This window comes from Tessaracoccus yangjingae, assembly GCF_055326235.1.
On sequence record NZ_JBUZNN010000011.1, the window covers coordinates 1 to 115,343 of the forward strand.

The window sequence follows — 115,343 nt, forward strand, 5'->3', positions numbered from 1 at the left end:
AAACAAATAAACCCCCCGACCAAGGGTCGGGGGGTTTATGTAAGTCCGGCGGCGTCCTAGTCTCCCACAAGGTCCCCCTTGCAGTACCATCGGCGCTGAGAGGCTTAACTTCCGGGTTCGGGATGGGACCGGGTGTTTCCCTCTCGCTATGACCACCGAAACACTATGAGGATAGCATTCGAAGCCTACGAAAAGCCAATATTGAATTATTGCATTTTCGAGGTTCCCGACCGTATCCCGGGAACCTCACAGTGGACGCGTAGCATCTTTGTAGAAACAAGCCCTCGGCCTATTAGTATCGGTCAGCTCCGTGCATTACTGCACTTCCACATCCGACCTATCACCCCATGGTCTATAGGGGGCCTTACCAGATTAATCTGTGGGAGCCCTCATCTTGAAGCGTGCTTCCCGCTTAGATGCTTTCAGCGGTTATCACTTCCCAACGTAGCCAACCAGCCGTGCTCTTGGTAGAACAACTGGCACACCAGAGGTTAGTCCGTCCCGGTCCTCTCGTACTAAGGACAGCTCTTCTCAAGACTCCTACGCGCGCAGCGGATAGGGACCGAACTGTCTCACGACGTTCTAAACCCAGCTCGCGTGCCGCTTTAATGGGCGAACAGCCCAACCCTTGGGACCGACTCCAGCCCCAGGATGCGACGAGCCGACATCGAGGTGCCAAACCATGCCGTCGCTATGGACGCTCGGGCAAGATCAGCCTGTTATCCCCGGGGTACCTTTTATCCGTTGAGTCCTGGCGCTTCCATGTGCCACCAGAAGATCACTAGTCCCGACTTTCGTCCCTGCTCGAGATGTCTCTCTCGCAGTCAAGCTCCCTTGTGCACTTACACTCGAAACCTGATTGCCAACCAGGCTGAGGGAACCTTTGGGCGCCTCCGTTACCTTTTAGGAGGCGACCGCCCCAGTCAAACTACCCATCAGGCACTGTCCCTGATCCAGATAATGGACCTAGGTTAGATAACCAGAGTGACCAGAGTGGTATTTCAACGATGACTCCACCTGAACTGGCGTCCAAGCTTCAAAGTCTCCCACCTATCCTACACAAGTCACACCGATCACCAATACCAAACTATAGTGAAGGTCCCGGGGTCTTTCCGTCCTGCTGCGCGTAACGAGCATCTTTACTCGTAGTGCAATTTCGCCGAGTCCATGGTGGAGACAGCGCCCAAATCGTTACTCCATTCGTGCAGGTCGGAACTTACCCGACAAGGAATTTCGCTACCTTAGGATGGTTATAGTTACCACCGCCGTTTACTGGGGCTTAAGTTCAAGGCTTCGCCGTGAGGCTAACCCTTCCCCTTAACCTTCCAGCACCGGGCAGGAGTCAGTCCGTATACATCGTCTTTCGACTTAGCACGGACCTGTGTTTTTAGTAAACAGTCGCTTGGGCCTGGTCTCTGCGACCCTCAACGCTTTCGAAGTAAATTCTAATACGCATCAGGTCCCCCTTATCCCGAAGTTACGGGGGTATTTTGCCGAGTTCCTTCACCATGGTTATCTCGATCGCCTTAGTATTCTCTACCTATCCACCTGTGTCGGTTTGGGGTACGGGCGGCTCATATCTCGCTCACGAAGCTTTTCTAGGCAGCATAGGATCACTCTTACGGCCACAAAAGTGACCGACCCATCATGTCTCAAACATATAGAACGCGGATTTGCCTACGTTCCGTCCTACACACTTAGCCCGGGGATATCCAAACCCGAGAAGAGCTACCTTCCTGCGTCCCTCCGCAGCTTGCCTACTACAAGATTGGGTCACAGACTCAGCCAGCCACGATCCGAAGACCACAACCGACCTCGCATGCTTAGCATCACTCGCCTCAGCACGGACGATATTTCGCCGGTACGGGAATATCAACCCGTTGTCCATCGACTACGCCTGTCGGCCTCGCCTTAGGTCCCGACTTACCCAGGGCAGATTAGCTTGACCCTGGAACCCTTGGATATTCGGCGGACGGGTTTCTCACCCGTCTTTCGCTACTCATGCCTGCATTCTCACTCGTGTGCTCTCCACGGCTGGGTCACCCCGCCGCTTCACCGCGCACACGACGCTCCCCTACCCATCCACGCAGCCTTACGGCCTAAACACGTGAATGCCATAGCTTCGGCGGATAACTTGAGCCCCGCTAAATTGTCGGCGCAGAATCACTTGACCAGTGAGCTATTACGCACTCTTTCAAGGGTGGCTGCTTCCAAGCCAACCTCCTGGTTGTCTCCGCAACTCCACATCCTTTTCCACTTAGTTATCGCTTAGGGGCCTTAGCTGATGATCTGGGCTGTTTCCCTCTCGACTATGAAGCTTATCCCCCACAGTCTCACTGCCGCACTCTCACTTACCGGCATTCGGAGTTTGACTGATTTCGGTAAGCTTGTGGGCCCCCTAGACCATTCAGTGCTCTACCTCCGGTAAGAAACATGCGACGCTGCACCTAAATGCATTTCGGGGAGAACCAGCTATCACGGAGTTTGATTGGCCTTTCACCCCTATCCACAGCTCATCTCCTCGGTTTTCAACCCAAGTGAGTTCGGGCCTCCACGACGTCTTACCGTCGCTTCACCCTGGCCATGGATAGATCACTCCGCTTCGGGTCTAGAGCACGCGACTAAAACGCCCTATTAGGACTCGCTTTCGCTACGGCTACCCCACACGGGTTAACCTCGCCACGTACCACTAACTCGCAGGCTCATTCTTCAAAAGGCACGCCGTCACCCTTACAGGCTCCGACGGATTGTATGCGATCGGTTTCAGGTACTATTTCACTCCCCTCCCGGGGTACTTTTCACCTTTCCCTCACGGTACTTGTCCGCTATCGGTCACCAAGGAGTATTTAGGCTTAGCGGATGGTCCCGCCAGATTCATGCGGAATTTCAGGGGTTCCGCACTACTTGGGGTAACGCTCGAGAGTGAACAACTTACGTCTACAGGAGTGTTACCTTCTATGCTGTGGCCTTCGCAGCCACTTCGACTTCCCTGTCCATTTCTTACTCTCTGACCGCATGACAGCACGGTCCGAACGGCCCCACAACACCCCATGTGCAACACCTGTCAGCTATCACACACATGAGGTTTGGCCTCTTCCGCTTTCGCTCGCCACTACTCACGGAATCACAATTGTTTTCTCTTCCTGCGGGTACTGAGATGTTTCACTTCCCCGCGTTCCCTCCAACTACCCTATATATTCAGGCAGAGGTTGCCGGACATGACTCCGGTATTTCAAGGTTTCCCTATTCGGACATCCTCGGATCAAAGCTCGTTTACCAACTCCCCGAGGCTTATCGCAGGTTACAACGTCCTTCTTCGGCTCTTGGTGCCAAGGCATCCACCGATCGCACTTAGTAGCTTGTTAATCTACAAAGATGCTCGCGTCCACTGTGAAGTTCTCAAAATACGGGCGAGCCCACACCCAACCACCCACAAACAGATGATCAGACCTGGTCCGCACAGAAAAGCCGCCGCACAAGCGACCGACCCTTCAAAACCCAACAGTGTGCTTAACCCAACCTCCACCCGACCCGCATTCCACTCCCCCAAAAAAGGAGGCTGTACTAACGAACCAGACTTCTGACCAGGCATACAAAATCAATGTTCCACATTCCGGTGCCGGCCGCGCCGGGAACAGACGCCCCAGAACACGACCATGAGCCCCACCACACAGTGATGACGCTACAGGCTCCTTAGAAAGGAGGTGATCCAGCCGCACCTTCCGGTACGGCTACCTTGTTACGACTTAGTCCTAATTACCGGTCCCACCTTCGACGGCTCCCTCCACAAGGGTTAGGCCACCGGCTTCGGGTGTTACCGACTTTCATGACTTGACGGGCGGTGTGTACAAGCCCCGGGAACGTATTCACCGCAGCGTTGCTGATCTGCGATTACTAGCGACTCCGACTTCATGGGGTCGAGTTGCAGACCCCAATCCGAACTGAGACCGGCTTTTTGAGATTCGCTCACCCTTACAGGTTCGCAGCTCTTTGTACCGGCCATTGTAGCATGCGTGAAGCCCTGGACATAAGGGGCATGATGACTTGACGTCATCCCCACCTTCCTCCGAGTTGACCCCGGCGGTCTCCTATGAGTCCCCGGCATTACCCGCTGGCAACATAGGACGAGGGTTGCGCTCGTTGCGGGACTTAACCCAACATCTCACGACACGAGCTGACGACAGCCATGCACCACCTGTAAACCGACCAAAAAGGGGCATCCATCTCTGGATGTTTCCGGCATATGTCAAACCCAGGTAAGGTTCTTCGCGTTGCATCGAATTAATCCGCATGCTCCGCCGCTTGTGCGGGGCCCCGTCAATTCCTTTGAGTTTTAGCCTTGCGGCCGTACTCCCCAGGCGGGGTACTTAATGCGTTAGCTGCGGCACGGAGAACGTGGAATGTCCCCCACACCTAGTACCCACCGTTTACGGCGTGGACTACCAGGGTATCTAAGCCTGTTTGCTCCCCACGCTTTCGCTTCTCAGCGTCAGGAAAGGTCCAGAGAACCGCCTTCGCCACTGGTGTTCCTCCTGATATCTACGCATTCCACCGCTTCACCAGGAATTCCATTCTCCCCTACCTTCCTCAAGTCTGCCCGTATCAGAAGCAGGCTCAGGGTTAAGCCCTGAGTTTTCACTCCCGACGCGACAAACCGCCTACAAGCTCTTTACGCCCAATAAATCCGGACAACGCTCGCACCCTACGTATCACCGCGGCTGCTGGCACGTAGTTAGCCGGTGCTTCTTCTGCAGGTACCGTCACGTTAGCTTCGTCCCTGCTGAAAGCGGTTTACAACCCGAAGGCCGTCATCCCGCACGCGGCGTTGCTGCATCAGGCTTCCGCCCATTGTGCAATATTCCCCACTGCTGCCTCCCGTAGGAGTTTGGGCCGTATCTCAGTCCCAATGTGGCCGGTCGCCCTCTCAGGCCGGCTACCCGTCGAAGCCTTGGTGAGCCACTACCTCACCAACAAGCTGATAGGCCGCGAGTCCATCCATGACCGCCGGAGCTTTCCAACCAATCCCATGCGGAAAAGGCTCATATCCGGTATTAGCACCTGTTTCCAGATGTTATCCCAAAGTCAAGGGCAGGTTACTCACGTGTTACTCACCCGTTCGCCACTCGTGTACCCCCGAAGAGGCCTTACCGTTCGACTTGCATGTGTTAAGCACGCCGCCAGCGTTCGTCCTGAGCCAGGATCAAACTCTCCGTTGAAAAATATCGGAAACAAACCACCCCAAAAGAGGCAGCCCGCAAACCGTCACAAACAACTTCGAATCAAACACTGACCAAAATCCATCACTGGATCAATCAAAATTTCACTCAAAGAAACCCAACACGCAACCCCAAAAAAGAGGCCACGCGACGGGAAAACGCAAAACAAGACCACAAAGGCCCTGCAGTGCAAAAAAAATTGGCATTGACTTAAAGCACACTGTTGAGTTCTCAAGATTCGGGCACTCCCAGACATCAACCACGAAACCGTGACATCCACCCTGGGGCAACTCGACCAACCTTACTCGTTCACCGATCAGCCTGTCAAATTCGCTTGACATCTTCTGAGCTTCTGCGAGTACTGCGAAATACCTTTTGACAAGGTGTTTCACCAGTTGTTTGCCGCCGAGGCGACTCGACCAACTTTACCCACACTCCCAGACACTGTCAAACCACCAGATCCAGACTGACCGCTGTTGAGTTATTCGCCTTTCCTGACAATCAATTCAGACCTTGAGCGGGTTCAGGCAGAACGCACACTCGTCCGAAACGAAAGTAGTGGGGGCGGCCTCTGGTCCGTCCTGAACGTCCGGTGCACCAACAAGGCTCGGTGAACATTACACAGGGTCTTCGGTGCACGCAAGTCAGGCAGGGTGACGGTCGACCGCCGCACTCCGCAAGCCTGGGCATGGCCCCGAGCGGAGGCGGTGGCGCCCCTTTTCCACCGGCTTCCCCTGCCGCGCACTCGGTTGCCGTCAGCCCGGCGCCGACCTCAGCACGCCGGCTCGCGCCTCGAGGTGGTGGGCGAACTCGTCGGTCGCGGCGTCGACCTCATCCGCAGCTGCCGCGGAGAACGGACCCGCCGCAGCCTGAGCCGTCGCAGCCACGGCCACCACATAGCGGCCGGACGCGACATGGGCTGCGCCCAGCGCCTGCAGGACGGGCCTCAGCGAGTAGTCCAGCGCCAGTACGTGGGCGTGCGATCCCCCGGTGAGCAGCGGTAGCACCGTCTTGCCCCCCAACCCGGCCTTGGGCAGCAGGTCCAGGAACACCTTGAGCAGCCCGGAGAAGGATGCCTGGAGCACCGCCGAGGACACCACCACCGCGTCTGCGTCCGCCACCGCGGCCAATGCAGGCGCAATCCCGGGGTGATCGACGTGGCGCCACAGCAGTGGCCCGGACGGCAGGTCGCGCACCCGCACCTCCACCACCCGGTGCCCCCTGGCCCTGAGCCTGGTGGCCGCCCGGTCGCCGACGGCGTCGGTGACCGAGCCCAGCCGGAGCCCCGTCGAGACGTACACGATCCCAGCCCCGGGCGTGCTCATGGCCGAGTGACCTCCGGCTCCCCCAGTGCCAACATGAGCCTGTTGGCCCAGTTGAAGAACGCGGCGGAGTGGATGACGTCCGAGACCGACGCGTCGTCCAGGCCGGCCTCCCGGAGGCGGGCGACATGCTGGGGGCCGAACGCCACGGGCGTGGACGTCAGCGCCGCGGCGGCGGCCACGATCGCGTCCCAGCGCTCACCCAGCGCGGCGCGGGTGCCCTCGTCGAGCAACCGGTCCACGTCGTCGGGCCGCTTGGAGAACCGCGCGGCCAGCCTGGCGTGCACGGAGGCGCAGAACACGCAGCCGTTGGTGCGCGACACCGCCGCGGCAGCCAGTTCACGCTCCGCTCGGGGCAGTCCGTCCGCGGACTCGAAGATGTCCAGGTCCGCCCTCGTCCGGGCCTCGAGGATGTCCGGGTCGTCGGCGAGCAGCCGGAAGTAGGGGCTGGCCGCCCGCTGCGGCTGGACCAGCGCCTCCAGTTGACGCTGGGACAACTCATCCGGCGCGGCCGGCTCAAGGACCGGCAGCCACCCGAGCGCGGACCGGGTAAAGGCCGTTGGCCCGGCAACCCCCTCGCGGCGCTGCACCTCGACGCGATGGTCCGTCATGATGCGTCCTCCCCTGCGAGCACATCAAGGCCCGCGACCAGCCTGGCCTGGAAGGCCAGGAACGACACCAGCTGTGACCAGGTCACGATCTGAGCGCGGCCCCACCCCGCGTCGACCAGGCGATCGATCGTCTCCGGCCTGGCGTCCCGCGGATGCAGCAGGAGGAGGTGTGCGTACTCCAGCACGGCCGCCAGCGGCGCACCCAGAGCGGGTCTGTCGGCGTCCGGCACCTGCCACACGTCCCCCGTCACGTTCTCGTGCACCAGACCCGGCTCGCGGTAGCTCCCCCACGGCCCGCGTTGCACGGCGGCACCCAGGAGGCGCGCCACGAGCGCCTGGTCGTCGTCGGCGAGGCGCGAGGCCCGGTACTCGGCAGAGGGCGAGCAGGGCGCGATGAGTCCCGTCGCGAACGCCGCGACGAGCCACCGGTCCCTCAGCCAGATCCCGTTGCCCCCGCGCTCGAACAGCGCCTCCTCGGCCAGTTGGATGTGGGCGCGCGTGACCTCCCGCGATCTCCTGACGCCGTCGACCCGGCTCCGGGGGTCGATCCCGGCCAGGGCGTCGACCACGTCGACCGGCCCCGTCATGCTGCACTCCTCCGGGCCGACGCCTCGCCCCACCCGAGGGCGGGGGCGACGCGCTCAGCCAGCAGCTCGATCGACCGCAGGACCGCGTGGTGCGGCGCGTCGACCGAGTGCACCTGGGCCGCCACCTCCGTGGCGTGGATGAGCGCCTCATCGGCGGCCAGGGCCTCGGCGACCTGCTGCGGCGACCCCACGATGCTGTCGGTGGCCCGGATGAGTTCCGCCACAGGGGCGTCGGCCGGAATCCGGTCCCCGAACGTCTTCGGCGAGGACGCGACCGCGTTGCGCAGACCCTCGTCGGCCCAGCGGTACGCCTCGGCCGTGGTGTCGGCCACGAAGATGGTCCGCGACGCGAGCACCCGCGGCGCCGTTCCCGAGGGCAGCGCCGACCGGTAGGCCTCGATCACCGGGAGCTGAAGCTGCGCCAACGAGGCTCCGGGCGCGTCAGCGCTCCTCGGCTGGGTGCGGGAGAGCATCAGCCCGTCTCCGTCCGCGCCCGCGCGCCGTCCACCCTCGACGGAGAACGTGGCCTGCCACACGCGCCCACCCAAGTGCGGGGCCGCCGGGTACAGGCGGTTGCCGGTGCCCCGGATGCCGTCCCCCAGCCACGCCGCGCGGAGGATCGCGAGCTTCTCCGTCGACAGGCGGTGCCTGTCTGCGAAGTCGAGCCCGAAGGCCGCGAACGACGCCGGATTGCCTCCCGTGGCGATCCCCACGTCGAGCCGTCCGCCCGACAGGATGTCCACCACCGCAGCGTCCTCGGCCGTCCGCACCGGATCCTCCATCGGGAGGCAGATGACTCCGGTCCCCAGCCTGATCCTGCTCGTGAGCGCCGCGATGTGGCTGAGCAGCACCAGCGGCGACGGCAGGCCGCCCTCGGCCCCGTGGAAGTGGTGTTGCGCCACCCAGGCGGTAGCGAAGCCGTGGCTCTCGGCGTGGATGACCTGCTCGGCGGCGATGCGGTAGCGCTCGGCCGGTGGCGCGTCGTCGAGGAGGCGTGTGAAGAATCCTAGGTTCGTCATGGGTGGTCCTTTCGTCAGCGGCCGGGGATGGCGGCCAGGAGCTCCGAGGTGTACTCGGAGGTGGGAGTTGTGAAGATGGCGTGGGTGGGGCCGGCCTCGACGACGCGCCCGGCCCGCATGACCGAGACGGTGTCGCTGAGGTGTGCCACGACGCCGAGGTCGTGCGAGATGAACAGGTAGGTCAGCGACAGCTCAGCCTGAAGGTCGGCCAGCAGCCGCAGAATCTGCGCCTGGACCGTCACGTCGAGGGCGGAGACGGGCTCGTCGAGCACCACCACGTCCGGGCGGAGGATCAGCGCCCTCGCGATGGCGACGCGCTGCCGTTGCCCTCCCGACAGCTCGCGCGGCAGGCGACCGGCGACCGACTGCGGTAGCGCCACGCGGTCGAGGAAGTCAGCGACCGCCTCGCGCCGCGACCTGCGGTCGCCGATCCGGTGGTTGACGAGGGGCTCCGCGATGATGTCCGCCACCCGCTGGCGCGGATCCAGGGAGGAGAACGGGTTCTGGAACACGAACTGCGCCCGCCTGCTGAAGGCGCGGGTGTCGCGGCCGCGCAGCGCCGTCACGTCGACGCCCGCGACACGCACCGAGCCAGACGTGGGGCGCTGGAGGCCGAGGACGGCGCGTGCCGTGCTGGTCTTGCCGGAGCCCGACTCCCCCACGATGGCGTGGGTGGTGCCCGACGGCACCCGCAGCGACACCCGGTCGACGGCGCGGAATGGATCCTGCCCCCGGCCGCGGCTGAACTCCTGTACGAGGTCGACCACCTCGATGGCGGCCTCCCGTTGCGGGATTCCCTCCTCCGGGGCCGTCCGGGACCTCACCCGTGCGCCCCCTCCCGCGATGACCGCCGCCTCCGCCAGGAGGGTCCGCGTGTAGGGGTCCTGCGGACGGCCCGCCAGGGCATGGGTCTCCCCCTGCTCGACGACCCGCCCGTCGCGCATCACGACGATCCGGTCTGCCCGCTCCTGCGCCACCCCGAGGTCGTGGGTCACCAGCAGGACCGATGCCCCCGTCTCCCGCCTCAGCTCATCGATCAGATCGAGGACCACGCGCTGGACGGTGACGTCGAGGGCGGAGGTGGGCTCGTCGGCGATGATCAGCTCGGGCTCCATCGCGATGGCGGCGGCGATGAGGACGCGCTGCTTCATGCCCCCGGACAGCTGGTGCGGATACTGCCGCGCCCGGAGCTCAGGTTGATCGATGCCCACCCGCTCCAGCAGGTCTAGGACGCGGGCACGGACCGCCTCGCGGCTGCCCCACCCGTGGATCCTCAGGGCCTCGGCGAGGCTGGACCCGATGGTGGCCACGGGGTTGAGCGAGTTGTTGGGATCCTGCGGGACGAGGCCGATGCGCCGTCCGCGGACGGTGCGCAGCACGGCGTCCCGCTGCCCCGTGAGTTCCAGGTCTCCGAGCAGGACGGTGCCCGCGTCGATCCGGCCGTTGGACGGCAGCAGCCCGATGACGGCCTGCGCCGTCGTCGTCTTGCCGGAACCCGACTCGCCGACGATCGCGACCACCTCACCGCGACCGACGTCGAACGACACGCCGTCGACGACGGCGGAACGCTGACGCCTGGACTCGTAGGAGACGACGAGGTCCCGCACGGACAGCACCGGGGTGACTGGCCGCGGCGCCTCGGCGACCCGATCAGCGGTCCGATCGGCTGTCACGGTGGTCATGCGTGGGCTCCCTTCGCGATGGCGTGGCTGAGGTGGTTGGCGGACAGGACGACCGCGACGACCACGAGCCCCGGCAGAGTCGTGAGCCACCACGCCGTCCCGACATAGGAACGCCCCTCCGCGATGAGCAGGCCCCACTCGGGCGTGGGGGGCGGGGCCCCGTAGCCCAGGAAGCCGAGGGTGGAGATGGCGAGGATCGCGGAGCCGAACTGCAGCGCGGCCAGCGCCACGACCGGCGTGAGCGAGTTCGGCAGGATGTGGCGCACCAGGACGGAACCGAAGGTGCCGCCCAGGCCGAAGGCGGCCTCCACGTAGTCGGTCCGGCGCACCCTGATGACCTCGGCGCGGGCGAGCCGGGCGAACACCGCCACCGATGTCACCCCGACGGCGAACGCCGCGTTGGTGGTGCCGAAGCCCAGCAGCATGATGATGCTCAGGGCCAGCAGGAGGCCGGGGATGGCCAGGAGGACGTCCACCACTCGCATCAGGACTGCGTCGGCGGCTCCCCCGAGGGACCCGGCGAGCAGCCCCAGCGATGTGCCGACGGTGAGCCCCACGCCCACGGCGACCAGGGCGCCGCCGAGGGAGTGGATGGCGCCGTGGACCACCCTGGAGAACAGGTCGCGGCCGGTGGCATCGGTTCCGAACCAGTGTGCGGCGCTGGGTGCCTGGAGCGCCTGCGCGGCGGTCCCGGCCAGCGGATCGACGGAGGTGACGAGTCCGGGCGCGACGGCCGCGGCGACCGCCAGAGCCAGGACCCCGACAGACAGGGCCAGCGACGCCCTGACCCGTGGCCGCCGAGCCGTCCGGGAGGCCACAACGGTCTCCCCCTCGGCGCGTCGTAACCCCTGCAGCGTCCCCACGATGGGCGTGCGGGCAACGGAGTCGGTCATGCGGCCGCCCTCACTTCGATCCTCAGGCGCGGATCCACGAGGGGAGCGATCAGGTCCACGGCAAGGTTGACGGCCACGAACGCCACCGCGGAGAGCACCACGATCGCCTGGAGAACCGCGACGTCCTGGTTGGCCACAGCTTGCTCCGTCAGACGCCCCAGCCCCGCCCGGCCGAAGACGGTCTCCGTCACCACGGCGCCGGCCACGAGCTCGCCGAGGAGGACCCCGGCGATCGTGAGCGTGGGAAGGAGGGCGTTGCGGGCCACGTTGCGGTAGAGAATCCACCACCGCGACGCGCCACGGGCCCGGACCACGCCCACGAACGGCTGCCGCAGGACGTCCTCCATGGAGCGGATGAGGATCTGCGCCAGCGGTGCGCTGATCGGGACCGCGAGGGTGAGCACGGGCAGGATCAGGCTCTCCACCGGCCCCGCCCCGATCACGCTGATCCACCCGAGCTGGAAGGAGAAGACCTGGATGAGCACCATGGCGAGCCAGAACACCGGCACCGACACCAGCACCGAGGGCAGGCTGGTCAGGACGCCCCGCAGCCGCTCCCACCCGCCCCAGGTCGCGAGGAACGCCAGGCCTGTCGCCAGGATCACGGCGACCAGCAGCCCGGCGCCGGCCAGCACCAGCGTCTGGGGCAGCACCTCGCCCACGAGCGCGGCCACCGATGTGCCGTTCTGGATGGAGAACCCGAAGTCCCCGCGCAGGAAGCCCGACGCGGTGTGCAGGTAGGACTGCCACCACGGGATGTCGGCGCCGTACGAGGCGCGGATCGCGGCGATCTCGGCGGGCGACAGGCCCAGTTCGGGGTTCTCGAACTTGATCATCACCGCATCCCCGGGGAGCGCCTGCAGCAGGACGAAGGCGACGGTGAACGCCAGGGCCACGACGACCACCGCCTGCCCGATGCGGCTGAGGATGCGGGTCATTCCTGCACCCACGTCGTGTAGAACGACGGCCGGCCGACCGACTCTGCGGCGAAGCCGTGGACCCGGGGCCCGACGGCGAACACCTGGGGCTCCTCGAACAGCGGGATCACGTAGAACTGGTCGAGGAGGTACTCCTGCACGGCCTGGCTGGCCTTGATCCGCTCGTCGGCGTCGGCCGTGCTCGCGACGGCGGCGAGCAGTTCCTCGAGCGTGGCGTCTCCGATGGAGTCGTCGGCAGGATCCCGGTTCAGCAGCGTGTTGCGGTTCTTGGCGGCGTACTGGCTCTTGATCACGTCCAGGTCCGCGCGGCCGACCATGGAGTGGTAGACCTGAATCTGGTCGGCGTCGTTGATCGCCTCGGCGAGGCTGCCGGAGTCCGCGCGCAGGATCTGCAGGTCAACGCCCAGGTCCCGCTTCCACTGCTGGCTGACCAGCGTGGTGACGTCGAAGGAGCGGGGCTGCGGGGCCGCCTCGTTGACGACGAGGCTCAGCCTCTGGCCGTCCTTGACCCGGATCCCGTCGTCACCCGGAACCCAGCCGGCGGCATCCAGGAGCCCCCGGGCCTGCTCAGGGTCGTGCACCAGCCTGTCCGAGAGGTCGACCCATCCCAGCGCGGTCCTCCCGATCACGGAGGTGGCCAACGGGTAGTTCTCGGTGAACAGCGTCTCGACGATCTCCTGCCTGTCGGTTCCGAGGCTGAGCGCCTGGCGGACGGCCTTGTCGGCGAGCAGGCCACTGCGGAAGCGGAGGCTGAACGAGTTGTTGACCCCCCGCGTCTGGGGCGCCACCAGCTCCGCGCCGGCGGCCGTCACCACGGCCTCGTCCGGGGCCGCGATCTGGCGGGCCACGTCGGCCTGCCCGGACGTCAGGCCACCCACGCGGACACCGGCCTCGGGGGTCACGACCACGTTGATCCGGTCGAGATACGCGCGGCCCTGGTTGGTGGACGATCCTGGGGCCCAGGCGTAATCGTCCCGTGCGGTGAGGACCACCTCGGCACCCACCTTCTCCGACTCCACGACGAACGGGCCGGACCCGATGACGGCGGTGCCGTTCCCGGCGCCGAAGGAGGTGAAGTCACCGTCGAGGGTGGCGGGCGACAGCAGCCCGGAGTTGATGGTGGAGGTGGCCTGCAGGAATCCGGGGGCGGGGGCCGAGAAGCGGAAGACGACCGTCGTGGCGTCCACCACCTCGCTCTCGGCGTAGTTGTTGATGGCCTCGGAGACCGGCAGCGCGCGCTCGGGGTCTCCCTTGCCGTAGAGGTCGAAGTTCTTGGCCACCGCGGCCGCGTCGAGGGGGGTGCCGTCGGAGAAGGTGACGTCGTCGCGCAGGGTGAAGGTGTACTGCGTGGCGTCCTCGTTCACCTCCCATCCCGTGGCGATCCAGGGCTCGAACCCGAGCGTCTCCGGGTTCTGGTGGACGAGCCGGTCGGTCAGGTTGTTGACGAGACCACCGTTGGGGTAGAAGCCCGCCGTCGGGGGGTAGAGCGACGTGTGGGGCTGGGCGTCGAGATAGGTGAGCACGCCGCCCGTGACGGGGCCGCTCGCCGACGCCGACGGCGCCTCAGGTGCCGGCTGGGTGGCGGTGGTGCAGGCGCTCAGGGCCAGAGCCGCTGTGGTCGTGAGGCCGACCAGAAGGAATGCCAGAGGGCGACGGGACATGGGAGGTCCTTTCGGAGAGGAATTGCGTGAGAATGAAGATGCTCATCAGGCGCGTGAATAGGCGCCATAATGCAGCTCGGAATCACCGGGAAACGCGAATGTGTCGCAGCTGTCCGGCATGCAGGAGCGTGGGGATTCGACGGCACCTGAAGCCCGTGCCGAGGCTGCGGCAATGGGAGATGGTGCGGGGTGTCGAACAGATCGGCGGCGGACGATGCTCGCCGGATGGCGTCAGATTCCAGTCACGGACTGGGGGACGCGGATGGTCAGCCGAGTCGACAACGCATACACACCATGCGACCGAAGTCGACATGGCGGCGGCGCGTCGTGAACTGATTCATACGAGGAATCATGCCCAATGGCATGGGGCAATGCAAAGCCCGTCCGCTGAGAGCGAATTCAATGGGTACGCACCTGATGTGCTGCACGGCCAGAGGGCAGCGGTCTCAGCCTCTGGGCGTTGCAGGGGCGGCCCCCGGGAGCCGCGTTCGGAATGCCTCCACCGCCGCGGCGCGCGGGCCTACACTGTGCGCGTGCAATGGCGCCCTCTCTTCAACCGGATCACCCTGCCCATCGCGGTGGTGACCCTCTACTTCCTCGTCCCCGTGAGCATCGACGACGCCCCCGTCGGCTCGCTCCTGGGTGGCCTGGTGGGGGTCGCGGCCATCGCCGCGATCGCTGCGGTCATCGTCAACGAGGCGCGCCGCGCCGAGCGGCGACTCGAGCCGGTCCATCTCCTTCTGGCCTTCGAGCTGGTGCTCGTGATCTTCTCGATGACCTACTACGTGCTCGCCATCAAGTACCCCGGCGAGTTCAGCGGACTCGATACCCGCCTCGACGCGCTGTACTTCTCGATGACCACCATGTCGACGGTCGGCTACGGCGACATCCACGCCAGCGGCCAGTCGGCGCGGCTGCTGGTGACGCTGCAGTTGGGGTTCAACCTGGTGTTCGTGGCCGCGCTCGTCGCCCTGCTCCAGGACAAGGTGCATCGCGGCAAGGGCTGACCGACGTCGCGGCCCCTCCAGCAGGGCCACCGGGAACCTGGAAGAATCCAGGGCGACGGGCCTGCGCGGGGCTCGAGGACTGTGGGATCAGGTGGGCGCTGGCACGACGAAACCGATCGCGGGCACGCTGGGACTCATCCTGAGCGAGCCGGCGATCCATGGCGTGGTCCTGGTGGCCGGGCTGCTCGAGATCCTCTCCAACGACGCGGCCGCGTCGTGGGACGTGCTGGTCAAGGTGCTGGCCACGCTGACGGTCTTCTGGGCGGCGCACGTCTACGCGGGCACCGTCGCCCATCTGGACGACGAGTATGAGGGCGACACCCCGGCCCGGGAGCGTGTGGTCAGGGCCGCACGGCTCTCCCTCGATCATTCCTGGGGGCTCCTGCTGGCCGGCGTCATCCCGCTGTTGGTGCTGACCCTCGGCGCGCTGGGCCTCGTCACGGACCGCAACGCCATCTGGGGAACCCTGTGGTTGGCGGTCGCGGTCCTCGGCGTGCTGGGCTGGCTGGGGGTGGCGTCGTGGACGCGTGACACGCGCGCCCGGTTGCTCGGTGCGCTCACGACCGCCACGCTCGGCCTGGCGATCGTCGCGCTCAAGGCGTTCGTCAAGTAGTCCTGCGCCGGATACGTCAGGCAGGCATGCCGATGACGTGACGCAGCTTCCCTCCCGGCCCCGGCTGCACCGGCGGACCGACGTCGTGGACCAGCTCGACGCCTCCCAGACCCAAGGTGACCAGCAGCCGCGACAGCCTGTCGGCGAGCGCGCCCCACACCGCCTCCGGATCGGCCCCCGGCTCGACGGTGAGCCGGACTCGCAGCTCGGCCGGCCCGGTCTGCACCACCTGCGCCAGCCCCACCCCGGGCGTCTGGTCGAGGATCGGGACAATGGCCAGCGGAGCGATGGCGACGAGGGTCCCGCCTGACGCCCGGAGGCGCAGCACATCGTCGCGGCGGCCCGAGACCTGGATCGCGGGGAGCGGACAGCCGCAGGGGCAAGGGTCTGGCCGTGCCACCACCGAGTCGCCGAGGTCGTAGCGGATGATGGGCTGCACGCGGTTGGCCAGGTTGGTCAGGAGCACCGTGTGAGACGGCTCGCCCGGAGGCGTGGGACGTCCGTCCGCGTCCACCGGCTCGAGCACCACCCAGTCTGCGTGCACGTGCAGCCAGCCCTCCGCGCAACCGAAGGCCAGGGGGTCACACTCGGAAGCCCCGTAGAGGTCGCGGGCCGGGCAGCCGAAGGCGGACTCAGCCCGGGCGTGGAGCCCCGGGAGCGCGGACTCGCCCCCGGTGACGACGACGAGGGGCCTCACCCGGAGCCGTCCGGCCTCCTGCTCGGCGGCCAGGAGCCCAAGGGCACTCGGGTAGCACATCAGGACGCCGGGATCGAACGAGTTGAGGTCCGCGACGAGCTGCGGGAGCGGGCTCTGCACCGGGAAGGTGCGGTAGGCCCTGGCCCTCACCGCGTCCCGCCGGCGCTCGGACTCGATCCACCCCGCCGCCGCGAAGTGGCCACCCGTGGCCACGACGGCGGCGAGGCGCGGGCGCCGGACCAGCTCCAGCCACTGGCGCGCGGAGAACCAATGGAACTCCGCCCGGAGGTTCAGGACCCGGTACACCGCCAGGGCTCCCCTGTCGTGGACGAACAGCGCTCGCCGCCCCGTCGTGCCGGAGCTCGTGCAGACGAAGTGCCCGCCCATGAAGCCCGTCCCGACGCGGGCCGGTTCCTCGACGAAGGCCAGGGCGCCCGCCAGCGTGATCCGGGGATCCGTGACCCACTCGTCGAACCGGCTCATGAGGTGGCCCTTGGTGACGGGCGGAAGGGCGGCGAGCGGCGCATCCGCGGGCACGCCCGTCCAGTGGTCCGCATAGAAGCGTGAGCGTTGGGCCGCGTGCGTCCGCAGGGCCGCCACCCTGGCGTCGCGTCGGCGCGCGATCCCCGGGACCCCCTCCTGTTCGGCGCGCCAGAGCGTCATCGCGGCCCGCAGCTCGTCCTGGGGGACCGTACCCAACGCGCGTGAGCGTCCGTTCACCCGACCGGTCATAATGCCTCCCGGCTGCGCCGCCCATGGCCGAGACCCTGCCGACGGGCGTTAGTCCCCAAGCCTAGTGACACCGCTGCCTCGACACTGCCGATCGCAGCCAGGGGCCCGGGGCCACGCTCGCCGCTCCTTCCGGTGGGGGGCACCGTCTGCCAGACTGATCCCTCGGCGAGCCTGACCGGCCCCCTCGGTCGTCGCCCTGACAGGAGCTGGTCAGATGCCCGGAGTCCGCACCCGCCCCGGCGCGCTGATCGTCGCCGTCCTCATCCCGCTGGCCCTCGGGGCGGCCGCATGCGCACCCGAGCCGGCGCCGCCGGCCGGTTGGTCGCCGTCCGTGGGGGGAAACGGCAACCCCGGGACCGACGCCGTCGGAACGGTCACCCGGGAGCGGGTGGACGCCGCCGTCGAGGCGCTTCCTGCCCTCATCGGCACCGTCATGGACGCCAGCGGGGTCCCTGGCCTCGCGGTGTCGGTGGTGTACGACGGCGAGACCCTGTTCGCGGAGGGGTACGGGGTCCGCAGCATGGACACGGAGGAGCCGGTGGACGCGGACACCGTCTTCCAGCTGGCCTCGGTGTCGAAATCCGTCGGCGCCACCGTCGTCGCGCGCGAGGTGGGCCGTGGGACGGTGGCCTGGGACACCCCGCTGGTGGAGCACCTTTCGGGGTTCGAGCTCGAGGACCCCTGGGTCACCGGGCACGTCACCATCGCCGACATGTACAGCCACCGCTCGGGCCTGTACGCGCACGCCGGCGACGAGCTCGAGGACCTCGGATACGGCCGCGACGAGGTGCTGGACCGCCTCCGGCTGACCCCCCTCGCCCCGTTCCGGGCCGAGGAGAACTACACGAACTTCGGCCTCACGGCGGCCGCCGAGGCTGTAGCCACAGCCGCCGGGACCGACTGGGCCGCCCTGTCCGAGCGGGACCTCTACCAGCCCCTCGGCATGACCTCGACGAGCTCCCGCTTCGACGACTTCGTGGCCAGAGACAACCGGGCTGTCGGTCACGTTCCGGTCGACGGGGCGTGGCAGGTCACGACGATGCAGCGGCAGCCGGATGCCCAGTCCCCGGCCGGCGGCGTGAGCTCGACGGTGGTGGACATGGCCAGCTGGATGGAACTCGTCCTCGCGGGCGGCGTCCACGACGGGGACCGGATCGTCGCCGAGGACGCGCTCGTGCCTGCCATCACCGCGCAGTTCGTCAGCAAGCCCGCGCACAGTTCTGCCGCCCGCGGCGGGCTCAGCGGCTACGGGTTCAACGTGGGCACCACCGCGGGCGGCCTGCCCTCCATCAGCCACTCGGGCGCCTTCGCGCTGGGCACCGGAACGGCCTTCACGATGCTCCCCGGGCAGGGGCTCGGGATCATCGTCCTCACCAACGGCTCGCCCGTCGGCGCCGCCGAGGCCGTGGTGGCCCACTTCCTCGACCTCGCCCAGTTCGGCGAGGCGCGGCAGGACTGGTGGACGCTCGCCAACGCGATGCTCGCTCCCTTGATGGACCCGATGGGTGAGCTGGCCGGGCAGCGCGCACCCTCCGACCCACCCGCCGCCCGCCCCCTCGCCGACTATGTGGGCGTCTACGACAACGAGTACTTCGGAGCCGCCACCGTGACCCTCGCCGGCGACGACCTCCAGCTCTCCCTCGGGCCGGAGGGCGCCGTGACCTGGCCGCTCACCCACTGGGACGGCGACGTCTTCACCTACGAGCCCTACAACGAGAACGCCCCACCCGGAACCGTCGGACAGGCCACCTTCGACGGCGGGAACCTGGTGCTGGAGTTGCTCGACACCCACGGCCTCGGCACCTTCACGCGGACGCCGTCGCCCAACCCGGGGATGCAGTAGACCGGCGGCTCTACCGGCCACCGCCGCCGGGGGAGTCCCCGCAGGGAGTGCCCCGTCGCGCATCCCGACGGTGACACACCTCGAGAATGGGCCCCGCGCGACGCGGGGTGGGCGACTGGAGCATGATGGTACCGAGGGGGTGGCCGCCATGATGGCGCCGTTCTTTTTCACCTTGGGTCTGGCCAACGCCGTCTGCCTGATCGTTGTCTTCGCGGTGCGCCGAAGGCGTCTCGAACTGGTGGAGCGCTACGGCTGGTTGTACCTCCTCCTCGCCGTCCCCGCCGTGCTCGGGCTGGTGATCGCCTACCTCGAGGCGAGCCCGGTGCAGTATCCCGTGTTCCTGGGCATCTTCCTGGGGTTCCTGGCACTGGAAGGGCTTTACGACTGGGTGCTGAAGGTCTCCTTCCGGGAGACCATGGACTGGCGCCTCCTGGTGCCCTACGTGGCCCTGTACGTGTCGTCGAGCTACGGATTCGTCGTCATGCCCTGGACGGACCTCTCCCCCGCCGCCGGGGTTGTGATGCTCGTCCTCACCGTCGGGCAGTTCCTCCTCAACGCGCTCACCCATCTGCCTCGGCGGAGGCACGCCTCATGACCGTGCGTCGCCCGTCTCGCGTGGCCGCCGGAGCGATGATCCTGTGGGCGGCCATCGCCGTCCTGGCGGTGGCGATGGTGCGCGTCGCCGCCGCGCAGGAGCCCCTGACTCCCGCCCCCGTCGCCGCCTCGCACCGTGCGACACCCGCTGAGATCGGCGACTTCGTGGAGCGACGCGCCGCCGAGTTGCGCCTGGCGGGCCTGGCCGTCGTCGTGGTGCGCGACGGCGAGGTCTATCAGGAGAGCTATCTCGGCACCGCCGGTTCCGGCCGGCCCGTCACCCGCGACACCCCGTTCGTGCTCGGCTCCACCAGCAAGCAGTTCACCGCGCTCGCGGTCCAGCGGCTCATCGCCGACGGACGCCTGAGCCTGGAGACACGGCTCGACGAGGTGTTCACCGGCGGGCTGAGCGGCGGCGGCCTGGGAGGGGTCACCGTCGGCGATCTGCTCGGTCACACCTCGGGACTGTCCACCTCGACCGGGCTCGGGCAGTGGGGATGGTGGCCGGGGCGGCCGGACTCGATCGAGGCCAACGCCGAGGCCCTGGCCTCGGCCAACCCCGCAGTGCTCCCGGCCGCCTACGCGTACTCGAACAGCAACTACGACCTGCTCGGCGCCGTCGTCGAACGGGTGACCGGTCAGCCGTTCGAGTCGGCCATGGCGAGGCTCGTCTACACGCCGCTCGGGTTGACCCACACCAGCGCGACCCCCACCCCTCGAGCCGTCGACGGGGTGGCCATGGGGCACCACCCGTGGCTCGAGCTCTTCACCGCACCCACGCCGTGCCCGTGCACACCGGGAGCGGTGCCGTCCGCGTTCCAGGTGTCCACCGCCGGGGACCTGACCAGGCTGGTGGGCGCGCACCTGGGGAGCGTGTCCGCCGACGTTCCGGCAGAGGTGCTCGAGGCGGCCCGCGAGCCACTCGCCACCGTCGACGCCTACTCCCGCTACGGGTCCGGGTGGGTCGTGCGCCCCCTGTGGGAGCTGCTCGACGGCGCCGGAGATCCGCTCGCCACCACGCCCGACGGCACGCCGCTGCCCACGTGCGTCGATCACCTCGGCAGCACCTACCGATCACAGTCCTATCTCCTCGCGTGCCCCACCCTCGGCTTGGGAATCGTGGCGGTGACCAACACCGGAGCGGGGCTCGACACCACGCGCTGGGCGAGATTCCAGTCCGAGCTCACGCACGTCGTGCTGGGCACTCCGGCTCCCCCGCCGTCGTTCAACCCGATCGAGGCCAACGCGGCGCTGGTGGTCCTCGGGGCCCTCCTGGCCCAGAGCCTGACGGTGGTGCCGGTGCTCGGCCGACGGAGCCCGGTGCGCTCGGTGGTGACGGTCGCGGGGGCGGCGGTCTCGCTGGGTCTCTGGTGGGGGTACGCGCCGGCAAGGCTGGGGTGCAGGGTGCCGCTCGCGTCGCTGTGGGCCGGCGCGCCGGAACTCGGCCTTGCGACCCTTGTCAGCACCGCGCTTGCGGTCACTGCGCTGGCGGTGGTGTTCTCACGCCGACGCGGAGCGGGTTAGTGTCGCGGCGGTTTGGCCGTGACGCGCCTGTGCCTCGGGCGTCCTAGCCATCGGGTCCAGGACGAGGTCTCGACGCGGTGCGGCTCGGCCGCGGCGGGCTCGGCCGACGGGCTCGCGAGTCGGGCGAGTTCGTCGGCCAGGGCCGTCCCCGCCTCGGGCACGCGCAGGGCGCCGGCGTCTGCATGGATGGCCACCTCGAGTCGCCCCGCGTAGGACATGGCCGCGACCCCGAAGCGGACGTTGCCCTGGATCGCGGCCACGGGCCACGCCCGAACGAGCGGCGCCCCGGCGACCTCAAGCAGCCCGTCAGGGCCGCGGACGTTGGTCACGAAGAGGGCGATGAAGCGCTGCCTGCGGGCCAGCCGGGCGAACAGCCGCGACCCCCAGCGGGTGCGGGTCAACTCGAAGGTGCCTTGGCTGCGCGCCTCAGCCTTCCCGGCACGCGTGACCTGGGCGATGCGGGAGAGCCTGGCCACAGGGTCCGCCTCACCGGTGACGAGCGGCACCAGCATGACGCCCACCGCGTTACCGGACGAGCCCCGTTCCGGCAGCGCCACCGGGACGCTGGCCGGCAGCACCGGCGGCACGCGATGACCGTCTGCGCGCAGCGCCGCCTCAGCCGCCACGACGACGGCGGCAAGCAGCGCGTCGTTCACGGTGGCGCCCGCTCTCCTGGCGGAACCGGCGAGGGCCCGGAGCTCGACGTCGGCGAAGGCCACACCTCGACGGGGGCCGATCGGCCCGAGCAGCACCGTCGGCGGGACCGTGGCACGGAACACGGCCGCGACGCGAGCCAGCCCCGCGACGAAGCCGCGCACGACCCGACGACGGCGCCGGCCGGGCCCGACTGAGGGGGCGCTCGTCGCGACGGCATCCGCGCCGAACAGGCGCTGCACCAGGCGGACGCCCGCGACGCCGTCGGCCACGCAGTGGTGCACGCGCAGGATGATGCCGGGCGCGGGTGTCGCGGCCCCCGGGACCACGAGCAGTTCCCAGAGGGGGTGTTCGAGGGGCAGCGGCGTGGTCATGAGGCGTGCGGCCATGTCGGCCAGGCCGGCCATGCCCGCGACGGGCGTGGCCAGTCTGATGTGGCGGGAGAGGTCCGGCCGGCAGGGCTCCCAGGTCAGCGTGCGCTGGTGGACGCGTTGGGAGAAGCGGGCGAGCTCGGGGTCGCACAGCCTGGACGCGATGCTGGCGCGCAGGAGCTCGAGGTCGACGGCGCCGTCCGGTGAGACGAATCCCCCGACGTCGAGGAGCCCCGCCAGGAGGAACGCGTTCACCTGATCCGGCGAGTCCATCACCACGTTGGAGGCGTCGGCGGGGCTCAGCCGCTCCCGGTCACGCACCATGCGCACGATCCTGCTCCGGGCACCCGCCCTCGTCAAGGTTTGCCGCCACCCTCACGTGGGGTCGGCCACGGCCCGCCAATGTTGCGTCGCTGAGCGAAGGACCGGCCCTCCTGCCGTGTTGTACTGCGCCGCATGCCCACTCCCGCGACCGACCGTTGCGTCCGGACATGGCCGGGCCTAGCCTGCGAGATGCAGACTCCCCCGCCGCGGGCAGGGAGGCCTGCCCCCCGGGCCCGCTCTGGGCGGCCCGGCGTCACAGAAGGGGCACGGCAATGGCACGCAAGACTGTTGACTGCAGGACGATCCCCAACGAGGTCGGCTGCACGCTCGCCATCACGGGCGAGGAGGAGGAGCTTCTGGAGGCGGCCGTGGTGCACGCGGTCACCCGTCACCAGGACCACGACAGCGCCGAGTTGCGCAGCGCGATCCAGGCCTCGATGGTCGACGAGGTGGCCGCCTCCGCCTGAGGCGGCCACCGCTGGACGAGACCAGGGACCCCTTGCACCTCTAGGTAACACTGCGATACCTTGCAGCCCTAGGCATCGGAGGACGTCGTGAGGGTAGGCAAGGATCTGGTCGCGGCCGCCGCGACCCCGCTCGTGTTGGGAATACTCGCGGAGGGCGAGTCGTACGGCTACGCCATCCTCAAGCGGGTGGGCGAGCTCTCGGGAGGGGAACTCGCCTGGACGGAGGGCATGCTCTACCCGCTACTCCACCGGCTCGAGCGGCTCGGCTACGTCGAGGCGGGGTGGCGGACCTCGGACGAGGGCCGCCGTCGCAAGCACTACTGGCTCACACCGGACGGCCGTGCGGCGCTCGCCGAGCACAGCGCGCAGTGGCGCGTCGTCAGCGAGGCACTGCGGCAGATCTGGGCCGAGGCCGCCGCCCACCCAGGACACCTCGCGGCAGGAGGGGCCCTCGCATGAGCACGCCACAGACACCGGAGGGCATCGGGCCGGGCGTCGAGGAGCGCATCGCGTCCTGGCGCGGCTTCGTCGGGCGCCGGGCCGCGATCAGCACGGCGGATGTCGACGAACTCGAGGCGCACCTGCGCGACGAGATGGCCGAGCTTCAAGGCGTCGGGCTCTCCGGCAACGAGGCGTTCCTCGTCGCCGTCGGCCGCCTCGGCGAGGTGGATGCGCTCTCCCGCGAGTACGCCCAGGAACATTCGGACCGGCTGTGGAAGCAGCTCGTGGGATCGGCCGATTCGGCCGCTGAGGGGCGACGGGGGCTGGGGGTCGCGCTGGGCCTGGGTGTCGCGGCGGCGGTCGCGGTGAAGGTCCCTTCGCTCTTCGGCATCGGGCTGGAGGAGAACCCCGAGGTCTTCGTCAAGAACCTCCCCCTCCTCGTGCTGCCCTTCCTGGCCGGCTTCTTCGTGTGGCGCGCCGGGGTGGGACCGGGCCCACGGGCTCGCCTTTTCGCCCTCGTCGGTGTCGCGGTGGCCGTGTCGGCGCTGGTGCTCAACCTCTATCCGTTCGGCTCGCAGGCAGACACCGAGGTGCTGGCCATGCAGTCGGCCACCGAGATCCTGGCCGCCCTCCACCTCCCCGTGGCGCTCTGGCTGGTGCTGGGGGTGGCGCACGCGGGCGGCGACTGGCGCTCCGGGCGGGCGCGGATGGACTACGTGAGGTTCACGGGCGAGTGGTTCATCTACTACGTGCTGATCGGGCTCGGCGGAGGCGTGCTCCTGGGGCTCACCGCCGGGGTGTTCAGCTCCATCGGGGTCGACACCGAGACAGCACTCTTCTCCTGGATCCTGCCGTGCGGGGCGGCGGGGGCCGTGCTGGTGGCGGCGTGGCTGGTGGGTGCCAAGCAGGGGGTCATCGAGAACATGGCACCCGTGCTGACAAGGGTTTTCACCCCGCTGTTCGCCCTCATGCTGCTCGCCTTCGGGGTGACCGCCCTCTGGCAGGGCGACGCCCGCACCGTCGACCGCGAGCTGCTCATCGTGTTCGATCTGGTGCTCATCGTCGTGCTGGCACTCGTGCTCTACTCGGTGTCCGCCCGCGACCCCCTCGCGCCGGCCGGTGGGTTCGAGCGGCTCCAGGTGGTGCTGTTGGGCAGCGCGATCCTCGTCGACGGCTACGTGCTGGTGGCGATGCTGAGCCGGATCGGCGCGTTCGGGTTCAGCCCGAACAAGGTGGCGTCGCTGGGCCTGAACGCGCTCCTGCTGGTCAACCTCGTCGGCTCCGTGGTGATCCTCATCGGCTTCCTGCGCGGACGTCGCCCCTACGCCCACCTGGAACGCTGGCACACGGGCTACCTGCCGGTGTACCTGGCATGGGCGGCCTTCGTCGGGGTGGCGTTCGGCCCGATCTTCGCCTGGGCGTGAGCCCAGGAATGCCGGAGGTCAGGCGCCGGGCGCGGGGCCGAGGGACCGCAATCGCGCGGCCAACGCCGCGCCGCCCCCGACGAGGGCGAAGAACACGAGCAGCCCGAGGCCGGCCCACTCTGTGTCCAGCCCCGACACCAGCATGAGGCCCGGCCAGCGCGCACCCAGGTCAGTGGCCAGGCGCGCGAAGGTCAGCACCGACACGACGAGGGCGGCGGCGATGGACACAGCCGTGATCACCACGTTGTAGCGCGCGCGGGTCCTCTGCTGGGCCGTCGAGTACATCCGCAGCATGAGGTAGCCGTTGAGCGAGTCACCCATCGTCATCGCCGCCGCGAACAGCAGCGGCAGGGACATCAGGACCAGCGGAGGGGTCCCGATGGGCAGGCCTGCCGCCAGGACGAGCACGGCGACGGCGGAGGCGGTGTCGAAGCCCAGCCCGAACAGGAGCCCGAACGCGTAGACGTGCCGGGGCTCGCGGACCCGGGCAAGTGGCGCGGACAGCACCCGCGACAGGCCGCCCGACACTCCTGGCGCAGCCTCCCCCGATCCACGGAGGTCCCGCCACGCGCGCGCCAGCACCGGGACGTTGGACAGGGCGACGGCGGCGAGATAGGTCGCCGCGACTGTTGCGCCGATGAGGCTCAGCCAGTGGCGGGTGGCCGAGCCCTCGTCGATGGCGGAGCCGATCCACCCCCATCCGAGGATGGCCATCGCAGCGGCGGCGATCACCACCGTCGAGTGGCCCGCGGAGAACGCGAACCCCACGGCGGCCGAGCGGCGTCCCTCGGCGACGAACTTGCGAGTCGAGTTGTCGATCATGGCGATGTGGTCCGCGTCCAGTGCATGGCGGAGGCCGAGGGCATAGGCCACGACGGCGGAGGCCGCGAGGCCCGCCGCCCCCGTCGCGACGCCTACCCCCATCAGCATCAGGCCGGCGGCGTGCAGCGCGGCCACCGTGAGGATGGTTGCCCACCCTCCGGTGACTCCCCGCTCGCTCGCCGTATGGCTCACGCGTCACGTCCTTCGCACTGTCGTCGAGGGGCGCCCCCTGGCGGATCGGGCCGCTCCTCCGCGCCGACGAGTCTGCCACCGCCGCCGATGGACGTCCAGACCCGGGGGACGTCTCAGCGAGGAGTGGGCGGCGAACCTACCCGCGGGAGGAAGCCCGGAACAGGAGGACCGGTCCGATGAGCCCGTGGTTGCGGACATGGGTGGTCTGCATGCGTGGCTCGGCCCAGCCCTCGGAGTTGGCGAGGACGTCGGGCAGCGTGTCGTAGTAGCCGCGGGCCAGCAGCCGGTTGTTCAGCGAGCTGGAGGTCCTGACGGTGATGGTGTTGTCGCCTGGCCGTAGTTCCGAGGTGCGGATGAGGGGCTTGGATGTGTCGAAGCCGACCGCCGCCCCGCCGTTGACGCTCACCGAGCCCAGCCCGCCGCAGGTGGAGCCGAGGTCGAGCACGAAGGTGGCGCCCTGCTCCTCGGCGTCGATGCGGACGGTGGTGGTGTACTCCGCGACGCCGGACACGTCACCCCCGACGCCGGGGAGCTCCGCCCAGGGCAGCAGCGGCGTGGCTCCGACCTCGATCCGGGTGACGGCGCTCGTCGGCCGCACCTCCTCGGTCACGTAGCCGAGGCCACGGTCCTCGGTGACCAGCAGCATCGGGCCCTCATCCCAGCTCTCCACCGTGACGTCCCACTCGGTGAGCTCCGCCACGACATCCAGGACGGCCGGCTCCGAGGTCGTTGGCGAGGCGGACCGGTCGAGCGTGAGCAGGGCCGTCTCCCCAGGCGAGAGCCGGAGTGTCAGGACCGTGCGGTCGCCGTCGGTGCGGACGCCGTCGTGGAGACGCGACTGACCGGTCCACGGGTCGAGGCGGTGGCAGGCGCCCAGGCCGGGCAGGGCGATCTCGACCTCGACCGGCTCGCCGGTGTCGTAGAGGAAGTGGTAGGCGTACAGGTGGAGGAGGTCGCCGTCCTCCCGCAGATGGGTGAGCACGCTGCGGTTCTCGCGGTTGAACTCGGCGCGGCCCGTGACGCCGAGGCGCCGCAGCGCGCCGACCGTGCCGGACGGGTCGTCGACCCGCGCCACCGTCGGCTGCTCGAGGAGATCGGCGACGGTGGCGGCAAGCTCCGCGTCACGCGCATCGAGGCCCTGGGTGCGGGACGCGGCCGACGCGTGGGTCCGGTAGCGCCGCCACTGCAGGTCCACCAGCTCGCGCGAGCCGTCCACGAGCAGCACCTTCAGCCCCGCGCGTGCCCAGTCGAGCAGCCGGCGGGCGACGTCGGGGGCGAGGCCGTCCTGGTAGACGATCAGCGCCTGGTAGCCGGGCCCCGACGGCTGGACCAGCCCATCGGCGTAGCTGACGTCGTCGCGCAGCAGCAGGGCGCCGTCGAGGAACTCGTAGGTCCAGCCGGCGTCCTGCATGCCCAGGTCCGCCCACCAGTGGTTCTGGCGGTTGCGCATCCACCAGGTGCCGTAGGCCACCTCGTCGGCCACCCGGTTGCCGTCGTCGTCGACGAACCGCATGCCCGACACGTTGTCGGTGAAGTGGTCGGTGCGCAGGATGCCCACGTCGATCCGGGGAAGACCCTGGCGGAGCACGAACTGGTAGCGGGCCAGCGCCGTCGTCCACAGGGGGTAGAACTCGGCGCCCGGCTGGCGGGTGTCGAAGCGTTCGGAGAACTCCCGCCACATGCCCTCGTGGCCGGGCCACTGCGTGGTGCCCGGCGCCCCGGCCGGGCTGGCCCAGCCGTGCAGCACCGTCCTGGTGATCCCGGCCGCCAGCTGGGTGGCGATGATCTGGTCGTAGAAGCGGTGGTCGAGCATGTAGTTGCGGGTGGTCGCCCCGGTCTCGGAGCTGTACTGCTTCCCGAACAGGTGCGCCGGGCCGGCCATCAGCCGGTAGGCGTCGATCTGGGCCCCGAACTCCAGCGACTCGGTCTCGATGCCGTCCACCTCGGGCCCGGGCCGGGTCAGTTCGAACGGAAGCCCGTAGCTGATCTCGGCCCTCAACCCCATCCCGTTGGCGTGCAGGAACGCCGCGAACGGCCTCAGCATGTTCTCGATGTAGAGGTCGGTGAGCGTGCGGACGTAGTCGAACCGCACCTTGTCGACCTGCGCTGCGTGCCCGGCGTCGGGCTCGTTGTGGTACACGGTCTGCGCCGCCATCAGCGCGACGTCGCGGGTGAGGAAGGGCAGCCAGCCCGTGATGTCGTACCCGCGCCTGGCGCGGAACTCCGCCGCGACCGTCCGGCCCCAGAACAGTCCGCCGGCGCCGTAGGTCGACAGCTCCATGGAGTCCATGTACATCTGCACCCGGGGGTTGGCCGCGATCTGCGCCCGCAACTCCGGGGTGAGCACCACCTGGTCCCAATAGTCGATGACGGCCGCCGCGCCGTCGGGGTCGAGGTAGTTGACGGTGTAGTTGACGCTCGCCGAGGGCGAGGCGGTCTGCCCCGTGCCGTGGGTCCAGTAGGCGAACAGCCGCCACTCACCCTCGGGTGCGGTCCACTCCAGCTCTCCGTCCACGACGTCGCCGGTCAGGTCCACCACCGAGTTGACGTCCAGCGTCGCGCCCCGCTCGGTCGCGCCCGTCGCCCGGGCCGCGACCACGGCCACCAGCGACTGGCCGGAGACCTGCCCGCGGTGGCCGAGGACGGACGGGCTGTACGCCTCGAGGTCGACGGGGCGCACCGCACCGGTGCGCAGCGCTCCGCCGTCGAGCCGTTCGATCGTGACGTTCAGCTCCTTGGCCGCCGCGGGGCTCTCCGGGGTGATGGTCGGCAGGTTCGCGTTGGCCCAGTTGGTCCCCGAGGTGAAGCTGACGGCCATGCCGCGCTTCGTGGTCTCCTCCACCACCACCTGCGAGTCGTGCACCCACTCCTCCGAGCCCCAGCCGTACCGCGAATGGTCCACGCCCGCCTCGTCCATGGCCAGGAACTCCATGCCACCGAAGCCGAGCCGATGGGCCGACTCGATCTCAGCCCTGAGCGTCTGGTCCGTGTGCAGCCCTTCCGCGAGCCACCACCGCACCTCGGGGCGGTACTCGATCGACGGGGCGGCGAACGCTTCGGTCAGCTCGGAGAAGTCCACGGTGTCTCACTTCGGGTCGGCCCGGCGTGCGGTGTCGGGCGGGTGGAGCCAGGGTCGGACCGCCCGGTCCGCGGGGGTGAGCCCACACGCAACTGCACGGTCGTCTACCGGCCACGATATTGCGCCCCCGTCGGCGCCGGGAGGCTCTGCTGGGGCACCCCAGTGGCGTCTGCGGGGGCCCGAAACTCAGCCGCTGCGCAGCGGTGACCTCACGACATCTCCCCGGACGCGCGGAGTGATCCCTCAGGATCAAGGGCTGCCCGCGCCCCAGCGTCGCTAGCCGGTGCTTCTCAGCCCTTGGGGGCAGTCAGGTACTGGACTGCGGCGCCCACGTCCTCCGGCGATTCCACCGTCGCGGTCTCCAGGGTGGCGGCCACCTGCAGTGCAGTCCCGTCATCCAGGTCGAAGCGGAGCTTCATCTTGAGCCGGCCCGTCACGTCACCGCCGGAGATGCGCGCCGCGTCCCACCACAGCGACCCGGGCAACGATCGTCCGGCCCTGAGACCCTCGGCGGCGGCCTGGTAAAGACGCGGATGCTGGTGCTTCTCGGAGAACCGGTCCTTGTCCTCCTTCACGGTCGCCTTGTCGAGCTGAGGGAGCGCCAGGACTCCGGTGGTCCAGAGGTGCACGTCGCGTCGGCCGTCCCACGGGCCGGTCATGTGGCTCGCCGCGGACAGCCACCGCTCCACGCCACCGCCGGACTCCGTGCGCGCGCTCATCACGTCGACGCCGAGCTCGGCGAGCCAACCCCGCAGCGCCGCACTGTCCCCATCGTCGATCGCGGCTCCGATCCGCTCGTCGAGCTCGAGGCTGGAGCCGTCGAGGGCGACGACTTCGGCCGGGCCGCTCCACGAGGGCTGAACCCGGGCGGCCCCGACCGCCAGCAGGGCGCTGACGACAGGATTCCACACCGAAGCGATCGTGGCCTCGCGGGCGTCCGGGTCTGCGCCCCCCACGCGCCGCACGATGCCACCGTCGGCAGGATCGTCGATGAGGCGCAGCACGTTGTCCAAGCCCCCGTCGCCCAGCTTCAGCGAGCGCAGCGAGGCCCCGAACTCGTCAGCGCCGGCGCCCGCGCCGTTGCGGATCCCTGCGGTGATCACCTCGTCCCACGATCCGAGAGGACGGTCCTGGGCCAGCAGTCGGCCCTCCGCGGAGTCCAGCCAGGCCGAACCACCGGAGAGCAGGTCAGTGGCGGGGCGGCCTGCATCTGCGCCGGTGGTGGCCGATGCGCCAGTGACGGCAGATGCTTCGAGACGCGCGATGCGCTCGCGCAGTGGCGGATGGCTGTCGGTGGCACTCGGCCGCTGCTCGGCGATGATGGTCTCGACCGCATCGTCGATCTCTGTTCTGTTGGCGTCGATGACCCTCCGGACGGCCTCACCCAGCGGCGCACGGCGTCCAGCAAGCTCGAACAGCGGGACGTAGTTGTCGAGCGTCTGCTCCCACGCCAGTTCTGCCGCAACCAGGGTGCGGAACGACTCCGCAGCGGCCCTGGGGCCGGCGGCCCGCACCGAGAGGTCGTCGGCGCGCAGTTCGGCGGCCCGCGAGGACGGCCCGGCGGCCAGCGCGTAGAGCCCTGCGTATGCGGTGAAGAACCATCGCCACAGGACACCTGCGCGAGCGCGCACCTGCTCCATGAACGCGAGACGGCGCAGGTCGCGGGCGGCGTCGGCGGTGTCCCCGCCAGCGAAGTGGCCGAGCTCGTGGGCGAGCACTGAGCGCAGCTGCCCGACGGTGAACGTGGCCAGCAGTGGTAAGCCGATCTCAAGCTCGCGGTGTCCACCGACCTCAGCGACGCCGGCGTTCACCTCGGGGACGATCACGATGCGCGCCGGCGGCTCGGTCTGGGCCTCGACCGCCAGCCGGTTCACCTCGGCCCACAGAGCCGGGTGTTCGGCGGGGATGACCTCGATGCCTTCGGCCGGTTCGGCCTGGTGGCGCAGGGCCGCCCACGCCCCGAACCCGATGGCGACGGCGAGAGGCAGCGCGACCCACTGGATCAGCACCCGCACCGCTACCCCGTCGAAGAGCTGCGCGCCGACGGCGACGATGCCGAGCACCACCCCCACGAGTAGGGCCACGGCCACGACAGGGAACAGCCACAACACCAGGGTGGGCGCTAGACGATTGTGCTTCACGAGGGCACAGTGTCGTCGCCGTCTGACGGCGCGTCAACGTGGGGCGCGCCTGAGGCCCGCGGTTCGGCCCCGGACTCTGCCGTCACGGGCTTTGACTTCAAGTACTTGAAGTTCTTAGGGTCGTTGACATGAGCGCACCAGCCCTCCAGCAGCAGTACACCATCAAAGAGGCGGCGGCCCTGACCGGGCTGCCGGCCAGCACGCTGCGCTACTACGAGTCGATCGGCGTGATCTCCCCCGTCGCCCGTGGCATGAGCAGCGGACACCGCGTCTACGACGAGACGGACCTCGACCAGCTCATGGGCGTGGCCTGCCTCGCCGCGACCGGGATGTCCGTCGCGGACATGCGCGCCTACGTCGCCAACAACCGGCTCGGCCCGGACGCGGCGGCCGACCAGATCGCGCTGCTCACCGGGCAGCAGCGTCGGCTCGAGGTCGAGGCCGAACTCCTGGCCGTGCGGCAGCGGTACGTCGCGCTGAAGATCGACTATTGGCGCGCCGTCGAGGACGGCGACGCGACCCGTGCCGATGCCATCTCGGCCGAAGCCCGGGCGCTCGCCGACGAACTCAAGCGCTCTAGCAAGCCCTAGACCCCCCTCGCGCCGACAGGCGCCCTCTCTTGGCCCACCACCATCCCGGGGCGGCGCAAGCCTGCCCTCGGACAACCAGAAGGAACTCCACCTATGCTCGTCAACGCCTACGCGGCCCCTGCCGCCGGTCTCCCCCTCGCACCCCTCACCATCGAACGCCGAGCGGTCGGACCCAACGACGTCCTCATCCGCATCGAGTACGCCGGCATCTGCCACTCCGACATCCACACCGTCAACGGCGACTGGGGACCCCAGCCCTTCCCCGTCGTCCCGGGCCACGAGATCGTCGGCATCGTCACCGAGGTGGGGACCGATGTCACCGGACACCAGGTGGGAGACCGGGTCGGTGTCGGGTGCATGGTCAACTCGTGCCGCGAATGCGTCAACTGTCTCCGCAGCGACGAGCAGTACTGCCTGGCCGGGATGGTCGGGACCTACGCGGCAACCGACAGTGACGGCACCACCACCCAGGGCGGCTACTCCACCCATGTGGTCGTCGACGCCGACTTCGCCCTACGCGTTCCCGCGGGCCTGGACCCCGCCGCCGCGGCGCCGCTTCTGTGCGCCGGCATCACGACCTACGCGCCGCTGCGCCGCTGGGGCGCGGGGCCCGGGCGGAAGGTGGCCGTCGTCGGACTCGGTGGCCTCGGCCACATGGCCGTCAAGCTCGCGCACGCCATGGGCGCCGACGTCACGGTGCTCTCGCAGACGATGAGGAAGCACGACGACGCCCGCCGCCTCGGCGCCGACCACTTCCATGCGACCTCCGACCCGTCGACCTTCGGTGAGCTGGCCGGGCGGTTCGATCTCATCATCAACACCGTCAGCGCCGCGATCGACCTCGACGCCTATCTCGGGCTCCTCGCCGTCGACGGGACGCTGGTCAACGTCGGAGCCCCGGCGGAGCCGCTGAGCGTCAACGTGTTCTCCCTCATCGGCGCGCGGCGGAACTTCGCCGGATCCATGATCGGCGGCCTCGCCCTCACCCAGGAGATGCTCGACTTCTGCGCGGACCACGGCATCGGTGCGGACGTCGAGATCATCGCCGCCGACCAGGTGAACGAGGCCTACGAGCGCGTCCTGAGCTCCGACGTGCGCTACCGCTTCGTCATCGACGCGTCCACCCTCTGACGCGACGCCCTGGCAGACGACGTGGTGACACTGTCATGAGAAGGCCGGACCCCCGCCTGGCCCGCTCTCGGTGGAGGGCCGGCCGGGGGGAGGCGATCCGGCTCCCGGGCACGTGGGGTACTCGGGCCCGGCCAGGACCTGGTCCTCTACTACGGAGATCCGGCCCCCCTTTCGGCATTGCGCTCCCGGGCCACCTGGACGGCGACGGGGCGAAGCGGAAATCGGCGACGGACGGCCCCGTGACGGCAGTGGTGGACGTAGCGTGAACGCCATGCAACTGGAGGACTTCCTGACCTACGTCGCGACCGGAGCAACCATCGCGAGCGGCTCGGACTACCACGCGTTCATGCACGATGCCTCACAGGAGGCGCTGCGAATCACAGCCGAACTGAACTCTTCGTACCGCCCGCCCGACGAGGTCCGCAGCCTGCTGAGCCGGCTCACCGGGCGGCAGATCGACGAGTCGACCACCGTCTTCCCCCCGTTCTACAGCGAGTTCGGCCGCAACCTCGTTCTGGGCCGGCGGGTCTTCATCAACATGGGCTGCCGCTTCCAGGACACCGGCGGCATCGCGATCGGCGACGACACCCTCATCGGTCACGGATGCACGCTCACCACGCTCAACCACGAGGTCGATCCGGACCGTCGCGGGGACATGACACCGGCCGCCGTGGTGATCGGCCGGAAGGTCTGGCTGGGGGCGGGCGTCACCGTCGTGCCGGGGGTCACCATCGGCGACGGCGCGATCGTGGGAGCGGGCGCCGTCGTCACCCGCGACGTGCCGGCTGACGCGATCGTCGCGGGTGTCCCCGCGCGCCTGATCCGGATGACGGGCTTCCAGGCCACTTGACGAGCAGCCGAGCACACACAGCAGGCCTGAGAGAGTCTGGATCGGATCAGCGCCGAAAAGTATGGGCATCGCCTCCCACCCCTCCCTGGTCATGATTTCGGATGGCTCAAAATCATCACCCACTCGGCGCACGTGCAGGTCCTCATAAGCCAGAGATGCCTGGTGGTAGACGGCTTGGGCCCCTGCCCTTGCCACGCTCAAGATTGCACACCGAAAGCGCTCATGTTTGCTTGGTGCGGCTGTTCGCGTTTGGGTAGTACATAACGTCACGTCTGCTGGGTTGGGTGATGGTCCTCGAGTCGCACCCGAAGCCGGCACACACGCCACTGTCGCCCACCCGATCACGACCGTGACACCACACGGCCACCCCGGCACCCCGGCACCCCGGCACCCCGGCACCCCGGCACCCCGGCACCCCGGCAGCAGATTGGACCCGAGGCTTACGACCGAGCAAGCGGTCCCGAAGGCGCCAGCGCCGGATGCACAAACGGTCTTGAAGACTCTGCCATCAGCAATCCTATGGGTTGCACTAGCTAAGCTGGCGAATGCGCTGTTCTGGAGGCGCCCCCAACATCCCGCTTTACCAGTGACATCAGTCTCGTTGATGGGGTCGTTGAGGTAGGCGTAGGGGGTGTCGTTGCCGCCGGTTAGTTAGCACTGCACTTCGGACTTGGTCTTCGCGACTACCTCATCCAGCGACCCGAATATGGCTGTGTCCGACTGAAAAGTAAACCCACTCCCGGGAGGGAGATCAGCCCAGGGAACGATCAGGCCGGTGACCCCATCTCCGTAGTTCAGAGTGATGGAGGCCCAGGTGCCCTCGCGAGCCCCGGGACCCGCGGAGTATCCAGGCTGGGCGTCAGAGAGCTCGATCATGCTGTTGGAGCTCCCCTCGGGAGGGGTGAACGACCCCAATATCTCTCCAGTTGGATCATAGTTGCCGTCGACTCGTTCCACGACGACCTGGGGCAACGGGTCCCCACAAGCATCACTGAGCGACCGCACTCCGTTCTCATCAACATAGAAGACATGTGGCGAATTCAGATCTCTGCACCCAGACAATGCAAGCGCCAGAAGGACCAGCAATCCGAGGAGGAAGCCTCTGTACGTGCGTGGGGACATCATGGACACCAGTACTTTCCAGCCGCGAGGACCGCCGCGATCTCGAATCTGTTCTTGCACCCACTGCTTCTTGGGTTCGTTCGGGCCCAAACCCCGGTCGGTGGCCAGTTGCGCATCGGTGAGACAAACGCCGAACATCACTCCGCCTCGACGATAGTAACCTCGATGCCTGACTCTAGCTCAGAATGGAGGTACACAGTGAACTCCTCTTCACCCAACCGGCATGCGGCCTCTTCGGCCTCCGCGCGACATCTATCAGAAAGACGGGACATCAGTTCCTCCCAGGGGATCTGCAACTCGAGAGTGGCGTTGAGTCGATCCCCGGACTCACAATCTGGCGTACTCAGGTATCCCATTTGCCCAGGGGATGTCTGCAACAGCTCCACGATCGCGGCGTTCATCCGCGAACGACCCAAGGAAGAACATGTTGCGTCCTGAATGCAGCCCGTGAGCAAACCTCCTCCGAGAACGACTGCCAGCCCGACTAGAAGACCTTTCCGCATGACTGAACGCACGTGAACTTCCCTTCCATAAACAGTCGTTCCGCCGTCTTCCTGAGGCTCGGCATGTACGAATACGCTCCGGAAATGGCGACCCTGCGGTTCCCATACTTGTTCTTCATCCAGGTGAGCGTGAAGGCATTGTTTGCCCTGTCTCTGCGACTGTCAGCCCTATTCTCAGCGAAAATTCGCAGCCTGAATTCTTGCGCCGCCGCGATACTCCTAGCATGATCGCGCCCCACCATCAGAGACAGCCCCGCGACCCACAAGAAGTGCCTAATTGCGTTCCGCGTCCCGGTTACTGTACTTCTTTGTGAGGTTGAGAGCATGAACAGTAACGAGCGCAACCATAGAACATCCAAACTTTCCAGCTGCTTGACAAGCCAAGGCCGATAGGGCCTGCCTGGCGACCCAATTCTTGCGCGACCCAGTGATCAACGCCACCGACACCGCCAACCACAACCCGCGCACCCACCCAGCAGCCACCGCGGCACTCCCCCAACCCGACGCACCCTCGCGCCGACCACACCGCACCCCCAACGAGAACGACAAGCCGTAGTATCACAGGTGCCCCGGGTCACCTGCAGCCTCGACCAATGAGAGTCACTGGCCGAAAGTCACACCCGAAGCCGGCACACACGCCACCGTCGCCCACCCGATCACGACCGTGGCACCACACGGCCAGACACCCGGCCACCGCGGCACCTGTCCACATCCACACACCCCAGAAACCAGACAAGCGGCAAGCGGTCCTCGCCATCAGGCATCACCACCGTGGGGAACCCGTGGGGAACGAGCCCCACCACCAGGCAAGAAGCCCGTCCTCGACGGCAAACGGGCCCTCGCCCCCGGGCATCACCCGTTGCCAAGGCGAACCAGCCCCAGAAACAGAGAATCGGCGAGAGGTTTACACCTCTCGCCGATTCACGTATTTGCCCTAGTCAGGGGCGCTCTTGTGCGCGAAAGAGGAGTTGAAGCTCTCTTCCATCAGCCGATAATGACCCCCTGACAAGGACTTATGAAGATTGATTGCCACTTCGTCACCTTGCCGTGGGGAATGCGTGGGGAGTTGAGCAGAGCCGCCACTGTGCGCGTTGCGGTCAACGGCAATCCCGAGATTGGCGCAGAACTGCAGCGTCTCGGCGCCATCGAGCGGGACAGGCGGAAGAGTAGCAACCGTGCAGCCGGCACGGGAGCTCGGCATCTGGGTGGGCGCCGTCACCCGTTGAGCCGGACGACGCGGACGGCGATCTCGACCAGGCTCCGAGCGCGACGGACGAGCGCCTCAGCCTTCACAGCAGACATGAGGCTGACGCCGTACTCAACGTCAGCCTTGTTCGACACCAGTTCGCGGAGCCCCTTCTCGGCACCGGCCGCGTCCGGTCGCTGCCCCAGTGCCCGACGAAGCTCCTTCGCGGCAAGCGCGTGGTCCTTGCCCTTCACCGTCGCACCGGTGAGCTGAGTGACGATGGCGTCCTTGGCGCAGATGCCCGCATGGATGGCATCCCCTGCAGCAACGGTGTATCGCTCTGCACTCAGATTCGCCTCCGCGGAGGCCAAGTACTCCTCGGCCTTCCTCAGGAAGCTTCGTGCGTGATTGCGGTATTCGAGCGTCGCCATCACGCCACGCCAACCGTCGCCTGCGGGAGCGACCCGAGCAGAGCCACCCCGTCAGCGACGATCTGGGCGACGACCGGCTCCTCGCCGCTGCCCGCGAGCCGCCCGAACTCCTCCGGAGTGAACACCAACACATCACAGTCGTTGCCCAGCCGAGCGCGGACCGCGTCTTCCAGTTCCGTCCGACCCTGCCAGTCCGAGGGTGCAACGACGGCCAGGTCGACATCGCTCTCGGCTGATGCCTCCCCCCGTGCCACCGACCCGAACAGAACCACCGCATCGACACTCGACCCGACCACAGCCCGGACCGCCTCCCGCAGCGCCGCAATCGGATCGAGCAGGACGCGCAAAGGCTGGATGGCGTAGTGGTCCTCGTTGATCGTGTGAACCATTGCGCGACCCACGGCACGGCTCTCCACCACACCGAGATCGGCGAGGGAGGCCAGCGCCTGCTGAACCGACCACAGGCTGCACTGATCGCGGACCAGCCCATGCACCTGCCGCCCGGTCAGCGGAACAGCCGTACGCAGCAACACGGCCAACACCGCCCCGCTCGCACCCGTGATCAAGCCCCCGAACGCAGCCTCAAATCTCATATGACTAGTCTAGCCGTCACATGACTGTCACACCAGTCATTCGGGTCCTAAACTTGGTTGGCGCATCCGTGTCAGTCAACTGACCTCCGCTGGACCCAACCGCGCGACCGGGATCAGCATCCAGCAGCCGGCCAAGACCCTGCGCCGCTACCGCACCATCGACACCGTCCAGGGCGAGCTGATCGTCAGCGCACACACAAACCCAGAGACGGCCCGCTGGCGATCCCTCCACAGCCTCCGGAGACCGGGATTCCCCGTGGGGAACCAGCCCCACCAACCCGCAGGAGACCCCCGACAGCCACCCGGGCCACTCCACCGGCATCTGCCCTTGCCACAAGCAGAGCCAGCCCCAGAACAGAGAGTCGGCGAGAGGTTCGCACCTCTGGCCGACTCCCTGTATTTGCCCTAGTCAGAGGCATATTTGTGCGCGAGAGAGGAGCTGAGGCTATCTTCTGTCAGCCGATAGTGACCCCCTGACAAGGACTTATGGAGATTGATTGCCACTTCGTCACCTTGCCGTGGGGAATGGTTCTGAACGTCAGACGCGCGCGGAACACGCGTCCAGGCTGCCTTCAGCCAGGCTGACGGCCGCCGAGCGTCGCAGCCCGCACCCACCCGGCGGCGTTCCCCGCAGGGCGGCCAGCAGAGCCGCGCCGTCGAGGCAGGTTCGGGAAGATTCCCTGGAGGGCGTCCGCGATCCTTCGTGCAACCACGCTCGTGACTGCGACAGACTTCCGTGCACGATAACTCTTCCATAGCCTCGGCGATCGCGCAGGACGGCGTGCCCGCGTGCACGCTGTACGCCTTGGACATGGGCGCGCTGGAGCCACCATCCCGTCCTGGCGGTGAGGAGGCGCGGCATCGGTGCATGGGTCTCCTTGCGGCGGCGAGCGAACACGACCTCCCTCCTAACGGGTGTCGCGTCTTCCGCGGTGACGTTGACGCGCGGCCACCGTCGACGGCGCCGCGCTCTACGGCACCGGCACGGCGGACAGGTGACTCGACCCAAGGCCCCCGTACCCAACGTGACGCGCCTGCTCGAACGCCTCGGCTTCGGAGTCATCGCCCACCTCGACGGCGACAAACTCCCCGACGACCCGAAGCACGCAGGATTCTCGATCCCCACCGTCGAACCTGACTCCCACAAGTACTCCTGATCGGCCGGATCTGGTGCCAGATCGTGGCGCTGGCGAGCGAGTTGCAGGCCTGGACCGGGATGCTCGCCATGGCCGGCCACGACGCACGCCGCTGGGAATCCCAACGCCTGCGCTACCGCCTTTACAGCATCCCCGCCACCCTGGCCCGCCGCGCCAGACGAACCGTCCTCCACCTGGCCAACCAGTCACCCTGGGCAGCCCTCATGATCGACGCCGTCACACGACTCCAGGACCTGCCCGCGCCCGCGACCTGACCCCCGGCTCTCCGACCGTTCAACCCTGACCACGGAAAGCCCCTTTCGGCCTGGAAACCCTCCCCACGCGAGCGACACGCGGCGCCTTGTCACACCCACCGGCAACAATCAGACCAACCTCGACGCCACAGGCGCCGACCAGCCCCTCACAGGGCGGCCATGAAAGATCGAGGCTATTCATTCTCATCGTGCATTTCGAGCGCCGAAAGGTCCCAAGACAGCGAGTGTCTCGGCGTCTCCAGATCATCCTTCAATCGACTCACAAACTCCAAATGGCGTGAAGCACGCAACTGTCCGAGCATAGGCAGGAACGTCGAGGTTCCATCTCTCAAATAGACCCGGATAAACCCTCCAACCCCATTCCACACACTAGCGTCTACTAGCCCGAAAGCAACGACTTCATCTCGATGGAAGAAGCGAGTGCCAACAATACCTCGATAGATCCATCCCTCTCGATCTTGACAAGCGACAACACCTACCCAACCCGTTCGAGCGACCGCCACCAACCACACTGCTATCCAAAGGCCGGAACCCGCGACATCGTCTATGGCCGTGAGAACCGCAGTCGAAAGGCCGATCATCGGGAACAACACAATTTGCAGGCGTGCAAATCGTGGCAGATTGCCCCGCTTGAATGCCGCGCGCATTTCACCAACTGCCTTTCACCGTCTACGACCCGCATAGTTGTATACAACCCGTATGCACCGAACTTGGACGACACATAAACGTTCACCCCCCGCCGGACACCACTCGACTGCGGAGCCGGAAACGCCCGACTCGCACGGAGCGCGCTACCCCGCAACCCTGCTCCTCGCCTTGCAAGGTGCCCGACAGCATTGGAGGCGACAACGCCAGACTTGGCCAATCCGCGTGCGACGACCCCGCCCACCGCAAATCCAGCGAGCCCCAGAGCGGCGGTCTTCCCAGCCTCTCCCCAGCGCCCCTGGACTGCGTACGCGGCCGTGTAGACCACTCCACAAGCGGCGGCGATAGCACCCCAGCTGAAACCACACGCCGTACTTAGCACCTTGCCAACGCTACTGTTCGTCAGCCATCGAGCGCCGACAAGCCGTAGTATCACAGGTGCCCCGGGTCACCTGCAGCCTCGGCGAAGGAAAGTCTGGCCGAAAGTCACACCCGAAGCCCGCGCACACGCCACCGTTGCCCACCCGATCACGAGCGTGGCACCACACGGCCAGACACCCGGCCACCGCGGCACCTGTCAGCGGACAAACAAACCTCAGAGACGGCACGCTGGCGAACCCTCCACAGCCTCCGGAGACCCTGATCCCCATGGGGAACCCCTGGGGAATCAGCCCCACCAACCCGGCACGAGACCCCTCTCCCGACAGTCCCCCGGACCACTCCACCCCGGCATCGCCGCTTGCCACGAGAGAATCCAACCCCAGAAACAGAGAATCGGCGAGAGGTTTTCACCTCCCGCCGATTTCCTGTATTTGCCCTAGTCAGAGGCACTTTTGTGCGCGAGAGAGGAGTTGAAGCTCTCTTCTTTCAGCCGATGATGACCCCCTGACAAGGCTCTATGCGGATCGATTGGCACTTGTTCACCTTGCCGTGGGGAATGCGTGGGGAATGATTCTGAACCCCAGACGCGCGGGGAACACGCGTCCAAGGCTGCACCTCAGCATAGGCGGACACGGGCGGGTCGCTGACGAGTTCGCGGTTCATCGCAGGGCCCCCAGCAGGTCGTTGCAGAGGGCGGCGAACGCGGGAGCGACCGTGGCGTCGCCTCCTGCGGCGGATGCTGCGAGGAGCGCGATCCGGCCCCGGGGTGAGGTCGCGTGCAGGCGCAGGATCTCCACTGCTTCGTCGGCGACGGCGGCCGCGTTGGGTTCGCCCCGGTGTGTCCTCAGTCCGAGCACGAGGTCGGCGGTGTCGACTGCCTGGAGCAGGCGGAAGGCGTCGAGGGCGTCCTTCTCCTTGAGTCGATCCGGCTGCCGGTCGGACTGCCCGAGCCGTTCGCTGATCTTGATGAGCTTGGCCACCAGGAGGGCGGCCGGGCCGGCGACGGCCAAATCGAACATGCGGGTATCAGTGGGTTCCAGAGCCCCGATGGTGACGCGTGCGTGGTCGACCAGGGCCGGCTCGAGTCCGCGGGCGATCCGGGCGGTCAGACGGTCGTGGGGCGCGAGCCGTGCGGCACGCGCCGACGCCTTCGCGGTGCCTGCTTGATGCGGGACGACCATGAGGTCGACGGCGACGTCGCTGGCTGCGACCCAATGGCCGGGGTTGGGGCCGGGAACGAAGCCCGCCCGGCGCAGGACCGCGCCGATCTCGGGAACGTCAGCAAGGCTGTGGGTGTTGATCGCGAGGTCGGCGTCGGTGGTCATCAGCGGCACGTTGAGATCCGTCTCGCCGGTGTGGTGGTAGACGGCCTGGGCACCGACCAGGATCAGGCTCGGGAGATGGTCGGTCAGCGCCTCCAAGGCGTCGAGCAGGACGCGTCGGGCCGCGACATACTCGGGGGCGACGGCGTCCACGTCATTCCTTCCACGACGGATCAGTCGCGGCGAGGGCGTCCATCAACTGCTCAGCCTCGGCGTCCGAACGGCTGGGCAGGGTCAGCAGGTCCGCCACCACCAGCGCTGTGGGCGCAAGGGCGACAGGCTCACCGGCGGCGGGGAGGATCCGGCCATCCTGGGGGGCGGCGATGACCACGTTCGCGGTCGCCGCGTCGGCCTCCACCAAGCCAAGCTGCTCGGCCAGCCGGCGGGGCGACGCCGCGTACAGGGCGAGCAGTCTCAGCGGGACCACCGACGTCTTCTCAGCTGGCAGCAGCCGACGTGCCGCGGTCGAGCCCGTGATCGCCACCCCCTCTTGCTCAGTGACCCGGTCGGTGACCTGGGCCAGCCCTCGAGGCGCCAGCCAGTACCCCACGCCCGCGTTGGTCGTGGCATACCCGTAGTCCTGCACCCAGCGCCGCACAAGGGACCGACGCCGCACGTTCGTCACGGCACCGCGCGCGTCCCGATCCACAATCCCCTCCGTCGTCAGCGTGGTGAGCAGCTTCGACACCGACCCGGGAGACGCCTGCGCCGCACTCGCCAACTCCCGCACCCCGACCGGCACCTCAACAGCCGACAGCGCGCGAATCACACGGCTGGTAGCCACCCCGTTCAACCGGACCACCGCAGTCGACTCCGGCGTACGAGGAGAGCGCTGCGCACCCTCACCCGTGAGCAGGATCAACGGGTCGTCCGAGACCAGACGGACCCAGCCCGTCGCGTCCACGTAACTGATCCCGGCCTCGGCCAGGGCACGGCGAGTGGCCGGCCCGATGTAATCCGAGACGAACAAGGCTGGGAGGCCCGTCTCCCGCTGACGGTCCCGAAGGGCTGTCACCGTAGCGGCGAGCGAGACTCCCGCCCGCTTGATCTCCAGGCTGTAGGAGACGCCGGACCCGGCTGGCCCCCGCAGCACCAACGCGTCTCGGGCATCGCCGACGTTCAGGTCGGCTGTCCACCCGCGCGGCAGCAGCTCCCTGACCCGACGTGTGACGTCTTCGCACAGAAGGAGCGATTCCGGTCGAGTTCCGTTTCTCATGGTACGAAACAGTCTATTACCAGAAACAGTGAGGGCAAGAGTCCAGCTGCCCTCAGGGGGCGGGTGCTGCCGGAGCAGTGTCGCGGTCGAGGTCGCGCTCGGTATCATGGCCGGTTCCTGCTCCCGCTCTGCATCGCAGCCCCCTGTCCGGTCACACGCCTCGCTCTCATAACGGGCCTCCCCAGTGCTCGGGGGACAGCCCTCCCGCAGCCTGACCTGAGTCCGAACCGATTTGGAGCAGACACGGGCAGCGCCGGACTGTGGGTTGTCGACAAGTGGGTTCGGTGACGGACCCATGTCCTGAGCGAGGCTCCTTTGCCCCCGCCTGACACTGTGGCATTAGGGACCTCAGCGCCCGCGGCCAGGGGCAACTGCCAGACTGCCCCGTCGGTCCCATCTACCCTTGGGTCCGGTGCCCCTCGCCACCGGAGAGTGTCAGCTGGTCGCGGTGGTGGTCGTAGTGCCTGGGTGCCCACTGGAGCACGTCGGCGCGCGTCATCCATGCGGTGAAGTAGGGATCCCAATTCTCAGGGACGGCCATCCCGACCTGCAGTTCGTCATCGGTCGCTCGGCGGGCCCAGTCGACGAGCCATTCGGTGTCGAGGTTCATCCAGTGCTCGGCGCGACGTAGCCCGACGCGGACGCCGGCGACTGGTCCGGCCCAGTTGACCCAGTCGTAGGGCCGGGTCAGCGCCGTCAGGGCACGCGCGTAGCCGGTCGAGGCCCGGCGTGGCAGCCGTCCGAATCCTCCGAACAGTGGGATGAACACCCGCGCGAGGTGCTGACCGAACCACAGGTGGAACAGGAGTTCGCGGTTGGTCCAGCGGGTCCCCCGCGTGGGTGCCAGCAGCTCTTCGGGGGTGGCGTCCCCGATGAGGCGCGAGTAGTCGTCGCGGACCCGTTCAAGCTCGGACACGATGTCGTCAGCGGCTGGCATCCATCCAGTGTGCGCCCCCGCCTCGGACCCTCGCCGTCACAGGTTGAGCGATGTCAGAAGGCTGCGGACGCGTCGTTCGATGTCGTCGCGGATGGGTCGGACGGCGTCGAGGTCCTGGCCGTGGGGGTCGTCGAGTTCCCAGCTCTCGTAGCGCTTGCCCGGGAAGATGGGGCAGGCGTCGCCGCAGCCCATCGTGATGACGACGTCGGCGGCGCGGACGGTCTCATCGGTCCAGGGCTTGGGGAACTCGTGGGCGATGTCGATGCCGCGCTCAGCCATGGCCTGGATCGCGACGGGGTTGACCTCGGGCCCGGGCTCGGAGCCGCCGGACCAGGCGACCGCGTTGTCGCCGGCGAGCGCTTGGAAGAACCCGAGGGCCATCTGGGATCGTCCGGCGTTGTGGGTGCAGAGGAAGAGCACCACCGGCTTGCCGTCGTCGTGGAGTCCCTCGACGCGGGCGAGGGCATGGAGACGCTGCCTGGCGAAGCGTTCGGCGAGCAGTGGCAGGAACCTGGTGACGGTCGCCCGGCCGGCGAACTGGTCGAACGAGCTGTTGAGGAACCGCTCGATGGTCTCACGGCCGAAGAGGCCCGAGAACTCGTGAGCGAGCTGCGCGGCGGCCTGCTTGAGGGCGAGCCTGTCGTCGGGGCGGAGAGCCTCCCAGCTGCGTTCCTGGCCCGGGTGGATGGTCATGGTTGCACTCCTTCCAGGCTCGATGCGAGCCGGTCGATCCGGTGGGTGATGTCGTCGTAGGCGGCGTCGAAGGCATCGGGATCCTCGTTGCCCGCCGGGTCGGGGATGGACCAGTGGAGCACCGGACCATCCACGTCCTCGTAGGCGCGGTCACACACCGCGATGAGAAGTTCGTCGCCGGTGAGGACGTCGCGGGCGAGCTTGGGGGCGGCGTGCGTGAGGTCGAGCCCGTGGCGGCGCGCCACCGTGACCGCTCCCGGGTGCACTCGTCGGGCGGGGCGGGTTCCTGCCGAGACGGCGGGGATGTCGCTGATCGAGCGCCAGTAGGACTCCGCCAGCTGTGACCGGGCGGAGTTCTGGCTGCACACGAAGGCGACCCGGGCCGGACGAGGCAGCGGGGCGGCGCCGAGCAACCGGTCGCAGGCCGGGGTGCGCTGCACGTAGCTGCGCCGCCCGTCCCCCTCGGAGCGGTGCCGCGTGACGAGGCCTGCCTGTTCGAGGACGGCGAGGTGGTGGGCAATCAGGTTGGTCGGCAGGTCCAGCTGGGCGGCGAGCTCGCCGGAGGCGAGGTCGGCGTGCGCGAGCAGGTCGATGATCGCGAGCCGCGACGGATCTCCCAGCGCGGCGTACGCGCGCGACCTTGCGGTCACGTCCACCAGTGCCATGAGCCCTCCCTGCGATTGATTACCTCGACAGATATTGCCTCAATGGTAGCTGAGCTATTATGGGAGTCAAGGTAGGCCCATCCGGTCTCAACCCTCGACTTCGACCCGACGACGTCCCGCACCAGCGGGGCATGAACCCAGGAGGTTCCCGTGTCCGACATGCCCATGCCAGCGTCGCCTCGTTCGCAGCGGCTCGTGATCGTCGGGGCGGTCGCTGCCGGCACGTCGGTGGGCGCCAAGGCCCGGCGCAACGACGAGGAGATGGAGATCGTGATCTACGAGCGGGACCGGGACATCTCCTACTCTGGGTGCGGCCTGCCGTACTACATCGGCGGGACCGTGCCCGACGCCGACGAACTCCACCCCCGCGACGCGGCCTGGTTCGCCAAGCGCTACAACATCGACATCCGCACCGGCCACGAGGTGATCAGCGCCGACCCGGCCGGCCGCACCCTGAAGGTTCGCGACCTGTCCTCCGGCGAGGTGACCACGGACCGCTACGACAGCCTCGTGCTCGCCACGGGCGCCACCAGCATCATCCCGCCGGTGCCCGGCGTCGACCTGCCGGGCGTCTTCGCGCTGCGCAGCGTCCGCGACGCCGAGGCGATCAAGGGCTGGATCGACGACTCCTCACCCACGCAGGCCGTGGTCGTCGGATCCGGGTTCATCGGCCTGGAAGTCGCCGAACAGCTGGTCGCGAGCGGGATCAGCGTCACCCTGGTCGAGCGCCTCCCACAGGTCATGCCGGCCCTCGACGCGGACATGGCGTTCCGCGTCCAGGAGGAACTCGAGCGCCACGGCGTGACCGTGCGGCTCAACACGACGATGACCGGACTCGACGGAGACACCAAGGTTGCGGGCGCGCGGCTCGACACCGGCGAACTCGTTCCGGCACAGCTGGTGATCCTCGCCGTCGGAGTGCGGCCCAACACCGACCTCGCGCGCGACCTCGGGGTGACCATCGGCGAGACCGGCGCGATCGCCGTCGACTCGTCCATGCGCACCAACGTCGACGGCGCCTACGCGGTCGGTGACTGTGCCGAAAGCTACTCGCTGATCACCGGCCGGCCCTTGTGGCGGCCGCTGGGATCGACAGCCAACAAGATGGGGCGCATCGCCGGCGACGCGATCACCGGAGGCACCACCCTGGAGCATCGCGGGATCCTGGGCACCGGCATCGTGCGGGCGTTCGGACTGGCCGTCGGCCACACCGGGCTCACCGAGACCCAAGCCCGCGCCGAGGGATTCGACCCGGTCGTCCTGCACAACACCAAACCGGCCCACGCCACCTACCTGGGCGGCAAGGAACTCACCATCAAGGCCGTGGCCGACCGCGCCACCGGCCGACTCCTGGGCGCCCAGGCCGTCGGACCGGAGGGGGTGGACAAGCGCATCGACGTGCTCGCCACCGCGATCACCTTAGGCGCAACCGTCGCCGACCTGTTCCACCTCGACCTCGCCTACTCACCGCCGTTCGCCACCACCAAGGACCCGGTCCACTACACCGGCATGGCACTCGAGACCGCCGTCCGCGGACGGGCGCCATTGATCACCCCCACCGACCTCGACGCGCGGCTGGGCAACGGCGAGCAGATCCAGATCGTCGACGTGCGCGCCGCGAAGGACCATGCCAAGAGCCACCTGCCTGGGGCGGTGAACATCCCGCTGGCAGACATGCGACGGCGCGTCGGGGAACTTGACCCACAGCTGCCGACGGTCACGTACTGCAACAAGGGCGTCACCGGGAACGCCGCCCAGAACGTCCTGCTCGCCCTCGGCTTCACTGAGGTGATGAACCTCTCGGGCGGCAACAGCACCTACCAGACCCACACCCGCCAAACACATAGGGCGACCTCCCGCGCGAGCACGATCAAGCCCGGCCACCTCCCCCACGTGCTGTTCCTCTGCGTCCACAACGCGGGCAAGTCCCAAATGGCCGGCGCCCTGATGCGCCACCTGTGCGGCGACCGGATCGTGGTCACCACCGCCGGCACCGGACCCGACGACACCATCGACGACGCCTCGGCACGTATCGTCGCCGAGCTCGGCGCCACCACCACCGGGGAGCACCCCAAGGCCGTGACGGCCGCCATGCTGGACGCAGCCGACCGCATCATCCTCATCGGCCCCGACGTCCAGCTGACCCCACCCGAGCAGCTGGCCGACCGCGTCGAGCGCTGGCCGATCCACGACCCGGCCGACGACGGCATCGAGGGCGACGAACGGACCCGGAACATCCGCGACCAGATCGCCGCCCGGGTGCACACACTCGCATCAAACCTGACCAGCTGAACACTCCGCGTCGACCCGGTCGAACCGATTGCTAGGAGAGGCCTCCGCAGCTTCCTTCGCCTCGGTCCGATCGCGGCCGCGCGCTGTGGCTTACCTTCCTGCCGACTCGACAGCTCCCACCGGCGTCGGGTCAAGGAGCTGTTGGATCGCCCGCAACCCATCGGTATTCACCCAATACCAGGTCTGGCGGCCTGCCCGCTCCCGGTCGAGGAAGCCGGCGTCGAACAGGGCACCTAGGTGGTGGGTGACGGTCGGCTGGGTCAGCCCCAGCCGGTCGGCCAGCACGCGGGTGGTCGCCCGTCCGTCGTCCGCGGCCCGGATCAGGCTCAGCAGCCGTAACCGCGCGGGGTCGGCCAGGACCTTCAGTGCCCCCGCCAGGGCCAGGGCATCGTCGGGCCGCAGAGGGGCCTGGAGGATCGGGGAACAGCACAGGTCACCGACCGACGTGGGCCGGAGCGCCGCCTGTTGAATACTCATAGACACGTGTCTATCATATCCATCGGCATCGATCAATCGATGCGCGTCTATGGATTGGAGACGTGGATGTTCGATCACCTGGCAGGCCTGGGTGTCGGCGTCGCGACCGACGTGGCGACCGCACTGGCCCACAACTGGCCCTATCTGCTCGCAAGTGTCGTGGTGGCCTCCGCCGTGCAGGTGTACGTGAAACCGGACCGCTTGGGCGGTTGGCTGCGGCGTCGCACCTGGGTGGCGATCGTGGGCGCCGTCGCACTGGGCGCGCTCACGCCGTTCTGCTCCTGCGGCACCACCGCCGTGGTGCTGGGGGCGATGGCTTCCTCGGTCCCGTGGGCGCCGATTGTGGCGTTCATGGTGTCCTCGCCGCTGACCAGTCCGCAGGAGTACGTGTGGTCGGTCGGGCTGTTCGGGCCCGCGTTTGCGACCACGTTCTTCGGTGCGGCGATCGCCGTCGGCCTGATCGGCGGCGGTGCCGCCTGGTGGCTGGAGCGCCACGGACTCCTCGCCGGACAGGCCCGCCTCGCGACCCCGACCCCCGGCGGCGGCTGCGACGCCGGTCATAGCTGCGGAACCAGCCCCGCCGCCGGTGCGCCGACCACGCTGCGGGTCGGGGGGACCCGGGAACTGGCCGTCATCGACACCAGGCCAGCCCCGGTGGTCCATGCCGAACCCGCCACGTGGCGTCGGTTCGGCGGCGCCCTGGCCACCAATAGCCGCCGGCTCGCCGTGTACTTCCTGGGCTTCGCCGCCCTGGGGTACCTCGTCATCAGGATCCTGCCGACGGGCCTCCTCACCACCTGGCTCGGCGAGGGCAACCCCGTCTGGTCGGTTCCCCTGGCCGCCCTGCTCGGCGTCCCGGTCTACCTCAACACCGACGCCTCCCTGCCCCTGGTGGCGAGCCTCTTGGACGGCGGCATGGCCCCCGGAGCGGGCATCGCGTTCCTCATCACCGGAGCGGGCACCAGCGTCGGCGCCATCAGCGGCATGCTCGTCATCGCCCGCTGGCGGATCGTCGCGCTGGTCATCGGCACGCTGCTGGTCACTGCGACGATCGCCGGATGGCTCGCGGGGCTGCGGCTCTGACGAGACAGCGATGGATGAGGGCCGCCCTGCTTGCAGATCCGGACGGACGGGTGCACAATTCAATTGTGCTTGAATCAATGGAGCCTGAACTGACTCGGGACGCGGCGACGCTCCTGGCTGTGGCCGCCGACCCGGTGCGACTGACCCTGCTGAACCAGCTGGCGGCGTCCGGGACCCGGTGCGTGTGCGACCTGCAGCTCGATCCGCCGATCCCAGCCAACCTGTTGAGCTACCACCTGCGGATGCTGCGGGAGGCTGGCCTGGTGACCACGGCCCGGCGGGGCCGGTGGGTCGACTACACCCTGGCCGAGGACGCGCTGGAGCGGCTACACGCCGCCCTGCCGGTGGCCGCGGCTACCCGGGCGGAGTGTGCGTCATGCCGGTAGCCACTCACGTCGGACGCCCCGGCGTCCGGCTGAGCCTCGGGGTCGCGGCGGCGGCCGTGTCGTGGGTGGCGCTGTACTGGGTCAACGAGCCGTTCTGGACGTGGCTGGTCGGCGACGCCGCTGGGCTCGATCTGGAGTCCCGGCTGGGGTCGGGGGTGTGGTTCTTCTTCTACGACACGGTCAAGATCGCGCTGCTGCTGACCGGGATCATCTTCGTGGTCACGGTCCTGCGGTCGTTCATGAGCGTGGAACGCACCCGGGCGCTGCTCGGCGGCAAACGCGAGGGCGTCGGCAACGTCCTGGCGGCGCTGCTGGGCGTCGTGACGCCGTTCTGCTCGTGCAGCGCCGTGCCGGCGTTCATCGGTTTCGTCGCCGCCGGCGTCCCCCTGGGCGTCACGATGAGCTTCCTGATCGCCAGCCCCCTGATCAACGAGGTCGCGATCGCGCTGCTGCTGGGCCTGTTCGGCCCCGGCCCTACCCTGTTGTACGTCGCCGCAGGCGTCAGCATCGCGATCGTCGCCGGCTGGGTGATCGGACGCCTCCGCCTCGAACACTGGGTGGAACCGTTCGTGTTCGAGACCCGGCTCCGCGGCCAGGTCATCGACTCGACCGCCCACCTCACGTGGCCCGATCGCGTCCAACTCGGCATCGACGAGGTCGCGGCAATCCTGCGCAAGATCTGGCCCTACCTGCTGGTCGGCATCGGCCTCGGGGCGGTCATCCACGGCTGGGCGCCGGAGAACTTCTTCGCCACCTACGCCGGCCGGGACAACCCCTTCGCCGTCCTGATCGCCGTCGCCGTCGGCGTCCCGCTCTACTCCAACGCGGCCGGCGTCCTCCCCCTGGTCGACGCGCTCCACGACAAGGGCCTCCCGATGGGCACCCTGCTCGCCTTCATGATGGCCACCGTCGCGCTCAGCCTGCCCGAGATGATCCTGCTGCGCCGCGTCCTCAAACCGAAACTGATCGCCACGTTCGTCGCCGTCGTGGCCACCGGGATCATCGCCGTGGGCTACCTGTTCAACGCCGTCCTGCCCATCTGAAACACCACACCAAACCTCGAAGAAGGAGTCACACCATGCACATCAAGGTCCTCGGTCCCGGCTGCGCCAACTGCGTCAACCTGGAGAAGAACACCCGCGACGCCCTGGCCACCCTCGGCCTGGAGGCCACCGTCGAGAAGGTGACCGACTACGCCGACATCGCCGGCTACGGCATCATGCGCACCCCCGGCCTGGTGGTCGACGAGCAGGTGGTGCTGTCGGGTCGGGTCGCGAAGCCGGCCGAGATCGCCCAACTGCTGGCCGGCCGCTGACCGGCTGACCCCGCGATCGGCTGGGCGGGAGCATGTCAATGAAGTTCCTGCAGGTGATGCCGCGGTTCGTGTTCTTCACCGGCAAGGGCGGGGTGGGCAAGACGTCGCTCGCATGCGCGACGGCGGTCCACCTGGCCGGATCTGGTCGTCGAGTCCTGCTGGTCTCGACCGACCCCGCCTCCAACGTCGGCCAGGTGTTCCACCAGCCGATCGGGAACCGAGTCACCCCGGTGGCCGGCGTCGAAGGCTTGGACGCCCTGGAAATCGACCCCGAATCGGCCGCCGAGCAGTACCGGGAACGGATCCTCGGCCCCGTGCGCACCGTGCTCCCCGCCGTCGAGATCGCGTCGCTCACCGAGCAACTGAGCGGCTCGTGCACCACCGAGATCGCGTCGTTCAACGAGTTCACCGGCTTCCTCGCCGAGGAGGACTCCCACTACGACCACGTGGTGTTCGACACCGCACCGACCGGGCACACCATCCGGCTGCTGCGGCTGCCCGGTGACTGGACCGGTTTCATCGACGCGGGCGGCGACGCGTCCTGCCTGGGACCGATGTCGGGGCTGGACAAGCACCGCGGCCAGTACGCCAGAGCGCTGGCCGCCCTGACCGACCCCACCACTACCAGGCTGGTGCTCGTGGCCCGACCGCAGGCCACCTCCCTGGCCGAGGCCGGGCGTACCGCGTCCGAACTGGCCGGGATCGGGATCCACGCTACCCACCTCGTGGTGAACGCCGTGCTGCCCGACGAGGGCAGCGGTGATCCGCTCGCGACCGCGATCCGTACCCGCGAGACGGCCGCCCTGGCCAGCGTCACGGGCCCGCTCGCCGACCTACCGCAGGACCGGATCCCCTTGAAGTCTGTGAACATGGTCGGGGTGCCCGCCCTGAGGGCACTCCTGTCACCCGAGGAAACCGCCGATGCGACGACGGACTCAGTCCCTCTGCCCGCCGAACTCGGGCTGCCGGGCCTGGACGCCCTGGTCGACGAACTCGCGGCCATCGGTCACGGGCTGGTGATGTGTGTCGGCAAGGGTGGGGTCGGCAAGACCACCATCGCGGCCGCGATCGCGGTCGGGCTCGCCGCCCGCGGTCACCAGGTCCACCTCACCACCACCGACCCCGCCGCCCACCTGGACGCCACCCTCACCCAGACCCCCGACCTGCCGTCGTTGACGCTGTCGCGGGTCGACCCCGTGCAGGCGATCGCCGACTACCGGGCCCGCGTGCTGGCCACCCAGGGCAAAGACCTGGACGCCGAGGCGCTGGCCGCCCTCGCCGAAGACCTCCAGAGCCCCTGCCACCAGGAGATCGCCGTCTTCCAGCAGTTTTCGCACCTGGTCGGGCAGGCCCGCCGCCAGTTCGTGGTCATGGACACCGCCCCCACCGGGCACACCCTCCTGCTGATGGACACCACCGGCGCCTACCACCGCGACACCGTCAAAACCATGGCCGCCGGGGTCCGGTTCACTACTCCGCTGATGCGCCTGCAGGACCCGGACTACACCCGCCTGGTGATGGTGACCCTGCCCGAACCCACCCCGGTGCTGGAGGCGCTCGCGTTCTGCGACGACCTCGCGCGCGCCGGCATCACCCCGTGGGCGTGGGTCATCAACCAGTCCCTGACGGCCGCGCACCCCACCTCCCCGCTGCTGCGTCGGCGCGCCCACCTTGAGGCCGACCCGATCGCCACCGTCACGCAGGCGGCAGCCCGGGTCGCCGTCGTGCCCGTCCTGCTCGACGAACCCACCGGCGCCGACAGGCTCCTCGCCCTCACCGACACCCACACCATGACCGGGAGCACCCCATGACCGACCTCACCATCGTCTGGCAACGCCTCGTTGACGCCGGGCAAACCTGCCCCCGCTGCGGCGACACCGGCGACGAGATACGCACCGCAGCCACGACACTCACCGCGGCACTCGCCCCCCTGGGCATCACCGTCCGGCTGAACGAGGGCACCATCAACCTCGCCCAGTTCGAGCAGGCCCCCCTGGAGTCCAACCGCATCCTGATCGCGGGCCGACCCGTCGAGGAGTGGCTCGGCGGTGCCACCGGCCAGAGCCCTTGCTGCGACGTCTGCGGCCCCCACGACTGCCGCACCATCACCGTCGACGACACCACCTATGAAACAGTGCCCGCCGACCTCATCACCCGTGCCGGCCTCCTCGCCGCCGCCGACCTGCTCGCCCAACCCAGCGCGTCACCCGACCAACCCTGCTGCGACCGCACCCAGGGAAGCACCGGCACGGCTCAGCCGTGCTGCGGACCCACGGTCGAGCACGCCGACACCCGGAACCGTTCACTCCCGCTGGCAGCCAAGGGAAGCTGCTGCTGAGGCTACGGACCCAACGAGACCGGTCCGGGAAGGCGCCAGCGGGCGCGGGCGCAAGCCCGTCCCTCACGGCCTGGGGAATCGTGGGGAATACGTGGGGAACACGACCCACGCGTGGGGAACGAACGAGCCGCCCAAGGAACCGCCGGTCACGTCAGCAACCGCATTCCCCCTTGCCAGCGGCAAGTCACAACATTGGGACATAGGAAAGGCGAGAGGTTTTCGCCTCCCGCCCTTTTCCTGTATAACCCCTAGTCAGAGGCACTTTTTGTGCGCGAGAGAGGAGTTGAAGCTCTCTTCTATCAGCCGATAATGGCTCTCTGGCAAGGCCTTATGGCGGTGAAATGCCATGTGGTCTCCTTGTCGTGGGGAATGCGTGGGGATTGGGGAGAGCACCGCCGAGGCGCAGGGAACGCTGGGTCGCACCGACCTGAGCGTAGCTCCGGTGCACCGGCCTTCGGCCAAGGAACACACCAGTGAGCTCACGACGGCTCTCCGATGAAGCGGTAGTAGAAGCCTGTGCCGCGCCGGGAGGCACGTGAGGGCGCGAGGACGCCGTCTTCTTCCAACCGTTTGAGGACCGTGCCGACATTGCTCGCGTAGGCACCGACGAGGCTCGCCAACTCGGTGGAACTGATCCGTCCGCGGGCCTTGGCGTAGGAGGCCGCGACTCGCTCGCGGCTCGGCCACATGCGGGTCCGGTTCACCTGGCCGTCGAGGCGACGCAGCAGATCGGCACCAGCGTGACTGAGCCGCCACACCGGGTCCGTGCCGTCAGGGCTTCCGATGATCGTCTCAACGATCGGCGCACCCACGATCGAGGCCCTGGACAGCTTGGCGAGCGCACCTGATGCCGCCGAGACGGTGTCCTGGATCGTGGTCGCTGCCCGCAGCGGATCGATCCAGCCAGTCGCCACCAACTGCCGGAGGATCAGCAGGGAGTTCAGGTCGTCGGCCTCGTTGGCCGGGTCGATGGAGTGAAGCCACTGGATCCAGCCGACGTCCAGATCGTCGCCGATGAGTTCGGCCCGGACGTAGGGGCCCGGGACCTCCTCGATCACTGGCGCGGGATGCCCGACGCTGACCATGTCGGCGACCATACGATCCACACCGATCCCCTCGCGTTCGGCGACCCGCAGTGCCGCGAGCAGTTCGGCGAGGGCCCGGTTCCGGGAGCGCGACGGGTGGGTAATGATGTTGTCCGTTGTGACGCCTCCGATGAATCCGCCGGGGCTGGTCACTCGCAGGAGCCGGCCCACGTGCTCCACCAGAGTCGGCTCCGAGACGCCCCACTCACGGTGCGCGACACCGTTGACGATCGCTTCACGCGCGGCGCGCCGAGGGATCTCACGCTGCTGCCCGATCACCAGGCCGTGCTGGACGTGGATCGTGGGCGTGTTGGCATCGACGGCCTGGAAGACCTCGACCAACTCCTCGATCAGGGACCGAGCCGGCCTGCGGAGTCGGCTCAGCGAATCACCTCCCGCCTGAGCACGTCGCACATAGTCGAGGCCGGGATCTCCGCGCCCCACGAAGGCAATCACACCCGCATTGGTCAGCCGACCTCCCGGGGACACCACATTGAGCCGCCTCAACAAGCTCCTGTCGGTGTCGGCAGCCAACTCCTCCGAATGATCCTCCCCCGAGGCGCGCAGCAACTCGCGCGCCAACTCCAGAGCCACCGGACGGGCCGCCTCGACAGGGACGCTGGATTCCTCGCTCGACCAGTCGAAGTTGAGGTCGGCCATACGACGCGCATGCCAGGTGTGGGCGTCAATCTCGACGCAATTGGTGCCCACCCGCCAACGGATCTTCCCGTTGACACGGATGGGCTCGAGCGCTTGCGGGGCACGCAGCACCAGAAGCCGCCGACCCGATACCTCATGGGTCGCGACGTCCACCGTCAAGGCCTTGCCCGACAACTCCCACATGCGGTGCCGCAACCACTCGGCCTCCAGGTCGGTGCCGATCAACTGGCCGTCGTCAGACACCCCGACGATCAGCGCGCCACCACCGGGCGTGTTGGCCATGCAGGCTGCTGCCGCCGCGAGCTCCTGCGCGGCCTCCTGGTTGCGGGGACTACTGGGCCCGATGCCGCCCTGGCGATCACGGCGTCCATGCTCTTCCTTGAGGTCCACATACTGCCGCTCCACCGCGTCATTGACGACCTTCCCGTCTGCCAGGGCCGCAAGGATGATCTGCACTTCAGTCTGGATCGGATCAGCGCCGAAAAGTATGGGCATCGCCTCCCACCCCTCCTGATCATAATTTTGGACGCCTCAAACTTATGACCCATTCGGCGCAAGTGCAAGTCCTCATAAGCCAGAGATGCCTGTGTGGTGGTAGACGGCCTGGGCGCCGACCAGGATGAGGCTCGGGAGGTGGTCCGTCAGCGCCTCCAGTGCGTCGAGGAGGACTCGTCGGGCTGCGACGTACTCGGGTGAGACCTGTGCCGCGCTGGCCAACGCCCGGACACCGACCGGCACTTCGATCTCCGACAGGGCGCGGATCACGCGGCTGGTAGCCACCCCGTTCAACCGGACCAAGGCAGCGGACTCCGGGGCACGAGGCGAGCGCTCCGCCCCCTCACCAGTCAGAAGAATCAACGGGTCGTCCGAGACCAAGCGCACCCAGCCCGTCGCGTCGACGTAACTGATCCCCGCCTGGGCCAGGGCACGGCGAGTAGCCGGCCCGAGGTAATCCGCGACGAACAGGACCGAAAGCCCCGACTCCCGCTGGCGTTCACGAAGTGTCGCCACCGTAGCGGCGAGCGACCGCCCGCCCGCACGCTTCGCCTCGACGCTGTAGGTGACGCCCAACCCGGCCGGCCCCCGCAGCACCAACAGTGCGTCTCCCTCCACGCCTCCGCCGACGGTCGCGGTCGCATCCCATGTGGGGGGCAGCAGGTCCGCGATCCGACGCAAACTCTCCTCAAGCACGACCGTTTCTGCACTTCGTTCGTTTCTCATGACGCGAAACAGTCCATTACCAGAAACAAGGAGGGGCAACGCCGACCGCGCCTCCCCAGCGTCCGGGGCAATCTGGACTTCGGTGCGCCCACCGGTGGGCGCAGAGCGAAGCAGCCGTCACCGGACGCCGACCGGGACGCGTCGACGTCGGTCCCTGCCCGGTCCTCCACGTCGCTCCGCATCGTGCGGCCTCCTGTCACCCATCAATCAAGGCAGTCACCCACATAACGGACACCTGCTCCTGTCCGTGGACAGCTTCGCGCCGGACCCCCTGCCACCCTGACACGTCGTCGTCCTGGCGGGTCAACGCGCGCTTGAGAGACCTGCCTCCGCGTCCAGCAGTTTCATGGCAGCCGTGCCGCTGCGGTGACCCGCGATCATGGCGGTCACCCCGATCGACCCGTTCCAGAACCGCCGGAACCCGCCGAGGTGCACTTCATCGCCGCGCGCGTGGTGGCATATATCACCCGGCTGGCCAGCTGGGCGCTCCCCAGGGTGCCGAGCTTCCGGCACCCGGGCCCACGTGGGCCCGGGCGCGTCAGGGGTTCACGAAGGGCCCCTCAGCGAACCCGGCGACGTCGCACGCCCTGCGTCGCGCCACTGCGGATACCCGCCCTCGAGGCGGAGAGCTTGTCGGCCCGCTTCGCGAAGACGCGTGACGGCCGTGGCGGCCATGACGCAGTACGGGCCCCGGCAGTACGCGACGATGGTGGCGTCGTCGCGCAGTTCGGACAGGCGGGTGGCCAGCTCGGCCAGCGGGATGTTCAGGGCGCCGTCGACGTGGCCGGTGGCGAACTCGGTCTCGGGTCGCACATCGACCAGGATGACATCGCCGGAGCGGCTGAGCGTGTCGAGTTCGTCGAACGCGACGGGACGGGTGCCGTCGGCGTCGGCGAAGAAAGCCTCGGTCAGCGCGGTGACTTCGGCGACCCGGCTCTCGGCGAGCCCGACCAGGGTGCGGTAGGCGGTCTCGACGCCGGGGGCGGCCAGCCGGTACACCCGCGCGGTGCCCTCGACCCGCCGGCTCACGAGCCCAGCGGCGGACAGGATCTGCAGATGGCGGGAGGTGTTCGCCACGCTCGCCGAGATCTGCCCGGCCAGCGACTCCACGTTTCGTTCACCCTGGGTCAGCACGTCGATGATCTCGACGCGCTTGGCGTGCCCGAACGCCGCCCCCATGCGCGCGAAGTGCCCGAAAACCTCGTCCTTGAACTGACGTCCGTCCACCTGGGACACCTCCTCAACGATTCACGTGAATAGTAGTGCACCCGGGGCTCTCCAGTGCTACGCTCGCGGTTGTTCAAGCAGATCGTTGAATAAGGAGTCCTGTGAGACTGAACAACCTCGACCTCGACGTCCTGGGTGGCGTCATGGAACGCGGCCGAACCGACACCTCGGTGTTCCGGCTGCACAAGCGGGTGGAGGGCAGGTGGAGCTTCACCGCAGGCGAGCCGGCGTACACGGCGTCGGTGTCCCACGGTAAGGACACGACCGACCTCCACGTCGACATCGCCCCCGGCTTCGGCGGGCAAGGTCTGGCCCCCGACCCTCTGCAGTACCTGCTGGCCGGACTGGGTGCCTGCTACGCCTCGACCATGGTGACGATCGCCGCCACCGAAGGGGTCGAGCTGAACGCGGTCAGCGTGGTCGCCGAGCAGGACGTGAACGTGGCCGCCGTCTACGACTCCGGGGACGCACCGCTGATGGAGCAGATCACCGTCGCCGTGCACGTCAGTGCCGACGTCGACGACGCCACCCTCGCCCGCTGGCAGGACGCGGCCCGCGCCAAGTGCCCCTTCGTCTACACGATCCTCCACCCGATCCCTCTGACCACCACCGTCGAACGCGCCTGACCCCCACTCGAAAGGAACATCTCCATGAAGGCTTTGATGATCATCAACGGTTCCGCCTACGGGCTGGACTCCACCTACAACGCGATCCGCCTGGCGGCGTCCATGGCCAAACGCGACGGCGTCGACATGACCGTCTTCCTGATGGGCGACGGCGTCACCGCCGCCATGGCCGGTCAGAAGACCGCCGACGGCTACTACAAGCTGGACCGCATGCTCGGCTCGGTGACCCGCAGCGGCGGCGAGATCCTGTGTTGCGGCACCTGCATGGACGCCCGCGGCATCACCGTCGAGATGCTGATCCCCGGCGCCCGCCGCTCCACCATGGAAGAACTCACCGATCACACCCTCGCCGCCGACAAGGTCCTCGTCTTCTGACCACAGCGGTGGTGGACGCCGCGCCACGCCTGCGGCGTCTACCACCGGACCGCCTACCCTGACCATAGGCGCACACCAACCTCTTCAGGGGCACCACATGAACCCGCACCCGGGGCTGGCCGGACGGCCCGTCTACCTCGATTACAACGCCACCACTCCCATCGACCCCGACGTTGTGGACGCGATGCTTCCCTACCTGCGGGCGGAGTTCGGAAACCCGTCCAGCAGCCACCCCTACGGACGCGCCGCCCGCGCCGCCGTCGAGACCGCCCGCCGCGAGGTCAGCGACCTCATCCGCGGACACACCGGGCGGATCGTGTTCACCGGCAGTGGCTCCGAAGCCGACGCCCTCGCCATCACGGGCGAAGTGTTGGCCCGCCGGCGTCCCGGGCAACGACCCCACGTGATCACCCAAGCCACCGAACACCCCGCCGTCCTGGCCGCCTGCGCCGACCTCGCCGACCTCTACGACGCCGACGTCACCGTCCTGCCGGTCGACCGGCACGGGCTCGTCGACCCGGACGCGGTCGCGCATGCGATCACTAACGCGACCGTCCTGGTCACGGCGATGCACGCCAACAACGAAACCGGCACCCTCCAACCGATCGCCGACATCGCCCGGGTCGCCCACGCCCGCGGCGTCCTGATGCACACCGACGCCGCCCAGTCCGTCGGCAAGATCCCCGTCGACGTCGAGACCCTCGGGGTCGACCTGCTCACCGTCGTCGGGCACAAGATGTACGCACCCAAAGGTGTCGCCGCCCTCTGGGTCCGCGACGGCGTGACCCTGCGACCCCACATCGTCGGCGGCAGCCAGGAATCAGGCCTGCGCGCCGGCACCGAGAACGTCCCCCACATCGTCGCCCTCGGTCACGCCGCCCACCTCGCCGCGCGTGCTCTCGACGCAGGCGAAACAGAACGGCTCACCAGCTTGCGCGACGAACTGCACCGCCAGCTCGAGGAGTTGCTGCCCGGCCGGGTCCACCTCAACGGCCACCCCACGCAACGGCTCCCCAACACCCTCAACATCAGCATCGACGACACCCGCGCCCCCACCCTCCTGGACGAGCTCACCGCCGTCGCCGCCTCCGCCGGGTCCGCCTGCCACGCCGGACACGACTCGCCCTCACCCGTCCTCACCGCCATGGGCCTCGACCCGGCCCGAGCCATGAGCGCCCTGCGGCTCTCGCTCGGCCGCTGGACGACCGAAGACGAGATCAACCACGCCGCGGCCCACATCGGCCTGACGCCACACCACCACACCAGCTCCTGAACCACCCCGCCCGTGACGCCCGATAGGCGCCACACCGAAGCAGCTGGAAGATTCGCCGAAGAGGCGGAACACGGGGAGCCGCGGGGTCGCAACGCTTGATCGAAGGATCACCCAGGCTGCGTGGGGAACACACCCCAGCGTGGGGAACGAGCCGGACTCGAGGGAGTGCGCCGGTCGCCCCAGCGACGTATTCTGCCTTGTCACCGGCACGTCACAACATCCGGACATAGGAAAGGCGAGAGGTTTTCGCCTCCCGCCTTTTCACCCTATTTGCCCTAGTCAGAGGCACTTTTTGTGCGCGAGAGAGGAGTTGAAGCTCTCTTCTATCAACCGATAATGACCCCCTGACAAGGACTTATGCAGATGGATTGCCACTTCGTCACCTTGCCGTGGGGAATACGTGGGGAATAGCACCGGAGCCAAGGCCGCGCGGACCTCGCGTCCAATACTGCCTTCAGCATAGGCCGACGACCGCCAAGCGTCGCAGCCCCAACCCACCCGGCGTTCACCGCAACGCTGCCAGCAGAGCGGCGCCGACCAGGCAGGCTCAAGAGGAGTGCCTCCAAGGCGTCCACGAGCCCTCGGGCAACCACGCACGTGATAGCGACGGCCTCCATGTCACACCTCCCACAGTCTCGGCGATCTCGGTGTACGACTTGCCCCGCGTCGGCGCAGACGCCGTGGACGTCGGCCCCCTGGAGCCACAATCCTGTCCCGGTGACATGGTGGTGTGGCTCGGGGTTCATGGGCGTCCTCCTGGCGGCGGCGAGCGAACACGACATCCGTCCTAACGGGCTCCGGCTCCTCCTCGCGGACAGGGGCGCCGCGAAGCCACCGGGAGACTGGCGCTACGGATCGTCCCTGTCCGCCGAATCCAGAGTCGGACGTCCCCGTCGGCGGACCAGACGTCGCCACCACCCTTGATGACAGGGACCGGGTGCGGCGTGCGGTCGACGACGACCCCACTGGTGGCGGGTTCGGCCGGGGTGGCGCCGGGCGGTCCATTTCTCCGCCAGCTGGCGACCATCGCGAAGGACGCCACCCTGGAGGCCGCCCTGGCCGCCATGCAGGCGGGCGGCACCCACTTCGCGCTCGTCGTCGACGGTGAGGAAACGATCGGTGCCGCGATGCTCGAGGACGTCGTCGAGCGACTCATCGGAGGTGAGGGACGCCGCCCAGGTGCCACGAACGCCTTGAACGTGGTGACAAGCGCAGACGATCGAATGGCTCACCGGCGGCGACCATTCCGGGTGTCCGGGCGCTTGCAGTGGTGGGAGGATCAGGGCACTGCGGCGGTCAGCGCAGAGAGAGTGGCCAGGACGGCCTCGGCCGCCTCGCGTCCCTTGTCCTCCGGTGATCCGGGAAGTCCTGCGCGGTCGAGCGCCTGCTGCTCGGTGTCACACGTGAGGACACCGAAACCCACCGGCGTTCCGGTGCGGGTCATCACGTCGACGATGCCGTGGGTGGCACCGGAGCAGACGTAGTCGAAGTGGGGTGTCCCGCCCCGGATGACGACTCCGAGGGCGACCAGCCCGTCGAAGTGGTGGGCCAGGCGGGCGCAGGCGACCGGCAGTTCGAACGTGCCCGGGACGCGGACCACCGTGACGGTCGCGCCGGCGCGTTCCAGCGTGGTGACGGCGTTGGTGACGAGTGAGTTCATGACGCGGTCGTGCCAGGACGAGGCGACGACGGCGATGCGTCGGCCGCGGCCGTCGACGGTGAGGTGGGGGGTGCCGGAGCCGGCCATCAGGCCTCCTGGACGAGGTTGGACGCGGTGGGTAGGCGGTGGCCCATCCGCTCGCGCTTGGTGGACAGGTAGTGCACGTTGTCGGGGTTGGGCTCCACGATGAGCGGACGGAGGCCGGTGATGTCGATCCCCGCCGTGCGCAGGCCGTCGGCCTTGGCCGGGTTGTTGGTGAGCAGTTCGGCCCGGACCACCCCTTCGGCGGTCAGGATGGCGGCGGCGGCGCCGTATTCGCGGGCGTCGACCGGTAGGCCCAGCAGGGTTTGGGCGTCGACGGTGTCCGCGCCGACGTCCTGGAGGGCGTACGCCGACAACTTCGCGAGCAGCCCCACGCCGCGCCCCTCGTGACCTCGCAGGTAGATCACGACACCCCCCTGACGGGCAATGACGGCGAGGGACTCGTCGAGTTGGCGGCCGCAGTCGCAGCGACGGGAACCGAACGCGTCCCCAGTGAGACATTCGGAGTGGAGGCGGACGAGCGGTGCCGCGCCATCGGTGGTGAGGCCGCGTGGGCTGATCAAGGCGAGGTGGTCGGCTCCGGTGCGCCGGTCCCGGTAGCCGTGCAACGCGAACGTCCCGTGGGCGGTGGGCAGCGTCGTCACGGCGGCCAGCGTGACGCGGTCGTACAGGTCGCGCCAGGCGACCAGGTCCGCGATCGTGATGACGGGCAGGCACTCGGCCGCGCCGAGGGCGACGACGTCGGGCGTCCGCATCACCTCACCCGCATCGTGGACGAGTTCACCGATCACGCCCACGGGCGGCAGGCCGGCCAACCGGCACAGGTCGACGGTCGCCTCGGTGTGCCCCTGCCGTTCGAAGACCCCGCCCGGCCGGGCGCGCAGCGGCAGGACGTGCCCGGGCCGGATCAGGTCGGACGCCGCGGCGTCCGGGTTGCCGAGGACACGGAGCGTGGTGGCCCGGTCCGCCGCCGAGATCCCGGTCGTGACCCCGGACGCCGCGTCCACGCTGACCGTGTACGCGGTCCGCAACGGGTCGGCGCTGTCGGGAACCATGAGGGGCAGGCCCAGACGGTCGGCCCAGTCGACGGGCAGGGGGGCGCACAGGTAGCCCGATGTGTGCCGCACCATCCACCCGACCCATTCGGCGGACGCCGTCGAGGCCGCCAAGATGGCGTCCCCCTCGTTCTCCCGGTCGGCGTCGTCGAGGACCAGGACCGGACGGCCGGCGCGCAGCGCGTCCAGGGCTGCGGGAATGGTGGCGAACTCAGGCATGGGTGGTCTCCCGCAGGGCGCCAAGTTCGAGACGCTCGAGGTGGGCGACGATGTACTTGCCGAGGATGTCCGCCTCAAGGTTGACGACCGCCCCGACAGCGGCGGAGCCGAGCGTCGTCAGCTCGAGCGTGGTCGGGATCAGCGAGACCGTGAACCGGTCCGGCCGGATGTCGAACACGGTCAGGGACACGCCGTCGACGGTGACCGAGCCCTTCTCCACCAGGTAGCGCTGCACCTCGGGCGGGCAGGAGATCTCGACCACCTCCCACTGCTCGCCCGGCGTACGGGACAGGATGCGGCCCGTTCCGTCGACGTGTCCCTGCACGATGTGCCCACCGAACCGGCCGTCGGACCCCATCGCCCGCTCCAGGTTGACCCGGTCCCCCGGGGTGAGGCCGCCCAGCGACGTGCGCCGGAGTGACTCGGCCATGACGTCGACCATGAACAGGTCCCCGTCCAGGCCGGTCACGGTGAGGCAGACACCGTTGACGGCGATCGAGCTGCCGTGGGTGGCGTCCGACGTGACGAGCGGACCGCGGACGGTCACGACGGCGGAGTCCTCCAGGTGGCGGATCTCGACGACCTCGCCCAATTCTTCGATGATGCCGGTGAACATGATCACTCCTTGCCAGGGTTCGGTTGGGGTTCTGAAAGACCGGGGAGGGGTCGGAGGGTGAGCCGGACGTCGTCGCCCAGCCGGCTCACATCGACGAGGGCGTACCGGTGGGCGTCCGCGAGGGTGCCGATACCCAGGTCGCCGATCAGCGGGGCGCCGGAGCCCACCAGGACGGGCGCGAGGTAGGCGACGATCTCGTCGACCAGGCCGGCCGTGACGAACGCCGCGGCGAGGGAGGCCCCACCCTCCAGCCAGACGTGGCGAACACCGGCTTCCTGCAGGCGCGCCAGGACACCTGCCGGGTCGTCGGCGAGCAGCAGCGTGGACGCATCTGGCGACAGGACGCGGGCGTCAGCGGGGATCGGGCGGCGTCCGACGACCACCCGGACGGGCTGCCCGGGCGCATTCGTGCCGTCGGGGCGGCGGACCGTGAGTCGGGGATCGTCAGCCAGCACCGTCCCCGTCCCGACAACGATCGCCCCGCAGCGGGACCGCAACCGATGGACGTCGAGCCGGGCCGGTGTGCCCGTGATCCAGGCCGACGAGCCGTCCGCGGCGGCGGTCCGGCCGTCCAGGGTGCCCGCCACCTTCCAGGTGACGAAAGGACGACCGTGCGTCACCGAGAACGTCCAGGCCTCGTTGAGGTGGGCCGCCTCCGCCGCCCGGACGCCGCCCAGCACCTCCACGCCCCCCGCGGCCAGCGTGGCCGCGCCGCCGGACGCGGGCGGATTCGGGTCGGCCTGGGCGTACACCACGCGACGGACGCCGGCGCGCAGCAACGCCTCGGCGCAAGGCCCAGTACGGCCGTGGTGATTGCAGGGCTCCAAGGTCACGTACGCGGTGGCGCCGGCGGCGTCCGTACCGGCGGCGTTGAGAGCCTCAACCTCCGCATGCGCCGTTCCGGCGCCATGGTGCCAGCCCTCGCCCACGATCCGGCCGTCGCCGCCGACCAGGACGCAGCCGACGCGTGGGTTCGGGTCGGCCCGCGGGGAGCGGGCGGCGAGCGTGAGGGCACGGTCCATGGCGCTCTCGTGCGCGCTTGTGGTGGCACCGGCTGATCGCCGGTCTTCCAGGATGGTCGGACTCATCTGCCCCTCCGTCGTCTCGTGTGACGACTCCGGGGTAGGGACATGCCAGCGCGCAGCGAAACCGGAATCGCCAACGCAGGAGCGTCGGCGCGCGGCGACGCCACGAACCGCGTGCGCCTCCCATCCGGACTTTAACCGTCGGTACCGGAATCCCACCGGTTCAACCATTGGCTCACAAGGAGCCGCAGGGTCGCGGACTATCACCGCCGGTTCGGAGTTACACCGACCCCGGAGCACGTTCTTGCGGCAAAGAGTAGCGAACTCCACGCGTCTCGGCAGGATGCCGTCCACTTCGGCTGCAGGCACCTGAGGCCTTCCATCCCGCGATGGAGGCGATCGGAGCGCCGGGAGTGCTCAGCTTGCTGCGAAGGGTTGTGGGTCCGTCGGCGGGACCGCTTGAGGGCGACCGGTGGCATGAGCCGCAGACAGCGGCGTTCGACTTTCACAAGGGTGTGGCGACCCCCAGCCCCCGGCCGTCGGTGACCGCCTGACGGCAACATGCGAGTCCGAGCACCTCCACACCGTGGGGAACCCGTGGGAAGTGCACCACGCTTGGGGAGATTAACCCCCCTCCAATGGGGGCGGCAAATCCACAAGCGATGCATTCTTCCTTGTCAGCGGCCTCGACACCGCTCGGGACACAAGAAAGGCGAGAGGTTTCGCCTCTCGCCTTTTTGCTGCATCACCCCTAGTCAAGGGCACATTTGTGCGCGAAAGAGGAGTTGAAGCTCTCTTCTATCAGCCGATAATGACCCCCTGACAAGGACTTATGCGGATTGATTGCCACTTCGTCACCTTGCCGTGGGGAATGCGTGGGGAATGATTCTGAACCCCAGACGCGCGCGGAACACGCGTCCAAGGCTGCACCTCAGCATAGGCGGACACGAGAGGGTCACTGGCGAAAGGTTCGTTGCTCATCGCAGGGCTGCCAGCAGGTCGTTGCAGAGGGCGGCAAACGCGGGAGCGACCGTGGCGTCGCCTCCTGCGGCGGATGCTGCGAGGAGCGCGATCCGGCCTCGGGGTGTGGTCGCGTGCAAGCGCAGGTTCTCGGGCATCATCGGCAACCCCCGTCGCGATGTCACGCGCGGACACGACCTCCTCGTTGACCGCGACGACCCCCACGGCCAACACCCTCTCGCCCTGGACGTCGGGTGCTGGCCCCGGCACGAAGGTGCCCGCCGCGTCGAAGACTTGAACCCGGTCCTCGTCGAAGCCGAACCCCCCACCCCGGCGTCGCATCTCGCGCTGCATCGCGGCCTCCTGTCATCAGCCAGACGAGCCAGTCACCCCGCATAACGCTTGCCGACCGCAGCCGGTGGACAGCTCGGACACCACGGGGGCCTAAGCCCCTGCCACCCTCGCGCCACCTGACCACGCCACGGCTGCCCGTGAGCACCACGTGACGCCCGGTAGCGTGATGTGCTCCTTTGCCGTTATCGACAGCCCGTCCTCCCCCAAGGCGGACGACCGCAGTTGCCACGAAGGGACGCCGACACAGGAGGGCGTCAGTTCACCCGCAGGCCGATGGTCACTTCAAACGCCCTGGTGGGCCCAAGTCAAGCGACATACTCAAAGGATCCCTGGTCGACCGCCCGAGCCTGACTCAGCTCAGCCGATGGTCGTGACAGACAGACGGAGTCCGCATCGCGTGAGACGTCTGCGACCACCCGGCGGTCGTAGGCGCTACAAGCGCACGACAGGAGCGGCACCCGGGTGCCCATCGCAAGGTCGTCGTATCGAATTGCGTCCCTGATTCCGAGTGAAAGTCCCGCGAGCCCCAGCGCCGCGTGCGGGATGTCGTATCGCTCGACGATCGCGCCATTGCGCCTCGAGGGCTGGTGGCCCCGTGATCATTCGTACGGTTGACATGCGAAGCACGATTCGTGAAGAATGTAGCGTGCGAGGGGAAATCCCCCCCCCGCGAACGAAGACCTTCGCCACCCTGGGGGTTAGGCCATGCCTGACTACTTCCGCGCTATCGCACTTGACTTCGACGGCACTCTGACAGACGGTGAGCAACCCTCCTCGGCCGTGCTCGCTGCCCTGGCCGAGGCGCGCGCCCGCGGGCGCCGCCTCGTGCTCGTCACCGGCCGCACACTGCGTCACCTGCGGGCCGGCTTCGCCGATGTGGACAACTGGTTCGACGCAATCGTCGCCGAAAACGGCGCGGTGCTCCACACCAGGGCGGGGTCGCAGGTGCTGGCTCAGCCGATCGACCCAGCGCTGGCCGACGCACTCACGGGCCGCGGGGTCCGGGTCGACCGCGGGCAGGTACTCCTGGGCTGCTCGGCGACCCACGACCACCTCGTTCTGGAGGAGGTCCGTCGGCTCGGAGCCGACTACCAACTCACGCGCAACCGCGGCGCCCTGATGATCGTGCCGGCCGGCGTCACCAAGGGAACCGGACTGGACGCCGCCCTCGACAACCTGGGCCTGTCCCGACACTCCACTATCGCCATTGGCGACGCGGAGAACGACCACACCATGCTCGCGCGCTGCGAGATTGGCGTCGCCGTCGCCAACGCCGTCGAGTCTCTCAAGCGCCGCGCCGACATCGTCACACTTGCCCCGGCCGGCAAAGGGGTGATCGAGATCCTGCGCGGTGACGTCCTGGCCGGGCGCTCCCACGTGCACCCCGAACGCTGGCAGATCTCGGTAGGGACCTACCTCGACGCCACCCCTGCCACTATTCCGGCCTCCCAGGTCAACATTCTTGTGACGGGTGGCACCCGTGCCGGGAAGTCCTTTCTGGCCGGGCTCATCGCCGAGCAACTCATCCGTCTCGCCTACGCCGTGGTCGTCATCGATGTCGAGGGGGACCACACCAGTCTGGGCGCCCTGCCCAACGTCGTTCATCTGGGTGGGCACGAGCCCGGTCCCAGGACCGGGCTCATACGCACCCTGTTGAGTCACCTTGGCACAAGCATCATCGCCGACCTGTCCCAGCTCACCGGGAAAGAAAGGCACACGTGGTACCAGGAAACACCGCCCCGGCTCGCCGATCTGCGCAGCGACCGCGGCCTGCCCCACTGGGTGCTGATCGACGAGGCCCACGAATCTCTCGGCCAAGAGAGCAAGACTCCACACCTGTTCGCACCGGACCGCAAGGGCCACTGCATGATCACCTATCACCCCACCGAACTCAGTGCTGAGGCTCGGAACAGCATCGACATCCTTGTGTCCCTGCAGCCAACTACCCTTGATGCGGAGGACGCGGTCGTCGCCGCCACCACGGCGTTTAGCAGGCTCTCGGTCAACGATGTCCTCGCCGCATTCTCCGCCCTCCCCACCGGGGCTGGCCTGCTCGTGCGCGCCAGCGAGCCCGGAGTGCTGCGCCCCTTCATAGTCGGCCACCGGCGTACCACTCACGAGCGCCACTGGCACAAGTACGCGACGGCGGACCTACCGGTCCATCGGCGGTTCGTGTTCCGCCGCAGCCGGGAGTCAACCTCCGGTCACGAGGCTGCAAATCTACGCGACTTCCACAGTGAGTTGGACGTCTGCGAGGCCGACGTCATCGCTCACCACGCCGAGGCCCATGACTTCTCCCGCTGGATCCGGGGCGTATTCCGCGATGAACGCCTCGCCGCCGAAGTCGAGCAGGTCGAGGCCGAAATGACCACCGCTCGGCGGGAGAACGTTGAGGCCGCCCGGCGTCGGCTCCTGGCTGCCCTCGAGCACCGCTACCCCGGCTGAGGCTTGCCCGGCGAGAGGTGCGCCGGCCGCGGCTCGCCAAGCCACGGCCCCCCGACGGTGCCGGGAATGCCCCCGGAAGGATCCGAAGGGGTTCTGCTGGGCGGCTGCGGCCTACTTCACGCGTGAGCCGCGCGACCATCCCTCAATCTTCTCGGGCCTGGGTGAGCGGTGTTGCCCGTCTCATATCCGTGGTCGCGCAGCAGTCGCAGGCCACACAGCCCCAGAACCGGCCAGGTGTTTGAGGGTAAAGGCCAGCAGCAAGCTGATGGCTCTGGCTCCTCGTCGATTACCCCCTGTGGGGTGCGGACAGTCGTTCGGCCACGTTCTCCAGAGCCAAACCCCTTGACCCCTTGACCAGCACGACGTCCGCAGGACTCAGCCAGGCGGCGGCGGTAGCAGCGGCGGCGGCCCTGTCCGATGCCACGGTGCTCTCGACGCCACCGGCTCCGGAGACCAGGTCGTCGGCATGGGCGCCGATCGCGATCAACCGGTCCACGCCGAGCGCTGCGGCAAGCGCCCCGACCTCGACGTGCGCCGCGGCGGCCCCGGGGCCGAGTTCCAGCATGTCGCCCAGCACCGCGAGGAGGCGCCCGCCGGGTCTACGCAACGAGGCGAGGGTGCGCAGTGCCGCGGTCATGGAGTCGGGATTGGCGTTGTAGGCGTCGTTAACCACCAGCGCCCCGTCCGGACGGGAGCTGAGTTCCATCCGCCAGTGCGAGCGGGCGGTGGCGTTGCCAAGAGCCAGGGCAACCGTGGAAACGTCCAGGCCCTGCCCCAGCGCCGCCACGGCTGCGGCCAGCGCATTGCCCACCTGATGGGCTCCGGTCACCTGCAACGCCACCGGGGCAGACCCTCTGGCTGCGCCGCTGGCGTGCAGCATGAAGGTGGGCCGTTGCCTGTCAGAGGCCCCGACTTGCTCGGCCCAGACCCGCAGGTCCCCCCACCCGGGCGCAGCACCGACGGCAAAGGTGGCGATGCGGGCGCCGGTGCGTCCGGCCATCGCTGAGACGAGCGGGTCGTCGGCGTTCAGGACCGCCCAGCCTTCTGCGGGCAGCGCCTCCACGAGTTCGCCCTTTGCCTTCGCGATCGCCGCTACCGACCCGAACTGGCCGAGGTGAGCGTGGCCGACGTTGAGCACAATGCCAACGTGAGGCGTCACAATCGGGCACAAGGAGGCAATGTGACCACTGCCGCGGGCTCCCATCTCGCTGACCAGGAACCGTGTGGCCGCATCCACCCTGGTGGCAGTCAGCGGCACCCCGAGCTCGTTGTTCAACGAGCCGACAGGGGCGACCGTGGGGCCGGCGGTCGCCAGCACCTGGGCCAGTAAGTCCTTGGTACTGGTCTTGCCTGACGACCCGGTGATGCCGACGGTGACCAGTCCGGCCGCGACGGCTTCCTCCACAAGCGCCGTTGCCAGGGCGGTCAGCCCGGCCAGCGGGTCGGGCACCACAAGTTGCGGGACCGCCATGGGGAGTTCCTTGCGCACGAGGACGGCCGCGGCGCCAGCCGCGACCGCCCCCTCAACGAAGTCGTGACCATCGGCTCGCTCCCCCGGCAGAGCGACAAAGAGGGCGCCGGGGGAGCATGCGCGTGAGTCGATAACCACGTCGGGGCCGACGAGAGTGCCAGGGTCGCCGACCAGCCTGGCTCCCGTCAGGCGGGCCAACCGGTCGGCGGTCTCTCTACGCATGCGATTCATCATTCACGAATTCTGGTACGTCTGTCAAGTTACAGTCCACCATGATCAGCTTCTCGCGACTGACATCTCCGACGAGCGACGCTGACTTGACGTGGAGACACTTCTCCTGTTTCCTGGGGCAAGAAGGGGAGTAGTCCTCGCTCCGCATCGTCAACACGGTCCCCACCTCGGGATCCGGTGCGCAGGGCCCACAAGGCCGATGAGACCTTCACGAAACTCGTGGAGGTCTTTGTCATGAATGTTCCTTGGTGGGCGTGGTTCGCCGTCCTAGGTGTGATCCTGGTGATGCTCGCCGTGGACCTGATCGCCCACCGCACAGCCCACGTGATCGGCGTGCGAGAAGCCGCCGTCTGGTCGATCGTGTGGGTGACGATCGGTGTCGCGTTCGGTGTGCTGGTGTGGACGTTGTGGGGGGCGGAATTCGGGCAGCAGTATTTCGCCGGATACCTGATCGAGAAATCCCTCGCCGTGGACAACGTGTTCATCTGGGCTATCATCTTCGCCGCGTTCGCGGTCCCGCGCGAGTTTCAGCACCGAGTGCTGTTCCTCGGCGTCCTCGGCGCGCTGATCTTCCGCGGAATCTTCATCGCCGCCGGCGCTGCGCTGATTGAGAACTTTTCCTGGATCCTCTACGTCTTCGCCGCGTTCTTGATCTACACCGGGTGGCGAATGTTCCGCTCACGCAACGAGCACGTCCACCCCGAGAAGTCCCGCATCCTCAAGCTGTTCCGCCGGTTTGTGCCGATGACCGACGCGTACCACGGGCAGAAGTTCCTGATCCGCAAGGCAGGACTAGTAGTGGCGACGCCGCTGCTCGCGGTGCTGGTGCTGGTGGAGATCACTGACATCATCTTCGCCGTCGACTCGATCCCGGCGATCTTCGCCGTGACCAGCGAACCGTTCCTCGTCTTCACCGCCAACGCGTTCGCGATCCTCGGCCTGCGAGCCATGTACTTCCTCCTCGCTGACCTGATCCACCGGTTCGTCTACCTCAAGATCGGACTCTCGTTCGTCCTGATCTGGGTGGGCATCAAGATGCTGCTCCTGGATGTGCTCTACATCCCGACCACGATCAGCCTCGCCGTCGTCGCGACCATCATCACGGTGTCCATTGTCGCCAGCCTGCGCGCCACCCGCGGCCAAGGCCGACGCGAAGTGCAGGCCGAGGCTGCAGGGGCGTTCCGGATCGCCACCGACGAGGAGCTGGGCGCGGTCGAGCCGGTCTTCCGCCGCCGTGTACTTGTGCTCGCGGGGAGCCGGAACGATCGCTCCGGCGACTGACCGTAACGCCGGCCCGCTGCGATCAGGGAAACACCCGCGGCGGCGCTACACCCGATCCCTCAGCCAGTCAGAGGAGGTACACCCGACCGCCAGACTGAAGGGTGGTTGGCCGAAACTGCTGACGATGCCCAACGCCCACCGGCCGAGACGCGCCATCACCCGAGCTCAACCGACCCGCCGTTATCCACATCACCGCCCACCCCGAAGGGAACGCTAATGAAGTTGTTCGACCTCCTCACCAGCCTGGCTTCCCAGGCCCGCAACAAGACCCCCTCCCCAGCGCCGACCCCCGGCAGCGAACCCCGAGACTGGAGAAGCACGCTGCGGGGCACAGTGGACGCACTCATCGGTAACACGGCAGCGGAACCAGCCCAGCCGCCGTTCACGCCGCCCGCCGCCACCCAGTCAGCACCCTCGGGATCGGTCGGACTGACCCCATCGCCGCCGGATCACCAGGCGGCCGACCGTGCCGCTGTGGCCCGCTACGAGTACCTGCTGCGCACCGCCGAACCCGTCCAGCTTGAGCGGATCCACGCAGACGCGTTCGCACGCCTCACTCCCGCAGAGCGGGACCAACTCCACGCGCGACTGCGCACCGAATTACCCCTTGGGGAGCAGCCGCGCACATCGCAACCGGCCGATCTTGCCCGCACCGCCACCCGTGCCGAGGCTGCTCAGCCCGGCTTTCTGGCCGGTATCCTCGCCCGCATCCCTCGACCCGGCGCCGCCACGACCGGGCAGAGGGTCGGGGTGGCCGCTGCCAGTGCGGGAGGTGGACTCCTGATCGCCGTCGCCGGCGGTGCGGCAGTTAGCGCCATCGCCGCCCCGCTCCTCGCTGAAGCCGTCAACGTCGGTATCGATTTCGACGCCCTTGCCGGGTTGGTCAGCGTGGAAGGCTTCACCAGCGGTCTCGAGGATCTCACCCCCGGGGCCACTGACCTGGCTGACGGGGTGAGCGGCGTCACTGCCGGGGCATCCGAGCAGATCGGCGGATTGGGAGAAGACATCACTGGCTTCGGGGAACAACTCTCCAACCTTGAGATTCCCGGCTGGGGAAGACTCTTCGGAGGCTGACCGGAGCCAACCACGCTAAGCACGTCATCCCTGACCGGACAACAGACGGCGCCCGCTCGCTTGTTGAGCCAGTGCCCAGCAAGGCCTCGCGCTTTCATGACTGAAGCGACTGGGATTCATGAGATGAGGAACATAGGCAGGGCGCCGTTTGGGGTGTGACACTTCTCGTGGACAGTCGTTACCAGGAAGGAACGACGAGACGAGATGTCATCGAAACGCAGGAAGTACACCGCAGAGTTCAAGGCTGACGCGGTCCAGCTCGTGGTGGTCGCGCAGCGGCCGATCGCGCAGGTCGCGCGGGAGTTGGAGATCAACGAGAGCTCGCTGGGCTACTGGGTCAAGATCTACCGGGAACAGCACCCCGACCCGGTGAAGGCCCCGCCGCCGGTGGAGGCGGCCCGGCTTGCCGCGTTGGAGGCCGAGGTGCGCCGGCTGTCGGAGGAGAACGCGTTCCTGAAAAAGCGGCCGCGGCCTTCAGGATCGCGTTGTCCTCCCGCAACCTGCGGACCTCGGCCTTCAACTGGCGGAGCTCCTCACGCTCGGCCGTGGTCGGCCCCTCGGCCTCCCCAGCGTCGACCTTCGCCTGGCCGACCCACCCCCGCAGCGTCTCCCGACCGATCCCCAACCGGGAACCGACCGCCTCACACGTGGCACGCAACGTCGGATACTCCGACCGCTGCTCGTGCACCATCCTGACCGCCCGGGACTTCTCCTCGTCGGTGAACTTCTTCGGCATGACCTGCATCCTTCCTGACCGGAAACGATGCGGCAGGAATCTCGGACGCTTCACGATCCGTGGACCCCATCGACCGAGAACCTGCACAGCCGTTGCCCGGCAGCGTCAGCCGGCAAACAGCCCACCCGGCCAGCACCGAAATCGCGACCAGCCAGCCCAGCAAGCGGGTCTCTCAAGCCGCCTCATGAAAGAGGGAGTGTCGACGAGGGTGTCGGCTCAGCCACGCACAGTACAGTGGTCGTCGGGAGCGACGGTGCGCAACTCCGCCTCTTGTGTGGCCTTGGGGCTGTGGCCCACTCCAGGGGGCACGGATCGGTGGAGATCAGCTCGAATCGCGGCGTTCCAGGACTGCAGCGAACGCACCCCCGGGGTTCCTTGGCGCAGGGATTCGACGCCCTGCACGCACGCCGCGAGGGCCTGCGTCGTGGTCACGCAAGGCACGCCGGCGCGGATGGCCGCGCCGCGAATCTCCCAGCCGTCCTGTCGGGGGCTGCCATGGAGCGAGTGGCCGTGCGGCGTGTTGACCACGAGGTCGATCTCGCCTGCCGCGATGGCCTGCACTACCGTCAGCTCACCGTTGGGACCTGGACCTTGCGACGCCTTCCGGAGCACAGTGACCGCAACATCGTGGCGACGCAGCACCTGTGCCGTGCCCTCGGTGGCCAGGATCCGGAATCCGAGGTCGGCGAGCCGCTTGATCGGGAAGATCGCGTGCCGCTTGTCGCGATTCGCCACCGAGACGAACACCGTCCCAGTCGTGGGAAGAGCGGAGAACGACGCGGCCTGGCTCTTGGCGAAGGCGGGGCCAAAGGCCGCATCGAGCCCCATGACCTCGCCTGTGGATCTCATCTCCGGGCCGAGCAGCGGATCGACGCCGACGCCCTCGGGGCTGCGGAACCGGTTGAAGGGCAACACGGCTTCCTTCACGGCGATCGGTGCCGACGCGAGCGCCGTCGCGCCGTCTCCCCCGGATCGGAGCATTCCCTCTGAGCGGAGTTCGGCGATCATCGCGCCGAGTGAGATTCGGGCTGCGGCCTTGGCCAGCGGCGTGCCGGTGGCTTTCGAGACGAAGGGCACGGTCCGCGATGACCGCGGGTTGGCCTCAAGCACGTAGAGCACATCGCCGAGCAGCGCGTACTGAATGTTGATCAGGCCCTTCACCCCGATCCGTTTGGCGATGATCTCGGTGGAGCTGCGAATCTGGTCGATGGTCTCGGTACCGAGGGTAATCGGAGGAAGGGTGCACGCCGAGTCGCCGGAGTGGATGCCGGCCTCCTCGATGTGTTCCATCACGCCGCCGATGTAGAGCTCCGTCCCGTCGAAGAGCGCATCGATGTCGATCTCGATCGCGTCGTCGAGAAACCGGTCCACGAGCACGGGGTGCGAGGGGTCGACCTCGGTTGCGCGTTGGATGTAGCTCACCAGTGAGGCGTCGTCGTAGACGATCTCCATGCCGCGCCCGCCCAGCACGTAGCTGGGACGAACCAGCACGGGGTAACCGATCGTGTGGGCGACCGCCAGCGCCTGTCCGGCGGAGACGGCCGTGCCGTGCTGGGGGGACAGCAGGCCCGCGGAGCTGAGGAGGGCGCCGAATTCTCCGCGATCCTCAGCCAGGTGGATGGCCTCTGGCGACGTGCCCACGATGTGGACTCCGCGGTCTTTGAGCGCCTGTGCGAGCTTGAGCGGCGTCTGCCCGCCCAGCTGCACGATGACGCCCGCCACGGGCCCGGCCGCGAGCTCGGCATGGACCACCTCCAGCACGTCCTCCAGCGTCAGGGGTTCGAAGTACAGCCGGTCGGTGGTGTCGTAGTCGGTCGAGACCGTCTCGGGGTTGCAGTTGACCATCACCGTCTCGTAGCCGGCGTCCCGCAACGCCATGGCCGCGTGCACGCACGAGTAGTCGAACTCGATGCCTTGCCCGATCCGGTTGGGGCCGCTGCCCAGGATGATGACGGCGGGCCGGGTGCGGGGCTCGACCTCGGTCTCCTCGTCGTAGCTGGAGTAGTGGTACGGCGTCCGGGCCGCGAACTCGGCGGCACAGGTATCGACCGTCTTGTACACGGGCCGGATGCCGAACGCCCAGCGGAGGCCACGGACCACGTCAGGGCTGAGATTGCGCAGGTCGGCGATCTGATCGTCGGAGAGGCCGTGTCGCTTGGCGAGCCGCATGAGACCGCCCGTAAGCTCTGGGGCCGAGCACAACTGGTCGGCCGTCTCGCGGATCAGCTGGAGCTGGTCGACGAACCACGGATCGATGCGGGTTGCTTCTACCACCTGTGCCGAGGTGGCGCCGGCGCGAAGCGCCTGCATCATGAGGGCCAGGCGGTGGTCGTGCGGTCGGGCGATGCGGCGCAGCAGCTCGTCCACGCTCTCGATGATCGGGCGGGTGAAGTCGAAGAGTGCCGCCGGGTCCTCCAGTGAGCGCAGGGCCTTGCCGAGCGCTTCGGTGAAGCATCGGCCGATGGCCATGGCCTCGCCCACTGACTTCATGTGCGTGGTGAGGGTGCTGTCAGCGGTGGGGAACTTCTCGAACGCGAAGCGCGGGCACTTGACCACGACGTAATCCAGCGACGGTTCGAACGAGGCGGGCGTCTCGCCGGTGATGTCGTTGGGGATCTCGTCGAGGGTGTAGCCCACCGCCACCTTCGCTGCGATCTTCGCGATCGGGAAGCCGGTGGCCTTCGAGGCCAGCGCCGAGGATCGGGAGACCCGCGGGTTCATCTCCACCACTATCAGCCGCCCGTCGACAGGGTTGAGTGCGAACTGGACGTTGCAGCCGCCAGTTTCGACGCCGACCGCCCTGGTTACCGCGATGGCCACATCGCGCATGGCCTGGTACTCCCTGTCTGTGAGCGTCATGGCGGGGGCCACTGTGATGGAGTCCCCGGTGTGCACGCCCATGGGGTCTAGGTTCTCGATGGAGCACACGATCACGACGTTGTCCGATCCGTCGCGCATGACTTCGAGTTCGAACTCTTTCCAGCCGATGATCGACTCCTCGATCAGCACCTCGGTGACCGGCGACGCCGAAAGGCCTGCCCCGGCGATCCGGATCAGTTCCTCCTCGTTGTAGGCGATGCCGGAGCCGAGCCCGCCCATGGTGAAGCTCGGCCGGACCACGATGGGGTATCCGAGGATCCCCGCGGCGGCGAGGACTTCGTCCATGTCGTGGCAGATACGCGAGCGTGCCACGCCGGCGTCAGCGCCGGGCACCTTGAGTGAGGTGACGATCTGGTTGAACTCCAGCCTGTTCTCCGCCTTTTCGATGGCGTCGACGGAGGCGCCGATGAGTTCGACGCCGTAGCGGTCGAGCACCCCGTTCTTGAACAGGGTCATGGCGGCGTTAAGGGCGGTCTGGCCTCCAAGCGTCGCGAGCAGCGCGTCTGGACGCTCGGTGGCGATGATCTGCTCGAGGTACTCGGGCCTGATCGGTTCGATGTAGGTGGCGTCAGCGTACTCGGGGTCGGTCATGATGGTGGCCGGGTTGGAGTTGACCAGGATCACCCGGAACCCCTCCTCGCGCAACACGCGGCAGGCCTGCGTGCCGGAGTAGTCGAACTCGCACGCCTGCCCGATGACGATGGGGCCGGAGCCGATCACCATGATCGAGGAGATGTCGGTGCGACGGGGCATCAGTCGTCCTTTCCGGCCATGACGTCGACGAAGCGGTCGAACAGGTAGTCGGCGTCGTGCGGTCCGGCGGCTGCCTCCGGGTGATACTGAACAGCGAAAGCAGTCAGTCGGCCGGAATCGTTACGCAACTCCAGGCCCTCGACCACATCGTCGTTGAGACAGACGTGGGTAACTCGTGCAGTTCCCCAGCGGGTGGATACGGACTGGCCAAGGGGGGCATCTACGGCGAAGCCGTGGTTCTGGGCGGTGATCTCGACCGTGCCCCTGGCCAGGTCCATCACCGGCTGGTTGATGCCGCGATGGCCGTACTTCAGCTTGTAGGTGCCGAAGCCAAGTGCACGACCGAAGATCTGGTTGCCGAAGCAAATCCCGAAGTAGGGCAGCCCCGCATCCAGAATCTCGGTGAGAAGGTCCACCGCACGCCCGGCTGCCGCCGGGTCGCCCGGCCCGTTGGAGAAGAAGACCCCATCGGGACCCACCGCGGTGATGTCGTCGAGGGTGCTCGCAGCAGGCAGGACGTGCACCTCGATTCCTCGCTGGGCGAGCCGGGTGGGAGTCATGTCCTTGATGCCGAGATCGACCGCGGTGACTGTGAAGCGCTTCCTGCCCACTGCCGGGACGACCTGCTTCGAAGCGACGGTGACATCGGCCACGAGGTCCGCCCCCAGCATGGGCTGCGTCTCCAGCACCCGCGCAAGCAGTTGCCGAGGGTCGGTCTCGATGGTGGAGACGCCCACCCGCATCGCGCCGTTGTCACGGATGTGACGCGTCAGCGCTCGCGTGTCGAGGTCGGCGATGCCAACGATCCCTTGCCGACGCAGTTCGTCATGCAGGGAGCCGTTGGCGCGCCAACTCGAGTGTGTCCGTGAGGGGTCGCGGACCACGTAACCGGCCACCCAGATCCTGCGCGACTCATTGTCCTGGTCGTTCCATCCGGTGTTGCCGATGTGGGGGGCCGTCGCGATCAGGACCTGGCGGTGGTAGCTGGGATCGGTGAGGGTCTCCTGGTAGCCCGTCATGCCTGTGGAGAAGACGGCCTCCCCGAAGGTTTCTCCAGTGGCGCCGAACGACGTGCCGCAGTAGAACCGCCCGTCCTCCAAGACCAGCAGTGCTGGCATCGGAAGACGAGCGGTCCCTGCGGAAGCCTCGGTGGAGCCGCCCTGAGCAGGGGGGGCGCTCATGTGATCTGTTCCAGGAGGCTGGTCTCAACGTCGTAGATGAAGCCGCCGACCCTGACCCGGTCAGCGAGCAGGGGGTGCTGTCGCAGCAGTGCGACATCGGCGTGGATCCGGCCACGCTGGTCCGGGTCTGCGCCGATGGGCAGGTTGCCGAGGTCGGCACCGGTCGTCTCCGAAACGCGGCGGCGGATCGCATCGTCGTCGCCGCTTGCCACGGCACAGCAGGTGTGTTGGACGATCAGGATGCGGTCCACGTTGAGAAGGTGTGCGGCTAGCACGCATCCGGTGAGCGCGTCCGCGGTGACATGGCCCCCAGGGGTGCGCATGATCTTGGCGTCGCCCAGTGTCAGGCCCACCATCGCCAAGGGCTCCAGGCGTGAGTCCATGCAGGTCACGACGGCGATCCCGGCGTGAGCGATGCCGTCGAAGGGGCGAGGTCCGGACCTCGCGTAGCGCTGGTTCGCAGCGATCAGATCACCGAAGATGTCCTCGTCCATGACCGAAACAGTAGCGACTTGACACGCGAATTGCAATTCCGGAAACTAGGGCAGTAGCATTGATGCGAGGCGGTGGTCGACCAACCGCAGCGCCTGATCGCGAGGTGGGCACATGGGTACATCAACTCTTCGCCCTGCTCGGCGTCGCGCGGGCCCCGTTCGTTTCGTCCGCCCCGCTCACCATCGCCACGAAGTCGGCGACCCTGACGCCGCGCTCCAGATCATGGCGCAGGTGCGTGCCGGGAGCCAGATGGTAGTGATTTCGCCGCCCCGACTTCTCCTTGATCACGTAACCCTGCGTCACCAACTCACCGACTATCTGCTGCACGGCTCGTTCAGTGATACCCACCTGCTGCGCGATGTCTCGCATCCGCGCCGTCGGGTTCCGGGCAAGGGCCACGAGGACGTGGCCATAGTTGGAGAGAAAGGTCCAGTCGCCAGGTGCCATAGCGGAGCATGATACACGATTCATCATTCACGAAATAGAGAGGTAGCAATGACCAATCCCCTTGCCGAGGCGATCCACCTGGACCAGGATCCGTACGGTCTTGACCGGCTCCTGGAAGCCGACATCGACATCCTCACACAACTGCATGAGCAGGTTCTCCACGAGAGAGGAGCCGGCGCGCTCGCCACGCTCATGCAGCAAGTGCAGGACTCTGCGGCACGGGCCGCCGATGGCGGCGACCCCGAGGAGCCTGGCCGGGTCGTCGGGGCACTGACCGCTACCCAGGCGCTTCAACTCGCGCAGGCCCTGACCGTTCACTTCCACCTGATCAACCTCAGCGAGGAGCGGTACCGCTCCAGACTCATCCGCGGGACACACTCCGAGGTGGCAGGCACGGCGCCGGACGTCTGGCCAGCGGTGGCCGCACTCGGCCCCGCGGCGGCTCGCGTGAAGAACCTCCGCATCCATCCGGTGCTGACCGCGCACCCCACGGAAGCTCGCAGGCGCGCTGTCTCCTCAGCCCTGCATCGTATCGCCGAACAACTGGACCGCTACGACGATCCAGGCTCCGGCTCGCAGGAGCGGGACTTCGCTCAGCGCCGGATGCTGGAGGAGATCGACATCCTCAGCCGCACCTCCCCCCTGCGCACCACACCACCCCAACCCTCGGACGAGGTTCGCACCGTGATGTCCGTGTTTGACCAGACGCTGTTTCAAGCGGTGCCACGGTTGTACCGCACAGTCGAGTCCGCGATCGCCGACGGGGAGCCGGGCCGTTGTCGCCCGTCGGTTCCCGGTTTCCTGCGGTTCGGTTCCTGGGTGGGCGGTGACCGGGACGGCAACCCGTTCGTCACGGCCGAGGTCACCCGGCAGACCATGTCCATCCAGGCGGAGTGCATCCTCAAGGCGCTCGCCACCGGAGCAGATCGCGTCGCCCGCACCCTCACGATGAGCGAGGACGCCAGCCCCCCGTCGCCCGAACTGGCCAGTGCGCTGGCCCGTGATTCGGTCACGGCGCCGGAGATCTTCCAACTCATCCGCAAATCGTCTCCGGGAGAGCCGCATCGGCAGAAGCTACTCTTCGTCGCCACCAGGCTCACGGCCACCAGAGAGGGCCAGATCGATCTCGCATACCGCGAGCCCGCTGAGTTGGTGGCTGATCTCAGTCTGATCCAGACCTCCCTGGAGCAGGCAGGAGACACACGGGCGGCTTTCGGGGAGCTCCAGCACCTGATCTGGCTGGCCGAAACCTTCGGCTTCCACCTGGCCGACCTGGAGGTGCGCCAGCACAGCGATGTGCACCGGCGAGTCTTGGACGAACTGCTCGGGCAACTCGACTGGGACCCGGAAGCGCCGGGCAGCCCCACGCGGCTGGAGTTGCTCGACTCGCTCGCGGTCAACGGTTGGCCGGCCCACGTCCAGGCTCTCAGCGACGCCACCCGCGAGGTGCTCGACACGCTTCGGGTCATGTCCTGGCTTCAGGAGCGCTGGGGGGCTCAGTCGTGCGGCCGTCACGTGGTGAGCTTCACCCAGCAGGCTCAGCACCTCGTCGCAGTGCGCGCACTTGCTCGCCTCGCGGTCGGTGACGCCGCCCTCAGGTTGAACGTGGTTCCGCTTTTCGAAACCGGAGCCGACTTGAGCGGGGCCGTCGGTGTCCTTGAAGAGTGGCTCACCTTGGAGAGCACCCGCAGCTGGCTCGACGAGGTGGACTGGCACGTCGAGGTGATGGTCGGTTACTCGGACTCGGCCAAGGACGTCGGACCGGCCAGCGCAACCCTGACTCTTTACCGGGCGCAGACCCAGATCGTTGAGTGGGCGCAGCGTCACGGCATCCAACTCACGCTGTTCCACGGCCGAGGCGGATCCCTGGGCCGTGGCGGAGGCCCTGTTCACCGGGCCATCCTGGCCCAGCCTCCGGGTTCGATCTCCGGCCGGTTCAAGGTCACCGAGCAGGGTGAGGTCATCTTTGCCCGGTACGCGGACGTGACCCTGGCCCAGGCGCACTTGGAACGTCTCACCTCGGCGGTGCTGCTCGCAGACACCGACGACGTGGTGCACCGCAACCGTGCCGCCGCTGAGGAGTTCGACGATGTCGCGACGACGGTGGAGCGGGTCTCTCGCGAGACCTACCTCAGCCTCGTGCGCACGCCTGGTTTCGCCGATGTCGTGGCTGCGTCGAGCCCGCTTGAGGAATTGGGGCGGCTGAGGCTCGGATCCCGCCCGGCGCGGCGAAGCGGCGCGGAGAAGGGCAGGGATCTGAGTGACTTCCGGGCCATCCCCTGGGTGTTCGCATGGTCCCAAATCCGGGCGAACGTGCCCGGCTGGTTCGGGCTGGGCTCCGGGTTGGCCGCTGTGGGGGACCTCGACCGGCTGCGCGCGGCATACCGTCGGTGGCCGCTGTTTGCCAGCATGATCGACATTGCGGAGATGAGCCTCGCGAAGGCTAACCCGCGCTTGACGAAGTCCTTCCTGGCACTCGGTGGGCAGCTGAGCGTCACCAGCGCCGTGCTGGCGGAGTACGAGCTGACGCGCGACCTTGTGCTGGCGATCCTGGAGCAGGAGGAGCTACTGGAACGCAAGCTCCGCCTCGGCACCCGGGTTGCACTGCGGGCCCCGTCCATCGACGCGCTCAGCCACCTGCAGTTGCGCGCACTGCGCGTCATCCGCGAGGGCGGTCCGGGAGACGACGCACCGTCTGAGGAGGACCGGGAACAGTGGACGCGGGTCCTGTTGACCACCGTGAACGGAGCGGCTGCCGGTCTGCAGAACACTGGATAGCGGTGGGGAAGGCTTGCGCGCCCTCGGAATCCGCAGGGGCACGCCGATTCTCCGTCTGCCGGAATGGCTAGACTCTCGGCATGACATCCACGGTGCTGCACCCCCAGCCGTCGTTCGTCCCCGTGGACCGTGATGAAGTCTGAGCCGGCCCAGCGGGACGAGCCCGAGGACCGCCCCGGCGCAGGGCCCTCCAGGACAGGTGCAGGGGCGATGAAGCGGGGTCTCGAGCTCTTCCGGTACGTCGCTTCCATCGGCGCGGTCACCGCACTTCTGCTCTCCGTGGCCACGTACCTCTGGGCACTCAGCAAGGCCTTCTTGTTTGTCGAGGCCCTGCTCACAGCGTCTACCAGCCCCGACGCTGCGCTGGTCAAGTTGTACGAGAGCGTGGACTCGATCCTCATAGCCACGGTGCTGCTCATCGTCGGCTACGGACTGTGGGAGCTTTTCGTCGGCGACCTCAACCTACCCCCAAGCCTCACCACGCTCTCCTTTGACCACCTCAAAGGCCGAACGGCTGGGACGCTGCTGTTGGTCATGGCAGTGCGTTTCCTTGAGGTGATCGTCGCCCGGCCGGAACCGGACGAGTTGTTGGCGGTAGGGGTCAGTGTCACGCTCATCGGCGCCCTGCTGTTCGCCTTCGCCAACTGGCAACGACCCCACTAGGAGCACTCCGCCACGTGTAGGCCAGGCGTGGTGCTTCACTGTCGAACCTTCCCGTGACTGGGACGACGGCCCTGTTGCGGCCACCCCCAAGGGCAGGTACCCTCGAACTGTCCGGAGAGGGAGTATCCCAAGAACGGGTCCGACGTCAGCACGGCGCAAGCCCGTCGGATCGGCCGTAAGGCGGGAGAGACTCAACGTACTTTTGCCCCTGAACCTCACTCCGGGAGACACCTTGCCCACGGACAGCCTCACCGACACCAGCCCAGCCGAGACTGATCCGTCCTGGCACCTGATGAGCACCGACCAAGCTCTGGCGCGGACTGAATCCCGGGCCTCCGGGATCACGACGCCAGAGGCCGAGGAGCGCTTGGAGCGCTACGGCACCAACGAACTCGTCGATCGCGGGGGCAAACCGGCCTGGAAGATTCTGTGGGAGCAGTTCACCTCGGTGATGGTGTTGATCCTCATCGCGGCAACCGTCCTCTCGCTGGTCCTCGGCAAGTTCCTGGAGGCCGGAGCCATCGGCGGGATCGTGCTGCTGTTCGCACTGCTCGGCTTCTTCCAGGAGTACCGGGCGGAGAAAGCCATCGCCGCGCTTCGCCAGATGACGGTACCCACAGTGCGGGTGCTGCGCGACGGCAGCACCTCCCCCGTCCCGGCACGGCAACTGGTACCGGGAGATGTGATCCATCTGGACGCGGGCACGGTGGTCCCGGCCGATCTACGACTGCTCGAGGCGGTCTCCTTGAGGATCCAGGAGGCGGCCCTGACGGGCGAGTCCGAGGCCGTGGACAAGGCGACTGCGCCCTTGGCCGGTCACGACCTCCCCGTGGGTGATCGGGTCAACATGGCATTCTCCGGAACCGAGGTCACTTACGGCCGTGGTGTGGGCCTGGTCATCGCCACCGGCATGGCCACCGAGCTGGGCAGGATCGCCGACCTGCTCCAGGGAGTGACCGCGGAGCAGACCCCGCTCCAGCAGCGCCTCGACCATGTCGGCAAGCAACTCGCGGTCCTGGGCGTGGTCACCGCTGGTGTCGTTGCAGTCCTAGGCGCGCTCGCCGGCGAGACGTGGAGCGACCTCGTGCTCACCGCCATCTCGGTGGCCGTTGCGGTCATCCCAGAGGGTCTCCCGGCCGTCGTCACGTTCACGCTGGCCGTGGGGGCACAGCGGATGCTGCGGCGCAACGCTCTGGTGCGTAAGCTGCCTGCGGTGGAGACCCTGGGCTCGGTTACCACCATTTGCTCGGACAAGACGGGCACTCTTACCCAGAACAGAATGACCGTCTCGACGCTCGTCCTGCCCGACGGGATATGGACACCGGGAGGCGGCGAGCCATCGGGTCCGGCTCTCGTCGCATTGGCGGCTGGCTCACTGTGCAACGACGCAGAGCTTCGCCACGTCGACGGGGAGGGGGCTCAAGCGATCGGCGATCCTACTGAGACCTGCCTTCTCGATGCGGCGAAGACCGGCGGGATCGATGTGGCAACGCTACGCAAGGTCTTACCGAGGATCGGGGAGTTGCCCTTCGATTCCGAGCGCAAACGCATGAGCACCCGGCACGCGGCGTTGGCCGGGCGCGTCACCGAACTGGCGCTGCTACCTCAGGACTTCGATCTCCTCTTCGTGAAGGGGGCCGTCGACGGGCTCGTCTCCCGCACCACGGGCGTGCTCGCCGACGGCGGCGTCCGGGCCTTCGACGACGGCGCGCGCGCATGGGTCGAGAACACCAACAGGGACCTCGCCTCGCGTGGCCAGCGCGTCCTGGGGCTCGCGGTTCGGCTCATCCGCCCCGGGGACACGCCGAGCGATACCGAGACCGACCTTGTCCTGCTAGGTGTCGTCGGCATCATCGATCCTCCGCGGCCGGAAGTGGCTGCAGCTGTGGCCACCTGCCAGGCGGCCGGCATCCGGCCGGTCATGATCACCGGAGATCACCCCTTGACCGCGCAGGCCATCGCCCGAGAGCTAGGTATCGGACACGACGGGGAGGTGCTCACCGGCGTCGACCTGGACCGTCTTGACGCCGAGGAGTTCGATCGCGCCACCAAGACGGTCAGCGTCTTCGCCCGAGTCTCGCCCGAGCACAAACTGCGCCTCGTTGACTCGCTTCAGCGTCACGACCAGATCGTGGCCATGACAGGCGACGGTGTCAACGACGCGCCCGCGCTGAAGAAATCCGACATCGGCGTGGCCATGGGCATCACCGGCACTGACGTCTCGAAGGAGGCCTCGGACATGGTGCTGCGCGACGACAACTTCGCCACCATCATTGCCGCCGTCGAGGAAGGCAGGGTCATTTATGACAACCTGCGCCGGTTCGTCTCCTTCGCCGTGGCCGGCAACATCGGCAAGATCATTGTCATGGTCGGCTGGCCCATCCCGTTTATCTTCCTCCCCTTGGATGCCACGGCTGCCGTGGCGCTTCTACCGCTGCAACTGCTTTGGCTCAACCTCATGACCGACGGCCTGCTTGGCCTCGCGATGGGCAAGGAGCCCGCTGAGTCCACGGTGATGCGCAGGCCGCCCCATGTGCCCGGCGGGAGTCTCTGGACGGGTGGTCTGGGCCGTCGGACGGTGTGGGTAGGCTTGGTTATCGGCTTCGTGGCGCTTGGGATCGGTTTCTGGTACCACGAAACCGGCAACCCGGCCTGGCAGTCGATGTTGTTCACCACTCTGGCGTTCCTCCAGATCGGACAGGCCTTCGCCACCAGGTCGCACCACGACTCGCTCACCACGATCGGATGGCGCTCCAACCCGTTGCTGCTGTGGATCGCCGCACTGGTGCTCGCCCTGCAAATGGCGGCGCTGTACACGCCGCTGGGTGTGTTCCTGCGGCTGGAGCCGCTGGGCGCGGTCGATCTGCTGATCTCAACGGCCGCCGGCGTCGGATTGCTGGTGCTCATCGAGTGCGTCAAGGCCGTGGATCGTGGCAGGGGCGTGGTCATCAGCATCGGACGCGACTGAGGCCGGGCTGGTGCAGCCAGCGCGGATCGTGTGCCCGTTGGCCGCTGCGGAGACCGTCCAGATGGAGGGCATCACCGGCATCGATGCGGACATGCCGGTCATCCGGAGAGCTCCAGAGGAGTCCACCGCGGCCAGGCCCTCACGTTGCGCCCGCCTCCAGTCCTCTCGGTCCAGTCTCGCCCATCGCGGCCCACACGACCCAGAGTCTGGCCGAAAGTCAGTCACCTCCTTGAGGCCCGGGATCATCATTCCCCATGGGGAACCCGTGGGGAATGATGATCCCCCCCAACCAGGCAAGAAGCCTGTCCTCGACGGCAATCGGGAACCGCGTCCCCCGGTGTCACCCGTCGCCAAAGGCGAACCAGCACCCAGAGACAGAGAATCGGCGAGAGGTTCTCACCTCTCGCCGATTCCCTGTATTTGCCCTAGTCAGAGGCACTTTTGTGCGCGAGAGAGGAGTTGAACCTCCACGTCCCAAGGGACACTGGCACCTGAAGCCAGCGCGTCTGCCATTCCGCCACTCGCGCGTTGGGCCTTGCGACCCGACGAGGAACAATAGCACGAGGAGCGGGAGGCTCCGCAAATCGACTGTGGGCAGGAGGGGGTTCAGCGTCGTGGATCCCGGCGAACCCGCCCCGCAGAGGAGCATCCGGCTTAGGCTTGAAGACCCACTGCGCTGGACGACCGCGTCCGCACCGGCCGCGTGACTCCAGCCGACGACTTGGCAAGGAGTGAAGCAAGATGACCGATCCGCTCGGCACCCCGTACCCCGACCCTGCCGCACGTCCGGACCTGGGCAATGAGGTATCGATGGACTCGCCGGATTCCCCGGCCTCTCCCGACTCCCCGGATTCGCCCGCCAGCCCCGACAGCCCACCTGAAGCTGAGCCCCTGGGTCGCGACGGTATGGCAGGCATGGACATCGAGCACGAGGCCGATGTCGACGGCTACTGGCGCGATGAGTTCGGCAACCGCGTGGACCACGAGGGCAACAGGGTCGACGAGGACGGCAACCCCGTCGACGCAGGTGGGGACAGGATCGATCCCGCTGACGAGGTGATCGGGATCGTGCCGCCCGTGCCACCACGCTGACCGCGCCATGGCGAGGCACTCGCCACCGTCCGGGAGATATGCGTTGACAACTCGCGTTTCCTAGGCTTCGAGGCCGCTTCGCGGCGCCTCAGCCCACGGGGTAGGGCCACACCAGGCAGCACGTCAGCCGGCCGGAAGATCGGCGCTACAGGAGCGATGCGACGAGCGCACACCGCCTAGGCGCCAGGAGCGCAGCGACGAGCCTCGAAGGCAAGGCGCTGGTCCATCATGTGCCGGCTGCGGCCCACGGATCGGGAGATCAGCCGCCCCTCGGTCGGGATGTGGACATCCTGGCGCGGGTTTTCTTCCTCCAGGCGGGCATCCGGTGCACTCACGGGGCCGAGCGGGCACCTGGAGGAACAGAAACCGCAGGGCGCCTACCAGCCTCGGCCAGTGGCGGTGGGCCCGGCGACGGGACACCAGCGGGGTGGGCCGCAAACCCCGCGGCCCCAGTCAGCACGACGCCCCTCCTGCCTTGATGGCCGGAGGGGCGTCTGTCGTCCGGAACGGTCAGGGAACCAGGTAGCCCGCCGCTCGGTACAGCTCGTACCACTCCGGGCGGGTCAGCTCCACGTCGGCGCCCGCGGCGGCCCACGTGACCCGCTCCGGCGTCGTCGTGCCCAGCACCACTTGCATGTTGGCCGGGTGACGGGTGATCCACGCCGTCGCAATGCCCTCAGGGCGCACGTCGTACTTCGCCGCCAGCCGGTCGATCACCGCGTTCAGCTCCGGGTGATCCGGGTTGCCGAGGAACACCCCTGTGAAGAAGCCCGCCTGGAACGGCGACCACGCCTGAACGGTGATGTCGTGCAGGCGGCAGTAGTCGAGGATGCCGAGATCGCGGCTGACCGACTGGTCCAGGGCCGCCATGTTCGCCGCGACACCCTGAGCCACGATGGGCGCGTGCGTGATCGACAACTGCAGCTGATTGGCGACGATCGGCTGCGTCACATGACGCCTGAGGAGGTCGATCTGCCCAGGCGTGTGGTTGGAGACGCCGAAGTGCAGCACCTTGCCTGCGGCCGCCAGGTGATCGAAGGCGCGGGCGACCTCCTCGGGCTCGACCAGCGCGTCGGGGCGGTGGAGCAGCAGGACGTCGAGGTAGTCGGTGTTCAGGGCGCGCAGCGAGCCTTCCACCTGGACGACGATGTGCTTGTAGGAGAAGTCGAAGTACGGCCCGTCCTTGACGATGCCGGCCTTGGTCTGAAGCGTGATGTCCTCGCGCTCCGACGGGGTGAGCTGGAGCGCCTCGGCGAACCGCCGCTCGCAGCCGTGATAGGGAGCGTCGCCGTAGATGTCGGCGTGATCGAAGAAGTCGATCCCCGCGTCGCGCGACGCGGTGTAGAGGGCGCGCACCTCGTCGTCGGTCTTGTCCTGGATCCGCATCACGCCGGTGACCACCGCCGGCACATCGACATCGCTGGTTCCGAGCTTGAACGTCTTCATCGTCGTGTCCTTCGTCGCGTCCCCGCCGGGCGGCGGGCACCCTTTCACCCTAGCCTTGCGCGACGGGGGCGGTGGAGTGGCGCACCACCAACCTGGTGGCCAGGCGCACATGGCCCGACTCGACGGGGCGCCCCGCCGCGACATCGAGCAGCCGGCGGACGGCCGCGGCGCCCATCCCCTGGAGCGGCTGGTGGACAGTGGTGAGCCCGGGCACGGCCAGTCCGGCCAGCACCGTGTCGTCGAACCCCACCACGCTCAACTCCTGCGGGACCTGGATGCCCAGTTGGCGCGCGGCCTCGCACACGCCCATGGCGGCCGGGTCGCAGGGCGCGAAGATGGCGGTGGGCCGCTCCCCCGCCGGCCGCGACAGCAGTTCGCGTCCGGCCCGCAGCCCGAGCTCGTGGGTGTACCCGCCGTCGACGACGAGGGACGAGTCCAGCGAGAGGCCGTTCATGTGCAGCGCGGACACGTAGCCCTGCAGGCGCTCGGTCGCGGGCACCGACTCCGGCGGTCCCTTGACGAAGCCGATCCGACGGTGCCCCTGGTCGATCAGGTGCTGCGCCGCCTCCACGCCCCCGTTCCAGTTGGTGGCGCCGATGCTCATCACGGTGGGCGGCAGCGCGTTGGCCGGGTCGATGGCCACGAGCGGGAGGCCGATGTCGCGCACCTTGGCGAGCTGATGCTCCGACAGGCGGGCGGTGAGGACGATCACGCCTAGATAGCCCCTGGCCTTGATCAGGTCCAGCCATGAGTCGTCGAGCGGCACCGCGACCCCCGACGGCGCGGCCTCGGGCAGGTAGAAGGTGCCGAGCGCAACCCCCTCCGCCATCGCCGTCGAGATGGCACCCTTGAGGATCTCCAAGGTGTAGGTGGTGGTCAGGTCGTCGGCCACGAGCGCCATCTGCGGGTAGGGCGCCGCCTCGCCGGACACCGGCTGGTAGCCGAGTTCCTCCATGGCGGCCAGCACCCGCGCCTTGGTCGCTGCAGAGACGCCGCCGCGGTCGTTGAGCGCCTTGGACGCCGTCGCGCTCGACACCCCCGCCCGCAGCGCCACGTCCTGCAGGCGCACGTCCTTCGCTACTCTCACGCGGGCCAGCATAGCGAAAAGTTTCGGCACGACGCTAACGAACTGGACACATCTTTTGGTTGCACTTGCAGACTAAATGGTTCTATGCGTAAGCTCTGGCCCACAAGGCAATGTTTCACGAAACTTTTCGTGGTACCACTACCGGAGGTTCAATGATGACCCACACGCTCCCCAAGATCGCGGCCCTCGTCGCCAGCGCCGCCCTGGCCCTGACCGCCTGCGGCGGCTCCGCCGACGGGACCACCCCTGGCTCCTCGTCCGCCGCCGGCGGCGACGTGGCGCTCACCTGGTGGCACAACTCCAACACCGGTGCCGGCAAGGACTACTACGACAAGGTGGCCGCGGACTTCGAGGCGGCCAACCCCGGCGTGACCATCACCGTCGAGGCGATGCAGCACGAGGACATGGGCACCAAGATCGAGGCCGCCTGGCAGAGCGGCGACATGCCCGACATCTACATGGAGCGTGGCGGCGGCGAGCTGGCCGACAAGGTGGAGGCCGGCCTGGTCAAGGACCTCTCCGAGGCCGCGTCGGACACCATCGACAAGCTGGGCGGCGCCGTCAACGGCTGGCAGGTGGACGGCAAGACCTACGCGCTGCCGTTCTCGCTGGGCGTGGTGGGCTTCTGGTACAACACCGAGATGTTCGCCGACGCCGGCATCACCGAGGCCCCCACCACGATGGACGAGTTCTACGACGCCATCGACAAGCTCAAGGCCGCGGGCATCGACCCGATCTCGGTGGGCGCCGGCGACAAGTGGCCCGCCGCCCACTACTGGTACTACTTCGCGCTTCGCCAGTGCTCGCAGGACGTCCTGTCGGGCGCGGTGACCAGCCTGGACTTCTCGGACGAGTGCTTCATCCGCGCCGGCGAGGACCTGGAGGAGCTGGTTGCGGCGGAGCCGTTCAACCCCGGCTTCCTCACCACCCCCGCGCAGTCCGGCCCCACCAGCGCCTCCGGCCTGCTTGCCACGCGCAAGGTGGCCATGGAGCTGGCCGGCCACTGGGAGCCCGGCGTGATGCAGGGCCTGACCGAGGACGAGCAGGGTCTCGGCGAGGCCACCGGCTGGTTCGCGTTCCCTGAGGTCGACGGCGGCGAGGGCGACCAGAGCGCCGCGCTCGGCGGCGGCGACGCCTGGGGCGTCCCGGCCGATTCGCCCGACGAGGCCGTCGAGTTCGTCGAGTACCTCCTGTCCGACGAGGTCCAGAAGGGCTTCGCCGAGCTGGACATGGGCCTGCCCACCAACCCCAGCGCGTCCGAGTACGTCGCGGATCCGGCTCTGGCCCAGCTCCTCGAGGTCCGCGACGCCGCGGGCTACGTCCAGCTCTACTTCGACACCGCCTTCGGCACCTCCATCGGCGGCGCCATGAACGACGAGATCGCCCTGGTCTTCGCCGGTCAGGCCTCCGCCCAGGACATCGTCGACGCCACGCAGGCGGCCGCGGACGCGGAGAAGTAGTCCATGACCGCCACCTCGACGCAGGCGGCGGCGCTCCGGGACAACGGTGAGGGCGGGCGCGACGAGCGCCCGCTCTCCCCAGTCCGGAAGCGGCCCGTCAACTGGAGGATGGGCCTGGAGATCGCCGTCTTCGTGCTGCCCGCCCTCGTGCTGTTCTTCATGTTCGTCGTGTGGCCCATGCTGCGCGCCGTCCAGTTCTCGGTCTACCGCTGGAAGGGCTTCGGCCCCCTGACGGACTTCGTCGGCCTCCGCAACTACGTCTCGGTGCTGACCAACGACGTGTTCATCGGCGCCCTGGGGCACAACCTGTTCATCGTGGTGGCGTCGATCGCCATCCAGCTGCCGCTCGGCATCGCCGTCGCGCTGCTCCTCAACCGCAAGATGAAGTTCCAGGGCGTGCTGCGCACGGTCGTGTTCGTGCCCTACATCCTGGCCGAGGTGATCGCCGGCGTGGTGTGGTTCCAGCTGCTCCAGCCCCGCTACGGCGTCATCGACACCATCCTCGCCGCCGTCGGGATCCAGGGCCCCGAACAGGGCTTCCTCGGCACCCCGGACCTGGCCCTGTGGACCGTGATGGTGGTGCTCACCTGGAAGTACCTCGGGTTCGCCATCATCCTGTTCCTCGCCGGCCTGCAGGGCGTTCCGCAGGAGCTGGACGAGGCCGCCCAGATCGACGGCGCCTCCTGGTGGCAGACCCAGCGCCACATCACCATCCCGCTGCTCGGACCCACGCTGCGCACCTGGGCGTTCCTGTCCATGGTGGGCTCGCTCCAGCTCTTCGACATGGTTTGGATCCTCACCGGCGGCGGCCCCGCCAACGCCACCACCACCATGGCCACCTTCCTCATCACGGAGGGCACCCGGCGCAGCAACTACGGCATCGCCGGCGCCGCGTCCGTTGTGCTGTTCGTGGTCGCGCTCACCATGGCTCTGCTCTACCAGCGCTTCATCCTCAGCCGCGACACCCCGGACAACGACAAGCGAAAGGCCCGCCGATGACCGCCTCAGCCGTCGCCCCCGCCGCCTCGCGGCGCCGCCGCCTCACCGCCCCGCTGATCTACCTGGTGGCGCTGATCGTGGCCGCGTTCTCGCTCGGCCCGGTGCTCTACTCGATCCTGGGCGGCTTCCGCAGCAACGCGCAGCTCGCCGAGAACCCGGCCGGCCTGCCCTCCCCCTGGGTGTGGTCCAACTACGCCGGAGTGCTGACCAACCCCAGCTTCTGGCGATACGGCCTCAACTCGTTGGTGATCGCCCTGCTCACCACCGCGCTGGTGGTGGTGTTCGGCCTCATGGCCGCCTATCCGCTGTCGCGCTACCGGTTCCCCGGGCGCGAGAAGATCTACATGATCTTCGTGCTCGGCCTGCTGTTCCCGGCCACCGTGGCCGTGATCCCGCTGTTCATCATCATCAGCAAGGACCTGGGCATGAGCAACACGTGGTGGGGCGTCGCGCTCCCCCAGGCGGCGTTCGCGCTCCCGATGACCATCGTCATCCTGCGACCCTTCCTCCAGGCCATCCCCGCCGAGCTCGAGGAGGCCGCCGCCATCGACGGCGCCAGCCGGCTCAGCATCTTCACCCGCATCATGGTGCCGCTCTCCGGGGCCGGCCTGGTGACGGTCGGCGTCCTCGCCTTCGTCGGCTCCTGGAACGCCTACCTGCTGCCGCTGCTCCTCCTGCAGGGCGACATGCGCACCCTTCCGCTGGGCGTGGCCGACTTCTCCACCGAGCACTCCTCAGACACGGCCGGAGTGTTCGCCTTCACCACCCTCTCCATGATTCCCGCCATGGTGTTCTTCCTCACCATGCAGCGCCGCATCGTCGGCGGCCTCCAAGGCGCGGTCAAGGGCTGACGCCCCGCGCAGAAATGACTCCTCCCATGACCTGGACAGACCCCACCGCCCCCCTCGACGCGCGGCTCGACGCCCTGATGGACGCGATGTCGCTGACGGACCTCGCGCACCAGCTCGGCTCCTACTGGCTGCCCGCCGATGCCGACCGCCCGGCCCCGGACCCTGACGCCCACGAGGTGGCGCCGATGGAGACCGAGTTCACCTCCGAGCTGCGGCCCTGGCACGAGGCGGTCGACGGCGGGCTCGGCCACCTGACCCGCGTGTACGGCACCGCGCCAGTGAGCGTGGCCGACGGAGCGGCGAAGCTGTCGCGGCTGCAGTCTGAGGTCGCGGCGGGCAACGCCTTCGGGATCCCGGCGATCGCGCACGAGGAGTGCCTGACGGGCTTCACGGCGCTGGGAGCCACCGTCTACCCCGCGTCCATCGCGTGGGGCGCGACCTGGCGTCCGGAGCTGATCGAGGAGATGGCCGCGGCGATCGGCTCGGACCTGGCCGCCGTCGGGGTCCAGCAGGGGCTGTCCCCGCTGCTGGACGTGGTGCGCGACTACCGCTGGGGCCGCGTGGAGGAGACCTGCGGCGAGGACCCGTACCTCGTGGGCAGCCTCGGCACCGCCTACGTGCGGGGCCTGCAGTCGGCCGGCGTGGTGGCCACCCCGAAGCACTTCGTGGGCTACTCGGCCGGGCGCGCGGGCCGCAACCACGCGCCCGTGTCGATGGGGCGCCGCGAGCTCGAGGACGTCATGCTGCCGCCGTTCGAGATGGCGGTCCGCCTGGGCGGGGCCCGCTCGATCATGAACTCCTACTGCGACGTCGACGGCCAGCCGGCAGCCGCATCGCCCGAGCTGCTCACCGGGGTGTTGCGGGACCGCTGGGGCTTCGAGGGCACCGTCGTGTCCGACTACTGGAGCATCGCGTTCCTCACCCGGATGCACCGGATCGCGCCCGACGACGCCACCGCCGCGGCCCTCGCCATCCGCGCGGGCCTGGACATCGAGCTGCCGTCGACCGGCGCCTACTGGGCGATCGAGGAGGCCATCGCGCGGGGCATGCTGAGCGAGGACGACGTCCGCCGCTCCGCCCGGCGCGTGCTGCGGCAGAAGCTGGAGCTCGGGCTCCTCGACGAGGGGTGGGCGGTGACCGCCGATGCCGGGGCGGACCTCGACTCGCCCCGCAACCGGGAGATCGCGCGGCGCGTGGCCGAGGAGTCGGTCGTGCTGCTCGCCAACGACGGGGTGCTCCCGCTGGACGCCCGCCGTCGCGTGGCGGTGGTCGGCCCCGTCTGGGCCGATGTGCGCAGCTTCATGGGCTGCTACTCCTTCCCCAATCACGTCATGGCCAGGACCGGCACCGAGACCGGCCTGGAGATCCGCGGCCTCGACGACGCGCTGCGGGCTCTGCTGGGCGAGGTGTCCTTCGCGCAGGGCACCGGCTTCATGGACGGGACCGACGAGGACCTGGCCGCGGCCGTCGAGGCCGCCGCAGCCGCCGAGGTGGCGGTGGTGACTGTGGGAGACATCGCCGGCATGTTCGGCGACGGCACCTCTGGCGAGGGCTGCGACGCCGTCGACCTGCGCCTGCCCGGACGCCAGGGCGAGCTGGTCGAGGCCGTGCTGGCCACCGGCACCCCGACGGTGCTGGTGCTGGTCACCGGCCGGCCCTACGCCGTCGGCGAGTACGCGGACCGGTGCGCGGCCGTCGTCCAGGCGTTCATGCCGGGCGTCGAGGGCGCGGACGCCCTGGCCGGGGTGCTGACCGGCGGGATCAACCCGTCGGGCCGGCTGCCCATCGGGCTCCCCGCGCACCACGGCGGCCAGCCCGGCACCTACCTGGCAGCCCCCCTGGCCTGGTTCTCCAACGGCATCTCCAACCTGGACCCCATCCCCCGTTTCCCGTTCGGGCACGGCCTCTCCTACACCAGCTTCACGTACTCGGACGTGTCCGCCTCCGCCCCGACGATGCCCGTCGACGGCGCCGTCGAGGTGTCGGTGACGGTGAGCAACAGCGGGGACCGCGACGGGGCCGACGTGGTGCAGCTCTATCTGAGCGACCCCTGGGCTGAGGTGGTGCGGCCGCTCAAGCAGCTGATCGGCTTCCGCAAGGTGGACCTGGCCGCCGGGGCGTCGGCGCGCGTGACGTTCGAGGTGCACGCGGACCGGCTGTCGTTCACGGGCGCCGACCTCCGGCGGATCGTCGAGCCCGGGGAGGTGCAGCTGTCCGTCGGCTCGTCGTCGGAGAACCGCCTGCCGGCGGTGTCCGTCGAGGTGACGGGGTCGCGGCGGGTGGTCGCGGAGGGCCGGGTGCTGAACACCCCGGTCCGGGTTGAGCTCCCGGGAGAGTCCAAGGCCTGACCCGGGGACCGGTGTCGCGGCTCAGCCTCGCTCGGCGCTGAGCCGCGACCCGAACCGGGTCCTGAGGATCGCGGCCAGGTCGTCGACGACGAGGCCCGGGTCGCCCACGTTGACGGCCTCGATGCCCTCCTCGCCCTCCCCCAGCGCCTCGAGCGCGGCGCGCTGGGAGCCCAGCATGACCGGCTTCATGAAGTGCCCCTGCCGAGCCTCAAGCCGCGCGAGGTTCACATCCTCCGGGAGGACGAGGTGGACGAAGAAGACGTCGCCGTCGGCCTCGCGGAGCACGTCGCGGTAGGCGGTGCGGAGCGCCGAGCACGCCACCACCGACGAGCTGCCCGCCGCCGCCTGCGCCGACATCCAGTCCCGCAGCGACCTCAGCCAGGGCCAGCGGTCCTCGTCGGTGAGCGGCTCACCGGCGCCCATCTTGGCGCGGTTCGCCTCGCTGTGGAAGTCGTCGCCCTCGCCGAACGGAAGGCCCAGGCGCTCGGCCAGGGCCCGGCCGATGGTGGTCTTGCCGGTTCCCGCGGCGCCCAGAACCACCAGGTGCACCGGGCGCGACGCAGCGCCCTGACTGGCGGTTTCCCGATCCTGTTGATCCATCCGATGATCCCCTCACGATGCCGCGTCCTCGTCGGCCCAATGATCATACCATTGCGCCACGGGCGCTCCCAGCGCCCCCTCACCATGAGATGCGCACCTGTCTGATGCACCTCACCTGAGGTTACCCTTGGCCATGGTCATCGCCCGCTCGGCACTGTCGCACACGGTCCTCGACACCGTCGGTGTGGAGATCGTCGGCGGCACCCTGGCGCCCGGGGACGGTTTCACGCTGCAAGATCTCGCGGAGCGCTTCGGGGTGTCGCGCACCGTCGCCCGCGAGACCATGCGCGCCCTCGAGGAGTTGTCCCTGGTTGCCGCCAGCCCGCGGATCGGCATCACCGTCCTCCCCTCCGAGCACTGGAACGTGTTCAGCCCACGCGTCATCGGATGGCGGCTCCAGACGGACGCGAACTACGCCCAGCTCCGCTCGCTCACCGAGCTGCGCGCCGCCGTCGAACCTGCAGCAGCGCGCCATGCGGCCGCCCGCGCCACCGACGAGCAACGCGCGCGCTTCCTCGAACTGGCCGACGATCTTCGACGGTTGGGCGAGTCGGGCGCCGGTGACCGGGAGGAGTTCCTCAGCGCAGACATCGAGTTCCACGCGCTCCTCCTCGCCGCCTCTGGCAACGAGATGTTCGCCGCCCTGACCGAGTCCGTCAGCGAGGTGCTGGCCGGGCGCACCCGGCTGGGCCTCCAACCGGCGCACCCCGAGGACGAGGCCCTGGCCCACCACGAGCTGCTGGCCCGCGCGGTGGCGGACGGCGACCCGGCCACCGCAGAGCACCACGCCCGCGCGCTCGGCCACGAGGTCAGCGAGGCGATCTCCCGCCTCTAGCCGGGCCGGGCGTGCGCCGACGGCAGGGGCCGAGCGCGTTGGACGAACAGGCCACCTCCGGGCTCGGCCGACCCCAGCGATCGGCCCACACCCCCAAGACCTGGGCGAGATCTGAACCCGTTCTCACCGATTACCGGCAACCGACGGCAACAGGCCCGCCGTCGGCGGGACAGCATCGGTAACCGATGTATTTGTTCGTTTCAGTTGCCATTGTCGCACGCTAACGTAACGAACAAATTCGATTGTTAGCGTTGACATTTGTCACCTCGGCGGGTGATCATTCTCATGACGACCACCGCAGGTCGGCATCGACAACGAAGGAGTTGACGTGAATCGCACCACCCGCACCACCGCCCTGGCCCTGATTGGCGCCTCTGCCCTGGCCCTCTCAGCGTGCGGCGGCGACGCCGGCGGCGACACGAGCGCGCAGACCAACGCGATGTACGCCTGGATCTCGAACGAGAACGACCGGGCACAGTGGCAGGCCTTCGTGGATGCCGCCAAGGAGAAGGACCCGGACTTCAACCTCACGCTGGAGGGCCCGACGTTCGCGGACTACTGGACCAAGGTCAAGACGCGCATGTCGGCCAACGACGCCCCCTGCATCATGACCACCCAGGCCGCCCGCGCACAGGAGCTCGAGTCCCTCCTGGAGCCCCTCGACGACCTGGCCACCAAGCACGGCCTCGACCTCGGCCAGTACAACCAGGCCATGATGGAGGGCATGACGGTCGACGGCACCGTCCGGGCCATCCCCTACGACGCAGAGCCCAACGTCCTCTTCTACAACAAGACGGCCTTCGCCGAGGCCGGCCTGGACGAGCCGACCACCAGCTACACGCGCGACCAGTTCCTGAGCGACGCCAAGGCTCTCACCGGTGACGGCAAGTACGGCATCTCCCTGCTCCCCGGCGTCATCTCGCCGATGGCGCTCGCCGTCGCGTTCGCCGAGGGTGCAGCCCCCACCGCCGACGGCTCCCTGACGCTCACCGATCCCACCTTCATGGAGTCCGTGCAGTGGGTGATGGACCTGGCCAACGTCGAGAAGGTCAGCAAGCCCACCGGCGGCGCCGAGGAGGCCGCCACCCAGCAGGCGTTCATGTCCGGCGAGGCCGCGATGGTCGTCGACGGGCCCTGGATGTACACCGCGTACAAGGAGGGACTGACGGAAGGCGAGCTCGGCGTGGCCGTGATCCCGACCACCGACGGCGAGGCCGGCTCGGTGATCCAGGGCTCCGGATTCGGCATCGCCAAGACGTGCGAGGACAAGGACGGCGCGTTCCAGAACATCATGGCCATCACCACACCTGAGGTGATCGGCACCGTCGGCCGAACCCGCGGCACCGTCCCCTCGATCGAATCGGTCGTCGCCGACTGGGCCGAGGACAAGACCCCCGGCGACCTCGAGGCCGTCAAGGCCATGCTCGCCGGCGGCGGGCCGCTGGTCACCACCACCTCGTGGAACCAGGTTCAGACCCTGAGCATGCAGTTCGGCGCCGAGGCCACCAACGGCCAGAAGTCCGCCGAGGACATCCTCACCCAGATCCAGCAGTCGGCCCAGGGCTGATCCGATGACCACCACCGCCACCGTCCCCAGGACGGCCGGGGTGGCACGCAAGACGAAGAGGAAGAAGTCGGACGTCCTCCAGGCGGCCGCCTACCTGGCCCCCGGCATGTCCGGCTTCCTCCTCTTCATCGTCGTCCCACTCCTGGCCTCGCTCGTCATCAGCCTCTTCAACTGGCCACTGTTCGGCGATGCCACGTTCGTGGGCGTCCAGAACTACGTCGACCTGGTGACCAAGGACCCCCTGTTCTGGCAGGTCCTCCTCAACACCGTCCTCTTCGCCGCCGTCTACACCACCGCCAACCTGGTGGTCTGCATCCTGATCGCCCGCTGGCTGCTCAGCACCGGCCGCACCGGCACCATCGTGCGCGTCCTCATGTTCGTCCCCGTCGTCACCCCCATGGTGGCCAACGCGATGGTGTGGAAACTCATGCTCAACGGCGACGGGCTGATCAACTCGGCCCTCGAGTCGCTCGGGATGACGGGCCTGCCCTGGCTGACCGACGGTCCGCTGGCCATGACCTCGCTCATCATCATGTCGCTGTGGCAGGGCATCGGCTACAACATCATTGTCCTCACCGCCGGCCTCAACGCCATCAACCCGTCCCTCTACGAGGCGGCGCAGATCGACGGGGCCAGCGCGTTCCAGCGGTTCATGCGGATCACGCTGCCGATGCTCACGCCGTCGATCTTCTTCTGCACGGTCATGACGGTGATCGGCGCGTTCAAGGTCTTCACCCAGCCGTACACGCTCACCCTGGGCGGTCCCGGCACGTCGACGACCACGCTGGTGCTGTACCTGTACCAGAACGGATTCAGCTACGACAAGCTCGGATACGCCTCGGCCCTGGCCTGGGTGCTGTTCGTCATCGTCATGCTGATCACCGCCCTGCAGTTCTCCCAACAGAAGAGGGTGACCTACGATGCGTGACCGCCTCTCGACCAGCGCTGTGATCAGCCGCATCCTGGTGGCCGTGGTCGGCCTGATCTTCATCTTCCCGTTCATATGGATGGTGGCCACTTCCCTCAAGCCCAGCAACGAGGTGTTCTCCACAGGCACGAGCCTGCTGGCCTCGACGGTGGAGTGGGGCAACTACGTGACCGCGTTCACGGCGGTCCCGTTCATGCGCTACCTGGTCAACGGCCTGATCATCGCCACGCTGGGCGCCGCCCTCACCGCGGGGGTCGGCGTGCTGTCGGCCTACGCCTTTGCCCGGCTGCGTTTCCGGTTCCGTGACCAGTTGTTCCTGCTGTTCCTCGGGACGCTCGTGCTGCCCCAGGAGGTGCTGGTCATCCCCCTCTACATGATGTTCAGGTCGGCCGGGCTCGTGGACAGCTACGTCGCTCTGGTCCTGCCCTTCGCGTTCGGCGCGTTCAGCGCCTTCCTCCTCAGGCAGTTCATCATGGGCATCCCGTCGGAGTACGAGGAGGCGGCGAAGGTCGACGGGGCGGGCTCGTTCCAGACCTTCGTGCGGGTGATCCTCCCGCTGCTCAAGGCCCCGATGTCCGTGGTCGCGGTCTTCGCGTTCGTCGACTACTGGAACATGTTCCTGTGGCCGCTGATCATCGTCAATGACACGACCATGGCCAACGTCCCCCTCGGCCTGGCCATGTTCTCCGGTGAACGCGGGACCGATTGGGGCCCGCTGATGGCCGCCTCGACCCTGGCCGTCGTCCCCTCAGTCATCATCGTCGTCGCGCTGCAGAAGCAGCTCGTCCAAGGCATCAACATGAGCGGCTTCGGCGGCCGCTGACAAGGAGATCCACCATGACACCGGCAACATCCTTCGACGAGTTGTCCAGGCGCCAGCTGCCCCACTGGTTCGAGGACACCCCGTTCGGCATCTTCATCCACTGGGGGGCCTACTCGGTCCCCGCTTGGGCCGAACCCATCGGCGCGCTGGGGACCATCGACTGGGAGACCTGGTTCCGCCACAACCCCTACTCCGAGTGGTACTACAACACCATCCGCATCGAGGGCTCGCCGGCCCAGCAGCATCATCGCGATGTGTGCGGCGAGCTGCCCTACGACGGCCTGCTGGACCTTTGGCAGGCGGAGAAGTTCGACCCCGCGGCGTGGGCCGAGCTGTTCCGCCACGCCGGCGCGGGTTACGTCATCCCCACCACGAAGCACCACGACGGCATCACGCTGTGGGACGCCCCGGGCACCGACGGACGCAACACCGTGGCGCGGGGCCCGAAGCGCGACCTCATCGGCCCCATCGCCGACGCCACCCGCGCGGCAGGCATGCACTTCGGCGTCTACTACTCCGGTGGCCTCGACTGGCATGTGCGGCCTCTGCCCCCGCATACCAGCCAGGAGTCCGTCGATGACACCGGACGACCCAAGGACGCCGAGTACGGCGCCTACTGCGCGATGCAGTGCCGCGACCTCATCGACCGGTACTCGCCGGAGGTGCTGTGGAACGACATCGAGTGGCCGGACGACGCGAAGAACTTCGAGCCCGGCGGCCTCGGCACCCTGTTCAACTACTTCTACGACAAGGTGCCGACGGGGGTGGTGAACGACCGCTACGGCCAGACCCACTCGGACTACCGCACCAGCGAGTACTCCCACAACCTCGACAACGAGTCGGTGAAGGCCTGGGAGAACTGCCGCGGCATCGGCTACTCCTTCGCCTACAACCAGCTGGAGGACGAGCGGCACTACCTGACGGGCTACCAGATTGCCCGGATGCTGACCGACATCGTCTCCAGGGGAGGACACTTCCTGCTCAACGTGGGCCCGAAGGCCGATGGCACGCTCCCGGACCTGCAGCGGCGGGCCCTTGAGGACCTCGGCGTCTGGATGCAGGCCGGAAACAAGGAGGTGCTGTACGGCTCGCGGCGCGCGGACATGTCTGGCGTCGTGCCCGGCGACGGCGTCTGGGTGCGGGGCGTGCTCACCGACGGCGGACGGCGCCTCTTCGTCGACCTCGAGGACGCTGACCCGACGGCCGCCGCGACCGCCACGCTCGTCGTCGACGGTGCCGAGATGACCGTGCCCCTGCCCGCGGACAGGAAGGGGCCCGTGCAGGTCTGATCCTGCCGCTACCGCCGCAGGCCACTCGCACAGTGGCCTGCGGCGGTCGTGTACCGTCCACCTCATGCGCGTCGCCTTCATCTCGCTCCACACCTCACCCGCGGAGAGGGCCGGCACCGCCGACGCCGGCGGGATGAACGTCCTCATCAGGGCGCTCGCGAAGGCCCTGCAGCGGGCGGGCGCCCACGTCGAGTTCTTCACCCGGCGCTCCTCGCCGGACCAGCCCGACACCGCAACCCTCGACGACGGCCTCATCGTCCACCACATCACCGCGGGCCCCCAGACCCCGTTGCCGAAGAGCCAGATTGACCAACACATCGACGAGTTCCGGACCAACCTCGGCTCGCTCGACCGCTTCGATCTTGTGCACTCGCACCACTGGATGTCCGGCGTGGCCGCGATCCCGCTCGCCCGCGAGGCCGGCATCCCGCACCTCATGACCTTCCACTCCGTGGCGGCGCACCCGAATTCGCCCCTCCGCGACGGCGAGCCGCCCGAGTCGCCGGCCCGGCTCGACGGCGAGGTCTACTGCGCCACCCAATCGGACCTGATCCTGGCGGTCAGCCGGCACGAGGCCGCCGTCGTCATCGGCCGCTGCCAGGCGGACCCGGAGCAGGTGATGATCGTGCGCCCCGGCGTCGACACCGAGCTGTTCCACCCCGCCGGGCCGGGCGAGGTGTGGGTGCCCGCGTCAGGCGTGGAGCCGGGCTACGTGCTGTTCGCCGCGCGGCTCCAGCCGCTGAAGGCGCCCGACGTGGCCATCAACGCCCTGGCGCTGCTGCCCGAGGACGAGCGCCCGGACCTGGTCATCGTCGGCCAGGTGTCGGCTGACTTCGCCGACTACGAGGCTGAGCTGCACAGGCTGGTCGAGGCGGGCGGCGTCGCGGACCGTGTGACGTTCCTGCCCGGCCAGGACCGCGAGTCCTTCGCCCAGATCATGCGTCACGCCTCCGTGATGCTCGTGCCGTCCTACTCGGAGACCTTCGGCCTTGTGGCGCTGGAGGCCTCCGCCTCCGGCATCCCCACTCTGGCCGCCGCCGCCGGCGGCCTCACGGAGGCCATCTGCAACGGGCACACCGGCCAACTGGTCCCCACGCATGAGCCCCAGGACTGGGCGGACGCGCTGCTGGCTCTCCTCCGCGACCCGGACCGCCGGACCGGCATGGGCGTCACCGCCCGCGAACGCGCCGAGTCCATGACCTGGGAGCACGTGGCGGACCGCACCCTCCAGGCCTACCGTCGCGCCATCGCCAACGGGGCCGTCAAGCACGTCACGTTCATCCACGCCCACCCGGACGACGAGACCCTCTCCTCCGGGGCGCTCATCGCGCACCTCGTCGACGAGGGGCTGAGGGTCTCCGTGCTCACCTGCACCCGCGGGGAGATGGGTGCCGTGGTCCCCGGGCCGCTCTCGCACCTGGCGGGCACCCCTGCTCTGGAGCAGCGCCGCGAGGCCGAGCTTGCAGGCGCCCTGGACTCGTTGGGCGTGCACGCCCACGCCTACCTGGGGATGCCGCCGGCCCGCGCCACCGACGAGCCGCGGCGCTACCTGGACTCGGGCATGCAGTGGGTCTCGGAGGGTCTCGCCGGCCCCGCGGACGAGGCCGACGAACGGTCTCTCACCTCAGCGGACGAGGCGGAGGCGACGGCGGACATCGCGGCCTTCTTGCGGAAGATGGGCACCGATCTCGTGGTGAGCTACGGCGACGACGGCGGCTACGGCCACCCCGATCACGTGCGCACCCACCACCTGAGCCGGGCCGCGGCCGAGGAGCTGGGGCTGCCGTTCGCGGCCCTGACCACCGACCGCGACGCTGCCGCACGGTGGTTCGACCTCGAGGGATACCGTCCCCGAGTCGCGAAGGCGCTGCGGCATCACCGCACGCAGCTGACGGTGCACGACGACGACCGTTCGATCACGCACAGCGGCGGCCAGCCGGACAGCATCGTCACGTCGACGGGCCTCAAGGGCGAGGTGCCGCACCTCCCCTGACGGCCAGCGAGGCTGAATGGCGCTCGTGGACTGCCACGAGCGCGAAGGCCAGCACCCCGAGCGCCGGTGCCAGCAGCAGCAGGTACTGCCACACGATCACGACGGCAAGGCCCAGCGCCACGGCCGTCATCACCGCGACGAAGGGGGCCTGGGCCAGACGTCGGGGCGCCTGGGTCAGGAGAGCCTTCCAGCTCAGCCCGGGCCGCCAGGAGACAGCGGCCGTCAGGATCACCACCGCCGCGACACCAGCAGCCGCGCTCAACGCCACCGCGATCGGCATGGCGCCCGGGAGCCCCCCTCCGGCGGCGATGCCCAGGTCCAGCGCGATGAGTGCGCCGAGCAGGACGGACGCCACGCCCACTGCGGCGCCTCCCGGCGCGGCCAGGCGCAGGTCGGCGAAGAACTGCCCCACCGTCGCCCCCTCTCCGCGCAGGAACCTGCGCAGGTGGGCCGCCCCGGCAGCGAGCGCGGCGGGCCACGTCACCACGGGCACGCACGCCAACGCCATCAGGATTCCCACCCAGAGGACCTCGCCCAGGAGAGTGAAGGCCGACGACGCCCCGGGCCAGCGCAGGACGCTGCCGTCGGCGGGCTCGACCAACGCGAACCTGGAGCGCCGCCTCATCCCTTCAGCCCCTGCGTCGAGACGCCCTCCACGAGGAAGCGCTGGAAGATGATGAAGAACAGCAGGATGGGCAGCAGCGCCAGCACCGAGACCGCGACGGTGGCCCCGTAGTCCGAGGTCGACGTCTGGTCGTTGAACACGCGCAGCGCGAGGGGCAGCGGGTAGTTGTCCGGCGAGTTGAGGTAGAGCAGGGGGCCGAGGAAGTCGTTCCAGCTCCAGATGAAGGCGAAGATCGACGCCGAGACCAGCGCGGGCTTGATCAGCGGAAGGATGATCAGCCAGAAGATCCGCCAGTGGCCGCAGCCGTCGATGCGCGCGGCCTCGTCCATGTCGCGGGGCAGGGCCCTGATGAACTGGACGATGAGGAAGACGAAGAACGCCTCCACGGCCAGGAACTTGCCCAGCAGGAGCGGGACGAAGGTGTCGATGAGGTCAAGGCGCCGGAACAGCATGTACTGCGGAATGATCAGCACGTGGAACGGGAGCAGCAGCGTGCCGATCATGACGGCGAACCACACGCCGCTGCCGCGGAACCGGACGCGGGCGAACGCGTAGGCCGCAAGCGACGCCGAGATCACGATGCCCACCACCGACAACGAGGCCAGGATGAACGAGTTGAGGAAGTTGCGCCACAGCGGGACGCCGCCCACGCCCTCGATCACCTTGAAGTAGTTCTGGATGGTGGGGTTCTCGGGGAAGAAGGACTGGTTGGAGCCGAACTCGGCCGTGGGCTTGAACGAGGCCGAGAACATCCACGCCAGCGGGTAGAGGACCACTGCCGTCATGACGATCATCACCACGATCCACACGACGGTGGACCACGTGCGACGGCTGCGCATGCTGCGCGACGTGCGGGCGGCGGTGCCCCGGTCCGGTGCGGAGGTGATCGCGGTCATCGCTTGTCTCCCGAGTAGTGCACCCACTGGTTGGAGGTGCGGAACATGATGAAGGCGATCACGCCGACGGCGGCGAGCAGCACCCAGGCCATGGCCGAGGCGTAGCCCATCTGCGAGTTGGTGAAGGCCCTGGTGTACAGGTAGACGGTGTAGAAGTTCGTGGCTCCGGCCGGGCCTCCGGTGCCCGACCCGATGATGTAGGCCGAGGCGAAGATCTGGAACGCGTGGATCATCTCGAGCAGGAGGTTGAAGAAGATCACGGGCGAGAGCATGGGCAGCGTGACGCTGACGAACTTGCGGAGGGGGCCGGCGCCGTCGACGGAGGCGGCCTCGTACAGCTCGGCGGGGACCTGCTTCAGGCCGGCGAGGAAGATGACCATGGGAGCGCCGAACTGCCACACGGCCAGGAGGATCATCATCGGCAGGATGAGGGCGGGGATGCCCACCCATCCGCCGATGTCGATGCCGAAGAGGCTCAGCGAGCTGTCGACGGGGCCGCCGGTGGAGAACATGGCGCGCCACACGATGGCGATGCTCACGGAAGCGCCGATCAGCGACGGCGCGTAGAAGGCCGAGCGGAAGAACCCGGTGCCGCGGCTGCGGAAGTTGAGCAGCATGGCGACGGCCAGCGCCGCGGCGAGCTTGATGGGCGTGCCCACGAGGACGTAGATGAGCGTGATGCGGACCGAGCCCCACCACACCTCGTCGCTCATCATGCGCTCGAAGTTGCCGAGGCCGATGAACTCCGTGGTGCCGAAGATGCTGTAGTTCGTGAACGCCAGGTAGAGCGAGTAGAGCATGGGCCCTGCGGTGAGGACGAAGAATCCGATCAGCCAGGGAGTCAGAAAGAGGTACCCGGCGGCGTCCTCGCGGCGCTGGAGCGCCCTCCTCCGCCGAGGCGCGGGCGCTGGGGTGGTGGCGCCGGCGGCCCCGCCGCGGGCCCGGCGAGCCGGGTCCGCGGCGGTCGACGCCACGCTCTTGGGTGCGGTGGTCATGGTCATCGGTCCGTCTTCACCCTCAGGCGAGGATGACGTCGGCCTCGGCGAAGAACTGGTCGACGGCCTCGTCGACGGTCACCGCGCCGAGCCCGAGGGCCTTGCCCAGGTCCCAGAACTTCTGCTCCAGGGCGCCGTAGCCGACGACGGGGACCGGCGGGGCATCGCCGATGCGGTCCTCGACGGAGGCCAGGAAGTCGGCCACCTGCTTGTCCGGGCCCTCGAGCACGGCGCCTTCGAGCTTGCTGCTGGAGGCGGGGAAGCCGAGGGTGGTGCCGAAGATCTCGCCGGCCTCAGGGCTGTTGACCACGAAGTCGAGGAACAGCGCGGCCGCCTCCGGGTGCTCGGTGCCCTCGGAGATGGCCATCTGCAGGCCAGCCTGGCGGTAGAGGTCCTTCGCCCCTTCCTTGGCGGTGGGGGGCGCAACCATGGAGATGGACGCGGCGCCGGAGTCGGCCAGGTAGCCGCCCAGGAAGTTGCTCCAGCTGGTCTCGCTGATGGTCAGGTTGGCGCCGAAGCCGGACTTCGGGGACATCTCCTCGAGCTTGTTCTGCGGGATGCCCGCACCGTCGCGCATGACGGCGCCGGACTCCCAGAACGCCTTCAGCTCCTCCTTGGTGAAGCCGAGCTCGCCCTCGTCGGTGTAGAGGTTCTTGCCGTCGGCGCGCAGCGCCAGCTCGAAGGTCTGGATGCGCTGGGTGATGTCGGTGCCGCCGTAGACGGCGCCGCCGGTGGCCTCGGTGACGCCGGCCATCCAGTCGATGAACTCGTCGAACGTGGTGCCGCCCTCAGGAGCCTCGACGCCGTTCGCGGCTGCGAGGTCGTCGTTGACGAAGTTCGCCCAGGTGCTGTAGCCGGTGGGCAGCGAGTACTGCACGCCCTCGAGCTGGCCGGTGCCCTTGAGCCCGTCGTCGAAGGTGTCCATGGTGATGTAGTCCGAGACCGTGCCGAGGTCCAGGAGGTAGCCCGGCTCGGCGTACTGGCGCAGGTAGCTGTCGGAGAACTGCCACACGTCAGGCAGCCCGCCGCCGGCGGCCTCGGTCTGCTTCTTCTCCCAGTAGGAGGGGAAGTCGGTGAAGGTGCCGTTGATCTCGATGTTGGGGTATTCCTCGTTGAACGCGGCGATCAGCTTCTCGTAGCGGGCGGCGCGGTCGTCGTTGCCCCACCAGGTGAAGTTGAGCGACACCGCGGCCTGCGGGTCGAAGGATTCGGTGGCCTCGGGGGCGGTCTCTCCGCCGCCGCTGCCGCAGGCGGTCAGGGCGAGTGCCGTGCTCGCGAACAGCGCCGCAATGGCTCGCTTCTTGGGGAACATCAGGTGTCCTCTCGGTCGGAACGTCGTCGTTCTGGTGTGGCGCGTCACGGGCATCTGGTTGTCCGCCACGCTTGGAAAGCGCCTTCCCAAAAGCTAACACCGCTTGAAACGTTTTTGCAAGAGCCCGCCGGAGGAATTCTGGTAACGGTTCGGTAATGTTGACAGGACAAAGACCGTAGACATGGGCGTTTGGGGTAGCCAAGTCCGTGGAATCGTTGTCCTGAGGACGCGCCGCCCTGGGGTTGTCGACGCGTTCAGGGCCGCCGGCCGACGGACCCGATCAGCCGGCGCTAGGATGCCCGGGGGCAAGCGTTGTCCCTCCCTTATCCGCGCGAGGCGAAGCATGACCACCACCACACCCTCCGGCCCCTTCTCCGCCGCGCTCGATTACGTGTCCGGCCTTGTCGACGACGGTGGGCTGCCCACCGCGGTGCTGGGCGTGGCCACCGCCGACGGGGTGGTGGAGCTCGAGGCCTTCGGCTCATCGGGCACGCGCGCGATCCGCACGGCGGACCACTTCCGGCTCTTCTCGATCACCAAGCCCCTCGTCGGCCTGCTCGCGGCCCGCGAGCTGGAGCGCGGGACCCTGACGCTGGACACGCCGCTGGCCGACGCCCTCCCCGGGTTCGGCAGCCACCGCGACGACGTGGTGCGCCTCCGCCACCTCGCCTCACACACCTCGGGCATCACCGAGCCTGAGCTCGACGACCCGCGCCCACTGCGCGAAGCCCTGCTGAGCGCCGGCCGCGACACTCCCGTCGGCACGCTGCGCCGCTACTCGTCGCTGGCCTTCGAGGGCATCGCGGCGCTCATCGAGCACGCCTCCGGCGCCACGTGGGAGGCGGGGCTGGCGGGGCTCAACTCGACGCTCGGCACCCGGTTCACGCTCGACGAGGCCGCGGATCCGCCGCCCGTCCTGGGCCTCGACGGGTTCCACATGGACAGGTTCGCGGCGCAGCACCACCCGGGCGCGGGCGTGATCGCGCGCGCCGAGGACCTGCTCGCCGTCGGCTCCTCACTGTTGCGCGGCGATGGCGCCGTCGTGCGGCCGGAGACGCTGGAGCTGACGCGACGCCCGCTCACCGTCGGGGTCCCGGTGCATGAGCCGCTCCCGCAGGACGACGGCGACCAGTACGGCTTCACATGGAAGCTCCCCGGCTGGGGTGCGGCCGACGGGGTGTTCGGCCACGCGGGCTGGTCGGGCACCGAGTTCTGGATCAACCCGACGGCGGGGCTCGCCTGGACCCTCATGACCAACCGCCCCGAGCGGCCCGGGTTCGACGTCGCCACCCTGAACTCCCTCGTCGCGGCGGGCCGCTGAGCGTGCGCCCCGCGCGGTCAATGTGCAGACAACTGAGCGCCATACGGACGGCATAGAACCAGACAAACGTTATCCGGACCCCCTATTGACAGTACAAAGACCGGGATCTAGGCTGAGGGCACGCTCAAGGATGAGCAACCCGAAAGGATGACGATGGCTGTCGACAAGAGCCGCAACACAGACCCGCGCTACTCCAAGCTGACGGTTGGAGTCTGCCCCGACCAGTGGGGCGTGTGGTTCCCCGAGCACCCCGACCAGATCCCGTGGGAGAAGGCGCTCGACGAGATGGCCGAGGCCGGCTTCTCCGTGATGGAGACCGGGCCGTTCGGCTACTTCCCCACCGACCCCAAGCGCCTCATGGAGGAGATGGGCAAGCGCGGCTTCCGCGTCGTCGCCGGCACCGCCTGGGGCATCCTCCACAAGGAGGAGGCGTGGGCGGACACCGAGAAGACCTTCCGCGCGGTGGGCGAGACCCACGCCGCCGTCGGCGCCGAGTACGTGGTGCACCTGCCCCCCATGTTCCGCGACGAGATCACCGGTGACTTCACCGACGACCGCCACCTCGACGGCGCCGCCTGGGACCTCTACATCAACAACGCGAACCGCCTCGGCCGCATGATGAAGGAGGACTACGGCCTCAAGATGGTGCTGCACCCCCACGGCGACTCGCACATCGAGACCCGCGAGGACATCGACCGCATCTTCCAGGCCACCGACCCCGAGTACGTGGGCTTCTGCCTCGACACCGGCCACATCGTCTACGGCATGGCCGACAACATCGCGCTCATCCAGGACTACCCGGAGCGCATCTCCTACGTCCACATCAAGGCCATGGACCCCAAGCTGGTCAAGCAGGCCCACGACGAGGACTGGCCGTTCGTGAAGGCCGTCAAGGCCGGCTGCTCCGTCGCACCGCCGGAGGGCGAGCCCGACATGCCGACCCTGGTCGAGGCCCTCGCGGACCTCAACAAGGAGCTCTACGTCATCACCGAGCAGGACATGTTCGGCTGCGACCCCGGCTATCCCCTCCCCAACGCCATCAAGACCCGCGAGTTCCTGGCCTCCTGCGGCCTCGGCCTCCTCTGATCCGCGAAAGACTGACTCACATGACCCTTCGTATCGGAATGATCGGCCCCGGCGGCATGGGGAAGGCGCACATCGAGCGCATCCACACCGTCATCTCCGGCGGCCGCGTGGTGGCCGTCAGCGACGTCAACCCGGACAACGCAGCCGCGGTGGCCGAGCAGATCGGCGGCACGGCCTTCGCGAGCAGCGCCGAGCTCATCGCCTCGCCCGAGGTGGACGCCATCATGATCGCCAGCTACGGCCCGGCCCACAAGCCGGACGTGATCGCCGCCATCAAGGCCGGCAAGTACGTGTTCTGCGAGAAGCCCCTGGCGCCGACGGCGGCAGAGTGCGTCGAGATCATGGACGCCGAGCAGGAGGCCGGCAAGAAGCTGGTGACCGTCGGCTTCATGCGCCGCTTCGACGCCTCGTACCGCGAGATGAAGAAGATCCTCGACGACGGCGAGGTGGGCGAGGCCCTCATGGTGCACAACGCGCACCGCAACCCCACCGTGCCCGAGATGTACACGTGGGACATGGCCATCAACGACACGGCCATCCACGAGATCGACACCATGCGCTGGCTGCTCGGCGAGGAGTTCGTCTCCGCCCGCGTCGACAAGCCGAAGAAGACCTCCCTGCGGTATCCGCATCTGCAGGATCCGCTGGTGCTGATCCTCACCACCGAGTCCGGCGTACGCGTCGACGACGAGGTGTTCGTCAACTGCCAGTACGGCTACGACATCCAGTGCGAGCTGGTGGCGGAGCAGGGCATCGTCCGGCTGGGCGACCAGGAACTGGTGCATCGCGCCGACAAGCTCGGACGCCACAACCGGCTCACCATGGACCACAACCAGCGCTTCGGCCAGGCCTTCGTCACCGAGGTCCAGGAGTGGATCACCGCGGCCGCCGCGGATCGCCACACCGGCTCCAGCTCCTGGGACGGCTACGCCGCCGCCGTGGTCTGCGACGCCGGGGTCAAGGCCCTGACGGAGGACGGCGAAGTGCCGATCTCCATGATGGAGCGTCCCGCCCTCTACGCGTGACCTGACGGGTGCCCGCCCCCGGGCGGGCACCCGCTCTCCGTCTCGCGCTCCTCTCCCCGCTCCACCCCCGCCCAGCACGCCAAGGAAGCCGTCATGGTCAAGATCCTGCTCGACCCCTCCATGTACCACCCCCACCTCACCGTCGCCCAGGAGTGCGAGAAGGCCGCCGACCTCGGCTACGGCTACATCGAGCTCTCACCGCGCGCCGATTTCCACGAGTGGCACCACTACCCCAAGGTGGACAACGCCGAGATCACCCGCGTCAAGAAGGCGATGAAGGCCACCGGCGTCAAGATCGAGACCTTCAACCCCGTCTTCAACTGGGCCTCCCCCGACGAGCAGGAGCGTCAGGCGCAGGTGCGCAACTGGCGGCGGCTGCTCGAGATCGCCGAGGAGCTGGAGGTGCCGATGATCGCCACCGAGTTCTCCGGGGACCCCACGCGACCCCTGGCCAGCGAGCACCAGTTCTACCGCTCCATCGAGGAGCTGATCCCGGACTTCGAGAAGCGCGGCATCGAGTGCGTCGTCGAGGCCCATCCCTACGACTTTGTTGAGACAAACGACCGCGCGGTGCAGGTGGTCCGCGGTGTGAACAAGGACTGGTTCAACTACCAGTTCTGCCTTCCGCACCTGTTCCACCTGTCCCAGGGGAAGAGCAACCCCCGGGAACTGATGGAGTACGCCGGGGAACGCCTGCGCCACGTCCACGTCGCGGACGTCTGGAACCACCTGGCCAACGTCGGCAACCGCTACATCATCAACCCTCCGGGCGTAGACGCACGCATCCACCAGCACAACGAGATCGGCAACGGCGAGGTCCCGTGGGACGAGGTGTTCGGCTACCTGCGCGAGGTCGAGTACGACGGCCGCCTGTCGGTGTGCGTGTTCGGCTGGGAGGAGGACGCTGACGCCATCCACATCCGGATGCGCGAGCGCCTGGAATCCGAGTTCGCAACAAACTGATAACAAGTGGATCTTTGTCTTGACATAGATCTTCAATCCAAGCCATCATGACTGTGTCGCGACGATGCGACGCTCCTCCCTGCGGGGTCACCAGACACCCGCACCCACCTCGGAAGAGAGACTGCAATGAAGCAAGGAATCAAGCTCGTCGGCCTGCTGGCCGCCGGTGCCCTCGCCTTGAGTGCCTGCGGCACCACCGCCAGCACCCCCTCCACCACCGCGGCCGAAGGCTCGGACGCCCCCTCGTCGGAGGCCATCGAGACAGTGGCCTACGAGCCCAGCGATGTGGTCAAGCCCGCCGACGGCGAGACCATCAAGATCGGCGTCACCTTCCCCATCCTGGACCAGTTCCTGCAGACCGTCGCCGACGGCATCGAGGCGCGCGCCGCTGAGGCGGGCGTCGAGGTGACCATCGTGGCCGCCCAGGAGAAGGCCGACGTCCAGCTCGGCCAGGTCGAGAACTTCATCTCCCAGGGCCTTGACGGCATCATCATCATTCCGGTGGACACCGACGCTGCCGGCCCCATGACCGAGAAGGCCCAGGACGCCGAGATCCCGCTCGTCTACGTCAACCGTCGCCCCTCGGACCTCCCCGTGGGCGTGCCCTACGTGGGCTCCAACTCCCTCGTCGCCGGCCAGCTGCAGATGAAGGCACTCGCCGAGCTCGCAGACGGCAAGGGCAAGGTGGGCATCCTCATCGGCGACCCCGCCAACGAGGCCGCACGTGACCGCACCGAGGGCTGCAAGCAGATCCTCGAGGAGTACCCGGACATGGAGCTCCTGCGCGAGCAGGCCGGCAACTGGTACCGCGAAGAGGGCCTGGCCATCACCGAGAACTGGATCCAGTCCGGCGACGAGATCGACATCATCTGCGCCAACAACGACGAGATGGCCCTCGGCGCCATCCAGGCGCTGAAGAACGCCGGCAAGCTCGACGACGTGCTGGTGGGCGGCGTTGACGCCACCGCCGACGCGCTGGCAGCCATGAAGGCCGGCGAGCTCGAGGTCACCGTGTTCCAGGATGCCGCCGGTCAGGGCGCCGGTGGCGTGGACTCGATCATCAACCTGTACAACGGCGAGAAGGTCGCCGGCGTCATCGACGTGCCGTACCAGCTCGTCACGCCTGACAACATGGCCGACTTCGAGAAGTGACCCCCACGGGTGGCCGGGCGCGATGACCGGCCCGGCCACCCCCTTCGCAGGGAGATTGGAAGAAATGCAAGAGGTAATTCTGCGGATGCGTGACATCCGCAAGACCTTTCCGGGCGTGGTGGCCCTGGACGGCGTGCAACTCGACGTACGGAGCGGCACCGTCCACTCGCTCATGGGTGAAAACGGCGCTGGCAAGTCCACGCTGATGAAGTGCCTGATCGGCATGTACACCCCGGACGCGGGCACCGTCGAACTCGCCGGCGACCTGGTGAAGTTCAAGGACACCAAGGACGGCCTCGAGCACGGCATCTCCATGATCCACCAGGAGCTGTCCCCCGTGCCGGAGATGATGGTGGCGGAGAACATCTGGCTCGGCCGCGAACAGCGTGGCAAGTTCGGCCTCCTGGACCCCAAGCTCATCATCCGCAAGACCCAGGAACTGTTCGACGAGTGGGACATGAAGATCGACCCGCGCGCCAAGATGAAGGACCTGACGGTGGCCCGCCAGCAGATGGTGGAGATCGCCAAGGCCATCAGCTACGACGCCAAGATCATCATCATGGACGAGCCCACCTCGGCCATCCCCGAGCGCGAGGTGGACCACCTCCACAAGATGATCAAGCGGCTCACCGACTTCGGCGTGGCCATCGTCTACATCACCCACAAGATGGACGAGGTCTTCAAGATCTCCGACGACATCACCGTCTTCCGCGACGGCAAGCACGTCGTCTCCCTTCCCGCCAAGGAGCTGGACCGCAACAAGCTGATCCAGCTGATGGTGGGCCGCGAACTGACCAGCCTCTTCCCGAAGCTCGACGCTGAGATCGGCGAAGTGGTCCTGTCAGTGAAGAACCTCAACCGCGGCCGGCTCGTCCGCGACGTCAGCTTCGAGGTGCGCCGCGGCGAGATCCTCGGCTTCGCCGGCCTCATGGGCGCGGGACGCACCGAGGTCCTGGAGACCATCTTCGGCATCGAGACCGCCGACAGCGGCGAGATCTACGTCGACGGCAAGCGGCTCACCGTGCGGGAGCCGAAGGACGCCATCGCGGCGGGGATCGGCATGCTCACGGAGGATCGCAAGCTCAACGGCATCATGGGCGTGCTGTCGGTGCGCGACAACATCACCATCGCCGCGCTGCCGAAGTACAGCCCCAAGGGCTTCCTCAACATGGCCCAGATCAAGAAGGACAGCGAGGCCCAGCGCCAGGCGCTGCGCATCAAGACCCCCACGCTCGAACAGCTGATCAAGAACCTCTCCGGCGGCAACCAGCAGAAGGCGCTCATCTCGCGCTGGCTGCTCACCGTCCCCGAGATCCTCATGATCGACGAGCCCACGCGAGGCATCGACGTGGGCGCCAAGAGCGAGATCCACCGCCTCATGTCGCAGCTCGCGCAGCAGGGCAAGGCCATCATCATGGTCTCGTCCGAGCTGCCCGAGGTGCTCGGGATGAGCGACCGCGTCATCGTCATGCACGAAGGCCGCATCTCCGGTGAGCTCTCCCGCGCGGAGGCCAACCAGGAGTCCATCATGCAACTCGCCACCGGCGGCACCGCGGCCGCGTAGGAAGGAACCACTACTCATGTCTGACACCACTGTTGAGGCCAAACCGAAGTTCGACGCGACGGCGGCCATCAAGAAGTACGCCATTCTGCTCATCCTCATCGCCTTCATGGTGATCCTCACCCTCGTCACAGGCGGCACGTTCCTGCGGGCGCAGAACCTGATCAACGTCGTCGTGCAGGTGGCCCCCATCGGTATCGTCGCGCTGGGCATGATGTTCGCCATCATCACCAAGGGCATCGACCTGTCCGTCGGCTCCACCGTCGCACTCGTGGCCGTGGTCTCGGCCAGCCTCGCCCAGGTCCAGAGCGACAGCATGCTGCTCCCCGGCCTCCCGCCGCTTCCGATCTTCGTCTCGGTTCTTGTGGGCCTGCTCGTCGGCGCCATCGTCGGCGCGATCGTCGGCACGCTCGTGGCGTACTTCCGGATCCCGCCGTTCGTGGCCACCCTCGGCATGATGACCGCGGCCCGCGGCCTCGCCAACATCTACACCGGCGGACGCCCCGTCTCCAACCTCGCCGACGGCTTCAACTGGCTCGGCCAGGGCGCCATCCTCGGCATCCCGGTCCCGATGATCATCTTCCTCCTGGTCGCGCTGGTCATCTGGGTGGTCCTCAACCGCACCCGCTTCGGCCGGCACACCTACGCCATCGGCGGCAACGAGCAGGCCGCCCGCGTCTCCGGCATCAGCATCGGCAAGGTGCAGTTCCTCATCTACACCCTGATCGGCATCCTCGCCGGCCTCGCCGGCATGATCCTCGCGGCGCGCATCGGCTCGGGCCAGCCCACGCTGGGCGTCATGCTCGAGCTGGACGCCATCACCGCGGCGGTCATCGGCGGCGTGTCCTTCAACGGCGGCATCGGCGTGGTGTGGGGCGTGGTGGTCGGCGCACTGATCATCGGCGTCATCAACAACGGCCTCGACCTTATGAACGTCTCCCCGTTCATGCAGATGGTCGTCAAGGGCGCCATCATCGTGATCGCGGTCATCATCGACGAGCGCAAGAACCGCTAGTCGTCTTCCACACGCTGCAGGGGCGGGGCCGGGTGGCTCCGCCCCTGTCGCATGCTCCGGCTACGGTGGAGGCATGCGCCTGATCCTGATCCGCCACGGAGAGACCGAGAGCAACGTCAACCGCCAGCTGGACACCGCCTTCCCCGGGGCGCCGCTCAACGACAACGGCCTGGCGCAGGCTGAGGCTCTCGTGGAGGCCATCGCGCACGAGGAGATCCACGCTCTGTACGCCTCCACCCTGACCCGGGCCCAGCAGACCGCTACGCCGCTGGCCAGGGCGCGAGAGCTGGAGCTGATCATCACCGACGGCATCCAGGAGATCGCGGCCGGCGTCGAGGAGATGAACACCGACTGGAGCGTGTACGTGGGCATGCTCAACACGTGGGCGCCGGACAACCTCGATGTCGGGCTCGAGGGCGGCGAGACGGCACGCCAGTTCATGACGCGCTTCACCAACGCCGTCGCCGCAATGGAGCAGGCGGGCGACGAGGTGGTGGCGCTGGTCAGCCACGGCGCGGCCCTGCGCGTCTGGGCGATCTCGCAGGACCCGTCGATCGGGTTCGAGAACGCCCACCCGCTGCACAACACGCAGTGGATCGTCCTCAACGGGTCGACCACCGATGGGTGGAAGATCGAGCAGTGGGGTGACTACGTGACCTCCACCGACGACACCGACTGACCCTGCCACGAGGTCCGAGCGGCCACCCCCCGCTGGTTGAGCCGGGCCAGCCCGCGCAGCGGCGCAGCCCGCGCAGCGGCGCAGCCCGCGCAGCGGCGCAGCCCGCGCAGCGGCGCAGCCCGCGTCGAAACCGACTCGCGCACGGTGCGGGAGCCCTGACACGAGGCCCGTGCGGCCCTTGTCCCCCGTCGCATCGTCGGGCGCCCGATTGTCGGTGGTCGGGTAGTTGAGGCCGCCCGAGCCTCGTCCCACGTCTCCCCACACTGGTTCCGCTGTGGCGTGGCCGGTCCCGGGCGGGCGCCGGCAGGGCGGCCCTGGAGCGAGTCTGCCCAAGCGGGACGCCAATTGGGCGATCGTCGGGTTGAGCAACACTGCGCGCAGCCGCCCCGCCGTCCCCCACCCTCGTGGGCAACACCCGTTCCCGCCTCAATGTCACTTCTGATGCCGTAGTCGAGCCCAGAAGTGACACTCAGGAGTTCACCCGACCACGTGACGCGACAGAGCCCCAGCTGGATGGCTGGGGCAGCACCGCTGAGGCGAACGCTCAGCGGTCGCCTCTCTGCACAGCGCATTCCGAGCTGATTGGCCACCAGACCAAACGTGAGGCGCGCACGAGGGTGGGGGACGGCAGGTCGGCTGGGCGCAGGGATGCCCAGCCCGAGGGGCACCCAGAAGAACCCGCCTGAGACCGAGCCCGCTGGCTGAGGTGCGAGGAGCGAAGCGACGAGCCTCGAAGCCTAAGAAACGTACCTTGTCAGCTCACGTTTCTTAGGCTTCGAGGCCGCTACGCGGCACCTCAGCCAGCGATGGAAGGCCGCCCGCGACACCCCAGCCAGCGATAGAAGGCCCCCGCGGCAGCTCGGCCAGCGAAAGAAGGCCGCTACGCGGCACCTCAGCCAGCGATGGAAGGCCGCCCGCGACACCCCAGCCAGCGATAGAAGGCCCCCGCGGCAGCTCAGCCAGCGATAGACCGCCGTCAGAGGCGGACGGTGCGACCCTCGCGCGCGCTGACCGTGGCCGCCTCGGCGAGCTTGAGCGCCTCGACGCCGTCGATCACGTTGGGCGACACGTCGGCGTCCGCCACCACGGCGTCGATGAAGGCACCGAGCTCCTCACGGTAGGCGGCCTCGTAGCGGGACAGGAAGAAGTTGAGCACCGGTCCCCTGGCGTCGG

At 68.1% G+C, this 115,343-nt stretch carries 90 protein-coding genes, 1 tRNA gene, 3 rRNA genes, 2 pseudogenes and 1 riboswitch (1 of these 97 running past the window's edge); of the genes and pseudogenes, 49 read left to right on the plus strand and 47 right to left on the minus strand.

Annotation, left to right across the window (positions count from 1 at the left end; all coding sequences use genetic code 11):
* Positions 1-43 precede the first annotated feature (43 nt).
* From rrf to ACZK5D_RS14005, 11 genes are all read right to left on the minus strand, one after another.
* Positions 44-160, minus strand: a 5S ribosomal RNA gene (rrf, locus tag ACZK5D_RS13955).
* Between the two features lie 112 nt (positions 161-272).
* A 23S ribosomal RNA gene (locus tag ACZK5D_RS13960) occupies positions 273-3,365 on the minus strand.
* 332 nt (positions 3,366-3,697) lie between these two features.
* Positions 3,698-5,216: ribosomal RNA gene (locus ACZK5D_RS13965) — 16S ribosomal RNA — on the minus strand.
* The 16S, 23S and 5S rRNA genes sit together here, the layout of an rRNA operon.
* Positions 5,217-5,971: 755 nt before the next feature.
* Entirely contained in the window at positions 5,972-6,541 is a 570-nt protein-coding gene (locus ACZK5D_RS13970; RefSeq protein WP_463665706.1) for an NAD(P)H-dependent oxidoreductase, read from the minus strand.
* Complete coding sequence (locus ACZK5D_RS13975; RefSeq protein ID WP_463665707.1) at positions 6,538-7,149, minus strand: alkylhydroperoxidase domain protein; 612 nt, start codon at positions 7,147-7,149, stop codon at positions 6,538-6,540. Before ACZK5D_RS13975 ends, ACZK5D_RS13970 begins: the two co-directional genes overlap by 4 nt.
* Positions 7,146-7,736, minus strand: coding sequence for a CMD domain protein (locus ACZK5D_RS13980; RefSeq protein WP_463665708.1), 591 nt, complete (start codon positions 7,734-7,736; stop codon positions 7,146-7,148). The genes ACZK5D_RS13975 and ACZK5D_RS13980 overlap by 4 nt, the downstream gene beginning before the upstream one ends.
* Positions 7,733-8,755, minus strand: a complete 1,023-nt coding sequence (locus ACZK5D_RS13985; protein ID WP_463665709.1) for a putative FMN-dependent luciferase-like monooxygenase — start codon at positions 8,753-8,755, stop codon at positions 7,733-7,735. Before ACZK5D_RS13985 ends, ACZK5D_RS13980 begins: the two co-directional genes overlap by 4 nt.
* 14 nt (positions 8,756-8,769) lie before the next feature.
* The gene (locus tag ACZK5D_RS13990; RefSeq protein WP_463665710.1) at positions 8,770-10,437 is read right to left on the minus strand and encodes a dipeptide ABC transporter ATP-binding protein; all 1,668 of its coding nucleotides are present in this window, start codon (positions 10,435-10,437) and stop codon (positions 8,770-8,772) included.
* Positions 10,434-11,330: an ABC transporter permease gene (locus ACZK5D_RS13995; RefSeq protein ID WP_463665711.1), complete on the minus strand. Its 897-nt coding sequence runs from the start codon at positions 11,328-11,330 to the stop codon at positions 10,434-10,436. The genes ACZK5D_RS13990 and ACZK5D_RS13995 overlap by 4 nt, the downstream gene beginning before the upstream one ends.
* Positions 11,327-12,268, minus strand: a complete 942-nt coding sequence (locus ACZK5D_RS14000) for an ABC transporter permease (protein WP_463665712.1) — start codon at positions 12,266-12,268, stop codon at positions 11,327-11,329. The genes ACZK5D_RS13995 and ACZK5D_RS14000 overlap by 4 nt, the downstream gene beginning before the upstream one ends.
* Positions 12,265-13,929 carry a TIGR04028 family ABC transporter substrate-binding protein gene (locus ACZK5D_RS14005; RefSeq protein ID WP_463665713.1) on the minus strand — a complete coding sequence of 555 codons (1,665 nt, stop codon included), beginning with the start codon at positions 13,927-13,929 and terminating at the stop codon, positions 12,265-12,267. Before ACZK5D_RS14005 ends, ACZK5D_RS14000 begins: the two co-directional genes overlap by 4 nt.
* A 533-nt stretch (positions 13,930-14,462) precedes the next feature.
* Here ACZK5D_RS14005 and ACZK5D_RS14010 point away from each other — a divergent pair.
* On the plus strand, positions 14,463-14,936 hold the full coding sequence (locus ACZK5D_RS14010) for a potassium channel family protein (protein ID WP_463665714.1): 474 nt from the start codon (positions 14,463-14,465) through the stop codon (positions 14,934-14,936).
* Positions 14,937-15,027: 91 nt separating this feature from the next.
* On the plus strand, positions 15,028-15,549 hold the full coding sequence (locus tag ACZK5D_RS14015) for a hypothetical protein (RefSeq protein ID WP_463665715.1): 522 nt from the start codon (positions 15,028-15,030) through the stop codon (positions 15,547-15,549).
* A 16-nt stretch (positions 15,550-15,565) separates the two neighbouring features.
* Here ACZK5D_RS14015 and ACZK5D_RS14020 read toward each other — a convergent pair whose 3' ends face one another.
* Positions 15,566-16,966, minus strand: a complete 1,401-nt coding sequence (locus ACZK5D_RS14020) for a phenylacetate--CoA ligase family protein (RefSeq protein ID WP_463665716.1) — start codon at positions 16,964-16,966, stop codon at positions 15,566-15,568.
* Between the two features lie 226 nt (positions 16,967-17,192).
* On the opposite strand from ACZK5D_RS14020, the gene ACZK5D_RS14025 reads away from it, so the two are divergent.
* From ACZK5D_RS14025 to ACZK5D_RS14035, 3 genes are all read left to right on the plus strand, one after another.
* Positions 17,193-18,821 carry a serine hydrolase gene (locus ACZK5D_RS14025; RefSeq protein ID WP_463665717.1) on the plus strand — a complete coding sequence of 543 codons (1,629 nt, stop codon included), beginning with the start codon at positions 17,193-17,195 and terminating at the stop codon, positions 18,819-18,821.
* Positions 18,822-18,969: 148 nt separating this feature from the next.
* On the plus strand, positions 18,970-19,416 hold the full coding sequence (locus ACZK5D_RS14030; protein ID WP_463665718.1) for a hypothetical protein: 447 nt from the start codon (positions 18,970-18,972) through the stop codon (positions 19,414-19,416).
* The gene (locus ACZK5D_RS14035; RefSeq protein WP_463665719.1) at positions 19,413-20,939 is read left to right on the plus strand and encodes a serine hydrolase domain-containing protein; all 1,527 of its coding nucleotides are present in this window, start codon (positions 19,413-19,415) and stop codon (positions 20,937-20,939) included. Before ACZK5D_RS14030 ends, ACZK5D_RS14035 begins: the two co-directional genes overlap by 4 nt.
* Here the strand turns inward: ACZK5D_RS14035 and ACZK5D_RS14040 are convergent.
* Complete coding sequence (locus ACZK5D_RS14040; RefSeq protein ID WP_463665720.1) at positions 20,936-22,288, minus strand: wax ester/triacylglycerol synthase domain-containing protein; 1,353 nt, start codon at positions 22,286-22,288, stop codon at positions 20,936-20,938. The two genes, ACZK5D_RS14035 and ACZK5D_RS14040, sit on opposite strands and share 4 nt — an antisense overlap.
* A gap of 272 nt (positions 22,289-22,560) precedes the next feature.
* On the opposite strand from ACZK5D_RS14040, the gene ACZK5D_RS14045 reads away from it, so the two are divergent.
* The 3 genes from ACZK5D_RS14045 (at position 22,561) to ACZK5D_RS14055 (ending at position 24,620) form a co-directional block, all read left to right on the plus strand.
* On the plus strand, positions 22,561-22,755 hold the full coding sequence (locus ACZK5D_RS14045) for a DUF1059 domain-containing protein (protein WP_463665721.1): 195 nt from the start codon (positions 22,561-22,563) through the stop codon (positions 22,753-22,755).
* Between the two features lie 87 nt (positions 22,756-22,842).
* A complete protein-coding gene (locus tag ACZK5D_RS14050; RefSeq protein ID WP_463665722.1) occupies positions 22,843-23,214 on the plus strand; it encodes a PadR family transcriptional regulator in 372 nt (123 codons plus the stop codon).
* Positions 23,211-24,620 (plus strand): permease prefix domain 1-containing protein, encoded by a 1,410-nt coding sequence (locus tag ACZK5D_RS14055; RefSeq protein ID WP_463665723.1) that lies wholly within the window; start codon positions 23,211-23,213, stop codon positions 24,618-24,620. The genes ACZK5D_RS14050 and ACZK5D_RS14055 overlap by 4 nt, the downstream gene beginning before the upstream one ends.
* Before the next feature lie 18 nt (positions 24,621-24,638).
* Here ACZK5D_RS14055 and ACZK5D_RS14060 read toward each other — a convergent pair whose 3' ends face one another.
* The 3 genes from ACZK5D_RS14060 to ACZK5D_RS14070 form a co-directional block, all read right to left on the minus strand.
* On the minus strand, positions 24,639-25,634 hold the full coding sequence (locus tag ACZK5D_RS14060) for a HoxN/HupN/NixA family nickel/cobalt transporter (protein WP_463665724.1): 996 nt from the start codon (positions 25,632-25,634) through the stop codon (positions 24,639-24,641).
* A 136-nt stretch (positions 25,635-25,770) separates the two neighbouring features.
* Complete coding sequence (locus ACZK5D_RS14065) at positions 25,771-28,713, minus strand: glycosyl hydrolase (RefSeq protein WP_463665725.1); 2,943 nt, start codon at positions 28,711-28,713, stop codon at positions 25,771-25,773.
* Positions 28,714-29,003: 290 nt separating this feature from the next.
* Complete coding sequence (locus tag ACZK5D_RS14070; protein WP_463665726.1) at positions 29,004-30,854, minus strand: M48 family metallopeptidase; 1,851 nt, start codon at positions 30,852-30,854, stop codon at positions 29,004-29,006.
* A gap of 128 nt (positions 30,855-30,982) precedes the next feature.
* Between ACZK5D_RS14070 and ACZK5D_RS14075 the strand changes: the two genes are divergently transcribed.
* The 3 genes from ACZK5D_RS14075 (at position 30,983) to ACZK5D_RS14085 (ending at position 33,425) form a co-directional block, all read left to right on the plus strand.
* Complete coding sequence (locus ACZK5D_RS14075) at positions 30,983-31,444, plus strand: MerR family transcriptional regulator (RefSeq protein WP_458994993.1); 462 nt, start codon at positions 30,983-30,985, stop codon at positions 31,442-31,444.
* A gap of 93 nt (positions 31,445-31,537) precedes the next feature.
* Positions 31,538-32,575, plus strand: a complete 1,038-nt coding sequence (locus ACZK5D_RS14080; RefSeq protein WP_463665727.1) for an NAD(P)-dependent alcohol dehydrogenase — start codon at positions 31,538-31,540, stop codon at positions 32,573-32,575.
* Between the two features lie 271 nt (positions 32,576-32,846).
* Positions 32,847-33,425 carry a DapH/DapD/GlmU-related protein gene (locus tag ACZK5D_RS14085; RefSeq protein WP_463665728.1) on the plus strand — a complete coding sequence of 193 codons (579 nt, stop codon included), beginning with the start codon at positions 32,847-32,849 and terminating at the stop codon, positions 33,423-33,425.
* A gap of 2,840 nt (positions 33,426-36,265) precedes the next feature.
* Here the strand turns inward: ACZK5D_RS14085 and ACZK5D_RS14090 are convergent.
* Both ACZK5D_RS14090 and ACZK5D_RS14095 read right to left on the minus strand, forming a co-directional pair.
* Positions 36,266-36,667, minus strand: coding sequence for a hypothetical protein (locus tag ACZK5D_RS14090; RefSeq protein ID WP_463665729.1), 402 nt, complete (start codon positions 36,665-36,667; stop codon positions 36,266-36,268).
* Positions 36,667-37,260, minus strand: coding sequence for a nucleotidyltransferase domain-containing protein (locus tag ACZK5D_RS14095; RefSeq protein WP_458994997.1), 594 nt, complete (start codon positions 37,258-37,260; stop codon positions 36,667-36,669). Before ACZK5D_RS14095 ends, ACZK5D_RS14090 begins: the two co-directional genes overlap by 1 nt.
* Positions 37,261-38,255: 995 nt before the next feature.
* On the opposite strand from ACZK5D_RS14095, the gene ACZK5D_RS14100 reads away from it, so the two are divergent.
* Positions 38,256-38,417 carry a hypothetical protein gene (locus ACZK5D_RS14100; protein WP_463665730.1) on the plus strand — a complete coding sequence of 54 codons (162 nt, stop codon included), beginning with the start codon at positions 38,256-38,258 and terminating at the stop codon, positions 38,415-38,417.
* A 20-nt stretch (positions 38,418-38,437) separates the two neighbouring features.
* On the plus strand, positions 38,438-38,671 hold the full coding sequence (locus tag ACZK5D_RS14105) for a transposase (RefSeq protein ID WP_463665779.1): 234 nt from the start codon (positions 38,438-38,440) through the stop codon (positions 38,669-38,671).
* Between the two features lie 173 nt (positions 38,672-38,844).
* Here the strand turns inward: ACZK5D_RS14105 and ACZK5D_RS14110 are convergent, their stop codons facing one another.
* The 6 genes from ACZK5D_RS14110 to ACZK5D_RS14135 all read right to left on the minus strand — a co-directional run bounded on the left by ACZK5D_RS14110 (position 38,845) and on the right by ACZK5D_RS14135 (position 44,530).
* Complete coding sequence (locus tag ACZK5D_RS14110; RefSeq protein ID WP_463665731.1) at positions 38,845-39,318, minus strand: hypothetical protein; 474 nt, start codon at positions 39,316-39,318, stop codon at positions 38,845-38,847.
* Positions 39,319-40,356: 1,038 nt separating this feature from the next.
* On the minus strand, positions 40,357-41,172 hold the full coding sequence (locus tag ACZK5D_RS14115; RefSeq protein ID WP_463665732.1) for a hypothetical protein: 816 nt from the start codon (positions 41,170-41,172) through the stop codon (positions 40,357-40,359).
* A 1-nt stretch (position 41,173) separates the two neighbouring features.
* Entirely contained in the window at positions 41,174-42,235 is a 1,062-nt protein-coding gene (locus ACZK5D_RS14120) for a helix-turn-helix domain-containing protein (RefSeq protein WP_463665733.1), read from the minus strand.
* Positions 42,236-42,632: 397 nt separating this feature from the next.
* Positions 42,633-43,172: a DinB family protein gene (locus ACZK5D_RS14125; RefSeq protein WP_463665734.1), complete on the minus strand. Its 540-nt coding sequence runs from the start codon at positions 43,170-43,172 to the stop codon at positions 42,633-42,635.
* 36 nt (positions 43,173-43,208) lie between these two features.
* A complete protein-coding gene (locus ACZK5D_RS14130; RefSeq protein ID WP_463665735.1) occupies positions 43,209-43,865 on the minus strand; it encodes an arsenate reductase ArsC in 657 nt (218 codons plus the stop codon).
* Entirely contained in the window at positions 43,862-44,530 is a 669-nt protein-coding gene (locus ACZK5D_RS14135; protein WP_463665736.1) for an arsenate reductase/protein-tyrosine-phosphatase family protein, read from the minus strand. The genes ACZK5D_RS14130 and ACZK5D_RS14135 overlap by 4 nt, the downstream gene beginning before the upstream one ends.
* A gap of 159 nt (positions 44,531-44,689) precedes the next feature.
* Here ACZK5D_RS14135 and ACZK5D_RS14140 point away from each other — a divergent pair, with 159 nt between their 5' ends.
* Positions 44,690-46,822 carry an FAD-dependent oxidoreductase gene (locus tag ACZK5D_RS14140; RefSeq protein WP_463665780.1) on the plus strand — a complete coding sequence of 711 codons (2,133 nt, stop codon included), beginning with the start codon at positions 44,690-44,692 and terminating at the stop codon, positions 46,820-46,822.
* Between the two features lie 90 nt (positions 46,823-46,912).
* Here the strand turns inward: ACZK5D_RS14140 and ACZK5D_RS14145 are convergent, their stop codons facing one another.
* Positions 46,913-47,299, minus strand: coding sequence for a metalloregulator ArsR/SmtB family transcription factor (locus ACZK5D_RS14145; RefSeq protein ID WP_458995002.1), 387 nt, complete (start codon positions 47,297-47,299; stop codon positions 46,913-46,915).
* Positions 47,300-47,365: 66 nt separating this feature from the next.
* Between ACZK5D_RS14145 and ACZK5D_RS14150 the strand changes: the two genes are divergently transcribed.
* The 6 genes from ACZK5D_RS14150 to ACZK5D_RS14175 all read left to right on the plus strand — a co-directional run bounded on the left by ACZK5D_RS14150 (position 47,366) and on the right by ACZK5D_RS14175 (position 52,421).
* Positions 47,366-48,382 carry a permease gene (locus tag ACZK5D_RS14150; RefSeq protein WP_458995003.1) on the plus strand — a complete coding sequence of 339 codons (1,017 nt, stop codon included), beginning with the start codon at positions 47,366-47,368 and terminating at the stop codon, positions 48,380-48,382.
* 65 nt (positions 48,383-48,447) lie between these two features.
* Positions 48,448-48,768: an ArsR/SmtB family transcription factor gene (locus ACZK5D_RS14155; RefSeq protein WP_463665737.1), complete on the plus strand. Its 321-nt coding sequence runs from the start codon at positions 48,448-48,450 to the stop codon at positions 48,766-48,768.
* On the plus strand, positions 48,759-49,811 hold the full coding sequence (locus ACZK5D_RS14160) for a permease (RefSeq protein ID WP_458995005.1): 1,053 nt from the start codon (positions 48,759-48,761) through the stop codon (positions 49,809-49,811). The genes ACZK5D_RS14155 and ACZK5D_RS14160 overlap by 10 nt, the downstream gene beginning before the upstream one ends.
* Positions 49,812-49,846: 35 nt before the next feature.
* Complete coding sequence (locus ACZK5D_RS14165) at positions 49,847-50,083, plus strand: thioredoxin family protein (protein WP_458995006.1); 237 nt, start codon at positions 49,847-49,849, stop codon at positions 50,081-50,083.
* A 32-nt stretch (positions 50,084-50,115) separates the two neighbouring features.
* Positions 50,116-51,894, plus strand: coding sequence for an arsenical pump-driving ATPase (gene arsA, locus ACZK5D_RS14170; RefSeq protein ID WP_463665738.1), 1,779 nt, complete (start codon positions 50,116-50,118; stop codon positions 51,892-51,894).
* A complete protein-coding gene (locus ACZK5D_RS14175; protein WP_458995008.1) occupies positions 51,891-52,421 on the plus strand; it encodes a DUF2703 domain-containing protein in 531 nt (176 codons plus the stop codon). The genes arsA and ACZK5D_RS14175 overlap by 4 nt, the downstream gene beginning before the upstream one ends.
* A 479-nt stretch (positions 52,422-52,900) precedes the next feature.
* On the opposite strand, the gene ACZK5D_RS14180 is transcribed toward ACZK5D_RS14175, so the two are convergent.
* The 3 genes from ACZK5D_RS14180 to ACZK5D_RS14190 form a co-directional block, all read right to left on the minus strand.
* Positions 52,901-54,622, minus strand: coding sequence for an RNA/DNA-binding domain-containing protein (locus ACZK5D_RS14180; RefSeq protein ID WP_458995009.1), 1,722 nt, complete (start codon positions 54,620-54,622; stop codon positions 52,901-52,903).
* Positions 54,623-54,733: 111 nt separating this feature from the next.
* Positions 54,734-55,357: a hypothetical protein gene (locus ACZK5D_RS14185; RefSeq protein ID WP_458995010.1), complete on the minus strand. Its 624-nt coding sequence runs from the start codon at positions 55,355-55,357 to the stop codon at positions 54,734-54,736.
* Positions 55,358-55,933: 576 nt separating this feature from the next.
* Positions 55,934-56,614, minus strand: a complete 681-nt coding sequence (locus ACZK5D_RS14190; protein ID WP_458995011.1) for a metalloregulator ArsR/SmtB family transcription factor — start codon at positions 56,612-56,614, stop codon at positions 55,934-55,936.
* A gap of 101 nt (positions 56,615-56,715) precedes the next feature.
* Between ACZK5D_RS14190 and ACZK5D_RS14195 the strand changes: the two genes are divergently transcribed.
* The 3 genes from ACZK5D_RS14195 to ACZK5D_RS14205 all read left to right on the plus strand — a co-directional run bounded on the left by ACZK5D_RS14195 (position 56,716) and on the right by ACZK5D_RS14205 (position 58,888).
* The gene (locus ACZK5D_RS14195; protein ID WP_463665739.1) at positions 56,716-57,240 is read left to right on the plus strand and encodes an OsmC family protein; all 525 of its coding nucleotides are present in this window, start codon (positions 56,716-56,718) and stop codon (positions 57,238-57,240) included.
* 24 nt (positions 57,241-57,264) lie between these two features.
* Positions 57,265-57,615, plus strand: coding sequence for a DsrE/DsrF/TusD sulfur relay family protein (locus ACZK5D_RS14200; RefSeq protein ID WP_458995013.1), 351 nt, complete (start codon positions 57,265-57,267; stop codon positions 57,613-57,615).
* A 97-nt stretch (positions 57,616-57,712) separates the two neighbouring features.
* A complete protein-coding gene (locus ACZK5D_RS14205) occupies positions 57,713-58,888 on the plus strand; it encodes a cysteine desulfurase family protein (protein WP_458995014.1) in 1,176 nt (391 codons plus the stop codon).
* 1,279 nt (positions 58,889-60,167) lie between these two features.
* On the opposite strand, the gene ribH is transcribed toward ACZK5D_RS14205, so the two are convergent.
* From ribH to ribD, 4 genes are read right to left on the minus strand one after another with little or no spacing between them, the layout of a single operon-like run.
* A complete protein-coding gene (gene ribH, locus ACZK5D_RS14210; RefSeq protein ID WP_463665740.1) occupies positions 60,168-60,635 on the minus strand; it encodes a 6,7-dimethyl-8-ribityllumazine synthase in 468 nt (155 codons plus the stop codon).
* Complete coding sequence (gene ribB, locus ACZK5D_RS14215; protein ID WP_463665741.1) at positions 60,635-61,864, minus strand: 3,4-dihydroxy-2-butanone-4-phosphate synthase; 1,230 nt, start codon at positions 61,862-61,864, stop codon at positions 60,635-60,637. Before ribB ends, ribH begins: the two co-directional genes overlap by 1 nt.
* Positions 61,857-62,480, minus strand: a complete 624-nt coding sequence (locus ACZK5D_RS14220; protein ID WP_463665742.1) for a riboflavin synthase — start codon at positions 62,478-62,480, stop codon at positions 61,857-61,859. The genes ribB and ACZK5D_RS14220 overlap by 8 nt, the downstream gene beginning before the upstream one ends.
* 2 nt (positions 62,481-62,482) lie before the next feature.
* Positions 62,483-63,568: a bifunctional diaminohydroxyphosphoribosylaminopyrimidine deaminase/5-amino-6-(5-phosphoribosylamino)uracil reductase RibD gene (ribD, locus tag ACZK5D_RS14225; RefSeq protein ID WP_463665743.1), complete on the minus strand. Its 1,086-nt coding sequence runs from the start codon at positions 63,566-63,568 to the stop codon at positions 62,483-62,485.
* A gap of 108 nt (positions 63,569-63,676) precedes the next feature.
* Positions 63,677-63,808, minus strand: a riboswitch (FMN riboswitch).
* Between the two features lie 1,716 nt (positions 63,809-65,524).
* On the opposite strand from ribD, the gene ACZK5D_RS14230 reads away from it, so the two are divergent.
* Positions 65,525-67,264, plus strand: a complete 1,740-nt coding sequence (locus ACZK5D_RS14230) for an HAD hydrolase family protein (RefSeq protein ID WP_463665744.1) — start codon at positions 65,525-65,527, stop codon at positions 67,262-67,264.
* Positions 67,265-67,550: 286 nt separating this feature from the next.
* Here ACZK5D_RS14230 and ACZK5D_RS14235 read toward each other — a convergent pair whose 3' ends face one another.
* Positions 67,551-68,957 carry a UDP-N-acetylmuramoyl-tripeptide--D-alanyl-D-alanine ligase gene (locus ACZK5D_RS14235; RefSeq protein WP_076063987.1) on the minus strand — a complete coding sequence of 469 codons (1,407 nt, stop codon included), beginning with the start codon at positions 68,955-68,957 and terminating at the stop codon, positions 67,551-67,553.
* Positions 68,958-69,200: 243 nt separating this feature from the next.
* On the opposite strand from ACZK5D_RS14235, the gene ACZK5D_RS14240 reads away from it, so the two are divergent.
* The 3 genes and pseudogenes from ACZK5D_RS14240 to ACZK5D_RS14250 form a co-directional block, all read left to right on the plus strand.
* Complete coding sequence (locus ACZK5D_RS14240) at positions 69,201-70,247, plus strand: TerC family protein (protein ID WP_076063985.1); 1,047 nt, start codon at positions 69,201-69,203, stop codon at positions 70,245-70,247.
* Between the two features lie 216 nt (positions 70,248-70,463).
* Entirely contained in the window at positions 70,464-71,321 is an 858-nt protein-coding gene (locus tag ACZK5D_RS14245; protein ID WP_463665745.1) for a hypothetical protein, read from the plus strand.
* Between the two features lie 204 nt (positions 71,322-71,525).
* Positions 71,526-71,783 (plus strand): annotated as a pseudogene (locus ACZK5D_RS14250) (transposase); the annotation flags it as partial.
* A 37-nt stretch (positions 71,784-71,820) separates the two neighbouring features.
* On the opposite strand, the pseudogene ACZK5D_RS14255 reads toward ACZK5D_RS14250, so the two are convergent.
* The 5 genes and pseudogenes from ACZK5D_RS14255 to ACZK5D_RS14275 all read right to left on the minus strand — a co-directional run.
* Positions 71,821-72,066, minus strand: a pseudogene (locus tag ACZK5D_RS14255) (transposase); the annotation flags it as partial.
* Positions 72,067-72,273: 207 nt separating this feature from the next.
* A complete protein-coding gene (carB, locus tag ACZK5D_RS14260) occupies positions 72,274-75,690 on the minus strand; it encodes a carbamoyl-phosphate synthase large subunit (protein WP_463665746.1) in 3,417 nt (1,138 codons plus the stop codon).
* The gene (gene carA, locus ACZK5D_RS14265; RefSeq protein ID WP_463665747.1) at positions 75,690-76,808 is read right to left on the minus strand and encodes a glutamine-hydrolyzing carbamoyl-phosphate synthase small subunit; all 1,119 of its coding nucleotides are present in this window, start codon (positions 76,806-76,808) and stop codon (positions 75,690-75,692) included. The genes carB and carA overlap by 1 nt, the downstream gene beginning before the upstream one ends.
* 59 nt (positions 76,809-76,867) lie before the next feature.
* Complete coding sequence (locus ACZK5D_RS14270) at positions 76,868-77,365, minus strand: beta-class carbonic anhydrase (RefSeq protein WP_463665748.1); 498 nt, start codon at positions 77,363-77,365, stop codon at positions 76,868-76,870.
* A gap of 121 nt (positions 77,366-77,486) precedes the next feature.
* Positions 77,487-77,813 (minus strand): helix-turn-helix transcriptional regulator, encoded by a 327-nt coding sequence (locus ACZK5D_RS14275; RefSeq protein WP_083665557.1) that lies wholly within the window; start codon positions 77,811-77,813, stop codon positions 77,487-77,489.
* 48 nt (positions 77,814-77,861) lie between these two features.
* Between ACZK5D_RS14275 and ACZK5D_RS14280 the strand changes: the two genes are divergently transcribed.
* From ACZK5D_RS14280 to ACZK5D_RS14290, 3 genes are all read left to right on the plus strand, one after another.
* Positions 77,862-80,591 (plus strand): phosphoenolpyruvate carboxylase, encoded by a 2,730-nt coding sequence (locus ACZK5D_RS14280; protein ID WP_463665749.1) that lies wholly within the window; start codon positions 77,862-77,864, stop codon positions 80,589-80,591.
* 132 nt (positions 80,592-80,723) lie between these two features.
* Positions 80,724-81,254, plus strand: a complete 531-nt coding sequence (locus ACZK5D_RS14285) for a YqhA family protein (protein WP_353080842.1) — start codon at positions 80,724-80,726, stop codon at positions 81,252-81,254.
* A 292-nt stretch (positions 81,255-81,546) separates the two neighbouring features.
* Positions 81,547-84,222 carry a cation-translocating P-type ATPase gene (locus ACZK5D_RS14290; RefSeq protein ID WP_463665750.1) on the plus strand — a complete coding sequence of 892 codons (2,676 nt, stop codon included), beginning with the start codon at positions 81,547-81,549 and terminating at the stop codon, positions 84,220-84,222.
* A gap of 444 nt (positions 84,223-84,666) precedes the next feature.
* Here ACZK5D_RS14290 and ACZK5D_RS14295 read toward each other — a convergent pair.
* A tRNA-Leu gene (locus ACZK5D_RS14295) sits at positions 84,667-84,749 on the minus strand.
* 214 nt (positions 84,750-84,963) lie between these two features.
* Between ACZK5D_RS14295 and ACZK5D_RS14300 the strand changes: the two genes are divergently transcribed.
* Positions 84,964-85,314 (plus strand): hypothetical protein, encoded by a 351-nt coding sequence (locus ACZK5D_RS14300; RefSeq protein WP_463665751.1) that lies wholly within the window; start codon positions 84,964-84,966, stop codon positions 85,312-85,314.
* Positions 85,315-85,824: 510 nt separating this feature from the next.
* On the opposite strand, the gene ACZK5D_RS14305 is transcribed toward ACZK5D_RS14300, so the two are convergent.
* Together ACZK5D_RS14305 and ACZK5D_RS14310 are read right to left on the minus strand one after the other, a co-directional pair.
* Positions 85,825-86,760 carry an aldo/keto reductase gene (locus ACZK5D_RS14305; protein ID WP_463665752.1) on the minus strand — a complete coding sequence of 312 codons (936 nt, stop codon included), beginning with the start codon at positions 86,758-86,760 and terminating at the stop codon, positions 85,825-85,827.
* Between the two features lie 49 nt (positions 86,761-86,809).
* Complete coding sequence (locus ACZK5D_RS14310; protein ID WP_458995124.1) at positions 86,810-87,847, minus strand: LacI family DNA-binding transcriptional regulator; 1,038 nt, start codon at positions 87,845-87,847, stop codon at positions 86,810-86,812.
* A 155-nt stretch (positions 87,848-88,002) separates the two neighbouring features.
* Here ACZK5D_RS14310 and ACZK5D_RS14315 point away from each other — a divergent pair, with 155 nt between their 5' ends.
* Genes ACZK5D_RS14315 through ACZK5D_RS14330 form a run of 4 tightly spaced genes read left to right on the plus strand, consistent with a single transcriptional unit; the run spans position 88,003 to position 93,505 of the window.
* On the plus strand, positions 88,003-89,307 hold the full coding sequence (locus ACZK5D_RS14315) for an extracellular solute-binding protein (protein ID WP_463665753.1): 1,305 nt from the start codon (positions 88,003-88,005) through the stop codon (positions 89,305-89,307).
* Between the two features lie 3 nt (positions 89,308-89,310).
* Positions 89,311-90,306 (plus strand): carbohydrate ABC transporter permease, encoded by a 996-nt coding sequence (locus ACZK5D_RS14320; RefSeq protein WP_458995126.1) that lies wholly within the window; start codon positions 89,311-89,313, stop codon positions 90,304-90,306.
* Positions 90,303-91,157 (plus strand): carbohydrate ABC transporter permease, encoded by an 855-nt coding sequence (locus ACZK5D_RS14325; RefSeq protein ID WP_463665754.1) that lies wholly within the window; start codon positions 90,303-90,305, stop codon positions 91,155-91,157. Before ACZK5D_RS14320 ends, ACZK5D_RS14325 begins: the two co-directional genes overlap by 4 nt.
* A 26-nt stretch (positions 91,158-91,183) precedes the next feature.
* The gene (locus ACZK5D_RS14330) at positions 91,184-93,505 is read left to right on the plus strand and encodes a beta-glucosidase (protein WP_463665755.1); all 2,322 of its coding nucleotides are present in this window, start codon (positions 91,184-91,186) and stop codon (positions 93,503-93,505) included.
* A gap of 21 nt (positions 93,506-93,526) precedes the next feature.
* Here ACZK5D_RS14330 and ACZK5D_RS14335 read toward each other — a convergent pair whose 3' ends face one another.
* Positions 93,527-94,105 (minus strand): gluconokinase, encoded by a 579-nt coding sequence (locus tag ACZK5D_RS14335; RefSeq protein ID WP_463665756.1) that lies wholly within the window; start codon positions 94,103-94,105, stop codon positions 93,527-93,529.
* Between the two features lie 133 nt (positions 94,106-94,238).
* On the opposite strand from ACZK5D_RS14335, the gene ACZK5D_RS14340 reads away from it, so the two are divergent.
* The 6 genes from ACZK5D_RS14340 to ACZK5D_RS14365 all read left to right on the plus strand — a co-directional run bounded on the left by ACZK5D_RS14340 (position 94,239) and on the right by ACZK5D_RS14365 (position 101,540).
* Entirely contained in the window at positions 94,239-94,940 is a 702-nt protein-coding gene (locus ACZK5D_RS14340; protein WP_463665757.1) for a FadR/GntR family transcriptional regulator, read from the plus strand.
* A 328-nt stretch (positions 94,941-95,268) separates the two neighbouring features.
* Positions 95,269-96,507, plus strand: coding sequence for an ABC transporter substrate-binding protein (locus tag ACZK5D_RS14345; RefSeq protein WP_463665758.1), 1,239 nt, complete (start codon positions 95,269-95,271; stop codon positions 96,505-96,507).
* A 4-nt stretch (positions 96,508-96,511) separates the two neighbouring features.
* Positions 96,512-97,435 carry a carbohydrate ABC transporter permease gene (locus ACZK5D_RS14350; RefSeq protein ID WP_458995132.1) on the plus strand — a complete coding sequence of 308 codons (924 nt, stop codon included), beginning with the start codon at positions 96,512-96,514 and terminating at the stop codon, positions 97,433-97,435.
* Positions 97,428-98,258: a carbohydrate ABC transporter permease gene (locus ACZK5D_RS14355; protein ID WP_458995133.1), complete on the plus strand. Its 831-nt coding sequence runs from the start codon at positions 97,428-97,430 to the stop codon at positions 98,256-98,258. Before ACZK5D_RS14350 ends, ACZK5D_RS14355 begins: the two co-directional genes overlap by 8 nt.
* A 14-nt stretch (positions 98,259-98,272) precedes the next feature.
* Positions 98,273-99,547: an alpha-L-fucosidase gene (locus tag ACZK5D_RS14360; RefSeq protein ID WP_463665759.1), complete on the plus strand. Its 1,275-nt coding sequence runs from the start codon at positions 98,273-98,275 to the stop codon at positions 99,545-99,547.
* Positions 99,548-99,611: 64 nt separating this feature from the next.
* The gene (locus tag ACZK5D_RS14365) at positions 99,612-101,540 is read left to right on the plus strand and encodes a glycosyltransferase (RefSeq protein ID WP_463665760.1); all 1,929 of its coding nucleotides are present in this window, start codon (positions 99,612-99,614) and stop codon (positions 101,538-101,540) included.
* On the opposite strand, the gene ACZK5D_RS14370 is transcribed toward ACZK5D_RS14365, so the two are convergent.
* The 4 genes from ACZK5D_RS14370 to ACZK5D_RS14385 are packed head-to-tail and all read right to left on the minus strand — an operon-like array spanning position 101,512 to position 105,368.
* The gene (locus ACZK5D_RS14370; RefSeq protein WP_458995136.1) at positions 101,512-102,165 is read right to left on the minus strand and encodes a hypothetical protein; all 654 of its coding nucleotides are present in this window, start codon (positions 102,163-102,165) and stop codon (positions 101,512-101,514) included. The genes ACZK5D_RS14365 and ACZK5D_RS14370 overlap by 29 nt on opposite strands.
* On the minus strand, positions 102,162-103,061 hold the full coding sequence (locus ACZK5D_RS14375) for a carbohydrate ABC transporter permease (RefSeq protein WP_458995137.1): 900 nt from the start codon (positions 103,059-103,061) through the stop codon (positions 102,162-102,164). Before ACZK5D_RS14375 ends, ACZK5D_RS14370 begins: the two co-directional genes overlap by 4 nt.
* Positions 103,058-104,062 (minus strand): carbohydrate ABC transporter permease, encoded by a 1,005-nt coding sequence (locus ACZK5D_RS14380; RefSeq protein WP_458995138.1) that lies wholly within the window; start codon positions 104,060-104,062, stop codon positions 103,058-103,060. The genes ACZK5D_RS14375 and ACZK5D_RS14380 overlap by 4 nt, the downstream gene beginning before the upstream one ends.
* Before the next feature lie 16 nt (positions 104,063-104,078).
* Positions 104,079-105,368, minus strand: coding sequence for an ABC transporter substrate-binding protein (locus ACZK5D_RS14385; RefSeq protein WP_463665761.1), 1,290 nt, complete (start codon positions 105,366-105,368; stop codon positions 104,079-104,081).
* 343 nt (positions 105,369-105,711) lie between these two features.
* On the opposite strand from ACZK5D_RS14385, the gene ACZK5D_RS14390 reads away from it, so the two are divergent.
* The 8 genes from ACZK5D_RS14390 to ACZK5D_RS14425 all read left to right on the plus strand — a co-directional run bounded on the left by ACZK5D_RS14390 (position 105,712) and on the right by ACZK5D_RS14425 (position 114,170).
* A complete protein-coding gene (locus tag ACZK5D_RS14390) occupies positions 105,712-106,689 on the plus strand; it encodes a serine hydrolase domain-containing protein (RefSeq protein WP_458995140.1) in 978 nt (325 codons plus the stop codon).
* Between the two features lie 153 nt (positions 106,690-106,842).
* Entirely contained in the window at positions 106,843-107,775 is a 933-nt protein-coding gene (locus tag ACZK5D_RS14395; RefSeq protein WP_463665762.1) for a TIM barrel protein, read from the plus strand.
* Between the two features lie 20 nt (positions 107,776-107,795).
* Positions 107,796-108,800: a Gfo/Idh/MocA family protein gene (locus ACZK5D_RS14400; protein WP_463665763.1), complete on the plus strand. Its 1,005-nt coding sequence runs from the start codon at positions 107,796-107,798 to the stop codon at positions 108,798-108,800.
* A 93-nt stretch (positions 108,801-108,893) separates the two neighbouring features.
* Positions 108,894-109,763, plus strand: a complete 870-nt coding sequence (locus tag ACZK5D_RS14405) for a sugar phosphate isomerase/epimerase family protein (protein ID WP_458995143.1) — start codon at positions 108,894-108,896, stop codon at positions 109,761-109,763.
* A 126-nt stretch (positions 109,764-109,889) separates the two neighbouring features.
* Entirely contained in the window at positions 109,890-110,915 is a 1,026-nt protein-coding gene (locus tag ACZK5D_RS14410; RefSeq protein ID WP_458995144.1) for a sugar ABC transporter substrate-binding protein, read from the plus strand.
* A 64-nt stretch (positions 110,916-110,979) separates the two neighbouring features.
* Positions 110,980-112,479, plus strand: a complete 1,500-nt coding sequence (locus ACZK5D_RS14415) for a sugar ABC transporter ATP-binding protein (RefSeq protein WP_458995145.1) — start codon at positions 110,980-110,982, stop codon at positions 112,477-112,479.
* Positions 112,480-112,495: 16 nt separating this feature from the next.
* Positions 112,496-113,491 carry an ABC transporter permease gene (locus tag ACZK5D_RS14420; RefSeq protein ID WP_458995146.1) on the plus strand — a complete coding sequence of 332 codons (996 nt, stop codon included), beginning with the start codon at positions 112,496-112,498 and terminating at the stop codon, positions 113,489-113,491.
* A 73-nt stretch (positions 113,492-113,564) separates the two neighbouring features.
* Positions 113,565-114,170: a histidine phosphatase family protein gene (locus ACZK5D_RS14425; protein ID WP_463665764.1), complete on the plus strand. Its 606-nt coding sequence runs from the start codon at positions 113,565-113,567 to the stop codon at positions 114,168-114,170.
* Positions 114,171-115,146: 976 nt separating this feature from the next.
* Here ACZK5D_RS14425 and iolG read toward each other — a convergent pair.
* Positions 115,147-115,343, minus strand: the 3' portion of a protein-coding gene (gene iolG / locus ACZK5D_RS14430) for an inositol 2-dehydrogenase (protein ID WP_463665765.1). It continues 790 nt past the right edge of the window; 197 of the gene's 987 nt are visible here — the last part of the coding sequence; the start codon falls outside the window, past its right edge; the stop codon is at positions 115,147-115,149.

Coding starts and splice junctions, on each gene's coding strand:
- ACZK5D_RS14080 (WP_463665727.1), top strand. CDS start 31,538: ATGCTCGTCAACGCCTACGCGGCCCCTGCCGCCGGTCTCCCCCTCGCA.
- ACZK5D_RS14055 (WP_463665723.1), top strand. CDS start 23,211: ATGAGCACGCCACAGACACCGGAGGGCATCGGGCCGGGCGTCGAGGAG.
- ACZK5D_RS13980 (WP_463665708.1), bottom strand. CDS start 7,736: ATGACGGGGCCGGTCGACGTGGTCGACGCCCTGGCCGGGATCGACCCC.
- ACZK5D_RS14410 (WP_458995144.1), top strand. CDS start 109,890: ATGAAGCAAGGAATCAAGCTCGTCGGCCTGCTGGCCGCCGGTGCCCTC.
- ACZK5D_RS14375 (WP_458995137.1), bottom strand. CDS start 103,061: ATGACCGCGATCACCTCCGCACCGGACCGGGGCACCGCCGCCCGCACG.
- ACZK5D_RS14205 (WP_458995014.1), top strand. CDS start 57,713: ATGAACCCGCACCCGGGGCTGGCCGGACGGCCCGTCTACCTCGATTAC.
- ACZK5D_RS14160 (WP_458995005.1), top strand. CDS start 48,759: ATGCCGGTAGCCACTCACGTCGGACGCCCCGGCGTCCGGCTGAGCCTC.
- ACZK5D_RS14135 (WP_463665736.1), bottom strand. CDS start 44,530: ATGGCACTGGTGGACGTGACCGCAAGGTCGCGCGCGTACGCCGCGCTG.
- ACZK5D_RS14320 (WP_458995126.1), top strand. CDS start 89,311: ATGACCGCCACCTCGACGCAGGCGGCGGCGCTCCGGGACAACGGTGAG.
- carA (WP_463665747.1), bottom strand. CDS start 76,808: ATGCCAGCACTGCTGGTCTTGGAGGACGGGCGGTTCTACTGCGGCACG.
- ACZK5D_RS13975 (WP_463665707.1), bottom strand. CDS start 7,149: ATGACGGACCATCGCGTCGAGGTGCAGCGCCGCGAGGGGGTTGCCGGG.
- ACZK5D_RS14085 (WP_463665728.1), top strand. CDS start 32,847: ATGCAACTGGAGGACTTCCTGACCTACGTCGCGACCGGAGCAACCATC.
- ACZK5D_RS13995 (WP_463665711.1), bottom strand. CDS start 11,330: ATGACCGACTCCGTTGCCCGCACGCCCATCGTGGGGACGCTGCAGGGG.
- ACZK5D_RS14270 (WP_463665748.1), bottom strand. CDS start 77,365: ATGGACGAGGACATCTTCGGTGATCTGATCGCTGCGAACCAGCGCTAC.
- ACZK5D_RS14390 (WP_458995140.1), top strand. CDS start 105,712: ATGACCACCACCACACCCTCCGGCCCCTTCTCCGCCGCGCTCGATTAC.
- ACZK5D_RS14165 (WP_458995006.1), top strand. CDS start 49,847: ATGCACATCAAGGTCCTCGGTCCCGGCTGCGCCAACTGCGTCAACCTG.
- ACZK5D_RS14285 (WP_353080842.1), top strand. CDS start 80,724: ATGAAGTCTGAGCCGGCCCAGCGGGACGAGCCCGAGGACCGCCCCGGC.
- ACZK5D_RS14220 (WP_463665742.1), bottom strand. CDS start 62,480: ATGTTCACCGGCATCATCGAAGAATTGGGCGAGGTCGTCGAGATCCGC.
- ACZK5D_RS14245 (WP_463665745.1), top strand. CDS start 70,464: ATGAAGTTGTTCGACCTCCTCACCAGCCTGGCTTCCCAGGCCCGCAAC.
- ACZK5D_RS13990 (WP_463665710.1), bottom strand. CDS start 10,437: ATGACCACCGTGACAGCCGATCGGACCGCTGATCGGGTCGCCGAGGCG.
- ACZK5D_RS13985 (WP_463665709.1), bottom strand. CDS start 8,755: ATGACGAACCTAGGATTCTTCACACGCCTCCTCGACGACGCGCCACCG.
- ACZK5D_RS14395 (WP_463665762.1), top strand. CDS start 106,843: ATGGCTGTCGACAAGAGCCGCAACACAGACCCGCGCTACTCCAAGCTG.
- ACZK5D_RS14045 (WP_463665721.1), top strand. CDS start 22,561: ATGGCACGCAAGACTGTTGACTGCAGGACGATCCCCAACGAGGTCGGC.
- ACZK5D_RS14350 (WP_458995132.1), top strand. CDS start 96,512: ATGACCACCACCGCCACCGTCCCCAGGACGGCCGGGGTGGCACGCAAG.
- ACZK5D_RS14370 (WP_458995136.1), bottom strand. CDS start 102,165: ATGAGGCGGCGCTCCAGGTTCGCGTTGGTCGAGCCCGCCGACGGCAGC.
- ACZK5D_RS14200 (WP_458995013.1), top strand. CDS start 57,265: ATGAAGGCTTTGATGATCATCAACGGTTCCGCCTACGGGCTGGACTCC.
- ACZK5D_RS14125 (WP_463665734.1), bottom strand. CDS start 43,172: ATGCCAGCCGCTGACGACATCGTGTCCGAGCTTGAACGGGTCCGCGAC.
- ACZK5D_RS14150 (WP_458995003.1), top strand. CDS start 47,366: ATGTTCGATCACCTGGCAGGCCTGGGTGTCGGCGTCGCGACCGACGTG.
- ACZK5D_RS14235 (WP_076063987.1), bottom strand. CDS start 68,957: ATGCGTAGAGAGACCGCCGACCGGTTGGCCCGCCTGACGGGAGCCAGG.
- ACZK5D_RS14030 (WP_463665718.1), top strand. CDS start 18,970: ATGATGGCGCCGTTCTTTTTCACCTTGGGTCTGGCCAACGCCGTCTGC.
- ribB (WP_463665741.1), bottom strand. CDS start 61,864: ATGCCTGAGTTCGCCACCATTCCCGCAGCCCTGGACGCGCTGCGCGCC.
- ACZK5D_RS14240 (WP_076063985.1), top strand. CDS start 69,201: ATGAATGTTCCTTGGTGGGCGTGGTTCGCCGTCCTAGGTGTGATCCTG.
- ACZK5D_RS14365 (WP_463665760.1), top strand. CDS start 99,612: ATGCGCGTCGCCTTCATCTCGCTCCACACCTCACCCGCGGAGAGGGCC.
- ACZK5D_RS14275 (WP_083665557.1), bottom strand. CDS start 77,813: ATGGCACCTGGCGACTGGACCTTTCTCTCCAACTATGGCCACGTCCTC.
- ACZK5D_RS14110 (WP_463665731.1), bottom strand. CDS start 39,318: ATGCGCGCGGCATTCAAGCGGGGCAATCTGCCACGATTTGCACGCCTG.
- ACZK5D_RS14175 (WP_458995008.1), top strand. CDS start 51,891: ATGACCGACCTCACCATCGTCTGGCAACGCCTCGTTGACGCCGGGCAA.
- ACZK5D_RS14090 (WP_463665729.1), bottom strand. CDS start 36,667: ATGGCGACGCTCGAATACCGCAATCACGCACGAAGCTTCCTGAGGAAG.
- ACZK5D_RS14415 (WP_458995145.1), top strand. CDS start 110,980: ATGCAAGAGGTAATTCTGCGGATGCGTGACATCCGCAAGACCTTTCCG.
- ACZK5D_RS13970 (WP_463665706.1), bottom strand. CDS start 6,541: ATGAGCACGCCCGGGGCTGGGATCGTGTACGTCTCGACGGGGCTCCGG.
- ACZK5D_RS14005 (WP_463665713.1), bottom strand. CDS start 13,929: ATGTCCCGTCGCCCTCTGGCATTCCTTCTGGTCGGCCTCACGACCACA.
- ACZK5D_RS14330 (WP_463665755.1), top strand. CDS start 91,184: ATGACCTGGACAGACCCCACCGCCCCCCTCGACGCGCGGCTCGACGCC.
- ACZK5D_RS14000 (WP_463665712.1), bottom strand. CDS start 12,268: ATGACCCGCATCCTCAGCCGCATCGGGCAGGCGGTGGTCGTCGTGGCC.
- arsA (WP_463665738.1), top strand. CDS start 50,116: ATGTCAATGAAGTTCCTGCAGGTGATGCCGCGGTTCGTGTTCTTCACC.
- ACZK5D_RS14315 (WP_463665753.1), top strand. CDS start 88,003: ATGACCCACACGCTCCCCAAGATCGCGGCCCTCGTCGCCAGCGCCGCC.
- ACZK5D_RS14120 (WP_463665733.1), bottom strand. CDS start 42,235: ATGAGAAACGGAACTCGACCGGAATCGCTCCTTCTGTGCGAAGACGTC.
- ACZK5D_RS14325 (WP_463665754.1), top strand. CDS start 90,303: ATGACCGCCTCAGCCGTCGCCCCCGCCGCCTCGCGGCGCCGCCGCCTC.
- ACZK5D_RS14380 (WP_458995138.1), bottom strand. CDS start 104,062: ATGACCATGACCACCGCACCCAAGAGCGTGGCGTCGACCGCCGCGGAC.
- ACZK5D_RS14040 (WP_463665720.1), bottom strand. CDS start 22,288: ATGGTGCGTGACCGGGAGCGGCTGAGCCCCGCCGACGCCTCCAACGTG.
- ACZK5D_RS14420 (WP_458995146.1), top strand. CDS start 112,496: ATGTCTGACACCACTGTTGAGGCCAAACCGAAGTTCGACGCGACGGCG.
- ACZK5D_RS14305 (WP_463665752.1), bottom strand. CDS start 86,760: ATGAAGACGTTCAAGCTCGGAACCAGCGATGTCGATGTGCCGGCGGTG.
- ribH (WP_463665740.1), bottom strand. CDS start 60,635: ATGGCCGGCTCCGGCACCCCCCACCTCACCGTCGACGGCCGCGGCCGA.
- ACZK5D_RS14425 (WP_463665764.1), top strand. CDS start 113,565: ATGCGCCTGATCCTGATCCGCCACGGAGAGACCGAGAGCAACGTCAAC.
- ACZK5D_RS14145 (WP_458995002.1), bottom strand. CDS start 47,299: ATGAGTATTCAACAGGCGGCGCTCCGGCCCACGTCGGTCGGTGACCTG.
- ACZK5D_RS14280 (WP_463665749.1), top strand. CDS start 77,862: ATGACCAATCCCCTTGCCGAGGCGATCCACCTGGACCAGGATCCGTAC.
- ACZK5D_RS14075 (WP_458994993.1), top strand. CDS start 30,983: ATGAGCGCACCAGCCCTCCAGCAGCAGTACACCATCAAAGAGGCGGCG.
- ACZK5D_RS14300 (WP_463665751.1), top strand. CDS start 84,964: ATGACCGATCCGCTCGGCACCCCGTACCCCGACCCTGCCGCACGTCCG.
- ACZK5D_RS14340 (WP_463665757.1), top strand. CDS start 94,239: ATGGTCATCGCCCGCTCGGCACTGTCGCACACGGTCCTCGACACCGTC.
- ACZK5D_RS14405 (WP_458995143.1), top strand. CDS start 108,894: ATGGTCAAGATCCTGCTCGACCCCTCCATGTACCACCCCCACCTCACC.
- ACZK5D_RS14095 (WP_458994997.1), bottom strand. CDS start 37,260: ATGAGATTTGAGGCTGCGTTCGGGGGCTTGATCACGGGTGCGAGCGGG.
- ACZK5D_RS14355 (WP_458995133.1), top strand. CDS start 97,428: ATGCGTGACCGCCTCTCGACCAGCGCTGTGATCAGCCGCATCCTGGTG.
- ACZK5D_RS14025 (WP_463665717.1), top strand. CDS start 17,193: ATGCCCGGAGTCCGCACCCGCCCCGGCGCGCTGATCGTCGCCGTCCTC.
- ACZK5D_RS14230 (WP_463665744.1), top strand. CDS start 65,525: ATGCCTGACTACTTCCGCGCTATCGCACTTGACTTCGACGGCACTCTG.
- carB (WP_463665746.1), bottom strand. CDS start 75,690: ATGCCCCGTCGCACCGACATCTCCTCGATCATGGTGATCGGCTCCGGC.
- ACZK5D_RS14335 (WP_463665756.1), bottom strand. CDS start 94,105: ATGGATCAACAGGATCGGGAAACCGCCAGTCAGGGCGCTGCGTCGCGC.
- ACZK5D_RS14290 (WP_463665750.1), top strand. CDS start 81,547: ATGAGCACCGACCAAGCTCTGGCGCGGACTGAATCCCGGGCCTCCGGG.
- ACZK5D_RS14360 (WP_463665759.1), top strand. CDS start 98,273: ATGACACCGGCAACATCCTTCGACGAGTTGTCCAGGCGCCAGCTGCCC.
- ACZK5D_RS14130 (WP_463665735.1), bottom strand. CDS start 43,865: ATGACCATCCACCCGGGCCAGGAACGCAGCTGGGAGGCTCTCCGCCCC.
- ribD (WP_463665743.1), bottom strand. CDS start 63,568: ATGAGTCCGACCATCCTGGAAGACCGGCGATCAGCCGGTGCCACCACA.
- ACZK5D_RS14385 (WP_463665761.1), bottom strand. CDS start 105,368: ATGTTCCCCAAGAAGCGAGCCATTGCGGCGCTGTTCGCGAGCACGGCA.
- ACZK5D_RS14035 (WP_463665719.1), top strand. CDS start 19,413: ATGACCGTGCGTCGCCCGTCTCGCGTGGCCGCCGGAGCGATGATCCTG.
- ACZK5D_RS14140 (WP_463665780.1), top strand. CDS start 44,690: ATGCCCATGCCAGCGTCGCCTCGTTCGCAGCGGCTCGTGATCGTCGGG.
- ACZK5D_RS14400 (WP_463665763.1), top strand. CDS start 107,796: ATGACCCTTCGTATCGGAATGATCGGCCCCGGCGGCATGGGGAAGGCG.